This window comes from Rhodoplanes tepidamans, assembly GCF_030813915.1.
In the GTDB taxonomy this organism is placed as follows: domain Bacteria; phylum Pseudomonadota; class Alphaproteobacteria; order Rhizobiales; family Xanthobacteraceae; genus Rhodoplanes; species Rhodoplanes tepidamans.
This window is the reverse complement of record NZ_JAUSUJ010000013.1, coordinates 1-115,343: the sequence shown is the minus strand read 5'-3', so window position 1 is coordinate 115,343 and position 115,343 is coordinate 1. Positions and strand designations below refer to the sequence as shown.

The 115,343-nt window shown below is 71.4% G+C and carries 90 protein-coding genes and 1 pseudogene (1 of these 91 running past the window's edge); 51 read left to right on the top strand and 40 right to left on the bottom strand.

Annotated elements, in window-relative coordinates; translation table 11 throughout:
• The 6 genes from J2S22_RS16615 to murJ form a co-directional block, all read left to right on the top strand.
• A protein-coding gene (locus J2S22_RS16615; protein WP_272777466.1) for a Bug family tripartite tricarboxylate transporter substrate binding protein crosses the window boundary here: on the top strand, window positions 1-907 show its 3' portion. The gene continues 95 nt to the left of window position 1, outside the view; the window shows 907 of its 1,002 coding nt (coding positions 96-1,002); its start codon lies beyond the left edge, outside the window; its stop codon occupies window positions 905-907.
• A 289-nt stretch (window positions 908-1,196) separates the two neighbouring features.
• Window positions 1,197-2,195: a Bug family tripartite tricarboxylate transporter substrate binding protein gene (locus tag J2S22_RS16610; protein WP_272777467.1), complete on the top strand. Its 999-nt coding sequence runs from the start codon at window positions 1,197-1,199 to the stop codon at window positions 2,193-2,195.
• Window positions 2,196-2,388: 193 nt separating this feature from the next.
• Window positions 2,389-3,639, top strand: coding sequence for a D-amino acid dehydrogenase (locus J2S22_RS16605; protein WP_272777468.1), 1,251 nt, complete (start codon window positions 2,389-2,391; stop codon window positions 3,637-3,639).
• Between the two features lie 233 nt (window positions 3,640-3,872).
• Window positions 3,873-4,871 (top strand): Gfo/Idh/MocA family protein, encoded by a 999-nt coding sequence (locus J2S22_RS16600; RefSeq protein WP_272777469.1) that lies wholly within the window; start codon window positions 3,873-3,875, stop codon window positions 4,869-4,871.
• 64 nt (window positions 4,872-4,935) lie between these two features.
• Window positions 4,936-6,096 carry a DegT/DnrJ/EryC1/StrS family aminotransferase gene (locus J2S22_RS16595; RefSeq protein ID WP_272777470.1) on the top strand — a complete coding sequence of 387 codons (1,161 nt, stop codon included), beginning with the start codon at window positions 4,936-4,938 and terminating at the stop codon, window positions 6,094-6,096.
• 138 nt (window positions 6,097-6,234) lie between these two features.
• The gene (gene murJ, locus J2S22_RS16590; protein ID WP_272777471.1) at window positions 6,235-7,809 is read left to right on the top strand and encodes a murein biosynthesis integral membrane protein MurJ; all 1,575 of its coding nucleotides are present in this window, start codon (window positions 6,235-6,237) and stop codon (window positions 7,807-7,809) included.
• A gap of 214 nt (window positions 7,810-8,023) precedes the next feature.
• Here murJ and J2S22_RS16585 read toward each other — a convergent pair whose 3' ends face one another.
• The 3 genes from J2S22_RS16585 to J2S22_RS16575 form a co-directional block, all read right to left on the bottom strand.
• Complete coding sequence (locus J2S22_RS16585) at window positions 8,024-9,076, bottom strand: ankyrin repeat domain-containing protein (RefSeq protein WP_272777472.1); 1,053 nt, start codon at window positions 9,074-9,076, stop codon at window positions 8,024-8,026.
• A gap of 8 nt (window positions 9,077-9,084) precedes the next feature.
• Window positions 9,085-9,834, bottom strand: a complete 750-nt coding sequence (locus J2S22_RS16580; RefSeq protein WP_272777473.1) for a muconolactone Delta-isomerase family protein — start codon at window positions 9,832-9,834, stop codon at window positions 9,085-9,087.
• A gap of 201 nt (window positions 9,835-10,035) precedes the next feature.
• Complete coding sequence (locus J2S22_RS16575; protein WP_284701064.1) at window positions 10,036-10,983, bottom strand: S1C family serine protease; 948 nt, start codon at window positions 10,981-10,983, stop codon at window positions 10,036-10,038.
• Window positions 10,984-11,372: 389 nt separating this feature from the next.
• On the opposite strand from J2S22_RS16575, the gene J2S22_RS16570 reads away from it, so the two are divergent.
• The 6 genes from J2S22_RS16570 (at window position 11,373) to J2S22_RS16545 (ending at window position 20,898) form a co-directional block, all read left to right on the top strand.
• A complete protein-coding gene (locus J2S22_RS16570) occupies window positions 11,373-12,578 on the top strand; it encodes an efflux RND transporter periplasmic adaptor subunit (RefSeq protein ID WP_272777475.1) in 1,206 nt (401 codons plus the stop codon).
• 7 nt (window positions 12,579-12,585) lie between these two features.
• Window positions 12,586-15,768 (top strand): efflux RND transporter permease subunit, encoded by a 3,183-nt coding sequence (locus tag J2S22_RS16565; protein WP_272777476.1) that lies wholly within the window; start codon window positions 12,586-12,588, stop codon window positions 15,766-15,768.
• A 182-nt stretch (window positions 15,769-15,950) separates the two neighbouring features.
• Complete coding sequence (locus J2S22_RS16560) at window positions 15,951-18,251, top strand: xanthine dehydrogenase family protein molybdopterin-binding subunit (protein ID WP_272777477.1); 2,301 nt, start codon at window positions 15,951-15,953, stop codon at window positions 18,249-18,251.
• A gap of 208 nt (window positions 18,252-18,459) precedes the next feature.
• On the top strand, window positions 18,460-18,897 hold the full coding sequence (locus J2S22_RS16555; RefSeq protein WP_272777478.1) for a c-type cytochrome: 438 nt from the start codon (window positions 18,460-18,462) through the stop codon (window positions 18,895-18,897).
• 9 nt (window positions 18,898-18,906) lie between these two features.
• On the top strand, window positions 18,907-19,821 hold the full coding sequence (locus J2S22_RS16550; protein WP_272777539.1) for a c-type cytochrome: 915 nt from the start codon (window positions 18,907-18,909) through the stop codon (window positions 19,819-19,821).
• 138 nt (window positions 19,822-19,959) lie between these two features.
• Entirely contained in the window at window positions 19,960-20,898 is a 939-nt protein-coding gene (locus tag J2S22_RS16545) for a DMT family transporter (RefSeq protein ID WP_272777479.1), read from the top strand.
• A gap of 186 nt (window positions 20,899-21,084) precedes the next feature.
• Here the strand turns inward: J2S22_RS16545 and J2S22_RS16540 are convergent, their stop codons facing one another.
• Entirely contained in the window at window positions 21,085-21,321 is a 237-nt protein-coding gene (locus J2S22_RS16540) for an Lrp/AsnC ligand binding domain-containing protein (RefSeq protein WP_272777480.1), read from the bottom strand.
• Between the two features lie 295 nt (window positions 21,322-21,616).
• Between J2S22_RS16540 and thiM the strand changes: the two genes are divergently transcribed.
• From thiM to J2S22_RS16510, 6 genes are all read left to right on the top strand, one after another.
• Entirely contained in the window at window positions 21,617-22,414 is a 798-nt protein-coding gene (gene thiM, locus J2S22_RS16535) for a hydroxyethylthiazole kinase (RefSeq protein ID WP_272777481.1), read from the top strand.
• The gene (thiE, locus tag J2S22_RS16530) at window positions 22,414-23,076 is read left to right on the top strand and encodes a thiamine phosphate synthase (RefSeq protein ID WP_272777482.1); all 663 of its coding nucleotides are present in this window, start codon (window positions 22,414-22,416) and stop codon (window positions 23,074-23,076) included. The genes thiM and thiE overlap by 1 nt, the downstream gene beginning before the upstream one ends.
• Entirely contained in the window at window positions 23,073-23,870 is a 798-nt protein-coding gene (gene thiD, locus J2S22_RS16525) for a bifunctional hydroxymethylpyrimidine kinase/phosphomethylpyrimidine kinase (protein ID WP_272777483.1), read from the top strand. The genes thiE and thiD overlap by 4 nt, the downstream gene beginning before the upstream one ends.
• A 299-nt stretch (window positions 23,871-24,169) precedes the next feature.
• Window positions 24,170-25,246 (top strand): TRAP transporter substrate-binding protein, encoded by a 1,077-nt coding sequence (locus J2S22_RS16520; RefSeq protein WP_272777484.1) that lies wholly within the window; start codon window positions 24,170-24,172, stop codon window positions 25,244-25,246.
• Between the two features lie 201 nt (window positions 25,247-25,447).
• Entirely contained in the window at window positions 25,448-26,314 is an 867-nt protein-coding gene (locus J2S22_RS16515) for a fumarylacetoacetate hydrolase family protein (protein ID WP_272777485.1), read from the top strand.
• A 312-nt stretch (window positions 26,315-26,626) separates the two neighbouring features.
• The gene (locus tag J2S22_RS16510; protein ID WP_272777486.1) at window positions 26,627-27,856 is read left to right on the top strand and encodes a LeuA family protein; all 1,230 of its coding nucleotides are present in this window, start codon (window positions 26,627-26,629) and stop codon (window positions 27,854-27,856) included.
• 582 nt (window positions 27,857-28,438) lie between these two features.
• On the opposite strand, the gene J2S22_RS16505 is transcribed toward J2S22_RS16510, so the two are convergent.
• The 5 genes from J2S22_RS16505 to J2S22_RS16485 all read right to left on the bottom strand — a co-directional run bounded on the left by J2S22_RS16505 (window position 28,439) and on the right by J2S22_RS16485 (window position 32,357).
• Window positions 28,439-29,182, bottom strand: coding sequence for a carbonic anhydrase (locus J2S22_RS16505; protein WP_272777487.1), 744 nt, complete (start codon window positions 29,180-29,182; stop codon window positions 28,439-28,441).
• 84 nt (window positions 29,183-29,266) lie between these two features.
• A complete protein-coding gene (locus J2S22_RS16500; RefSeq protein ID WP_272777488.1) occupies window positions 29,267-29,719 on the bottom strand; it encodes a carboxymuconolactone decarboxylase family protein in 453 nt (150 codons plus the stop codon).
• A 124-nt stretch (window positions 29,720-29,843) separates the two neighbouring features.
• Window positions 29,844-30,227: a cupin domain-containing protein gene (locus tag J2S22_RS16495; protein ID WP_272777489.1), complete on the bottom strand. Its 384-nt coding sequence runs from the start codon at window positions 30,225-30,227 to the stop codon at window positions 29,844-29,846.
• 45 nt (window positions 30,228-30,272) lie between these two features.
• A complete protein-coding gene (locus J2S22_RS16490) occupies window positions 30,273-30,626 on the bottom strand; it encodes a cupin domain-containing protein (RefSeq protein ID WP_272777490.1) in 354 nt (117 codons plus the stop codon).
• A 336-nt stretch (window positions 30,627-30,962) separates the two neighbouring features.
• Window positions 30,963-32,357, bottom strand: a complete 1,395-nt coding sequence (locus tag J2S22_RS16485; protein WP_272777491.1) for an SLC13 family permease — start codon at window positions 32,355-32,357, stop codon at window positions 30,963-30,965.
• A gap of 177 nt (window positions 32,358-32,534) precedes the next feature.
• Here J2S22_RS16485 and J2S22_RS16480 point away from each other — a divergent pair, with 177 nt between their 5' ends.
• Window positions 32,535-33,431 carry a LysR family transcriptional regulator gene (locus J2S22_RS16480; RefSeq protein ID WP_272777492.1) on the top strand — a complete coding sequence of 299 codons (897 nt, stop codon included), beginning with the start codon at window positions 32,535-32,537 and terminating at the stop codon, window positions 33,429-33,431.
• Window positions 33,432-33,610: 179 nt separating this feature from the next.
• On the opposite strand, the gene J2S22_RS16475 is transcribed toward J2S22_RS16480, so the two are convergent.
• The 3 genes from J2S22_RS16475 to J2S22_RS16465 all read right to left on the bottom strand — a co-directional run bounded on the left by J2S22_RS16475 (window position 33,611) and on the right by J2S22_RS16465 (window position 36,279).
• Window positions 33,611-34,390, bottom strand: coding sequence for an SDR family oxidoreductase (locus tag J2S22_RS16475; protein WP_272777493.1), 780 nt, complete (start codon window positions 34,388-34,390; stop codon window positions 33,611-33,613).
• 145 nt (window positions 34,391-34,535) lie between these two features.
• Window positions 34,536-35,036: a hypothetical protein gene (locus J2S22_RS16470; protein ID WP_272777494.1), complete on the bottom strand. Its 501-nt coding sequence runs from the start codon at window positions 35,034-35,036 to the stop codon at window positions 34,536-34,538.
• A 112-nt stretch (window positions 35,037-35,148) separates the two neighbouring features.
• A complete protein-coding gene (locus tag J2S22_RS16465) occupies window positions 35,149-36,279 on the bottom strand; it encodes a ceramide glucosyltransferase (RefSeq protein ID WP_272777495.1) in 1,131 nt (376 codons plus the stop codon).
• 135 nt (window positions 36,280-36,414) lie between these two features.
• On the opposite strand from J2S22_RS16465, the gene J2S22_RS16460 reads away from it, so the two are divergent.
• From J2S22_RS16460 to J2S22_RS16450, 3 genes are read left to right on the top strand one after another with little or no spacing between them, the layout of a single operon-like run.
• A complete protein-coding gene (locus tag J2S22_RS16460) occupies window positions 36,415-37,212 on the top strand; it encodes a UDP-2,3-diacylglucosamine diphosphatase (protein ID WP_272777496.1) in 798 nt (265 codons plus the stop codon).
• A 57-nt stretch (window positions 37,213-37,269) separates the two neighbouring features.
• Window positions 37,270-37,956 carry a class I SAM-dependent methyltransferase gene (locus J2S22_RS16455; protein WP_272777497.1) on the top strand — a complete coding sequence of 229 codons (687 nt, stop codon included), beginning with the start codon at window positions 37,270-37,272 and terminating at the stop codon, window positions 37,954-37,956.
• 57 nt (window positions 37,957-38,013) lie between these two features.
• On the top strand, window positions 38,014-39,012 hold the full coding sequence (locus J2S22_RS16450) for a threonine ammonia-lyase (RefSeq protein ID WP_272777498.1): 999 nt from the start codon (window positions 38,014-38,016) through the stop codon (window positions 39,010-39,012).
• Between the two features lie 39 nt (window positions 39,013-39,051).
• On the opposite strand, the gene J2S22_RS16445 is transcribed toward J2S22_RS16450, so the two are convergent.
• Window positions 39,052-41,946 (bottom strand): amino acid adenylation domain-containing protein, encoded by a 2,895-nt coding sequence (locus J2S22_RS16445; RefSeq protein WP_272777499.1) that lies wholly within the window; start codon window positions 41,944-41,946, stop codon window positions 39,052-39,054.
• A gap of 212 nt (window positions 41,947-42,158) precedes the next feature.
• Between J2S22_RS16445 and J2S22_RS16440 the strand changes: the two genes are divergently transcribed.
• Window positions 42,159-43,265, top strand: coding sequence for an MFS transporter (locus J2S22_RS16440; RefSeq protein ID WP_307155849.1), 1,107 nt, complete (start codon window positions 42,159-42,161; stop codon window positions 43,263-43,265).
• Here the strand turns inward: J2S22_RS16440 and J2S22_RS16435 are convergent.
• Together J2S22_RS16435 and dgcA are read right to left on the bottom strand one after the other, a co-directional pair.
• Complete coding sequence (locus J2S22_RS16435; RefSeq protein WP_272777501.1) at window positions 43,190-43,762, bottom strand: hypothetical protein; 573 nt, start codon at window positions 43,760-43,762, stop codon at window positions 43,190-43,192. The two genes, J2S22_RS16440 and J2S22_RS16435, sit on opposite strands and share 76 nt — an antisense overlap.
• Window positions 43,763-43,848: 86 nt before the next feature.
• Window positions 43,849-44,835 (bottom strand): N-acetyl-D-Glu racemase DgcA, encoded by a 987-nt coding sequence (gene dgcA / locus J2S22_RS16430; RefSeq protein ID WP_272777502.1) that lies wholly within the window; start codon window positions 44,833-44,835, stop codon window positions 43,849-43,851.
• 112 nt (window positions 44,836-44,947) lie between these two features.
• Between dgcA and J2S22_RS16425 the strand changes: the two genes are divergently transcribed.
• The 3 genes from J2S22_RS16425 to J2S22_RS16415 all read left to right on the top strand — a co-directional run bounded on the left by J2S22_RS16425 (window position 44,948) and on the right by J2S22_RS16415 (window position 47,936).
• A complete protein-coding gene (locus J2S22_RS16425) occupies window positions 44,948-46,078 on the top strand; it encodes an ABC transporter permease (RefSeq protein WP_272777503.1) in 1,131 nt (376 codons plus the stop codon).
• Between the two features lie 151 nt (window positions 46,079-46,229).
• A complete protein-coding gene (locus tag J2S22_RS16420) occupies window positions 46,230-47,012 on the top strand; it encodes an ABC transporter ATP-binding protein (RefSeq protein ID WP_272777504.1) in 783 nt (260 codons plus the stop codon).
• Window positions 47,013-47,090: 78 nt separating this feature from the next.
• Window positions 47,091-47,936 (top strand): MlaD family protein, encoded by an 846-nt coding sequence (locus tag J2S22_RS16415; protein ID WP_272777505.1) that lies wholly within the window; start codon window positions 47,091-47,093, stop codon window positions 47,934-47,936.
• Window positions 47,937-48,549: 613 nt separating this feature from the next.
• On the opposite strand, the gene J2S22_RS16410 is transcribed toward J2S22_RS16415, so the two are convergent.
• Window positions 48,550-54,936, bottom strand: coding sequence for an apolipoprotein A-IV repeat region-like domain-containing protein (locus J2S22_RS16410; RefSeq protein WP_272777506.1), 6,387 nt, complete (start codon window positions 54,934-54,936; stop codon window positions 48,550-48,552).
• Between the two features lie 415 nt (window positions 54,937-55,351).
• On the opposite strand from J2S22_RS16410, the gene J2S22_RS16405 reads away from it, so the two are divergent.
• From J2S22_RS16405 to J2S22_RS16395, 3 genes are all read left to right on the top strand, one after another.
• Window positions 55,352-55,666 (top strand): hypothetical protein, encoded by a 315-nt coding sequence (locus tag J2S22_RS16405; RefSeq protein ID WP_272777507.1) that lies wholly within the window; start codon window positions 55,352-55,354, stop codon window positions 55,664-55,666.
• Window positions 55,667-55,905: 239 nt separating this feature from the next.
• Entirely contained in the window at window positions 55,906-56,298 is a 393-nt protein-coding gene (locus J2S22_RS16400) for an Hpt domain-containing protein (RefSeq protein WP_272777508.1), read from the top strand.
• Window positions 56,299-56,630: 332 nt separating this feature from the next.
• A complete protein-coding gene (locus tag J2S22_RS16395) occupies window positions 56,631-56,951 on the top strand; it encodes a 2Fe-2S iron-sulfur cluster-binding protein (RefSeq protein ID WP_272777509.1) in 321 nt (106 codons plus the stop codon).
• A 139-nt stretch (window positions 56,952-57,090) separates the two neighbouring features.
• Here J2S22_RS16395 and J2S22_RS16390 read toward each other — a convergent pair whose 3' ends face one another.
• Window positions 57,091-57,552, bottom strand: coding sequence for an acyl-CoA thioesterase (locus J2S22_RS16390; RefSeq protein ID WP_272777510.1), 462 nt, complete (start codon window positions 57,550-57,552; stop codon window positions 57,091-57,093).
• 152 nt (window positions 57,553-57,704) lie between these two features.
• Here J2S22_RS16390 and J2S22_RS16385 point away from each other — a divergent pair, with 152 nt between their 5' ends.
• Window positions 57,705-58,733 carry an NAD(P)/FAD-dependent oxidoreductase gene (locus J2S22_RS16385; protein ID WP_272777511.1) on the top strand — a complete coding sequence of 343 codons (1,029 nt, stop codon included), beginning with the start codon at window positions 57,705-57,707 and terminating at the stop codon, window positions 58,731-58,733.
• A gap of 48 nt (window positions 58,734-58,781) precedes the next feature.
• On the opposite strand, the gene J2S22_RS16380 is transcribed toward J2S22_RS16385, so the two are convergent.
• Window positions 58,782-59,087: a hypothetical protein gene (locus J2S22_RS16380; protein WP_272777512.1), complete on the bottom strand. Its 306-nt coding sequence runs from the start codon at window positions 59,085-59,087 to the stop codon at window positions 58,782-58,784.
• A gap of 329 nt (window positions 59,088-59,416) precedes the next feature.
• On the opposite strand from J2S22_RS16380, the gene J2S22_RS16375 reads away from it, so the two are divergent.
• A complete protein-coding gene (locus J2S22_RS16375; RefSeq protein ID WP_272777513.1) occupies window positions 59,417-62,452 on the top strand; it encodes an autotransporter outer membrane beta-barrel domain-containing protein in 3,036 nt (1,011 codons plus the stop codon).
• A gap of 19 nt (window positions 62,453-62,471) precedes the next feature.
• Here the strand turns inward: J2S22_RS16375 and J2S22_RS16370 are convergent, their stop codons facing one another.
• From J2S22_RS16370 to J2S22_RS16330, 9 genes are all read right to left on the bottom strand, one after another.
• Window positions 62,472-63,164, bottom strand: a complete 693-nt coding sequence (locus tag J2S22_RS16370) for an isochorismatase family protein (protein WP_272777514.1) — start codon at window positions 63,162-63,164, stop codon at window positions 62,472-62,474.
• A 23-nt stretch (window positions 63,165-63,187) separates the two neighbouring features.
• Complete coding sequence (locus J2S22_RS16365) at window positions 63,188-64,324, bottom strand: alpha/beta hydrolase family protein (protein WP_272777540.1); 1,137 nt, start codon at window positions 64,322-64,324, stop codon at window positions 63,188-63,190.
• A 205-nt stretch (window positions 64,325-64,529) separates the two neighbouring features.
• Complete coding sequence (locus J2S22_RS16360; RefSeq protein WP_272777515.1) at window positions 64,530-65,507, bottom strand: Bug family tripartite tricarboxylate transporter substrate binding protein; 978 nt, start codon at window positions 65,505-65,507, stop codon at window positions 64,530-64,532.
• A 228-nt stretch (window positions 65,508-65,735) separates the two neighbouring features.
• Window positions 65,736-67,613, bottom strand: a complete 1,878-nt coding sequence (locus J2S22_RS16355) for a [FeFe] hydrogenase, group A (protein WP_272777516.1) — start codon at window positions 67,611-67,613, stop codon at window positions 65,736-65,738.
• A gap of 2 nt (window positions 67,614-67,615) precedes the next feature.
• A complete protein-coding gene (locus tag J2S22_RS16350; protein ID WP_272777517.1) occupies window positions 67,616-69,613 on the bottom strand; it encodes an FAD-dependent oxidoreductase in 1,998 nt (665 codons plus the stop codon).
• Window positions 69,614-69,971: 358 nt separating this feature from the next.
• Entirely contained in the window at window positions 69,972-72,176 is a 2,205-nt protein-coding gene (locus J2S22_RS16345) for an SGNH/GDSL hydrolase family protein (protein WP_272777518.1), read from the bottom strand.
• A 120-nt stretch (window positions 72,177-72,296) separates the two neighbouring features.
• Window positions 72,297-73,046 carry a sulfite exporter TauE/SafE family protein gene (locus J2S22_RS16340; RefSeq protein WP_272777519.1) on the bottom strand — a complete coding sequence of 250 codons (750 nt, stop codon included), beginning with the start codon at window positions 73,044-73,046 and terminating at the stop codon, window positions 72,297-72,299.
• A gap of 98 nt (window positions 73,047-73,144) precedes the next feature.
• Window positions 73,145-74,425 (bottom strand): M28 family peptidase, encoded by a 1,281-nt coding sequence (locus tag J2S22_RS16335; protein WP_272777520.1) that lies wholly within the window; start codon window positions 74,423-74,425, stop codon window positions 73,145-73,147.
• Window positions 74,422-75,378: a Bug family tripartite tricarboxylate transporter substrate binding protein gene (locus J2S22_RS16330; RefSeq protein ID WP_272777521.1), complete on the bottom strand. Its 957-nt coding sequence runs from the start codon at window positions 75,376-75,378 to the stop codon at window positions 74,422-74,424. The genes J2S22_RS16335 and J2S22_RS16330 overlap by 4 nt, the downstream gene beginning before the upstream one ends.
• 156 nt (window positions 75,379-75,534) lie before the next feature.
• Here J2S22_RS16330 and J2S22_RS16325 point away from each other — a divergent pair, with 156 nt between their 5' ends.
• Entirely contained in the window at window positions 75,535-76,476 is a 942-nt protein-coding gene (locus tag J2S22_RS16325; RefSeq protein WP_272777522.1) for a LysR substrate-binding domain-containing protein, read from the top strand.
• Window positions 76,477-76,497: 21 nt separating this feature from the next.
• Here the strand turns inward: J2S22_RS16325 and J2S22_RS16320 are convergent, their stop codons facing one another.
• The 4 genes from J2S22_RS16320 to J2S22_RS16305 all read right to left on the bottom strand — a co-directional run bounded on the left by J2S22_RS16320 (window position 76,498) and on the right by J2S22_RS16305 (window position 80,074).
• A complete protein-coding gene (locus J2S22_RS16320) occupies window positions 76,498-77,532 on the bottom strand; it encodes a YihY/virulence factor BrkB family protein (RefSeq protein ID WP_272777523.1) in 1,035 nt (344 codons plus the stop codon).
• Window positions 77,533-77,598: 66 nt separating this feature from the next.
• Complete coding sequence (locus J2S22_RS16315) at window positions 77,599-78,915, bottom strand: DUF3618 domain-containing protein (protein WP_272777524.1); 1,317 nt, start codon at window positions 78,913-78,915, stop codon at window positions 77,599-77,601.
• Window positions 78,916-78,919: 4 nt separating this feature from the next.
• A complete protein-coding gene (locus J2S22_RS16310) occupies window positions 78,920-79,327 on the bottom strand; it encodes a phage holin family protein (protein ID WP_272777525.1) in 408 nt (135 codons plus the stop codon).
• Window positions 79,328-79,339: 12 nt separating this feature from the next.
• Entirely contained in the window at window positions 79,340-80,074 is a 735-nt protein-coding gene (locus tag J2S22_RS16305) for a hypothetical protein (RefSeq protein ID WP_272777526.1), read from the bottom strand.
• 249 nt (window positions 80,075-80,323) lie between these two features.
• Here J2S22_RS16305 and J2S22_RS16300 point away from each other — a divergent pair, with 249 nt between their 5' ends.
• From J2S22_RS16300 to J2S22_RS16290, 3 genes are read left to right on the top strand one after another with little or no spacing between them, the layout of a single operon-like run.
• Window positions 80,324-81,499, top strand: a complete 1,176-nt coding sequence (locus J2S22_RS16300; RefSeq protein WP_272777527.1) for a vWA domain-containing protein — start codon at window positions 80,324-80,326, stop codon at window positions 81,497-81,499.
• Between the two features lie 11 nt (window positions 81,500-81,510).
• Complete coding sequence (locus J2S22_RS16295) at window positions 81,511-82,107, top strand: DUF8453 domain-containing protein (RefSeq protein ID WP_272777528.1); 597 nt, start codon at window positions 81,511-81,513, stop codon at window positions 82,105-82,107.
• A gap of 29 nt (window positions 82,108-82,136) precedes the next feature.
• Window positions 82,137-82,424, top strand: coding sequence for a type II toxin-antitoxin system HicB family antitoxin (locus J2S22_RS16290; protein ID WP_272777529.1), 288 nt, complete (start codon window positions 82,137-82,139; stop codon window positions 82,422-82,424).
• A 118-nt stretch (window positions 82,425-82,542) separates the two neighbouring features.
• Here the strand turns inward: J2S22_RS16290 and J2S22_RS16285 are convergent, their stop codons facing one another.
• A complete protein-coding gene (locus tag J2S22_RS16285; protein ID WP_272777530.1) occupies window positions 82,543-83,763 on the bottom strand; it encodes an AI-2E family transporter in 1,221 nt (406 codons plus the stop codon).
• A 284-nt stretch (window positions 83,764-84,047) separates the two neighbouring features.
• Between J2S22_RS16285 and J2S22_RS16280 the strand changes: the two genes are divergently transcribed.
• From J2S22_RS16280 to J2S22_RS16270, 3 genes are all read left to right on the top strand, one after another.
• The gene (locus J2S22_RS16280; RefSeq protein WP_272777531.1) at window positions 84,048-86,378 is read left to right on the top strand and encodes an amidase family protein; all 2,331 of its coding nucleotides are present in this window, start codon (window positions 84,048-84,050) and stop codon (window positions 86,376-86,378) included.
• A 166-nt stretch (window positions 86,379-86,544) separates the two neighbouring features.
• Complete coding sequence (locus J2S22_RS16275; RefSeq protein WP_272777532.1) at window positions 86,545-88,557, top strand: protoglobin domain-containing protein; 2,013 nt, start codon at window positions 86,545-86,547, stop codon at window positions 88,555-88,557.
• A gap of 243 nt (window positions 88,558-88,800) precedes the next feature.
• Window positions 88,801-90,303, top strand: a complete 1,503-nt coding sequence (locus tag J2S22_RS16270; protein ID WP_272777533.1) for a tetratricopeptide repeat protein — start codon at window positions 88,801-88,803, stop codon at window positions 90,301-90,303.
• Window positions 90,304-90,363: 60 nt separating this feature from the next.
• Here the strand turns inward: J2S22_RS16270 and J2S22_RS16265 are convergent, their stop codons facing one another.
• The 3 genes from J2S22_RS16265 to nifJ form a co-directional block, all read right to left on the bottom strand.
• The gene (locus J2S22_RS16265) at window positions 90,364-91,344 is read right to left on the bottom strand and encodes a hypothetical protein (RefSeq protein WP_272777534.1); all 981 of its coding nucleotides are present in this window, start codon (window positions 91,342-91,344) and stop codon (window positions 90,364-90,366) included.
• Between the two features lie 378 nt (window positions 91,345-91,722).
• The gene (locus J2S22_RS16260) at window positions 91,723-92,739 is read right to left on the bottom strand and encodes a dihydroorotate dehydrogenase-like protein (protein ID WP_272777535.1); all 1,017 of its coding nucleotides are present in this window, start codon (window positions 92,737-92,739) and stop codon (window positions 91,723-91,725) included.
• A 178-nt stretch (window positions 92,740-92,917) separates the two neighbouring features.
• Window positions 92,918-96,544 (bottom strand): pyruvate:ferredoxin (flavodoxin) oxidoreductase, encoded by a 3,627-nt coding sequence (nifJ, locus tag J2S22_RS16255; protein ID WP_272777536.1) that lies wholly within the window; start codon window positions 96,542-96,544, stop codon window positions 92,918-92,920.
• Window positions 96,545-97,124: 580 nt separating this feature from the next.
• Between nifJ and J2S22_RS16250 the strand changes: the two genes are divergently transcribed.
• The 13 genes and pseudogenes from J2S22_RS16250 (at window position 97,125) to J2S22_RS16190 (ending at window position 108,883) form a co-directional block, all read left to right on the top strand.
• Complete coding sequence (locus J2S22_RS16250) at window positions 97,125-97,784, top strand: RNA polymerase sigma factor (RefSeq protein WP_272777537.1); 660 nt, start codon at window positions 97,125-97,127, stop codon at window positions 97,782-97,784.
• 144 nt (window positions 97,785-97,928) lie between these two features.
• Window positions 97,929-98,753, top strand: a complete 825-nt coding sequence (locus J2S22_RS16245) for a flagellin (protein WP_272777538.1) — start codon at window positions 97,929-97,931, stop codon at window positions 98,751-98,753.
• Between the two features lie 73 nt (window positions 98,754-98,826).
• Complete coding sequence (gene fliD, locus J2S22_RS16240) at window positions 98,827-100,500, top strand: flagellar filament capping protein FliD (RefSeq protein WP_272777632.1); 1,674 nt, start codon at window positions 98,827-98,829, stop codon at window positions 100,498-100,500.
• A 59-nt stretch (window positions 100,501-100,559) separates the two neighbouring features.
• Window positions 100,560-101,036, top strand: coding sequence for a flagellar export chaperone FliS (locus J2S22_RS16235; RefSeq protein ID WP_272777631.1), 477 nt, complete (start codon window positions 100,560-100,562; stop codon window positions 101,034-101,036).
• A gap of 267 nt (window positions 101,037-101,303) precedes the next feature.
• Window positions 101,304-101,765, top strand: a complete 462-nt coding sequence (locus J2S22_RS16230; protein ID WP_272777630.1) for a hypothetical protein — start codon at window positions 101,304-101,306, stop codon at window positions 101,763-101,765.
• A gap of 14 nt (window positions 101,766-101,779) precedes the next feature.
• Window positions 101,780-102,295 (top strand): periplasmic heavy metal sensor, encoded by a 516-nt coding sequence (locus tag J2S22_RS16225; RefSeq protein WP_272777629.1) that lies wholly within the window; start codon window positions 101,780-101,782, stop codon window positions 102,293-102,295.
• Between the two features lie 249 nt (window positions 102,296-102,544).
• Window positions 102,545-102,709: pseudogene (locus tag J2S22_RS30920) on the top strand (flagellar hook capping FlgD N-terminal domain-containing protein); the annotation flags it as partial.
• 172 nt (window positions 102,710-102,881) lie between these two features.
• A complete protein-coding gene (gene flgE, locus J2S22_RS16215; protein ID WP_272777627.1) occupies window positions 102,882-104,144 on the top strand; it encodes a flagellar hook protein FlgE in 1,263 nt (420 codons plus the stop codon).
• 4 nt (window positions 104,145-104,148) lie between these two features.
• Entirely contained in the window at window positions 104,149-104,469 is a 321-nt protein-coding gene (locus tag J2S22_RS16210) for a hypothetical protein (protein ID WP_272777626.1), read from the top strand.
• A gap of 17 nt (window positions 104,470-104,486) precedes the next feature.
• A complete protein-coding gene (locus J2S22_RS16205; protein ID WP_272777625.1) occupies window positions 104,487-104,954 on the top strand; it encodes a flagellar protein FlgN in 468 nt (155 codons plus the stop codon).
• A gap of 39 nt (window positions 104,955-104,993) precedes the next feature.
• Window positions 104,994-106,766, top strand: coding sequence for a flagellar hook-associated protein FlgK (flgK, locus tag J2S22_RS16200; protein WP_272777624.1), 1,773 nt, complete (start codon window positions 104,994-104,996; stop codon window positions 106,764-106,766).
• A 14-nt stretch (window positions 106,767-106,780) separates the two neighbouring features.
• Window positions 106,781-107,707 (top strand): flagellin, encoded by a 927-nt coding sequence (locus J2S22_RS16195; protein WP_272777623.1) that lies wholly within the window; start codon window positions 106,781-106,783, stop codon window positions 107,705-107,707.
• Between the two features lie 99 nt (window positions 107,708-107,806).
• Complete coding sequence (locus tag J2S22_RS16190; protein ID WP_272777622.1) at window positions 107,807-108,883, top strand: Ldh family oxidoreductase; 1,077 nt, start codon at window positions 107,807-107,809, stop codon at window positions 108,881-108,883.
• A 134-nt stretch (window positions 108,884-109,017) separates the two neighbouring features.
• Here J2S22_RS16190 and J2S22_RS16185 read toward each other — a convergent pair whose 3' ends face one another.
• The 5 genes from J2S22_RS16185 to J2S22_RS16165 form a co-directional block, all read right to left on the bottom strand.
• Window positions 109,018-111,369: a xanthine dehydrogenase family protein molybdopterin-binding subunit gene (locus J2S22_RS16185; RefSeq protein ID WP_272777621.1), complete on the bottom strand. Its 2,352-nt coding sequence runs from the start codon at window positions 111,367-111,369 to the stop codon at window positions 109,018-109,020.
• Between the two features lie 142 nt (window positions 111,370-111,511).
• On the bottom strand, window positions 111,512-111,985 hold the full coding sequence (locus tag J2S22_RS16180; protein ID WP_272777620.1) for a (2Fe-2S)-binding protein: 474 nt from the start codon (window positions 111,983-111,985) through the stop codon (window positions 111,512-111,514).
• Window positions 111,976-112,848 carry an FAD binding domain-containing protein gene (locus J2S22_RS16175; protein WP_272777619.1) on the bottom strand — a complete coding sequence of 291 codons (873 nt, stop codon included), beginning with the start codon at window positions 112,846-112,848 and terminating at the stop codon, window positions 111,976-111,978. Before J2S22_RS16175 ends, J2S22_RS16180 begins: the two co-directional genes overlap by 10 nt.
• A gap of 12 nt (window positions 112,849-112,860) precedes the next feature.
• Entirely contained in the window at window positions 112,861-114,387 is a 1,527-nt protein-coding gene (locus J2S22_RS16170) for an amidohydrolase family protein (RefSeq protein ID WP_272777618.1), read from the bottom strand.
• A gap of 20 nt (window positions 114,388-114,407) precedes the next feature.
• Window positions 114,408-115,166, bottom strand: a complete 759-nt coding sequence (locus J2S22_RS16165) for an ABC transporter permease (protein ID WP_272777617.1) — start codon at window positions 115,164-115,166, stop codon at window positions 114,408-114,410.
• Window positions 115,167-115,343: the final 177 nt, after the last annotated feature.

The following is a 115,343-nucleotide window of genomic DNA, read 5'->3' as shown; positions in this document are numbered from 1 at the left end:
GCCGCAGGCCTATCCCAACCGCAACATCACCATGGTGGTGCCGTATCCGGCCGGCGGCTCGGTCGACGGCGTCGCCCGCGTTCTCGCCCAGAAGCTCCAGGAGGCGCTCGGCGTCAGCGTGATCGTCGAGAACCGCGCCGGCGGGGCGGGCGGCCTGGTCGGCGCCAACACGGTGGCGAAGGCCCAGCCCGACGGCTACACGCTGCTGCTGCAGGCGTCGATCCACGTCGTCTCGCCGTTCCTGTTCAAGAACGTGCCCTACGACGTGGTGAAGGACTTCACGCCCATCACGCTGGTCGCCGCCGGTCCGCTGATCGTCAGCACCAGCCCCAACGTGCCGGCCAAGAACCTCAAGGAGTTCTTCGACCTCGTCCGCAAGGATCCGTCGAAATACACGTTCGCGACGTCGAGCTTCGGCTCGGCCGGCCATCTCGCAGTCGAGCTGCTGAAGCGCGAGGCGGGCGTCGACGCGCTGGTCATCGCCTACAAGGGCGCCGGCCCGATGCTCACCGACCTGATGAGCGGCCAGATCCAGCTCATCGCCGACCCGGCGCTCTCCTCGGTGCCGCTCGCCCAGTCGGGCAAGATCAAGGCGCTGGCGGTGACCAGCCTCAAGCGCACCGCGTCCGCGCCCGAGATTCCGACCGTCGAGGAATCCGGCATGAAGCCGCTCGACTTCGTGTCCTGGTACGGCCTGTGGGGCCCCAAGGGTCTGCCGCCGGAGATCACGGCCAAGCTGCAGGAGGTCTCGGTCAAGGTGCTGGGCGAGGCCGACGCCAAGAAGCGCTTCGCGACGCTCGGCTTCGACCCGATCGGCTCGACCACGGCGGAGTTCACCAAGTACATCGCCGACGAGATGGCGCGCGCCGAGAAGATCATCAAGGACTCGAACATCAAGACGGACTGATCCTGCACGCATCACCCGTGCCCGGGGCGCGCGAGGAGAGCCTCGCGCGCCCTCGTTCCATGTGACGCCCCGGTTCGCGCGGCGTGACGCGACCGGGGTGACGCGATCGGCGCGACGCGGCCGGGCCGAGCTGATCACGACGCCGTCCGAGACATCGGTGCGTTCCGCGACCGTCCTCCGACGCATTCGACCGAGACTGGCGCATGTCTTGCTTCACGGTGGTACGCAGATGCCCGTCGACGACCGGCTCGCGGTTGGAGAGCGACGGCACGAGTGACACGAGGACGACATGATGCGAACCACACTGGCAGCCTGCGCTGTCTTCACGGCCCTGACCATGGCCGGGCCGGCGTCGACCGGTCCCGCATGGGCCGGCCCCGCCGACGGCGCCTATCCGTCCCGCACGATCACGATGGTGGTTCCGGTGCCGGCCGGCGGCTCGGTCGACGGCGTCGCCCGCATCCTGGCGCACAAGCTGCAGGAATCCCTCGGCGTCAGCGTGATCGTCGAGAACAGGGCCGGCGGGGCGGGCGGGACCGTGGGCTCCGGGTCGGTCGCGAAGTCGGCCGCCGACGGCTACACGCTGCTGCTGCACGCGTCCCTGCATGTCGGCGCGCCGTTCCTGTTCAAGAACGTGCCCTACGACGTGGTGAAGGACTTCACGCCGATCACGCTCGTCGCCTCCGGTCCGCTGATCGTCAGCACGGCGCCCAACGTCCCGGCCAACACGCTGAAAGAGCTGTTCGACCTGGTCCGCAAGGAGCCGAGCAAGTACACGTTCGCGACGTCGGGGTTCGGCGCCGCCGGCCATCTCGCGGTCGAGCTGCTCAAGCACGAGGCGGGTGTCGACGCTTTGGTCATCGCCTACCGGGGCGCGACGCCGATGCTCGCCGATCTGATGAGCGGGCAGATCCAGCTCGTCGCCGATCCGATGGTGGCGTCGCTGCCGCTCGTGCAGGCGGGCAAGATCAAGGCGCTCGCCATCACCAGCCTGGAGCGCAGCAAGGCGGCGCCCGACATCCCGACGGTCGCGGAATCGGGCATGAACCCGCTCGACTTCGGCTCGTGGTACGGTCTGTGGGCGCCGAAGGGGCTGCCGCCGGAGATCACCGCCAAGCTGCAGGCCGAGGCCGCCAAGGTGCTGGCCGACGAGGACACCCGGCGGCGCTTCGCCGTGCTCGGCTTCGAGCCGATCGGCTCCAGCACCGAGACCTTCAAGACCTTCATCGCGGACGAGATGGCTCGCACCGAGAAGATCATCAAGGCCGCCATGATCAAGTCGCAGTGAGACTGCGCCGTCGGCGCCGGCTCGCACCGGCGCCGCGCGCCACAACGTCGATCCCGGGTACGCCCGGGATTCGGAGTACCGATCTCGGGGCTCCCGGGATCATGCCGTCGCCGGCCGAAAGGCAGCTGTGTCGGGCAGCGCGTGCGACGGCGCATCGTCCATTGTCCGCCGACGCGTCGCAGGTCCTCTCATCATGAACATTCTCGTGCTCGGGGCAGGGGTGGTCGGCACCGCCTGCGCTCATTACCTGAACCGTGCCGGCCACCGGGTCACGGTGGTGGAGCGGCGCTCCGGGGCCGGGCTGGAGACGAGCTTCGGCAATGCCGGCGGCGTGTGCCCGGGCTTCGCCGGCCCGTGGGCCGCACCCGGCATGCCCGTGAAGGCGCTGAAGTGGATGCTCGACCGCTACGCGCCGCTCGCCATGCGGCCGACGTTCGACCCGCACCAGTACGTCTGGCTCGCCGCCTTCCTGAAGAACTGCTCGGTCGAGCGCTACGCGCGCAACAAGGCGCGCATGCAGCGCATCGCCCACTACAGCAAGGCCTGCCTGGTGGCGCTGCGCGCCGAGACCGGGATCGCCTACGATCACGGCGAGGGCGGCGTGCTGCAGCTCTTCCGCACCGCCGACGAGGTGGCGGGCGGCCGCCGCGCCAGCGCCGTGCTGGAGAAGTTCGGCGTCGTCCATCAGCTTCTCGACGCCGACGGCGTGCTGGCGGCCGAGCCGGCGCTGGCGCGCGCCAGCGTGAGCTTCGCCGGCGGCCTGAACCTGCCCGGCGACGAGACCGGGGACAGCGCGCTGTTCACGGCGCGGCTCGCCGAGCGGCTCCAGGGAGAAGGCGTCCGCTTCCTGTTCGACACCACGGTGAAGAGGCTGCGCGTCGACGGAAAGCGGTTGCGCGCCGTCGAGACCGACCGTGGCGTTCACGAGGCCGACGCCGTCGTCGTCGCGCTCGGCGTCGAGGCGCCGTTCCTGCTGCGGCCGCTCGGGCTGAACCTGCCGATCTATCCGGTGAAGGGCTATTCCATCACGGTCGACCTCGTGTCGGACCAGCACGGGCCGCGCTCGGCCGTGATGGACGAGCATTCCAAGGTGATGATCTCGCGGCTCGGCACGCGGCTGCGCGCCGCCGGCATGGCGGAGGTGGCAGGCTACAGCCTCGCCGTGCGTCCCGACGGCATCGAGGCGGTGCGCCGCACCGTGCGGGCGATCTTCCCCGACGCGGCGGTGGACAGCGCCGCCGTGGCGCCGTGGGCGGGGCTGCGGCCGATGACGCCCGACGGTCCGCCCTATCTCGGCCCGACGCCGATCGAGGGGCTGTATCTGAACATCGGCCACGGCTCGAACGGGTGGACGCAGGCCTGCGGCAGCGGCCGCATCGTCGCCGACATCGTCTCCGGCCGCACGCCCGAGATCGATCTCGAGGGTTACGGCCTGGCGCGGTGAGCGCCGCACCGCGGTCGTTCCGCGACGGGGTCGCGGCGCGCCGGAGCGCGCGCGACGCAGCCGCGATTGTCAGGTCGCGCCGGGAAAGAAATCCGGAAGAGCCCGTAGGCGGGACCAGAACCGAGATTGTAACTGTTTGAATCAAAACGTGTTTGGTTGACGTTCTTTTCACGTCGCACGCCTCTGCCCGGCGTGCTAGGAGGGCCCCAGGACAGACTTTGGGGAAGGCGGTCATGGTCGACAGCGCGAAGAGCAGCGCCCAGAAGCCGTTGCGTGTCGGCGTCGTCGGCGTCGGCGTGATGGGATGCAACCACGCGCGCGTGTTCGCCGGCCTGCCCGGCGTGCAGCTGATCGGCGTCGCCGATCCGAGCGTCGGGCAGACCGAGTTCGTCGGTCGCACGCTCGGCTGCGGCACGTTTCCGGACATCGGCAAGCTGCTCGACTTCGGCGTCGACGCGGTGACCATCGCGGCGCCGACGCATCTGCATCGCGAGCTCGCGCTCGCCTGCATCCGGCGCGGCGTTCACGTGCTGGTCGAGAAGCCGATCGCCTCCACGGTGGAGCAGGGCCACGAGATCATCGACGCGGCGAAGCGCGCCGGCGTCACCCTGATGGTCGGCCATGTCGAGCGCTTCAATCCGGCCGCGCAGGCCCTCAAGGAGGCGATCCGCAGCGAGGACATCCTGTCGATCGCGATCACCCGCGTCGGCCCGTTCCCGCCGCGCATGTCGAACGTCGGCATCGTCATCGACCTCGCCGTGCACGACATCGACCTGGTGCGCTGGTTCACCGATTCGGAGATCGTCGAGGTCCAGCCGCAGCTCTCCAGCGCCAAGGCCGAGCGCGAGGACATCGCGCTCCTGCAGTTCCGCACCGCCTCCGGCGTGCTCGCCCACATCAACACCAACTGGCTGACGCCGTTCAAGGCGCGCACCGTCCAGATCGCCACCAAGCGCAAGTACATCACCGGCGACCTGCTGACCCGCCAGGTCACCGAGTGCTTCGGCTTCCAGCCGGACGGCAGCTACTCGATGCGCCACCTCTCGGTCGGGCACGACGAGCCGCTGCGCTCCGAGCTCGGCGCCTTCATCAAGGCGGTGCGCACCGGCACGCGGCCGCCGGTGGGCGGCGAGGAGGGCGTCGCCAGCCTCGAGATCGCCATCCGCTGCCTCGAAGGCGGCAGCGCCGCGCTCGACGCGCCGGTCCGCAAGCCGCGCGTCGTCGCCGGCTGACCGCGCTCCGCCGACCGCGCCCCGCCGCCCCGCCGGACGAGGCCGTCCAGACTCAGGATTCGAGATGACCCAGCACGCCCGCCTGCAGCCGCAGCCGATCCCCTTCATCGACGTGGCGGCGCAACGCCGCGCGCTCGGCACCCGCGTCGACGACGCCGTCGCGCGCGTGCTCGCGCACTGCCAGTTCATCCTCGGCCCCGAGGTGCAGACGCTGGAGAAGGACCTCGCCGCCTTCTGCGGCGCCAGCCACGCCGTCACCTGCGCGAGCGGCACCGACGCGCTGTCGCTGGTGCTGATGGCCAAGGGAATCGGTCCGGGCGACGCGGTGATCTGCCCGTCCTTCACGTTCTGCGCCACCGCCGAGGTGGTGGCGCTGCATCGCGCGACGCCGGTGTTCGCCGACATCGACGAGGCGACCTACAACATCTCGGTCGAAAGCGCCGCCGCGGCGATCGCCAAGGCGAAGTCGCTCGGACTGACGCCGCGCGGCATCATCCCGGTCGACCTGTTCGGCCTGCCGGCCGATCACGACGGCATCGCGGCGCTGGCCAGGGCCGAGGGCCTGTTCGTGCTCGACGACGCGGCGCAGTCGTTCGGCGCCACCTACAAGGGCCGGCGGCTCGGCGTCGACGGGCTCGCGACCGCCACGGCGACGAGCTTCTTCCCGGCGAAGCCGCTCGGCTGCTACGGCGACGGCGGCGCGATCTTCACCGACGACGCCGACCTGGTCGCCACGCTGAAGAGCCTGCGGGTGCACGGCCACGGCTCCGACAAGTACGACAACGTCCGCATCGGCCTCACCTCGCGGCTCGACACCGTGCAGGCCGCCGTGCTGGTCGAGAAGCTGAAGATCTTCGCCGACGAGATTCTCGCCCGCGACGCGGTGGCGAAGCGCTACGCCGAGGGATTGGCCGACGTCGTCGGCGTGCCGGTGGTGCCGGAGGGGTATTCCTCCGTCTGGGCCCAGTACACGATCCGGATTCCCGCCGGGACGCGCGACGCGTTCGCCGCGGCGCTGCGGGCCGACGGGGTGCCGACCGCGGTCTACTATCCGATCCCGCTGCACCGTCAGGTCGCCTACAAGCACTTCCCGACCGCCGGCAACGGCCTGCCGGTGTCCGACAAGGTCGCGGCCGAGGTGATCAGCCTGCCGATGCACGCCTATCTGGACGCGCCGACGCAGGACCGGGTGATCGATTCGGTGCGCCGCGCGGCGAAGGGGTGATCACGACCGAATAGTCGCTTCTCGGTCATTCCGGGGCGGCGCACAGCGCCGAACCCGGAATCCAGCCGAGAACTCGGGGTGTGTGGCTGGATTCCGGGTTCGCACCTGCGGTGCGCCCCGGAATGACGGGAAGCGAGCATGCTCGGACGCATCGCGACTGTCGGGGGGCTGACGCTCGTCTCGCGCGTCACCGGCTTCCTGCGCGACATCATGCTGGCCGCGGTGCTGGGCGCCGGGCCGGTGGCCGACGCCTTCTTCGTCGCGCTGCGGCTGCCGAATCACTTCCGCGCCATCTTCGCCGAGGGGGCGTTCAACTCCGCCTTCGTGCCGGCCTATGCCCGCATCCTCAAGCAGGGCGGGCCGGACCCGGCGCGGCTGTTCGCCGATCGCGTCTTCACCATGCTGATGGCGGCCGAGGCGGTGCTGCTCGCGCTGGCGCTCGCCTTCACGCCCGCGGTCATCGGCCTGCTGGCGCCCGGCTTCTCGGCCGAGGGCGGCCGCTACGACCTCGCCGTCGAGCTCACCCGCATCACGTTTCCCTATCTGGTGCTGGTCAGCCTCGTCACGCTCTACGGCGGCATGCTCAACGCCGTGCAGCGCTTCGCCGCGCCGGCCGCCGCGCCGGTCCTCCTGAACCTGAGCATGATGGCGACGCTGGCGCTCGCCGCCTTCTTCCCCACCGCCGGCCACGCCGCCGCCTGGGGCGTGCTGATCGCCGGCGTGCTCGAGGTGCTGCTGGTCGGCGCCGACACGGCGCGCCGCACCGGCCTGCCGCGCTTCGCCGGCTTCTCGCTCGACGAGGACGTGAGGAAGTTCTTCCGGGCGCTCGGGCCCGCCACGGTCGGCTCGGCCGGGCTGCAGATCGCGCTGTTCGCCGACACCATCATCGCGAGCTTCCTGCCGGCCGGCGCGCTCTCGGCGCTCTACTACGCCGACCGGCTCAACCAGCTCCCGATCGGCGTCATCGGCATCGCGGTCGGCACCGTCATCCTGCCCGAGATGGCGGGCCGCATCGCCTCGGGCGACGAGGCCGGCGCGCGCGACGCCCAGAGCCGCGCCATGGAGCTGACGCTCCTCCTGTCGGTGCCGTGCCTGGTCGCCTTCCTGCTGCTGCCCGACCTGATCATGCTGGCGCTGTTCTCCCGCGGCGCCTTCACGGCCGCCGATGCGGCTGCGGCCGGCGCCACGCTCGCCGCCTACACGGTCGGGCTGCTGCCCTTCGTGCTGATCCGCAGCGTCACGGCCACGTTCCTGGCGCGCGGCGACACGGCGACCCCGGTGAAGGCGCTGCTCGCCTCGGTGGTCGTCAACGTGGCGCTGAAGATCGCCCTGATGGGGCCGCTCGCCCAGGTCGGCCTGGCGCTCGCGACCTCGGTCGGCGCCTGGGTGAACTTCCTGCTGGTCGTCTGGTTCGCGAAGCGGGCCGGCTTCCTCGGCTGGGACACGCGGCTGATGCGCTCGGTCGCTCGCCTCGCGGCCGCCGCCGTGGTGCTCGCCTTCGCGCTGATGGCCGGCCAGCGCCTCGTCGCGGCGATGCTCGAGCCCGGGCAGGTGCTGCGCCACGAGCTGACGCTCGCCGCGCTGGCGCTGATCGGGGCGGTCGCCTATGCGCTGGCGATCGCGGCCCTGTTCGGTCGCCAGTGGCTGCGCGGCCTCGCCCGCCGCCGCAAGGCCGCGGCGCCGCCGGTGCCGCCGCCGGTCGACCCGGCGTGACACCTCTCCTGATCGCCTGGAGCCTCTCCCGGGACTCTGCGCTTGTCCCTCTCCCCTCGCGGGAGAGGGAGGCTCGCCGCGTGGCGGCGAGACGGGTGAGGGGGGATTCCACAGTCTCTGAATTCGCGGAACGCCCCCTCACCCGCCCTCGCTCCGCGAGGGCACCCTCTCCCGCGAGGGGAGAGGGAAGACGGCCGAGCCGCCTGTACAGAGATCACGTTCCCGCGAGCCGTTTGGTCAGCGGATGGTCGGGCCCGAGCTTTTCGCGGGCGAGGTCGAGCGGGCGCTTGCCGTCCCAGGCGACGATGTCGGTGCGGGCGCCGGCATCGACCAGCACCGACGCGCAGTCGGCGAAGCCGTGCCACAGCGCGTCGTGCAGCGGCGTGTAGCCGTTCGACGGCCCCTGGTAGTCGAGGGCCACGCCCTTCGCCGCGGCGAGCTGCCGGGTGATGTCGAGGTGGCCGTTGTAGGTCGCCTTGTGCAGCGGCACGGCGCCGAACACCGGTTCGACCGCATTGACGTCGGCGCCGGCCTCGATCAGCAGGCGGACCATGTCGGTGTGGCCGTCGCGGGCGGCGACCAGCAGCGCCGTGTGGCCGTCGTCGAAGCCGCCGACCACCGGCCAGCGCCGGTCGACGGCGGCGCCGGCCGCGAGCACGTCGCGCAGCGCCGTGACGTCCCCGGCCTGCACGGCGCGGATCAGCCCCGCCTCGTCCTGCGCCGCCGCGTCGCGGGCCCGCCGCTGCGCGATCAGGTCCTCGATGCGGGCGAGCTTGTCGGCGTCGCCGGCCCCCTGGCTCACGCGCTTCGCGTAGGCCAGATGCTCGGCCAGCGTGAAGCCGTAATAGGTCGTCGGCGTCAGCCGGCAGCTGCGGTCGAGCAGCAGGGCGACGATGTCGTCGGCCTTGAACCAGATCGCCTCGAACAGCGGCGTGTGGCCGGTCGATGTCGCCTGCAGGTCGACCGACGCGCCGGCCTCGATCAGCAGCCGCGCCGCCTCGGTGTGCGCGCCCTGGCACGCCTTGTGGAGCGCCGCCGTGCCGGCCTTGCGGTCGAGCGCGTCGGTGAGGGCGCCCGCCGCGAGCAGCGCCGCGATCTTGTCGGTGTCGCCGAGCCCGGCCGCGAACATCAGCGGCGTCAGTCCGCTCGCCGGATCGGGACGATCGGGGTTCTGGCCGGCGGCCAGCACGGCGCGCACGCCCGCCGCCGTGCCGAACCGCACGGCGCGGACGAGGGCGTCCGCGCCGTCGTGTGAGCCGGTGCCCATCGCCGGCCTCACAGGTTGCGATAGGCGCGCACCAGCGGCGACACGTCCCAGCACACCCGCCAGCCGACGATCTTGCGGTTGCGCACCGTCAGGAAGGTCGCGACCTGGAGGTCGTACTCGTTGCCGTTGGCGATGCACTGGGCGTGCTCGTGGACGATGCCGACGGCCCGCTCGCCGTCCACCATCACGTCGCCCTGCAGCGTGAAGCTCAGCATCCTGGAATGCGCGGCCCACACCCCGAAGCTGGCGAGCACGTCCGGCACGCCGCGATAGGAGCCGAGCCACGGCGCGAGATCGCTGACGCTCGGCACCGGCGGAACATTGTCCCAGGTGACGTCGGGATCGAGCAGCGCGATCGCGTCGTCGGACCTGCCGATCTGCATGTTGTGGAACCACGCCGTGGCGACGGTCCGGGTCGCGGCCGGATCGACAGGGGCGGGCAGGGGCTGTCCCGGCTGCGGGAACCTGGCCTTCACGTCGGCGAGAAACCCCTCGTAGTCGCGCAGCGCCCAGACCTGCTCGAACTCCAGGTATTCGCGCATGGGCAGCCAGCCCATCGAGTTTCGGTCGAGGTCGTCGAGCGACTCCGCGTTGACGATCGCGATGATGCGATGCTGCGACACCACCTTGTAGAGCTGGACGAAGCCGGCCCGGATCCCCTCGACGCCGTGATCGCCCTCGCGCGCCTCGAGGTCCCACAGCTGGTCCTGCGAGATCCGCCCCTGATAGTTCCATTTCATCTGCACGTAGAACAGCATCGCGCCCGCCCTCCGGTTGCGGGCACGCGCCGTCGCTCCGGCCGGAGGAGGGGAGCGGCCGGACAGGGCGGCGCGGCGCCCGCGGGTTGTGCCTACAACCTAAACGAGCACTATGCCAGAAGTAAATCTATAAGTCGTACACGTCCGCGTGCGCACGCGGACGACGAGGCGTCCGCGCCGCCGGGCGCGCAGTCCCGGCGGTCACGCCGCCGCGCGCTGCGGTCGCTCGCGCGGGACGAGCGACACGGTGCGCCGGCCGCCGTCGCGCAGGATCTCGATCGCGGTGTCGCGGCCGATCCGCTCGCCGCTCAGGCTGCGGACGAGGTCGTCGGCGCCCGTCACCGGACGGCCGTCGATCGCCAGCACCACGTCGCCGGCGACGATGCCGACCCCGGCGGCGGGGCTGCCCGGCTCGACCGAAGCGACCATCACGGCGCTCTCCTGTGCGACGCCGGCGAGATGCCGCAACCGGGCGGGCAGGGCGGTCTGGGCCGCCGCGATGCCGATCCAGGCGCGCCGCACCCGGCCGTGCCGCACCAGCTCGCCCAGCACGTGCTTCACCGTGTTGGCCGCGATGGCGAAGCAGATCCCCTGGGCGCCCTGGATGATCGCCGTGTTGATGCCGACCACCTCGCCGTGCGAGGCGACCAGCGGCCCGCCGGAATTGCCCGGATTGAGGGCGGCGTCGGTCTGGATCAGGTCGTCGACGAGGCGGCCGCTGGAGGCGCGCAGCGAGCGTCCCAGCGCCGACACGACGCCGGCCGTCACGGTCGACTCGAAGCCGAGCGGATTGCCGATGGCGACGACCAGCTGGCCGCGCCGCAGACGCTTGGAGTCGCCGAGCGCGGCGGCCGGCAGCGTCACGTTCTCGTCGACGCGGGCGAGCGCGAGATCGGTGTCCGGATCGGCCCCGACCAGCCGGGCGCCGAGCCGCCGGCCGTCCGCCGTGGTGACGGCGAGGCGCGCCGCGCCCGGCTGCATCGCCGCGGCGACGACGTGATGATTGGTCACGATCAGCCCGTCGGGAGAGACGATCACGCCGGAGCCGGACCCGCGGCGCCCCTGCGGTCCGGCGACATCGAGCCGCACCACGGCCGGGCCGATGCGGTCGACCACGGTCGTGACGGCGTGCGAGTACGCGTCGAGCAGTGTGGCATCGTCGCGGCCGTCGGGCTCCGGCCCGGCGGTCGGGGAATTATCGTTCGGAACGCCGCCGCGCTCCGCAGCGAAATTGCCGGAACGATCGTCGCCGGCGACCTCACGAAGCCGGACGTCGCCGTTCGGATCGACGTGACGGCCATGGCGATACCGCCGCGGCAGCGAACCCGGAGTTCGATCAGAGACGGGGGATTCGGCCGAACTGCGAGTTCGGCGAACAAGTTGATAGACTTGCATGGCACGGCCGGATATGGGGAATGCCACGCGGTTATGGAAGACCATCGGGACGTCGCGCCAGCGCCGGGCTTCCTTCCCAGGCAGGCCTTTTTAGGGCCACGAGAATGCGCGATGTCGAGCGGTCAGGAAAATCCGGAGCTGTCATGAGTTCGAAGTGGGCGCGCCTCGTGGCCGTCGGCACGGCCTTTCTCCTGGCCGGATGCGGCGGCGAGACGAAGCAGCAGCAGGCCGGCGGACCGCCGCCCGCGCAGGTGACGGTGGCGAAGCCCGTCGAGCGCACCGTCACCGACTACGACGAGTATGTCGGCCGCTTCGTCCCGGTGGACTCGGTCGAGGTGCGGGCGCGCGTGTCCGGCTATCTCGATCAGATCCATTTCAAGGACGGCCAGCTGGTGAAGCAGGGTGACCTGCTGTTCACCATCGACAAGCGGCCGTTCCAGACGGCGCTCGACCAGGCCAAGGCGAACCTCGCCCAGGCCAAGGCCAATCTCGCCTTCACCGAGGCCGATCTGCAGCGCGCCCAGCAGCTCGTGCGCGACCGGACCATCACGGAGCAGACCTTCGACCAGCGCACCCAGGCCAAGCGGGTCGCCGAGGCCTCGGTCGCGGCCCAGGAGGCGGCGGTGCGTCAGGCGACGCTCGATCTGGAGTTCACCGAGCTGCGCTCGCCGATCACGGGCCGCATCGGCGATCGCCGCGTGTCGGTCGGCAACCTGGTGACGGGCGGCACCGGCGGCACCACGACGCTGCTCGCCGTGATCGTGACCTACGACCCGATCCGCTTCGAGTTCACGTTCGACGAGGCGGCGTATCTCCGCTACCAGCGCACCGCGTCCGACGGCCCGGCCAGCCGCGCCGGCGGCCTCGAGGTCGGGCTCAAGCTGATCGACGAGCCGGAGTTCAAGCACACCGGCCGCATGGACTTCGTCGACAACGTGATCGAGCGGACCACCGGCACGATCCGCGGCCGCGCCGTGCTGCCGAATCCGGACGGGCTGTTCACGCCCGGCATGTTCGCCCGCGTGCGCGTGCCGGCGTCCGCCCCGCAGACCGCGATGCTGGTTCCCGACGTCGCCATCGGCTCCGAGCAGGTGCGCAAGTTCGTCTACGTGGTGGGCGGCGACAACGTCGCCAAGCAGACCTTCGTCACGCTCGGCCAGCTCGACGGCAAGCTGCGGGTCGTCAAGACCGGCCTGAAGCCGGACGACCGGGTGATCGTCAACGGCATCGCGCGGGTCCGTCCCAACAGCAAGGTGACGCCGAAGGAAGAGGCGAACGCCTCGCCCGCCCCGGCCGGCCCCCAGGCCTCGGCCGAGAAGGCCGGCCCGCCGACCGCCAAGGCCGAGTGAGCCCGCGATGAAGCTCTCGCACTTCTTCATCGAGCGGCCGATCTTCGCGTCGGTCGTCTCGATCGTCATCGTGATCCTCGGCGCGGTGGCCTACATCCGGCTGCCGGTCGCCCAGTATCCGGAGATCGCGCCGCCCGTCATCAACGTGACGGGCCAGTATCCCGGCGCCAGCGCCGAGACGGTCGCCGAGACCGTGGTGGCGCCGATCGAGCAGCAGATCAACGGCGTCGAGGGAATGCTCTACATCTCCTCGAACTCGACCGCCGACGGTCGCTTCTCGATCTCGGTGACGTTCAACATCGGCGTCAATCTCGACATCGCCCAGGTGCAGGTGCAGAACCGCGTGGCGGTGGCGCAGCCGCGCCTGCCGCTGCAGGTCCAGCAGATCGGCGTGACGGTCAACAAGTCGTCGCCCGACATCCTGATGGTGGTGAACCTCTTCTCGCCGGATTCCTCGCGCGACACGCTGTTCATCTCCAACTTCGCCAACATCCAGATCAAGGACGTGCTGTCCCGCGTCGACGGCGTCGGCTCGATCACGGTGTTCGGCAGCCGCGACTACGCGATGCAGATCTGGCTCGATCCCGACCGGCTGCAGTCGCTGAACCTCACCGCCCAGGACGTCACGGCGGCCCTGCAGGCGCAGAACATCCAGGTCGCCTCCGGCGTGCTCAACCAGCCGCCGGTGCCGGAGCAACTCGCCTTCCAGGTGGCGGTGCGCACGCTCGGCCGCCTGTCGGATCCGGTCGAGTTCGCCAACGTCGTCGTCAAGCAGACCGACAACGCCGTCGTCCGCATCAAGGACATCGGCCGCGTCGAGCTGACCGCGCAGGACTACTCGTCCACGTCCTATCTCGATCGCCAGCCCTCGGTCGCGCTCGGCGTGTTCCAGCGGCCGGGATCGAACGCGCTGACCACCGGGCAGGGCGTCGTGGCGACGATGGAGCGCCTCGCGTCCGGCTTCCCGGAGGGCGTGAAACACGCCATCATCTACAATCCGACCACGTTCATCGCGGAGTCGGTGCGCGCCGTCGTCGAGACCATCTTCGAGGCGGCGATCCTGGTCGTGCTGGTCGTCATCCTGTTCCTGCAGACCTGGCGGGCCGCCGTCATCCCGATCCTGGCGATTCCGATCTCGCTGGTCGGCACCTTCTTCGTGATGAGCCTGTTCGGCTTCTCGCTCAACAACCTGTCGCTGTTCGGCCTGGTGCTCGCCATCGGCATCGTGGTCGACGACGCCATCGTCGTGGTGGAGAACGTCGAGCGCAACATCAGTGCCGGGCTCAGCCCGCGAGACGCTGCGCACAAGACCATGGACGAGGTCGGCGGCGCGCTCGTCGCCATCGCCCTGGTGCTGTCGGCCGTGTTCGTGCCGACCGCGTTCATCACCGGCATCTCCGGGCAGTTCTACCAGCAGTTCGCGCTGACCATCGCGGGCTCCACCCTGATCTCGCTGCTGGTGTCGCTGACCCTGTCGCCGGCGCTGTGCGCGCTGCTCCTCAAGGGGCACGATCCGCACCATCGCGAGCGGTGGTTCGAGAAGCCGGTGCACGGCTTCTTCCGCCTGTTCAACCGCGGCTTCGACGCGGTGGCGAACGGCTACGGCTGGCTCGCCGGCCGGGTGGTGCGGCTCACCGTCCTGATGCTGCTCGCCTACGCCGCCGTGCTGGGCTTCGGCCTCAACGAGTTCCGCAGCGCGCCGCAGGGCTTCATCCCGCAGCAGGATCGCGGCTATCTGATCGTCGCCTCGCAGCTGCCGCCGGGCTCCTCCCTGCAACGCACCGATGCCGTGATGAAGCGGGCCGCCGACATGGCCCTCGCCACGCCGGGCGTCGGCCACGCCATCAACATCGTCGGCTTCTCGGGCGCCACCTTCACCAACGCGCCGAACGCCGGCGCCATGTTCCTGATCCTCGAGCCGTTCGAGAAGCGGGTCGGCGACCCCGCCAAGACCGCGGCGGCCATCCAGGGGGCGCTGTTCGGCAAGCTGGCGGCGATCCAGGAGGCCTTCATGGTCGTCGTGCTGCCGCCGCCCGTGCAGGGCATCGGCAACGCCGGCGGCTACCGCATGATGGTCCAGGACCGCAACGGCGTCGGCTCGCAGGCGCTGCTCGGCTCCGTCTACGGCATGATGGGCCGTGCCGCCCAGACCCCGGGCCTCAAGCAGGTGTACTCGCTGTTCGAGACCTCGACGCCGCAGCTCTATCTCGACATCGACCGCACCAAGGCGCAGCTGCTCGGCATCAACATGGCCGACGTGTTCAACACGCTGCAGGTCTATATCGGGTCGCTCTACGTCAACGACTTCAACCTGTTCGGCCGCACCTTCCGGGTGCAGGCGCAAGCCGATGCCGAGCACCGGCTGGAGCCGAAGGACGTGCTGACGCTGCGGGTGCGCAACTCCCGCGGCGAGACGGTGCCGATCGGGGCGTTCACCACGGTGCGCGACATCTCCGGTCCGTACCGGGTGCCGCGCTACAACCTCTATCCGGCCGCCGAGCTCGACGGCGATTCCGCCCCCGGCTACTCGCAGGGCCAGGCCATCGCCATCATGGAGAAGCTCGCCGCCGAGACGCTGCCGCCCGGCATCGGCTACGAATGGACGGGCCTCGCCTACCAGCAGATCAAGGCCGGCGACACCGCGCTGTTCGCCTTCGGGCTGGGCGTCGTCTTCGTGTTCCTGGTGCTGGCCGCCCAGTACGAGAGCCTCACGCTGCCGCTCGCCGTCATCATGATCGTGCCGATGTGTCTCGTCGCGGCGATCACCGGCGTCATCCTGCGCGGGATGGACAACAACATCCTGACCCAGGTCGGCTTCGTGGTGCTGATAGGACTGGCGGCCAAGAACGCCATCCTGATCGTCGAGTTCGCCAAGCAGCTCGAGGACCAGGGGCGCGATCGCGCCTCCGCCGCCGTCGAGGCGGCCCGCCTGCGCCTGCGGCCGATCCTGATGACGTCGCTCGCCTTCATCCTCGGCGTGGTGCCGCTGGTGTGGGCGACCGGCGCCGGCGCCGAGCTGCGGCAGGCGCTCGGCACCGCGGTGTTCTCGGGCATGATCGGCGTCACCACGTTCGGCCTGATCTTCACGCCGGCCTTCTACGTGGTGGGCAGCTGGCTCTCCGGCCTGACCGGCGGACGCCGGCGTGCCGGCGCGATGCCGGCGGCGCCGACCGGCCAGCCGGCGGAGTGAGGCCGGCGGCGGTCTCCCGGTGCCGCACGCCGCGTCCCGATCGGGCGCGGGGGCGGCCGGCCGCGCCGTCCGGCTTGCGACCTTAGGCCTCGGTGGCATTTCCGGGCCGTCGCGACACCATCGGCCGACAGAGCGCGTGCGCGAGCGGATTCGCTCGCGCGGACGCCGCCGGGGGAGACGCCATGAAGTTCGGACTGTCGCAAGCCGTGGCCCGCACCGAGGACGCCGCCTTCCTGCGCGGGGCGGGGCGCTACGTCGCCGATCTGGTGCCGGGCGACGCGTTGCGCGCCGTGGTGCTGCGCACCCCGCACGCCCATGCCCGCATCCGCTCGGTCGACACCACGGCGGCCGCGGCGCTGCGGGGCGTGCGCCTCGTCCTCACCGCCGCCGATCTCGCCGCGCTCGGCCCGCTGCCCTGCCTCGGCATTCCGCGCGGCGTCACGGTGGAGCCGGCGGACTGTCCGGTTCTGGCCGGCGACGTCGTCCGCCATGTCGGCGACGCCGTCGCCTTCGTGGTCGCCGACACGGTCGAGCGGGCGCGCGACGCCGCCGAGGCGATCGTGGTCGAGGTCGAGCCGCTGCCGCACGTCGTCGATCCGGTCGCGGCCCTGTCGCCCGACGCGCCGCCGGTGTGGCCGGGGCGGGCCGGCAATGTCGCCTACACCCAGACGCTCGGCGACGCCGCGGCGACCGAACGCGCCTTCGCGGCGGCCGCCCACGTGGTCGAGCTGCGCCTGGTCAACCAGCGCCTCGTCGCCAACTACATGGACACACGCGCCGTGACGGCCGCGGTCGACCAGCGCGACGGGCGCATCACGCTGACGCTCGGCAGCCAGGGCTCGCACACGGTGCGCGACATCCTGGCCGAGCACGTGCTGCGCATCCCGCCCGAGCGGCTGCGGGTGATCACGCCGGACGTCGGCGGCGGCTTCGGGACGAAGCTGTTTCCGTATCGCGAGTATGCGCTCGCCGCCGTGGCGGCGGAGCGGCTCGGCCGCACGGTGAGCTGGGTCGCCGATCGCGCCGATCACTTCCTCGGCGACAGCCAGGGCCGCGCCAACGTGACGACGGCGCGCCTCGCGCTCGACGCCGATCACCGCTTCCTCGCCCTCGACGTCGACATGGTGTGCGACATGGGGGCGTATCTGTCGTGCTACGCGCCCTACATCCCGTTCGCCGGCGCCGGCATGCTGCCGGGCGTCTACGACATCCCGGCGTGCCACGTGCGCATCCGCGGCGTCTTCACCAACACGGTGCCGGTCGACGCCTATCGGGGCGCCGGGCGGCCGGAAGCGTCCTACGTGATCGAGCGCCTGGTCGACACCGCGGCGCGCGACCTCGGCGTCGCGCCGGACGACCTGCGACGCCGGAACTTCGTCGCGCCGGCGGCGATGCCCTACACGACCGCGACCGGCAAGGTCTACGACACCGGCGACTTCGCCGCCCACATGGCGCGCGCCCAGGAGATCGCCGACTGGGCCGGCTTCCCGCACCGCGCCGCCGAGGCGCGCCATCGCGGCCGGCTCCGCGGCATCGCGCTCGCCACCTATGTCGAGGCCTGCGGCGCCGTCGGGCCGGAGACCGCGACGCTGCGGCTCGACCGCGACGGCGTCGTCACGGTGCTGATCGGCTCGCAGTCGACCGGCCAGGGCCACGCCACCGCCTACGCCCAGATCGTCGCCGAGCATCTCGGCGTGCCGCCGTCGCGGGTGCGGGTCGTGCAGGGCGACACCGACGCGATCGCCACCGGTGCCGGCACGGGCGGGTCGAGCTCGATCCCGGTCGGCGGCGTCGCCGTCGACGGCGCGGCGAACCGGCTGGCCGAGGTGGTGAAGGCGATCGCGGCCGATGCGCTGGAGGCGGCGGCGGCCGACCTCGAGCTCGCCGACGGCGTCGTGCGCATCGCCGGCACCGACCGCACCGTGAGCCTGTCCACCGTCGCCACCGCGCCGCAGGCGACGCCGGCGCGGCTCACCGTCGCCGAGACGGTCCGGCCGAAGGCCGCGACCTATCCGAACGGCACGCATCTCGCCGAGGTCGAGATCGACCCGGAGACCGGGGCGGTGACGATCGTCCGCTACGTCATCGTCGACGACGTCGGCATGACCCTCAACCCGCTGCTGCTCGCCGGCCAGATCCACGGCGGCGTCGCCCAGGGGCTCGGCCAGGCCCTGATGGAGCAGGCCGTCTACGACCGCGACTCGGGCCAGCTGGTCACCGCGACGCTGCAGGACTACGCCCTGCCGCGCGCCGGCGACCTGCCGGACTTCGTCTTCGAGACGCGCAACGTGCCGTGCGCGACCAACCCGCTCGGCGTGAAGGGCGCCGGCGAGGCCGGCACCATCGGGGCGGCGCCGGCCGTGATCAACGCCGTGGTCGACGCGCTGTGGCGGGCCCGGCGGATCCGCGACATCGACATGCCGGCGACCGCGCAGGCCGTGTGGGCGGCGCTGCGCGAACATGATCGCATGCACGCCCTGTGATGTGTGCCGGTGCGGCAGCGCGGCCACACCCGGGCGGTGGTGCCATCAAAACCGTATCGCGAACTCGTGATCTTAGAGTCGTTCCAGTGAGATGCCAGCGTAGGGGTTTCTCGGTAGATCTCGCGGGGCCCTGGCCTGCCGCACCGGCGGCCGGGACCGGCACCACGCCGGTCCGACCAGCCACCGACCTCATCGAACAGGAGACCTCATGACGATCCGTACGATGCTCGCCGCCGCTGTGCTCCTCGCGGGTGTGACCGCCGTCGCCGCGCAGGACCCGATCGCGCAGCGAAAGGCCCTCATGAAGGCCAATGGCGACCAGGCACGAACGGGCGCCCTGATGGCGCGCGGCGAGATGCCGTTCGATCTCGCCAAGGCGCAGGCGATCTTCCAGACCTATGCGGACAGCGCCGCCAAGAGCAAGGCGCTCTATCCGGAGACCGCCAAGACCGGCGGCGACACCGCGGCCGATCCGCGCATCTGGCAGAACATGAGCGACTTCCAGGCCAAGCTCGCCAAGTTCGGCGAGGACGCCACCGCCGCCAAGGGCAAGGTGAAGGACGAGGCGAGCTTCAAGGCCACCTTCTCGGAGGTGCAGAAGAACTGCGGCGGCTGCCACGAGAGCTACCGCGTCAAGAAGAGCTGATCGGTGCGCCTGCTGCGCATCCTGGTGATCGCCGCGGCGCTGGTCCTGGGGACCGGCGTCGCGGTGTTCTTCGTGCTGACCGAGCCGGCGCGCGTCGCCGCCGCCTCGCTCGGCCCTCACACGCCGAATCTCGACAACGGCCGCACCATGTTCTTCGCCGGCGGCTGCGCCTCGTGCCACGCCTCCTCCAAGGAGGATCGCACCCGGCTCGGCGGCGGCGCGCCGCTGCATTCGCCGTTCGGCACCTTCTACGCGCCCAACATCTCGCCCGATCCGGCCGACGGCATCGGCCGCTGGAGCGAGGCGGGCTTCGTCTCCGCCATGCAGGACGGCACCTCGCCGGACGGCCGCCACTACTATCCGGCGTTTCCTTACACCTCCTATCAGCGCATGGAGACGGCGGATCTCCGCGACCTCTTCGCCTTCCTGAAGACCCTGCCGGCCGTGCAGGGCCGGGCGCCGGAGCACGAGCTGCCGTTCCCGTTCTCGGTCCGCCGCGGCATCGGCCTGTGGAAGCTCCTCTACCTCGACGGCCGCCAGTTCCAGGCGGACCCGACGAAATCGGCGAGCTGGAATCGCGGCGCCTATCTGGTCGACGGCCCGGGCCACTGCGCCGAGTGCCACTCGCCCCGCACTGCGCTCGGCGGCATCGTCGAATCGCAGCGCTTCGCCGGCGGGCCGAACCCGGAAGGGCAGGGGTGGGTGCCGAACATCACCGGCAAGGGGCTGGCGAGCTGGTCGGCCAAGGACGTCGAGTACATGCTGGAGACCGGCGACCTGCCGGACGGCGATTCGGTCGGCGGCACCATGGCGGCGGTGGTGCGCAACACCCGCGAGCTGCCGGCGGCGGACCGCGCCGCCATGGCCGAGTACCTGAAGTCGCTGCCGCCCGTCGACGGCCCGCCGCGGCCGGAGCGCAGGTAGCGTTTCCAGCCGGACCGACCGGCAGCGAGAACGCTCGCGCCCCCGCACATCGGGGTCGCGCACGAGGAGGTTTTCGGAACCCGAGGGGCGTGCGACAAGGGACTCCCGCATTCCCGCCCGGACCCGCCTTCCCCCACCATGAGCGTCAGTCGCGCCATCCTGATCAAGATCGTCTCGGTGGCCCTGTTCGCGCTGATGTCGGCCCTGGTCCGGTATGTGGGCGAGGCCGGAATCCCGCTCGGCCAGGTGGTGTTCTTCCGCAGCGCCTTCGCCCTGATCCTGCTGGTCGCGATGTACGCGGTGCGGCGCGAGCTCGCCGTCGCGGTGCGCACCCGCCGGCCGCTCGGCCATGTCGGCCGCGGCAGCATCGCGGTGTTCGGCATGTTCCTCAACTTCGCCGCGCTGGCGCGGCTGCCGCTGGTCGACGCCACGGCGATCAGCTTCGCGGCGCCGATGATCACGGTGGCGCTCGCCGCGCTGGTGCTCTCCGAGCGGGTGCGGGCCTATCGCTGGACCGCGGTCGCCATCGGGTTCGGCGGCGTGCTGGTGATGCTGTGGCCCTATCTCGGACTCGGGCGGCTCGTCACGGCGGGCTCGGCGGAGGCGACGGTCGGGGCGCTGTGCGCGCTCGGCGCCGCCTTCTCCAACGCCTTCGCGGTGATCCAGACCCGCCGGCTCACCGACAGTGAGACGACGCCGTCGATCGTCTTCTACTTCTCGTTGATCTGCACCATCGCGGGTGCCGTCGTCCTGCCCTTCGTGTGGATGACGCCGACGCTGCCGCAGCTCGCCGCGCTGATCGCCATCGGCATCCTCGGCGGCCTGTCGCATCTGCTGCTCACCGAGAGCTACCGCTACGCGCCGGCCTCGGTGATGGCGCCGTTCGACTACCTGGCGCTGCTGTTCGCCTTCCTGATCGGCTGGGCGGCCTTCGGCGAGATCCCGACCGTCTGGGCCTATGGCGGCGCCGGCATCGTGGTGCTGTCCGGCCTGTTCGTCATCTGGCGCGAGCGGCAGCTCGCCGCCCGCCGCCGCCAGACGCCGCCGCCGCGGCTGCCGCCGCCCGGCGACGTGTGACCGGCGCCGTGCGATCAACTCGGTCATTCCGGGACGGCGCGGAGCGCCGGACCCGGAATCCAACCCCAAGCACTGAGTCCTGCGCTGGATTCCGGGTTCGCACCTTCGGTGCGCCCTGGAATGACCCCGAGCTGATCAGGCGGAATCCGTGTGACCGGCGGTTTGCGATCGGCCCGGCGGGCGCGCTCAGAACGCCTTGAACGTGATGATCGTCTTGGTGTCCATGATGCCCGGGATGGTCTGCACCTTCTCGTTGACGAAGTGGCCGATGTCGGTGCCGGGCTCGACGTAGAACTTCACCAGGAGATCGTAGTCGCCGGCCGTGGAGTAGATCTCCGAGGCGATCTCGGCGTCGGCGAGCTGGTTGGCGACCTGGTACGACTTGCCGAGGTTGCACTTGATCTGGACGAAGAACGGAATCATCGGCTTTGCCTCGCGCCCCGCGGCGTCCCGCCGCCCCGTCGCGCCGCTCGGCGCTCCGCGGCGCCGTCGCGCGGTCGCCGCAATCGAGCAAAACCGGACCGGTTTGACAAGCGGAACGGCCGGCCCGCCGGCGCTTGCGCGGGTGCGGGGGAGGGACTAGCTTCCGCCTGGAATCTCAGCGGGGTGTCCGGCGAATCCGCGTCCGGGCTGAGAGGCGAAGCCGGCTCCCGGTCCGCGGAGCGGCGTGCCAACCCGTCGAACCTGATCCGGGTCATGCCGGCGGAGGGAGCTCGAGATGCCGCACGCCAGCGGTCTCGTCGGTGACGACGCGTCGTCGCGCGACCTCGTCGCGCGGGCGGCCGACGCGCTGGAGCGCCTGCGCGCCCGGCGGCCGCGCGTCCACTGCATCACCAACACGGTCGCCCAGGCCTACACGGCCAACCTGCTGCTCGCCGCCGGCGCGGTGCCATCGATGACCATCGCGGCCGACGAGGTCGCCGCCTTCGTGGCCGGTGCCGACGCCCTGCTCGTCAACATCGGCACGCTCGACGAGCCGCGCCGGGCCGCCATCGGCATCGCCATCGACGCCGCCGCCGAGGCCGGCATTCCGTGGGTGCTCGACCCGGTGTTCGTCGACCGCTCGCCCGGCCGCGCCACCTTCGGCGAGGCGCTGCTGGCGATGCGGCCGACCATCCTGCGGCTGAACCCGTCGGAGTTCTCCACGCTGTCCGGGCTCGCCGCGGAGCCCGGGCAGGTCGCCCGCTTCGCCCGCGACAGCGGGGCCGTGGTCGCGCTGACCGGCAAGACCGACCGGATCGCCGACGCGACCCGGCTCGCCGCGGTCGCCAACGGCCATCGCTGGATGACCCGCATCACCGCCATGGGCTGTGCCGGCGCGGCGCTCACCGCCGCCTTCGCGGCGGTCGAGCCCGACCCGTGGTGCGCCACCGTGGCGGCGCTCGTCTGCCTGGGCGTCGCCGGCGAGCGCGCCGCCGTGGTGTCGAGCGGACCCGGCACGCTCGCCACCGCCATTCTCGACACGCTGTTCGATCTCGATCGCAAGGACCTGCAGGAGCGGGCGAAGGTGAGCTGATGCCGGTGGACGTGCGTCTCAATGCCATCCTGGACCCGGAGCGCGCCGGCGGGCGGCCGCTCGTCGATCTCGCCCGCGCCGTGGTCGCCGGCGGGGCGACGCTGCTGCAGCTGCGCGACAAGCTCGGCACCACCCGCCGCATGATCGACGAGGCGCGGGCCCTGGTGGAGCTGCTCGCGCCGCTCGGCGTGCCGCTGGTGATCAACGACCGGGTCGACGTCGCGCTCGCCGCCGGGGCCGCCGGCGTCCATCTCGGCCCCGACGACATGGCGATCGAGGACGCCCGTGCGCTGCTCGGGCCGGACGCGATCGTCGGCCACTCGATCAAGACGCTCGACCAGGCCGAGCGCGTGCCGCTCGAGCTGATCGACTATGCCGGCGTCGGCGGCGTCTACGCGACGCTGTCCAAGGACAATCCGGCCGCGCCCATGGGCCCGGAGGGGCTCGCGGCGATCCGCGCCGTGCTGCGCCGGCGGGCGCCGCTGATGCCGGTGGTCGGCATCGCCGGCATCGAGGCGAGCAATGCCGCCGCCGTGATCGCGGCCGGCGCCGACGGCGTCGCCGTCATCTCGGCGCTGTCGCTCGCCCCGGATCCCGAGGTCGCGGCCCGCACCCTGCGCGGCCTCGTCGACGGCGTCCTGGCCGAGCGGGCCGCCGGATGACCGCCATTGCCGTCACGATCGCCGGCTCGGATTCGAGCGGCGGGGCCGGCATCCAGGCCGACCTGAAGACCTTCTCGGCGCTCGGCGTCTACGGCGCCTCGGTGATCGCCGCGCTGACCGCGCAGAACACCCGCGGCGTCACGGCGATCCACGACGTGCCGCCCGATTTCATCGCGGCGCAGATCGACGCGGTGTTCTCCGACCTTTCCGTCGACGCCGTGAAGATCGGCATGCTGTCGGTGCCGGCGGCGATCACCGCGGTCGCCGACGGCCTGGCGCGGCACCGGGCGCGGAACATCGTGCTCGACCCGGTGATGATCTCGACCAGCGGGGCGCGGCTGCTGGCGCCGGAGGCGGTCGACACGCTGATCCGGCTGCTGCTGCCGGCGGCCGACCTGATCACGCCGAACCTGCCCGAGGCGGCGGCGCTGCTCGACGCCGCGGTGGCGACCACCGAGGCGGAGATGCGCGGGCAGGGCGAGGCGCTGCTGGCCCGCGGCGCCCGCGCCGTGCTGATCAAGGGCGGCCATTCCGAGGGGCCGGAGAGCGTCGACCTGCTGGTCACGCCGGCCGGCGTCGCGCGGTTCACGGCGCCGCGGGTGACGACGAAGAACACCCACGGGACGGGCTGCACCCTGTCCTCCGCGGTCGCCGCCGGCCTCGCCCACGGTCTGCCGCTCGCCGCCGCGGTCGGCGACGCCAAGGCCTATGTCGCGGCGGCGATCGCCGCCGCCGACCGCCTGACCATCGGCACCGGCTTCGGCCCGGTGCATCATTTCCACCGGTGGTGGTGAGTGCGGCGAATGCTCTGTTTCGATGCGCCCGTCGTCTTGCTTCGGGTCGGCGCCACTCTGCGATTCACCTCTCCCCAGCGGGGAGTGGTCGGATCTCGCGCGGCAGCGCGAGATCCGGGTGAGGGGGGGCCGCGCCAGCCAACGGGCGGCGTAAACCCTCGCCCCGGTCGCGAGCTCCGCTCGCGCCGGACCCTCTCCCTCAGGGAGAGGGTCCGGAGGCTGCTGCTGCACCTGACCTCGGATCGACACGTGTTTGCAGCGCCCCGGAACGACGGGATTCGTGAGTTCAGGAGCATGACATGACCAACCTCACCCGACGCCGTCTCGCGGGTGGCGCGCTCGGCGCCGCCGCGGTCCTGGCCGCGCCTTCGGTCGCGCGGGCGCAGCAGAAGCGCTGGCGCATGGTGACGTCGTGGCCCAAGCGGCTGCCCGGGCCCGGCATGTCGGCCGAGCGCGTCGCCGAGCGGATTTCCGCCATGTCCGGCGGCCGGCTGCAGATCACGGTGCATGCCGCCGGCGAGGTGGTGCCGGCCTTCGAGGTGCTCGACGCGGTCGGCGGCGGGGTCGTCGAGATGGGCCACACGGCGGCCTTCTACTGGCAGGGCAAGCAGCCGGCGGCGGCGTTCTACACCACGGTGCCGTTCGGGCTGACGCCCGCCGAGCACGTCGCCTGGGTCGAGGCCGGCGGCGGCCAGGCGCTGTGGGACGAGCTCTACGCGCCGTTCGGGGTCAAGCCGTTCATGGGCGGCAACACCGGCGTCTGCATGGGCGGCTGGTTCCGGACGCCGATGAAGGACGTCGCCGACCTGAAGGGCCTCAAGATCCGCTCGCTCGGGCTCGGCGGCGAGGTCTATCGCCGGCTCGGCGCGACGCCGCAGACGACGGCGCCGGGCGAGATCCTGACCAGCCTGCAGTCCGGCGTGCTCGACGGCGCCGAGTTCGTCGGTCCCGGCACCGACATCGCGCTCGGCCTCTACCGGGTGGCGCCGCACTATTACGGCCCCGGCTTCAACAAGCCGAACGGCACCGGCGAGTGCCTGATCTCGCTCGCCGCCTGGAGCGGTCTCGACGCCGACCTGAAGGCGATCGTCGCGCATGCCTGCGCCACCGAGGCGACCTTCGCGCTCTCCGAGATGGAGCGCCTCAACGCCGAGGCGCTCGCCGCACTGGTGGAGCGCCACAAGGTGAAGCTCGAGACCTTCCCGGACGCGATCGTCGTCGCCGCGCGCGGGCAGGCGACCGACATCCTCGCCGAGGTCGCGGCCCGCAATCCGCTGGCGCAGAAGGTCCACGACTCCTACACGGCGTTCCGCGACCGGGTGGCGGGCTGGTCGCGGGTGTCGATCCGGGCCGTGCTGGAGGCGCGCGGCGTCTGATCAGGACGCCGCGCCGGTCTCGCGGACCGCTCCCCACGCTGTGGGGGGCACCGGGCTTGCTGCGCTGCAGCGTCCGGGGTGCGCCGCAGCATCGGCGGCGGTTCAGGCGGCGGCTTTCGCGGTCGGAATACATGCCATAACATCCGGCCGTTCCCCGGCCGCCCGGCCGGCCATGCCCACCCGAACAGGCCAGCCCCCGACATGCGTATCGCCGCCGTTCATTCCGCCGACGGGAAAATCTTCGGCACCGTCGCGCACGACGAGTTCAGGCCGCTGCTGATCGACGGCGCGCCAGTCCGCGACCTGCGCGACGTGATCGCGCTCCTGGACGCCGGACCCGACGCGCTGCGGCACGGCCCCGCCACGGCGCTGGCGAGCCTGACGCTCGCCGCGCCGGTCGGGCCGCTGACCAAGAACGTGATCTGCGTCGGCAAGAACTATCACGACCACGCGCTCGAGTTCGCCCGCAGCGGCGTCGACCAGTCCGGCGACAGGCAGGAGCGGCCGGAGTTTCCGGTGGTCTTCACCAAGGCGACCTCGTCGCTCGCCGATCCGCTGCAGCCGGTGCCGGCCTCCGCCGATCCGACCGGCACCACCGACTACGAAGGCGAACTCGGCGTGGTGATCGGCAAGCGCTGCAGCAAGGTCGGGCCCGAGGAGGCGCTCGACTACGTGTTCGGCTACACGGTGGTCAACGACGTGACGGCGCGCGCCGTGCAGACCCGCCACAGGCAGTGGTTCCTCGGCAAGAGCCTCGACGGCTTCTGCCCGGTCGGCCCGTGGCTGGTCACCGCCGACGAGATGGGCCCGCTCGACGGCCAGATGCTCGTGACGACCGTCAACGGCGAGCGCCGCCAAGCCGCGCCGCTGCGCGACATGATCTTCGACACGCCGACCATCATCGCCACGGTTTCGTCCTACGTGACGCTGGAGCCCGGCGACCTGATCGCCACCGGCACCCCGGCCGGCGTCGGAATCGGCTTCGCCCCGCAGTGCTTCCTGGTGCCCGGCGACATCGTCACGGTGTCGATCGAGGGGATCGGCGATCTGGTCAACCCGATCTCCTGATCGGGCGGGGAGCGGCGCCGGGCCGCCCCGTCGGCCTGCGGCGCCGCGTCGCGTGGCGCCCGCCGAAACGCCCGTGAAACCGTGCGCCGCGGCGTGCCCTGCGGGTTTTGCAGGGGGCCCATGTTCGGCTTCTTTTGCATGACTGATCGGAGGATTGAGCAACGTCCCGACGCGACTTTTCCGGCGCGTCTTCAGGCAAAGTCTGTAGAGTACCGGCCCGAGGAGCGAAACGACCGCCGCGCCCGCGGGGCGCCGGCGTACACGGCCCACCCCCGTCGATCAACAAGACGAAATCGCGAGAGGAGCAGCCAGATGGCGAATGAACCGTGGAAGGCCAAGGACTGGTTCGTGAGCCCGTGGAACTACGCCGCGGAGGCCACGAAGGGCCTGAACTTCGCCAAGAACATCAAGATTCACGATGTCACGCTCCGCGACGGTGAGCAGCAGACCGGCGTGATCTTCTCGAAGGACGACAAGATCCGGATCGCCGAGGCGCTGGCCGAGGCCGGCGTGCACCGCATCGAGGCCGGCATGCCGGTCGTCTCGTCGTCCGACAACGAGGCGATCAAGGAGATCGTGAAGCGCAATCTCGGCCCCGAGATCTTCGCCTTCGCGCGCTGCATGGTCGACGACGTGAAGCGGGCGATCGACACCGGCGTCAAGGGCGTCGTGATGGAGATCCCCTCCAGCATGCACCTCGTCGAGAACGCCTATCGCTGGAAGATGGAGAAGGCGATCGAGACCTCGATCGAGTCGACCCGTTACGCTCACGACAACGGGCTCGAGGTCGTGTTCTTCCCGATCGACTTCTCGCGCGCCGAGCTGAAATGGGCGATCGACCTGATCGAGCGCGTCGGCAAGGAAGGGCACATGGACGCGGTCGCGCTGGTCGACACGTTCGGCGTCCTGTCGCCGCACGCCGCCGGCTACTTCGCCCGCGAGGTGAAGAAGCGCCTGAACGTCCGCCTCGAGGCGCACTTCCATCAGGACTTCGGCATGGGCGTCGCCAACACCATCATGGCGCTGGCCGAAGGCGTCGAGGTGGCGCACACGACCGTGCTCGGCATCGGCGAGCGCTCGGGCAACACCCCGATGGAAGAGCTCGTCATGGCGCTCAAGACCATGTACGGCCAGGACATCGGCCTCGACACCACGCAGCTCACGCCGCTCGCCAACCTGGTCCAGCGACTGGCCGGCGTGCAGGTGCCGTCCAACAAGGCGATCGTCGGCAACGGGCTCTATCAGATCGAGTCCGGCATCATCACCAGCTGGTTCAAGAACTGCGGCGAGCAGATGGCCACCGAGCTGTTCCCGATCCGCTGGGACGCGGTCGGCCAGCCGCCCGCCGACATCGTGATGGGCAAGGGCTCGGGCATCGACTCGGTCAACATCTGGCTGCAGGATCTCGGCATGCAGGTGTCCGACGACGACGCCATGACGGTGCTGCAGGCGGTCAAGGCCTACTCGCTCAAGCACAAGAAGCTGCTCTCCAAGGGCGAGTTCCGCGATCTCGCCAAGCGCGTTCTCGGCAAGGCGGCCTGAAGAACCGCCGACGTCTCCCGACGGCCGGCGGGCGCGCCGCCGGCAGCCGGCAGGCCCACTGCCGGCGAGCATCCTTCCAGAAAGAGCGGGCGCCTGCGGGCGCCCGTTTTTTTCGTGGGCGCGATCGTCTCGCGCCTCGTGGCGAAGGTCGCGACCGACGCCATCACGACGGGATCCAACAGCACCGGCCCGCCCCGGCCGTCGCCGCCCGGCCCGATCCGGCGCCCATCCTTCCAAGTGAGCGTCGTTTCGCGGACGGTTTGGCGGGCTCGACCGCGACTGATACGCTTGCCTGGCGATCGTGTCGGCTCGCACTTTCTCCAACGGGAGAGGGGGTGGGCTTTGCGAGTCGGGGCGAGGGGGTGGGGCATCGATCGGAGGCCTCGGCCCCGTCGCCCGGATCTCGTGCGGGAACCGGCCTCTCCCGCGGGGAAGTGGTGAGTCTCCGAGCGGACCACCCGGGCACGGGAGACGAGTCGCGGGCCCGGACCGGTGGTGTCGGGCTCCTCTCGCGGCGGGGAGCACGGCCCCGTGGCGGGGTGTATCCGGACCCGTGAGGAAGAAGCCGATGCTCCTGTCCGGTCAGGACAAGGTCACGAATTCGTCCGCTTCCGGATCGAGGGCCTGGAGCTCCCCGGTTTCGATGTCGAAGTGCCAGCCGTGGAGGCTCAGGCGGCCCAGCCGGGTCCGTTCGCGAACGAACGGAAACTCCCGGATGTTGACGAGGGAGGTCCTGATCACCTCGTATTCGCAGACGCGCTGCAGGGTGGCCCGAGCCCCGCTGCATGATGCCCCGACGGCGGCGCTCCGGGCCGATGCGGCCGTCTGCAGCCAGCGTCCGATGGCGGTGCCTTCGTGGGCGCTCAGGAGCGCCCGAACCCCGCCGCAGCAGGAATGCCCGAGAACGACGATGTGCCCGACCTGCAGCATGCACACGGCGAACTCGATGGCCGCGATCGTTCCGTGGGCACTCCCGTCCGGAGTGAGCGGAGGAACCAGATTTGCGACGTTGCGGACCGCGAAGATCTCGCCGGGCCCGGTCTCGAAGATGATCGCGGGCTCGACCCGCGAGTCGCAGCACGAGATCATCATGATCTCGGGAGCCTGGCCTTGCGCGAGCCGGGCGAAGGTGTCCCGGTTTCGCGAGAAGAAGTTGTCCCGGAACGACCGGTAGCCGTCGATCAGGCGCTCCAGCGCCGCCTGCCGAGGCGAGGCTGTCGTGAGCCCGTGGAGGGCCGACGTGCAGGCCGGATCGCCGGGCCGATATTCGTCGGTGCCGTCGCGACCCGACGGCACCAGGTCGACATGCCGGTCGAAGCTGCCCATCTCGCATCCTCCCAGCGACGACGTCCTGCACGGCCGTCATCGAACAGGACCATGCCGGTCCGTCGTGGCCACCGGTCCACTCTCTCAGGAGACCGGATGAGCGAAGCGGTACGCCACCGCGATGCGATTGAAGCCGTTGATGGAGACGATGGCGCCGGTCAGATCGGCGAGCTCGGTCTCGGAGAAGTGCGTACTCGCCTGATCGTACACGGCGTCGTCGACGGGCTCCTCGTGAACGAGAGTGACCGCCTCGGCCCATGCGAGGGCGGCCCGCTCGCGCGCGTCGAAGAACGAGGAGTCGCGCCACGTCGGCAGCAGGTGGAGTGCGGTTTCGTTCATTCCGAGCCTGCGCGCTTCCGCTATGTGAACGGCCAGGCAGTAGGCGCAGCCGTTGATCTGCGACGTCCTGATCTTGATCAGCTCGAGCAGCGCGACGGGCAATCCACTCGCCTTGCTGCCTTCGTTGATCTTCTGGAGTCCCTCGATGGTGCCGGGCGAAGCTTTCCGGAAATTGAGAAGCGTGGATCGAGCGCTCACGATGGCGTTCTCCTTCTGGTGCAGCCACCCCGAGCGGCGTTGCCGCCCGGAGTGGCCGTCACGGAGGTGCGGTGGACGGGGGCGGGCGGCGTGCGGGCCGCGGCCGGCGCGCCGGCGTCCTGGTTCAGCACTCCGACCCCTTGCGGGTGCTCTTTCCGTCGCCGCCCGGAAGGATCGGAATGGTGCAGATGACCCGCATCGTCGACGCCCCGAGGTTCCGGAGCTGATGCACTTCGTTGGGAGCCGTGTAGACGAGATCGCCGGGCTTCAGCCGGGTCTCCTTGCCGTTCCCGTCGACGATCGCCGGCTCGCCTTCGGGGAAGAAGAACTCGTGCTCCTCCAGATGAGAGTGGAGGGAGGTGTGACCGCCCGGCGCGAACTCCATGACGCGCATGGCGTAGTTCGGGCAGCCGTCGTCCTTGGTGAGGGCGAAGCGCGCCGACATGCCGTTGAAGCCCTCCTTGTCGACATACACGGCCGGAATGTCCTGTACGTTCTTCCTGATCATCTCTTCGTCTCCGTTGCGAACTCGGGATCGGCTCCGGCCGTGTTCTCAGGTGAGGGCGGGAAGCCAAACGTTGTAGAGCAGAACGTCTTCCTCGATGTTCCGCGGCTGATGCTGGACGCCCTGCGGGACCCTGAGAAAGCACCCCTTGGTGAGGGCCACGTCGCCGACCCCGTCGATCCACATCGTCGCCTTGCCCTGCAGGACGAAGACGATGTCGTCGGAATGCTCGTGAACGTGCTTGTCGGGTTGCGATCCGACCGGAAGGCGAACCAGCGCGAAGGTGACGTCGACGTCGTCCTTCTCGCGGGTGACGAGGTAGGCGATCTCGACGCCGCGAAAACGGGGATGAGGCTGCCAGGTCATCCGGTCGGCCGAGATGGAGTTGCAGGTCGGTGACATGTCGCATCCTTTCCTGTTTCCGGCGCGGCTCGGTCGTGAACCAGGCCGCGCGACGGAAACGTCGCATTCACGAGGATCGTGAGCCATTCGCGAAATGGGCACAGGCCGTGTGCTTCGGGGCACAAATGCGAAGCACCGGCTCGCGAGCCGTCGTCGAGCAGTGACGCGGAGTCGGGGCGCTGCGCGACGTCGCTGTCGTGGTAGCGGACCTCGCGCCGCCGGTGTCGCGAGCGTCGTCAGGACGACGGCGAGGCGCCGCCCCGATCCGTCGGGGCGGCGCCGTCACGAAGCCAGTTGTGGTCGATTGGGACGGGTGCCGGGGCTCGCGTGCCGGTCCTAGAGGCGTCCTAGCAGGGTCAGCCAGAGGACGTCCAGCGGCCAGAGAACGACGAACGTCACGGCGGCGGTGATGAGGCACACCCGGGTCACTTCGCGACGGGGGAGATCGGCGATCTGCATCGCCATCACCAGAGGCGGAGCCGTGTAGGGCAGGATGACGGTCGAGAACCCGACCACCTGGGAGGCGAGGACGGCTCCGGTCGGCAATCCGCCGGCGGACGCGAGCGTGCTGGTGAGCGGCGTCAGGACCGCCGGGATGCCGGGCTGTGTGGTCAGGAGTCCGAGCATGGTCGCCAACCCGCTCAACTGGACGAAACTCGCGACGGGGTGGTCCGGCGCCAGGGAGAGCGAGCTCAGAGCCCAGGTGGCGAGATGCCTGCCGAGCCCGGCATGCGCGACGAGCGCGCCCAGGCTGATGATGCCGCCCACGAACAGCGCGGGTTCGAGATTGATCGTCTGCAGTGCCTTGGGCGGCAGCAGGCCGAAACGCGGCAGCAGGCAGAACACGGCTGCGACCATTCCGACCCAGGCTGGAGAGATCTTGTGGATCGAATCGAGCGCCCAGAAGGCGAGGGCGACCGCCAGCAGGACGGCGAGGCGCCGCTCCGCCGGCGACATCGGCGTGGTCGGCCGGACGGCGGCCCGGACCGGGCTCCCGGATTCGTTGCGGTAGAGTCTGAGCAGGACGACGATGATCACGCCGGTCTTGACCAGGCCGAGGACCGGGAAGTGCTGGAGCAGGTAGTCGCCGTAGGGAATCGGCCAGCCGAACATCGTTTCGACGATCCCGGCCATGACGTTGTTCGGCACGTTTCCCGGCAGGATCGCATAGGACGGCAGATAGGTTCCGAAGATGCCGCCGAGAAGCAGGCCGATGTACTCCTTGCTGCCTTTTGAATAGCCGAGATGTTCGGCCAGCGCCGCCAGAATCGGGATGATCAGCACGACGCGCCCGGTTCCCGACGGCATCAGGAACGCCATCGCCAGGCCGAACAGCACCACGCCGACCATGGCTCCACGGTAGGTCTGACTCAGCGCGGCCGCGAGGTGGGCGGCGATGCGGGCGCCCAGGCCGCTCTGCTTGATCGCGGCGCCGATCACCAGCCCGGCGAAGACCAGCCAGAACGACGACGACACCAGGCCCGCGAAGACGACCTGAGGCGGGGCCACCTTCATGAGCATGGCGAGCGTGAACAGCAGAAGGACGGTCAGCGTCTCGGAGATCGTCCCCGTGGCCCACAGGCCGATCGCGCCGATCACCAGGGCGGCGGCGCGCGCGTCGGCCGTGGCCAGGCCGGCAGGTGGGAACAGCGCGATGGCCGACCCGACCGCCACCATGCCGAAGGCGGTGATCGGCGGAAGTCGGCGTGAGAGAACCAAGGAAGCGGGCATTTGAGACTCCGTTTCGTGGTGTTCCGCCGAGGCTATTCGGTGTCGTCGAGGGTTGCGAACCTCCTATGTCTCGACAGGCATTGTGCCGGAACGCACAGCCGCGGCGCAGCCGCCGCAATGGTGAAGGAGCCTCCTTTGTGGCAGGCTCTTGTGCGGATGCGCACAGCGAGGTGATGGGTGGACTGGGAGGGCCTGAAGTTCTTCCTGGCGGTCGGCCGGGAGGGCACGCTGGCCGGTGCGGGGCGGGCCCTGGGCGTCAAGCATTCGACGGTGCTGCGCCGCGTGGCGGCGTTGGAGGAGGAGCTCGGCCTCAAGCTCTTCGACCGTCATCCCGACGGATACCACCTCACCGGTGCCGGCAAGGAGATGCTGGACGCCGCGGTTCACATCGGCGACGACATCGTCACGATGGAGAGGCGGCTGTCCGGCCGGGATCTCCGGCTCGCGGGAACCGTCAGGGTAGCCGCCATAGGTGTGCTGGTTCCATGGATCGCGGGCGCGCTGGCCGAATTCCGGGCGCTGCATCCCGCCATCAAGGTCGAGGTCGTGATCTCGCCGGCCGGCGTGAGTCTGGCTCGTCACGAGGCCGACATCGCCATCCTCATCAGCTCCGCCACGCCGGAAAGTCTCGTCGGCCGGCGCATCGCGGCGCTCGCGCACCGTGTCTACTCGGCACTCTCCTTTCCGGCCGCCGACGTCGCCGATCCGGATATCACGCGATATGAGTGGGTGAGCTACACGGCCAGCCGGGCGGACGTGCCGCAGGCCCAGTGGGTGGCGGCCAACATCCCCGCCGACCGGGTCGTGTTCCGCGCCAACCACACCGGCATGGTCGTCGCGGCGGTCAAGGCGGGGCTCGGGCTGGGTGTGCTTCCCTGCTATCTCGGAGATGCGGAGCCAAGCCTGCGGGCGTTACGCGACATCGGCAATCTCGGCCAGGAAATGTGGATCCTCACCCACCGTGACCTGAAGCGCATGCCTCGTATTCGGGCCCTGATGGATTTCCTCGCGAGGGAGCTCGGCCGGCACCGCGACCTGATCGAGGGACGCGCCCGGGACGAGATGTGCGGGTGAACGTCGGTCCGGAGCGCGGCATCGGCACAGTTCCGTCCAGTCTCCGAGAAGAGCGGGCGGCCGCTCTTCAGGGTCCCGAGACCACTTCCAATCGTCACCCCGAGGTGCTCGCCGAAGGCGGGCATCCGAGGGCGACGGCGAGGGGGCGCCGCCGCACTGCCTCGGGATGGTCATGGCGTTCAGAACGCCCCGGGAAACGCCCCGCCGTCGATGAGAAGGCTCTGGCCGGTGATGTAGCCGGCGTGGACGGAGCACAGGAAGGCGCAGGCCGCGCCGAACTCGTCCGGGGTGCCGAGGCGGCGGGCCGGCACGGTGGCGAGGCGCTCGGCCGCGACCTCGTCGGGCGACAGGCCGCGCTTCGCCGCCGTCGCGGCGATCATCGCCTTCAGCCGGTCGGTCTCGAACACGCCGGGCAGCAGGGCGTTGATGGTGACGCCGTCGGCGGCGACGGTGCGGGCGACGCCCGCCATGAAGGCGGTGAGCCCGGCGCGCGCCCCGGACGACAGGTCGAGGCCGGGCAGCGGCATCTTCACCGAGCCCGACGTGATGTTGACGATGCGGCCGAAGCGGCGCGCCCGCATCCCGTCGATCACCTTCTGGGTCAGCTCGATCGCCGCGACCATGTTGGCCGTGACGCCCGTCAGGATCGCCGCGCGGTCGAGCTCGCGAAAATCCCGGAAGGGCGGGCCGGCATTGTTGTTGATCAGGATGTCGGGATCCGGGCAGGCCTCGAGCAGCGCCGCCTGGCCGTCCGGCGTCGCGACGTCGCCGACCACCGGGATGACGGCGGCCGCCGTGCTCTCCGCGATGGCGACGGCGACGGCAGTGAGCTGCTCGCGGTCGCGCCCGTTGATCACCACGGTGCAGCCCGCCTCGGCGAGCCTCTGGGCGCAGGCGCGCCCGAGCCCGCGGCTCGAGGCGCAGACGATGGCGGTACGGCCGGTCAGTCCGAGGTCCATGGGCGTGTCCTGGGGCAGGCGTGTCCTGGGTCGACGAAGCTCGTGCCTCGATACCAGGACGGCGCCCGGGCGCCCAGTCTCCACGCTGCGATGGCCGGCCGTCGTCCGGCCGGCGTCGTTGGGCCTCGGGGCCGCGCGCGACGCGTCAGCGCGGCGGCGCGCCGGGCGTCGTGCCGGTACCGGTGCCGCTGTTCGGCATGCCGTTCATGATGTCGGGGGTGCCCATCCCGTTGAGCGAGGGCGTCGAGGTGCCGGTGCCGCGCGCCGACGACCCGCCCGGCAGGGCCGGGCCGGGCACCGAGGTGCCGGTGGTCTGGCTGCCGGTCGGCGTCGTCGCCGTGCCCTGGCTGTTCAGGCCCTGGCCCGGATGAGCCGGTCCGGGCGCGATCGGGGTGCCGCCGGTCGAGACCGAGCCGGTGGAGCCGACGCCGGCGCTCGGGGTGCCGCTCGGGGCCACGCCCGAGCTGCCCGAGCCGGTGCCGGTCGCGGCCGAGCCGCTGCCGGTCGAGGCGCCGCCCGCCGCCCCGCCGGAGGCACCGCCGCTGCTGCCGCCGCTTCCGCCGCTCTGGGCCATCGCGAGGGTCGAGGCGCCGGCGAGCGCCAGGGCCGCGAGAAGCGCCGTCGTCGTGTTGGTTCGTGACCGCATGAGAATGCTCCCGCCCGTTCGGGGTGCTCTGTCCTTCCGGGCCAAGTCGGCCCGGCCGGACAGGTTCCGCCGCCGGGCAGCCGGCGGGCGACGGTGGTAGCGGGAGCGATGGTCAGGTGGCCCGGCTGTCGGCCGCGACCCGGATCTCGTTGCCGCGCCACTCGAACGACTGGCCGAGCAGGCCGTCGAGCCAGAGCGCCGGCAGCATCAGGTCGCGCAGCAGGCCGTGCAGCGGATACCAGCGCGAGACGTGCCAGCCGGCCGCCCGCGCCAGCGCCATCTCGAGCCCGTACCAGGCGAGCCAGAAGAGGAGCAGCAGCGGCAGCACCGGCCCGCCGAGCGCGTGCACGGCCGCCGCGAAGGCGACCCCGGGAAACACGCCGCCGGTCAGGATCTCGGGCAGGAAGTACAGCGGGAAGCAGGCCCGCCGCAGCCGCGCCCAGCGCGACTGCCGGCGCCACACCTCGGCGGCGCGGCGGCGGCCGAGCGGCTGCTCGAACGGCGCGTCGGCGAGACGCACCCGCCAGCCGAGGCCGCGCACCAGCTTGGTCGAGGCGGCGTCCTCGGCGACGTCGGCACCGAGCGCCTCGAGACCGCCGCCGGCCTCCAGCACGTCGCGGCGCCAGAACAGCGTCTTGCCCTGGGCGAAGCCGAGCCCCATCGTGTCGGCGACGTACTGGGCGCGCGCCTGATAGGTGTTGAGGAAGGCGCATTCGACCTCGGCCCAGAAGCCGTCCGGGCGGCTGCCGACCGGCGGGGCGCAGACGAGCCCGGTGTCGGCCCGCCACGTCGCCAGCAGGCGCTGCAGGTAGTCGGCCGGCATCAGCACGTTGGAATCCGCGATGGCGACCCAGTCGTGCGCGGCCGCGTGCCAGCCCTTGACGCAGTTGTTCAGCTTCGGATTGGCGCTCACCGGATCGTTGCCGATCAGGAGGCGGGCCGGCACGGCGGGGTGCCGCCGCATCAGATCCTCGACCACCGGAATCACCGGATCGGCCGGCGAGGCGACGCAGAACAGGATCTCGTAGGCCGGATAGTCGAGCCGGAAGGTCGACTCGAGCGTCTCCTCGACGAAATTCTCGATTCCGCACACCGGCCGCACGATGGTGACGGGCGGGGTTCCGGACGCCGGCGGCAGATGCCTCGCCGGCACGCGGCAGCGATACGCCGCGACCGCGACGCTCACGACGTGGACGAAGGCGGTGAGCCCGCAGAACGCGGTGGCGATTCCGAGGAGTGTCATGACGGGCGACTACAACGCCCGCATGACGAACCGATGACGGCAACCGGGCGCACGCGTCGCCGCACTGCGTCATCGAACCGCAACAGGACTCTGCGAGAACCCGCGCATGTTCACGATCATTGATGGGAGCGGAGCGTGACGGAGAACGGACTGCGGCGCTTCCGCACACTGTTCATTTCGGACGTTCATCTGGGGACCCGCGGCTGCCAGGCCGACAAGCTGCTCGACTTCCTGCGCTGGCACGAGGCCGACACGGTCTACCTGGTCGGCGACATCGTCGACGGCTGGCACCTGAAGTCGAGCTGGTACTGGCCGCAGGCCCACAACGACGTCGTCCAGAAGCTGCTGCGCAAGGGCCGCAAGGGCGCCCGCATCGTCTACGTGCCGGGCAATCACGACGAGTTCCTGCGCGACTACTACGGCACGCATTTCGGCGGCATCGAGGTGGTGGAGCACACCATCCACGTCTCGCCGACCGGCAAGCGCTATCTGGTGATCCACGGCGACCTGTTCGACTTCGTGATCTCCCAGGCGCGCTGGCTGGCGCTGCTCGGCGACAAGGCCTACGACCTCGCCATCACGCTGAACCGCCTGCTCAACGGCCTCACCCGCCGGCTCGGCTTCGGCTACTGGTCCTTCTCCAAGTGGGCCAAGCTGAAGGTGAAGAACGCCGTCAACTACATCGGCGACTTCGAGAAGACGCTCGCCGCCGAGGCGCAGCACCACGCCGTCGACGGCGTGATCTGCGGCCACATCCACCACGCCACCATGCACGACACCTTCGGGGTCCAGTACATCAATTGCGGCGACTGGGTGGAGAGCTGCACGGCGGTGGCCGAGCATTTCGACGGCCGATTCGAGATCATCACCTGGACGCGGCGGGCCGAGAGCATCGAGCCCGAGCCGGCGACGATCGCCGCGCAGGCGGCCTGACGCCGCCGCCGCCGTCCGGCCGTTCGTCCCGATCATTCGGTTCCCCTGGAGTTCCCGATGTCCGAGCCGCGTGTCGATGCGTTCGCGGATCCCGAGCGCCACGTCATGGAGAAGGCGTATGCCCGCTGGGCGCCGCTCTACGACATGGTGTGCGGGCCGATCTTCGAGAGCGGCCGGCGCGCCGCCGCCGAGGCGGCCCGCCGGGTCGGCGGCCGCATCCTCGAGGTCGGGGTGGGGACGGGGCTCTCCTTCTCCGACTACGATCACTCGACCCGGGTGGTCGGCATCGACATGTCGGCCCCGATGGTCGCCAAGGCGAAGGCGCGGCTCGCCACCGGCCGCTTCCCGCACGTCGACTCCGTGATGGTGATGGACGCCTCCGACCTCGCCTTCGAGGACGGCGCCTTCGACTGCGTCGTCGCGCAGTTCGTGATCACGCTGGTCGCCGATCCCGAGCGCGTGCTCGACGAGTGCGCCCGCGTGGTGCGGCCGGGCGGCGAGATCATCCTGGTCAACCATCTCTACTCGGAGAAGGGCGTCGGCGCGGCGCTGGAGCGGCTGCTCGCCCGGCCGGCCCGCAGGATGGGGCTGCGTCCGGAGTTCCCCTTCGCCCGGCTCGCCGCCTGGGCCGAGCGGCACGGTGCCGTCGCGCTGATCGAGCGCCGGCCGATCAAGCCGCTCGGCGTCTACACGCTGGTCCGCTTCCGCCGCGGCGTCGAGGAGCGCGAGCGCGCCGCGGCGTAGCCGGCGTGCGCGGCCGCGCCTTGCGGTCGTGAAACGCGCGGTCTACGGTCCCGCGCCATGACTGCGATCGATCCCGCCTCCGACCTTCCGCCGCCCACCGTCGCCGATGTCGAAGCCGCCGCCGCGCGGCTCGCCGGCGTCGCGGTGCGCACCCCGCTCGTCGCCGCGCCGGTGCTCGACCGGCTCACCGGCGGCCGCGTCTTCCTCAAGCCGGAGACGCTGCAGCGCACCGGCTCGTTCAAATTCCGCGGCGCCTACAACGCTTGCGCGTCGATTCCGCCGGAGCGGCGCGCCGCCGGCGTCGTCGCCTTCTCGTCCGGCAACCATGCGCAGGGTGTCGCCGCGGCGGCGCAGCTCCTCGGCATGCCGGCGACGATCGTGATGCCGTCGGACTCGCCGAAGAGCAAGCAGGTGCGCACCGCCGGCTACGGCGCCGAGGTGGTCCTGTACGACCGCGTGCGCGAGGACCGCGAGGCGATCGCCCGCCGCATCGCCGGCGAGCGCGGCGCCTTCGTGGTGCCGCCCTACGACCATCCGCTGGTGATCGCCGGGCAGGGCACGGTCGGGCGCGAGATCGTCATCGACCTCGCCGCCCAGGATCTGTCGCCCGACATCGTGCTGGTCAACGCCTCGGGCGGCGGGCTCACCGCCGGCACCGCCATCGCGGTCAAGGCGAAGGCGCCGCAGGCGCGGATCTTCACCGCCGAGCCGGCCGGCTTCGACGACTACGCCCGCTCGCTCGCCAGCGGCCGGCGCGAGCGCAACGAGGCGATGAGCGGCTCGATCTGCGACGCGCTGCTGATGTCGACGCCCGGCGCGCTGACCTTCCCGCTCAATCTGGCGATGGGCGTCGCCGGCGTCGTCGCCACCGACGAGGAGGTCGGCCGCGCCGTCGCCCTCGCGTTCCACGAGCTCAAGCTGGTGGTGGAGCCGGGCGGTGCCGTCGGCCTCGCGGCGCTGATGTGCGGCAGGGTCGATGCCCGCGGCAAGGTGGTCGTGGTGGTGCTGTCGGGCGGCAATGTCGACGCCGACCTGTTCTGCCGCCTGATCGGCTGAGCGCCGTCCGCAGACGCCCGGCGGGCCGGACGCGCCGGGTCAGCTGAACAGCGCGATCTTCTCTTCCTCGGTGAGCGTCTTGAGCGGCGCCAGCGGGTCGATCGGCACGGTGTGCATGGGCGGCGGCGGCTCGGCCGCCTCCGCCTCCTCGGCCTCGTGGATGCGGCCGAGCCGGCTCCAGCCCGGACCCGACAGGCCGGCCGCCCGGCCGCCCTGCGAGAATCCCGAGGCGGCCGGGACGTCGCCGATGGAGAACCGGTAGGCGCTGACCGGGTCGCGGCGGGCCGGCTCGGGCGGCGGCGCGGCAGCCGCCTCCGGCTCCGCCGCGGCGGCCGGCTCGGGCTCCGCGACGGGCGCCGCGATCGCGCCCGCGGCCGCGGCCGCCTCGGCATCGTTCCCGACCAGCCAGGACGGCACATGGAACGGCGTGATGCCGGTCGTCACGGTGGCGACGGGCGGCTCCGCCGCCGTCTCCGGCACCTGCGGCGTCGGCCCGGCCTCCGGTGCGACCGCCACGGCGGCGGCCGGGGTCTCGACCGGCTCTGCCGGCTCTGCGGCCGCGATCTCGCTCCCGGACGCGCTCTCCGGGGCGGCGGCCGACGTCCCGAAGTCGAAATCGACCACCGGAATCGGCGGCTCCTCCGCCACGGCGGCGGGCGTCATGTCACCGGCCGCTGATGCTGACTCGTCATGCTCGGCCTCGTGCCGGGCATCCATGTCCAGAGAGTCGTTCGCGGACGAAGTCGTGGATGGCCGGAGGGGGTCGGAGATCGCCGCCGCGGGTATCACGGGGGCCGCGGGGGACTCCGCCGGCGCGGCCTCCACGGCCTCCGCGACCTGCGGCGGCGCGGCGGGCTCGTTCGATTCGGCGGGCTCGCGGGTCGCGGCGACCGGCTCGGGGGCCGGCGCCGGTGCCGGCACGATCCCGACGGCGGCGTCGACCGATGCGGTGACCGGGGCTTGGGCCGCTGCCTGGATCGTCGCGGCCGCCGCCGCGGCCGGGGCGGGCGGAACCGCGTTGGCCTCGGCGACCGGCTGGATGCGGGCCAGCGCCTCGACGAGCCGGTGCAGCCAGGCGTTCTGCTCGTGCAGCAGCCGGGCCGTCGCCTCGCCGTGCACGGCCGCGCGCTCCGGGTCGGCGGACAGTGCCGCGACCGCGGTCCCGACGCTCTCCACGGCGCCGGCGAGCGACATCAGCTCGGCCCGCATCTCCTCGGCGCCGGGCGGCTCGCGGGTGGTGCGCAGCGTCGCCTCGACCAGCGCCTCCATCCGCTCGACCGCGGCGAACACGTCGCGCCGCGCCGCGGCGGCGTCCTGATGCGGCTCGCGCATCAGCACCGCCTCGACGCGGGCCAGCGCGGCGACCAGATCCTCCAGGATGCTGGTGAGGGCCGGCGGGGCCCGCTCCTCGCCGAGCGCCTTCTCGATCCGGCCGAGCGCGCCGACGAGGTCGTCGGTCCAGCCGGCCGACGGGGCGGTGGCCTGCAGGGCCTCGACCGCGCTCTCGATGCGGGCGAGCGGGGCGAGGTCGTCGGCCCGGATGCCGGGCTCCGGCTGCGCCGCCACGGCGGTGCGGAGATCGGCGAGCGCGGCCTCGATCCGGGTCAGCGGAGCGAGGTCGTCCGGGCCGATCGCCGGCGCGGCCGGGGCCGGGGCCGGTGCGGCGAGGGTCGCGCGGAGCTCCGCCAGCGCGCCCTCGATGCGGCCGAGCGGTGCGAGGTCGTCGGGTCCCAGGACGGGCTCGGCCGGCCGCGGCGCGGTGAGGAAGGCCTGGAGATCGCCCAGCACCGCCTCGATGCGCCCGAGCGGGGCGAGATCGTCGGGGCCGAGGAGGGGCGCGGGCGGCTCGGATGCGGCCGGCTCGGGCGCGGTGAGGAAGGCCTGCAGATCGCCCAGCGCCGCCTCGATCCGCCCGAGCGGGGCGAGGTCCTCGGCCCGCACCTCGGGCGCCGGCGGCTCGCGGGCGGCGAGGGCGGCCTGCATGTCGGACACGGCGGTCTCGATCCGGGCCAGCGGCGCGAGGTCGTCCGGCCCGAGCGCCGGCGCGGCCCGCACCTCCGGCTCGGCGCGCTGCTGCTCGGCGACGGCGGCCTCGATGCGGGCGAGCGCGGTCTCGATGCGGCCGAGCGGGGCGAGGTCGTCCGGCCCGACCGCCGGCTCCGCCGCGGCCTGCTCGGACAGCGCGGCCTTGAGCTCGCCGACGGCGGTCTCGATCCGCTCCAGCGGGGCGAGGTCCGCGGCCCGGATCTCGGGCTCCGGCGCCGTCTGGGCGGCCAGCGCGGCGAGCAGCTCGGTCACGGCCGCCTCGATGCGGCCGAGCGGGGCGAGGTCGTCGGGGCCGATCGCCGGCGGCGCCGGCGCCTGCGCCGCCAGGGCGTCGCGAAGGTCGGACAGCGCCGTCTCGATGCGGGGCAGGGGCGCGAGATCGGCGGCCCGCACCTCGGGCGCCGGCGGCGCCTGCTCGGCGATCGCCGCCTCGATGCGGGCGAGGGCGGCGGCCACCGGCTCCAGGTCGGCGGCCGGGGCCGGCTCGGGCCGCGCCGCGACGGTCTCGTGCAGCCGGTCGATGGCGCCCAGGATGTCCTCGGTGCGGTCGGCGGCCGGATCGGGCAGGAAGGCGAGCCGTGCCTCGATGCGCTCCAGCGACACCGGCAGCCGCTCCAGCACGGCGAGCGGCAGCGCCGGCTCGGCGAGCTTGGCGCGCGCCTCGTCGCGGGCGTCGGCGATCGCCACCTCGATGCGGCCGAGGATGAGGGCGAGGAGATCCATCTCCTCCAGGCGAGTGCGGCGGGCGTGCTCCTCCAGGAACCAGCGGCCCCGCCGGGTCTCCATCAGCGCCTCGCTGATCGCCTCGTAGTCGATCTCGGCGGGCGACGGCGGCGCGGCCGGATCGGGATCCGGGCTCGGCGGGTAGGAGGAGAGGGCGTCGGACATGGTCACCCGTTCGTTCGGCTCCGGTCGGACCGGACAGCCGAATTCGCCCACGGGACCCACCCGGGACGAGGCGTGGAGCGGGGCCGGACGCAAAACCGGTTTCCACTTCGGCGACCGCGATCTAAAGCATCTGCACGACTCGCCACCGGAGCGCAATCCGCGAGATGCCTTTGTTTAACAGGACTTTGCCGGACGACGGCTTCGCCCGGCGAATGGGCGTCTTCTACGCGGCCTATTTCGTCTTCGCCGGCATCCAGCTGCCCTTCCTGCCGGTGTGGCTGGCCGACCGCGGCCTCGACGCCCGCGAGATCGGCCTCGTGCTGGCGCTGGCGATGGCGACCCGGCCCGTGGTGGTGCCGCTCGCCACCCGGCTGGCCGACCGCCGCGGCTGGCTCAAGGGGCCGCTGATCGTCGCCTCCTGGGTGACGGTGGCGTCCTTCGTGCTGCTGGAGCGCAGCCACGGCTTCCCGGCGATCCTCGCGGCCTATGCGGCGGCCTCGCTGACCCAGGCCCTGATCCTGCCGTTCGCCGACGCCTTCGCGCTGCGCGGGCTCGCCGAGCGCGGCCGGGCCTACGGGCCGGTGCGGCTGTGGGGCTCGGCGAGCTTCATCGTCGCCAATCTGGGCGGCGGCCTGCTGCTGCAGCGGTTCGGCGCGCCGGACGTGATCTGGGGCCTGGTCGGGGCGCTCGTCGCCACCGCCGCCGCCGCCAGCCTGCTGCGGCCGCTGCATCCGCCCGCGGAGGGCGCCGGCCCGGCGGCGGCGCGGCCGAGCCCGTGGCGATCGCCGCGCTTCGTCGCCGTGGTCGCGGCGGGCGCCCTGATCCAGGCGAGCCACGCGGTGCTGCACGGCTTCGCCAGCCTGCAATGGGCCGCCAAGGGCCTGGACGGGCTGGAGATCGGCGCCCTGTGGGGGATCGGCGTGGTGGCCGAGATCGGGCTGTTCGCCTTCTCGGGCCGGCTGGGGACGCGGCTGCGGCCGCTCGACATGCTGCTCCTCGGCGGCGCCGGGGCGGTGCTGCGCTGGACCGTGATGGCGTTCGACCCGCCGGCCGGGCTGCTGCCGGCGCTGCAGGGCCTGCACGCGCTGTCGTTCGGCGCCGCCCATCTCGGCGCCATGCACTTCCTCGCCGAGGAGCATCGCGGTGCCACCGGCCAGGGCGACTATGCGAGCGTCGTCGCCGTGGTGTTCGCGGTGGCGATGGGCGCCTCGGGCCTGCTGGTCTCGGCCTTCGGCAGCTTCGCCTACCTGGCCATGGCGGCTTCGGCGACGGCCGGCGTGGCGATCGCGGCCGGGGCGCGGCGGAGCGCGCGGGCCTGACGGCCGACGCGGGCGGCCGGCCGCGGCGAGGCGGCGATCCGCCGGGCGCCCGACTCGCAGGACGGGACCACGGCGGCGAGGTCACGGCCGCGCATCATCAGCATGCGCGGGGTGAGGCCGCCGCGCCGGGTGATCCAGCGGCGCACGCTGCCCGGATACATGCCCCACAGCGCCTTCGTCGCGATCGGGCTGGTCACCCGGTTGCCGTTGGCGTCCGGCAGCCACGCGGCGTGGAAGCCGAGGGCGGCGTTGCGGGTGGCGCACAGCCGGTCGCGCGGGATCATCCCGACCACGATCGTGCAGGCCGACAGGCAGGTGCCGTCGATGACGACGCGCTCGCCGCTCTGGCGGACCCGCTGCCAGCGGGCCACGTAGTCGCCGATCATGCCGCCCGTGTCGGACGTGATCAGCACGTCGGCGGCGGCCGGCGTGATGGCGGCCGTCGTCGCGGCGGCGAGTGCGAGCGAGGCTCCGAGAATCCAGGCGGCAGTCCGCATGATCCATTCCCCCGTGCGAGCCGTCCCCGAGTCGGCCGTCCGGAATTGGTACCCGTCGAGCCTGGAACCCTCAATCGGGAAAAGACTCACCCCCACAGCAGGGGGGTAGCGGGATGGAGAACGCTGCCGTCGAAGACGAGCCCGTGTGGCCTGTCGCCCACAAGCAGCAGCGGTCCGTCGAGATCGACGAAGCCCGCACCCTGCGCGAGCAGCACCGCCGGGGCGATGGCGAGCGAGGTGGAGACCATGCAGCCGACCATGATCTCGAAGCCGAGCGCGCGCGCCGCCGCCGCCACCACCAGCGCCTCGGTGAGGCCGCCGGTCTTGTCGAGCTTGATGTTGACGGCGTCGTAGCGGTCGCGCAGGCGGGCGAGCGTGTCGCCGCCGTGCACGCTCTCGTCGGCGCATACCGGCACCGGATGCGGCACGCGGGCGAGCGCCGCGTCGTCGGCCGCCGGCAGCGGCTGCTCGACCAGCTGCACGCCGGCCGCCGCGCAGGCGGCGAGATTGGCCGCGAGGTCGGCCTCGGTCCAGCCCTCGTTGGCGTCGACGATCAGGGTCGCGCCGGGGACGGCGCGCCGCACCGCGGCGATGCGCTCCGGGTCCTGCGGCCCGCCGCCGAGCTTCACCTTGAGGAGCGGCCGGGCGGCGGCCGCCGCCGCGGCGTCCGCCATGGCGTCCGGCGCGCCGAGCGAGATCGTGTAGGCGGTGACGAGCGGCTGCGGCGCCGGCAGGCCGAAGAGGGCGTGGGCCGGCACCCCGGCGCGCTTCGCCGCGAGGTCGACCAGGGCGCAGTCGATGGCGTTGCGGGCCGCCCCGGCCGGCATGCTCTCCTGCAGGGCGGCGCGGTCGCACCCGGCCGCCAGGGCAGGGGCCATGGCCTCGATCGCGGCCAGCACGCTGTCGACGCTCTCGCCGTAGCGCGCATAGGGCACGCACTCGCCGCGGCCCGTGTGTGTCCCGTCGGTCACGGTCGCGACCACCACGCGGGCCTCGGTCTTGGCCCCGCGACTGATCGTAAACGTGCCTGCGATCGGCCATTTTTCCGACGCGGCGGCGAGACGGAGGGACATCGTGGTGCCTCGGAGCAACAGGGCCGTGGACCTCGACAGGCCGGCGGCGCGGTGTCAAGTATCAGGGTCGGCGAGTCGGGGGATCCCGTAGCTCTCGCCGCCGGAGCCCCAGATGAGCGATCGCCTGCTCGATCTCAGCGTCACGGACGGGCGGCTCGCGCTCGCCGCCGCGGGCTCGTGGACGGCGGACCGGGCCGGCGAGCTGGAGCGGCTGGTCGAGACGGCGGTGCGGCGCGCCCGCGGCGTCTCCGCGGTCGAGATCCGGATGGGCGGGGTCGAGCGGCTCGACACCTTCGGAGCGTGGCTGCTGGAGCGCCTGGTGCGCACCCTGCGCACCGACGGCCGCACCGCCGCGGTGCTCGACCTGCCGGAGCGCTGGCGCGCCCTCGTCGACGTCGCCCATGCCGTCAACCGGACGCCGATCCCGCGGCGCCGCTTCAATCCGCTCGCCGACGCGCTCGCCCGCCTCGGCGAGACCGTGGTCGGCCTCGTCCGCGACCTGCTGCTGATCGTCCAGATGTTCGGCGAGCTGACCGTGGTGGCGCTGCGCACCGCGCTGCGGCCGTGGACGTTCCGCTTCACCTCGACCGTGCACCATCTCGACCGGGTCGGCTGGCGGGCCGTGCCGGTGATCCTGCTGATGACCTTCCTGATCGGCTGCATCATCGCCCAGCAGGGTCTCTTTCATTTCCGCCGCTTCGGGGTCGAGACCTACGTGGTCGACATGGTCGGCATCCTGGTGCTGCGCGAGATCGGCGTGCTGATGGTCGCCATCATGGTGGCCGGCCGCTCGGGCAGCGCCTACACGGCCGAGCTCGGCTCGATGAAGATGCGCGAGGAGACCGACGCGCTGCGCACCATGGGCTTCGACCCGCTCGAGGTGCTGGTGCTGCCGCGCGTCGTCGCCCTGGTGATCGCGCTGCCGGCGCTCACCTTCGTCGGCTCGATGGCGGCGCTCTACGGCGCCGGCCTGGTCGCCTGGCTGTACGGCGGCATGAGCCCGGACATCTTCCTGTCGCGCCTGCACGACGCCATCTCGATCGACGACTTCGCCGTCGGCATGATCAAGGCGCCGTTCATGGCGCTGGTGATCGGCGCGGTGGCGAGCGTCGAGGGGCTCGAGGTGAAGGGCTCGACCGAGTCGCTCGGGCTGCACACCACCGCCTCGGTGGTGAAGTCGATCTTCCTGATGATCGGGCTCGACGGCCTGTTCGCCATGTTCTTCGCGACGATCGGGATGTGACGATGCTGGCGGAACTCACCCGTCATTCCGGGGCGCGGGCACCAGCCCGCGAACCCGGAATCCAGCGACGGTCTCGGACATCCTGGCTGGATTCCGGGTCCGGCGCTGGCGCGCCGTCCCGGAATGACCGCGGCCGGGGAGGAGCGTGACGATGCTGGCCCCCGGCAACGAGCTCGTCATCGGCGTGCGCGACCTGGTCAGCGGGTTCGGCGACACCACGGTGCTCGACGGGGTGTCGCTCGACGTCACCCGCGGCGAGATCCTCGGCTGCGTCGGCGCCTCGGGCATCGGCAAGTCGGTGCTGCTGCGCACCATCGTCGGCCTGCTGCCGCGGCGCTCCGGCCGGATCACGGTGTTCGGCGAGGATCCGGCCCGGCTCGGGGCGCGGGCGCGGCGGGCACTGGAGCGGCGCTGGGGCGTGCTGTTCCAGCAGGGCGCGCTGTTCTCGTCGCTCACCGCGCTGCAGAACGTCCAGTTCCCGATGCGCGAGCACCTGTCGCTGTCGCGCCGGCTGATGGACGAGGTGGCGGTCGCCAAGCTGGAGATGGTCGGCCTCGACGCGAGCGTCTGCGACAAGATCCCGTCCGAGCTGTCGGGCGGCATGATCAAGCGCGTCGCGCTCGCCCGGGCGCTGGCGCTCGACCCCGAGATCGTCTTCCTGGACGAGCCGACGGCCGGGCTCGACCCCATCGGGGCGGCCGAATTCGATACGCTGATCAAGACCCTGCAGCAGACTTTGGGTCTCACGGTTTTCATGGTAACCCACGATCTCGACAGCCTGCACGCGGTCTGCGACCGGATCGCCGTGCTGGCCGATCGGCGGGTCATCACGGTCGGCCCGATGTCCGCCATGCTCGCGTCGGATCATCCGTGGATCCGGTCCTATTTCCGGGGCGTGCGGTCGCGTGTCGGCGAGCCGGTCCGGGTGGCCTAGACGGGCGGGCCTGCGGGGCAGGGAAGACGCCGGCCGGCTGCGGCCGTGCGGGACGACGAAAGGGCGGGCGGTTCGACGATGGAAACGCGAGCGAACTACATCCTGGTCGGGCTGTTCACGCTGGCCGTCGTGGTCGGCGCCTTCACGTTCGTCTACTGGTTCAGCGCGCCGCCCGGCGGCCTCGACCGCAAGCGCTACGACGTGGTGTTCGAGGGCGCCGTGTCGGGCCTGCGGCCCGGCTCCTGGGTGCTGTTCAACGGCATCCGGGTCGGCGACGTCACCTCGGTGCGCATCGATCCCGACGCGCCCCGCCAGGTGATCGTGTCGGTCGCGGTCGACCGCGCCGTGGTGCTGCGCACCGACACCCATGTCGGCCTCGACTTCCAGGGCCTCACCGGCTTCGCCTCGGTGTCGCTGCGCGGCGGCTCGGCCACCGCGCCGCTGCTCGATCCGCCGATCCTGCGCGCCGATCTCTCGGCCGGGCAGGACGTCACCTCGGCGGCGCGCAGCGTGCTGCGCCGGCTCGATTCGCTGGTCGCCGACAACGAGACCTCCTTCCGCACCACGCTGCGCAACATGGAGGCCTTCACCCAGACGCTCGCCGACAACTCGGAGCGCATCGACCGCATCGTGGCGACCGCTGAGTCGGTGATGACCGGGGCCGAGACCAAGCTCGAGGACATCGCGCTGGCGGCCCGCTCGATCCGCACGCTGGCCGACAATCTCGACAAGAACATCACCCAGATGTCGACCGGGCTGACGCGCTTCAGCCAGACCGGCCTGCGCGAATGGGAGCGCCTCGCGGTCGACGGCCGCCGCGCGATCTCGACGCTCGAGCAGGCGGTCAAGAACATCGACCAGAACCCCAGCCGCCTCCTGTTCGGCGGCGCCCCGGCCCGGCCGGCCGGCAGCCGGGTGCGGTAGCCGGTCGCTCGACGGGGCAGGCCCGGGAGCCGGGCGGTGCGGCGCCGGAGCGTCGTCTTCGAGGTGCGGTGCACCGGGTCCATCTCGCGCCGTCGGTGATCGAGGCCGGCAATCCGAACCGGGGCGATCCGGACCGGTGGCGGCCGCTGATCATGAGCTTCTCGAAAGTCTACGGCCTCGCAGCCGGGCCGCCGATGGGCTCTACCCTGAGCCGGATCCCGCAGGATCGATACCGCAGCCCGGACGTCGACGCCGCCCGCGCTGCGCCGGTGCGATCCCCGGCGGCCTGAGCGGCGAGCCGCTCGCCTCCCACTCTGTCTGGCGCCCTCTCCGGCTCTTCCGAAGCATTTGGAAGATCGGTGCGCGAAGGCGCCGCGCGGTCCCAACGAAAAAGGCGGCGCCCGGGGGCGCCGCCTTTCGTCCTGTCGCTTGTCACGACTGTTTGGACGCCTCTCGTTCGAAGCCTCGGATCGGTTTCCACTGAAGTCGACCCACACTCCGCTCATCCCCGCCCAAGCGGGGATCCAGGGGCGGCGTGCCGTATCGCCTCTGGGTCCCCGCCTTCGCGGGGACGAGCGGAAGTCGGGTCCGATCCATCACGACCGAGAACCGCTCAGTCGAACCGTCCGGCCGCGTGGGCCAGCATCGTGTAGACCTTGCCGGTCTCCGAGGTCAGGTAGGTGCGGGCGACGACCTGGCCGCGATCGTTGCGCGAGACCTCCTCGAGCAGCCGCTCGAACTCGCCGATGTAGCGGTCGACGGTCTGCTTGAACTCCCGGTCGGCCCGGTAGCGCTTGCGGATCTCGTCGAAGGTCTTCTGGCCCTGCATGGTGTAGAGGCGGCGCGTGAACACGTTGCGCTCGCCGCGATTGTAGCGGTCCCACAGCTCGGCCGCGGCGTCGTGGTCGATCATCCGGGCGATGTCGACCGACAGTGCGTCGAGCGACTCGATCGTGTAGCGGCTGCTGCGATCGTCGGCCGGGCCGTCCTGGCGCAGCGCCTGGGGCTGGCCGCCGCGGGGCAGGGGCTGGTCGTCGTCCTCCCGCGAGGCGCGGCTCAGGAGGTCGGAGAGCCAGCCGCCGCGGCCGCCGTTGTTCGGGCCGTTGGGCGGAACCTGGGTCTGCGGCTCCGGATTGCGCTCGATCGGATTGCGCTCGATCTGGCGACGGCCGACCGGCTGCGGCGGGGCGGGGGGCGGCCCCACCGGCGCCTCGGCACGGGACGGCGGGACCTCGCGTACCACGGTGCGGGATCCGCCCTGGCCGCGGCCGCCGCCGGAGGCGACCGCCAGCTCCGCCTCCTCGCGATGGGCCCGCCGGGTCGGCTCGACCGTCGTCGTGTCGAGGGTGCGGCCGTGGCGGGCGACGATGCGGTTGAGCTCGGCCAGCGCCTCGATCTGGTCGACGATCACGCGCCGCATCTGGGCCGCGCTCTCGGCGGTCTCCTGCGGCAGCTCGAGGATGCCGCGGCGCAGCTCCTGCCGGGTGCCTTCCAGCTCGCGCTGCATCTCGGACGTCATCTGCTTCATGTTCGACAGCACGTCGGTGAAGCGCTCGGTCGCCGCCTGCAGCATCGACTCGGCTTCGTTGGCGGTCTGCCGGAACAGGGCGTGCGCCTCGCTGGAGGCCTGCTCGTAGACGCTGTGCAGGCTCTCGGCGGTGCGCTGGCGCTCCTCCTCGGCGGTCGAGCGCACCCGCTCGTGGTTCTCGGCGATGGCGCGGGCGCCCTGCGACGAGGCCTCGGCGACGATGCGGGCGATGTCGCGGGCCCGGCCCTCGGCGGCCCCGAGCGACTCCTCGAGCAGATCCGAGAAGCGCTTGAGCCGGAGGTCGAGATCCTCGGTGCGGCCGTCCAGCGTGGCGACGATGCTCTCGAGGTCGGCCCGCCGCTCGGAGAGGACCTCCTCGCTGCGCCGGTTGGAGCCCTCGATCAGGTCGACCATCTCGGTCAGCGAGCGGCCGTGGCTGTCGAACTGGGTGACGATCTCGCCCAGCTCGTTCATCACCTTGCTGCTGATGTCCTGGAACGAGCCGATGTGCTCGTTGACCCGGTCGGTGGTCTGGTTGGTGCGGGCGAGCAGCTCGTTCATCGTGGTGACGAACTCGGTCACCCGCGACGACAGGCCCTGCTCGATGGCGCCGAGATTGTCCTGGGCGCCGCCGAGCACCTCCTGGATGAGGGCGTTCGCCTCGCGCAGGCGCTCGAACAGGGCGGTGGTGTCGGAGCGCAGCATGCCGTGCGTCTCGAGGATCTCCGAGACGGTCGCCACGGCGGTCTGCTTCGACTGCTCGATCGCGTCCTCGGAGACCTTCTGCAGCTCCTCGATGCGGCCGAGGATCGTCGCCGTGGACTGCTCGACGGCGACGCGGCTCACCTGCTGGAACTCCTGGGCCCGCTGCGCCAGCAGCGTGCCGGACTGGCCGACCAGGCGTGTGGTGCTGTCCTGCAGCTCCTGGGTCGACTGCGCGATGACCGCGGTCGACTGTGCCACCGTGGTCGTGGCCGTCTTCTGCAGCTCCTGAGCCGACTGAGTGATGGCCGCCGTCGACTGCGCCACCATGGTCCTGGTGCTCTCCTGCAGCTCGTGCGCCTTCTGGGTCAGGGCGGTGGTCGACTGCGCCACCGTGGTGCGGGTGACCTCCTGCAGCTCCTGCAGCTTCTGGGTCAGGCCGGCGGCCGACTGGGCGACCGTGGTCTTGGTGATCTCCTGCCAGTCCTGCATGCGCTTGGTCAGCGCCGCGGCCGAGTCGGTGACCGCGCCGCGCGACGTGTCCTGCAGGTCCTTCAGGCTCTTGTTGACCGTGTCGGTGGCCTTGGTGCTGGCCTCGGTGATGACGCGGGCCAGCTCGTTGGAGTTGTCCATCATGGTCTGGGTGAAGGCGAAGGCCTTCGCCTCGATGGACTTCACGGCGTGGTCGGTGACCCGGCTCATGCCGGCCGTGAACTCGCTGCCCTTCGCCGTCATGGCCGAGAGGAGGCCGCTGCTCTTCTCGTCGAGCACGCGGTTGAGCTCGGTGGAGCGCCTCTCGATGGCGCCGGCGATCTCGTCGGCCTTGCCCACGAAGGTGGCGGCGACCTCGGTGGAGAGACCGGTCAGCGACTGCTGCACCTCGGCGGCGCTGCGCTTGATGGTGTCGCCGAGGCTGGCGGTCACCGCGGTGAGCGTGCGCTCGACCTCGGCGGCGTCGGACCTCAGGGTGCCGCTGACCTCGTTGGAGAGGCCGGAGAGGGCCTGCTCGACCTCGGCCGTGTCCTGGCGCAGCCGGCTGCTGACGCCGGTCGACAGGGTGGTCAGGGTCCGCTCGGCCTCGCTGGTGTCCTGGCGCAGCCGGCTGCTGATGCCGGTCGACAGGGCGGTCAGGGTCCGCTCGAACTCGCCGGCGTCCTCGCGCAGCGTCGTGCTGACGCCCTCGGTGACGGTCGACAGGGCGCGCTCGACCTCGGCGGCGTCCTGGCGCAGCGTCGAGGAGAGGCCGGCCGACAGCGAGCGGAGCAGCCGCTCGATCTCGGCGGCGTCCTGCTTGAGGGTGCCGCTGACCGTGGCCGAGGTGCCGGTGAGCAGGCGCTCGAGATCGACGGCGTCCTGCTTGAGGGTGCCGGCGACGCCCGACGAGACGGTCGTCAGGAGCTCCTGGATCTCGTCCACCACGACGCGGAGCTGGTCGGTCGACACGCCGGCGGCCCGCAGGATGCTGGACTCGGCGTCGGCCGCGCTGCTGCGCACCGCGTTCGCCGTGTTCTCGCCGAGCCGCTCCAGCGCGATCTCGGCCTCCAGCGTGTTGGTCTTGACCGCCTCGGCCAGCTGCTCGATGCGGCCGGCCAGCGCCGCCGTGGTCTCGCGGCTGCGCGCCTCGATCTCGCGGGTCGCCGCCTCCAGGCGGGTGGCGAGGATCTCGGTGGCGGCGTTGCTGCGGCTCTCGACGTCGCGCGAGGCGGCCTCGAAGCGGCCGGCGAGCAGCTCGGTCGCCGCGGTGCTGCGGTCCTCGACCGCCTTGGCGGCGCGCTCGGCCCGCTCGACCAGGATCGCGGCGGCCGTGTCGGTGCGGGTCTCGACCGTGTGGGCCACGGCCTCGGCCCGCTCGGCGAGCAGCGACGCGAGCGTGTCGGAGCGCGCCTCGATGTCGGCCCCGAAGCTGTCCATCCGCTCGCTCAGGAACGAGGCGGCGGTGTTGCTGCGCACCTCGATGTCGCGGGCGAAGCCCTCGAAGCGGTCGAACAGGAAGGTCGCCGTGGTGCCCGAGCGTGCCTCGATCTCGGCGGCGAGCCGGTCGATGCGCGCCGCGAAGGTCTCGGCGGCCGTCGCGGTCGAATGCTCGATGCCGTTCGCCACCGCGGCGGTGCGCTCGACCAGCTGGTCGGCGGCGGCGCGGGTCCGGACCTCGATGTCGGTGGTCACGATGTCGGCCCGGCCGAGCAGGTGGTCGGCCGCCGTCCTGCTGCGGCTTTCGATGTCGCTCGCGGCCGTCCCGATGCGGCCGACCAGCAGGTCGGCGGCCGAGAGGGCGCGGGTCTCGAGCTCGCTGGTGACGGTCGTGGCCCGGTCCAGCAGGTGGTCGGCCACCGTCTGGGTCCGGCTCTCGACCTCGGCCGTGGCGGTGCCCAGCCGGTCGACCAGCGTGTCGACCGCGGTCCGGCTGCGGGTCTCGACGTCGGCCGTCAGGGTCTCGACGCGGCCGAGCAGGGCGTCGGCCGCCGTGCGGGTCCGCAGCTCGATGTCGTGGGTGACGGCCTGGGTGCGGTCGAGCAGGGCGTCGGCGACGGCCTTGCCGCGGGTCTCGACCTCGCCGGTGAGGCTCTCGACGCGCGTCAGCATCTCCTCGGCGGCCGCCTTGCTGCGCGCCTCGACGCTCGCGGTCAGGCTCTCGGCGCGACCGAGCAGCAGCTCGGCCGCGGCCTGGCTGCGGCTCTCGATCTCGCCGCTCAGGGCGGCGGCGCGGGTGACGAGCAGGTCCTCCAGCCGGGCAATGCGGCCGTCGAGCGCGGTCGTGACCTCGTTCGAGCGGGCCGCCAGCGTTCCGTCGATCTCGCTCATCTTGCCGCCGACGGCGTCGATGAACTGCTGGCCGCCGGCGTTGATCAGGTCGGTGATCGCCTCGACGCGGCGGTCGAGGGCGGCGACCACTTCCTTGCTGCTGTCGCCGACCGACTTGCTGATGTCGGCGACCCGGGTGGTCAGCGTCTCGCCGATCGTCAGGGTGCGCTGGTCGAGGGCGTCCTGGAACCGCAGCAGCCGGTTCTCCAGCAGGTCCGCCACCTCGGTCGACTTGGTGGTGACGCGGGTGTCGAAGCCGTCGAGATAGACCTTGAGGGTCTCGTTGACCTCCTGGGTGCGCTGGCCGATGCGCTCGACCAGGTCGCCGCCATAGGTCTTCACGGTGCGGTCGAACTCGGCGAGATGCCGGGTGATCAGGCTCGCCAGGGTGGCGCTGTCGCGGCCGATGCGCTCGGCCAGCTCGCTGCCGCCGGTGGTGAACATCTCCTCGAAGGCGCGCAGGCGCTCGGACAGCATGTCGCGGACCTGGTCGCCGCGCGAGCCGAGCTGCTCGGCGAGCTCGCCGCTGCCGGTGGTGAGGATCTCCTCGAAGGCGCGCAGGCGGGCGGCGAGCAGCTCGCGCACCTCGTCGCCGCGGGTGCCGACCGTGTCGGCGAGCGCCTGGGCGCTGTCGGTGAGGGTGCGGGTGAAGGTCTCGCCGCGGTCGTTGAGGGTGTCCGTGATGGCGTTGCCGGTCTCCTCCAGGCGCGCCACCATCTCGCCGCCGCGCTGGTCGAGCGTGTCGGTGATGGCGGTGCCGGTCTCCTCCAGCTTGGAGACGATGTCGCCGCCGCGCAGGCTGAGGTCGAGGACGATCGAGTCGCCGGTCGCCTTGAGGGTGTTGTTCACCTCGTCGACCCGGGTCGCGATGGTCTCGGCGATCTGGCTCGACGTGTCGACCAGGGTGCCGGAGATGGTGTCGGTGTGCTCCATCACCATGGTGGTGATCTCGCGCGAGCGGTTCTCCATCAGCTCGACCAGCGAGATGGTCTTCTGGGCGAACTCGTCGGCGACGCGGTCGAGGCGGCCGCCGAGCATGTCCTGCATGTTGTCGGCGATCTCGACGATCGAGTCGTTGAGGTGGCCGGTCTTGATGTTGAGGCTGTCGGCGAGGCGGTCGCTGACCGCCTCGATGGCGCGGGTGGCCTCGTCGCTGGTGCGCTCCAGCCGCTCCAGCAGGTCGCCGCCGCGCTCGGCCAGCGCCGCGATCATCGAGTCGCCGGCGGTGCCGAGCGCCAGCGTGATGTGCTCGCCCTTGTCGGCCAGCGCCCTGGTGATGCGGCTCGCCACCTCGTTGAAGCGCTCGCCGACCACCTCGGACACCGTGAAGATGTCGTGCGACAGGTCGAGATGGACGTTGGAGATGGCGTTGCGCACCTGCTCGGCCTCGCCGACCAGCGTCTCGCGCTGCTGGGCGATGCCGTCGAGCAGGTTGCGGATGCGCACCTCGTTGTCGTTGTAGGCGCGCTCCAGCGCGGCCACCTCGTTGTTGACCAGGGTCTCCAGCTCGACCGCGCGGGCGATGGCGCGCTCGACGCCGTCGCCCATGGCGGCGACCTCGCGGCGGATCGCCTGGCCGACATTGACGACGCTGTCGTAGGCGACGGTCTCCGGCTCGGCGAACCGCATGGCGGCGCGCGCCATGGCCTGGGCGACGATGCGCAGCTCCTGCGAGCGCGACACCATGTTGGCGAGGACGAAGAAGAACACGATCGGCGCGGCGATGCCGGAGGCGATCCCGAACATCAGCGGCACGGCGACGGCGCCCTGGCTCATCAGCACGCCGATCTCGGCCGAATAGGCGAGGACGAGGCCGATCGCCGAGATCGCCCAGGCGGCGCTGAACAGGGCGGCCGCCATGTAGGGCGTGCGCGACGGCCGGCGCTGCAGCGACTGCAGCACCTCGCCGATGGTCTCGCGGTCGTCGTTGGCCGGAATCGTGACCGGCTCGTCGTGTCGGTGCGCCACCGGCTCCGGGAACGCGGGCGGTCCCTCCATCGCCAGCGGGGGGGGAGGCGTTCGGTCGCGGCGATCGTCGATGGGGGCCGCCGGACTGTCCGAAGCAGCGGTCGGGGCGGGCGAGCCACCGCCCACATTCAGGGCCTCCTGAATGGCCGACAGAGCGACCTCCGTCGGATCCTTGGCCTTTTTCGGATAGTTCGCCATGTCGCTCGTCGCCTCGCAAGCTACGCTGAACAGGACTGAGGCCCTGTGGATAAAGGTGTCCGGTCGTGCCACCGCACGATGTCTCGGGCACGGTCCGCAGGCGGGAATGACGATGCCGCTGGGATTCCCCCCCGTGGTCAGGCTATCCTAGAGGTCTGGAAGCCCCAGGGAAACCAAGTTTGGTAACCCATTTTTAATCATCGTTAACGGTGCGCCCATGCCTGCTCTTCGCCATCGCACGGACGACCGCCTCCCTCTGGTCCCCGAGCATCATGAGGGCGACAATGCGGCGGCTCTGCGGCCGACCGACCCGCAGCGCCGTTATCTCGAACGAGGTCTTAACGAGCCCGGCGGAAAGCTGCCGCTGTTCGACCGGGAGGGCCGGGCGGTGCCGCGCAAGACCATCGAGGCCTGCGTGGCGCACGGCTGGGCCCGGCCGTGGTTCGACAACCCGCTCAAGCCCGACTGGCTGGTGTGCCGGCTGACCGAGGCGGGTTACCGGGCCCTCGGCCAGGAGCCGCCCGCGGCCTAGGGCCGGACCGCCCCCGATCCGGGCGCCGCGACGGCCGCCGGGCCGGTCGCGGCCGGCCTGCCGGCGCGCCGGCGGCCCGCCCGGCGCGGGCCGGCACCGCTCGGTCGGCGACAATTGATTATCCTTAAACATCAGGTTGTTGCAGCCGTGCAACGGGACCCGGAAATCGCCCCCGCGTTTACCGGTGGGTGACGGACGGCGTGCACACTCCCGGGCACAAAAAGAGTTCGGGGCGTCACATGCACAGCCATTCCCTGCGGGAGCCTCCAGCCGGGCCGCCGCCCGCCGTCGCCGAGGCCGATCCGCTCGATCTCGTCCACCTGTTCCGGATGACGCTCGGCGATGCCCGCCTGCAGGCCGAGGTGCTCGACCTGTTCGACCAGCAGATCGACCTGCTGCTCGCCCGGATGGACACGGCGCCGCCGGCCGCGGTCGCGACCCTCGCCCACACCCTGAAGGGGTCGGCGCGCGGAATCGGCGCCTGGGGCGTCGTCGCCGCCGCCGAGGCGATCGAGGCGGCCGTGGCCGCCGGCACCGACATCGCGGCGCCGCTCGACGCCATGGGCCGGGCCGGGGCGGCCGTGCACGGGGCCATCGCCCGCCTGCGCCGGGACGCCCCCGCGACGAAATAATGCGGCAGAGTGAAGCGGGGCAGGGGGGCGCCTTGCAACCGCCGCCGCCATCCCCATCTCCAGGGGGAAGCTGGACGAGCCCCCCTCCCCCCCTCACAATCGTCCGGCCGACAGTGGCCCCGGTCAAAAGCCGGGGCCATCTGGTTTGTCGGGGACCTGCTATCGTCCTTATCGTCGGGGGCCCGCGCGGTCGCCCCGGCGCCCGGGTCGGCGGTGCTGGCGTCCCGCCCGGCGACCCCATATAGAGAGCGGCCGGCCTGCGACCGCCGCGACCGTCGGGCCGGGTTCCGTCACCCCCGAGCGAGCCTTTCGAGCGACCCGCACATCATCTCATGGTCAAGATCACCTTCGTCAGCTTCACCGGATCGTCCCGCACGGTCGAGGCCCAGCCGGGCGCGACCGTCATGGAAACCGCGATCAAGAACGGGGTGCCCGGCATCGAGGCCGAATGCGGCGGCGCCTGCGCCTGCGCCACCTGCCACGTCTATGTCGACGAGGCCTGGCGGGAGACCGTCGGTCCGCCGACCGCGATGGAGGAGGACATGCTCGACTTCGGCTACGACGTGCGGCCGAACTCGCGCCTCTCCTGCCAGATCAAGGTGCGCGAGGAGCTCGACGGCCTCGTCCTGCAGACGCCGGAGCGGCAGGCCTGACGGCAGGCCCGGTCATTCCGGGGCGCGCTGAATGCGCGAACCCGGAATCCAACCCAGGTCGTGGAGCGTGCCGCTGGATTCCGGGTTCGCACCTGCGGTGCGCCCCGGAATGACCGCGTCGTGATCGCCGGACCGACCCTCACCCCACCTCGGGCACGGTGCCGCCGCCGGCGCGCAGGCGGGCCGCGATCGCCTCGGGGAAGGGGCGCGGCTTGCGGGTCTCGCGATCGATCAGCACCAGGGTCGACAGTGCCAGCCCGGCGCAGCGGTCGCCGGAGAAGACCGCCTGGTCGAAGGTGAGCGAACTCGTCCCCACCCGCGCCACCCGGGTGCCGATCACCACCTCGCCGGGCCAGTGGATCTCGGCCAGGTAGTCGATGGTCAGGTTCGCCTGCACGTAGGTGGCGCCGTCCACCCACAGCCCGTAGCGCGGGTCGCGCAGCAGCGGCACCCGGCCGCCCTCGAAGAAGGTCAGGAACACCGCGTTGTTGACGTGGTTCTGCGGGTCGAGGTCGCGGAACCGGATGGTGTGGACGACGCGGTGCGGAAACTCGTCGGGGCGGGGCGGGCGCCGGTGGCGCGCGGTCGACTCGTCGGTCACGGGTTGCAGTCCTCGCGGCGGTGGCTTACAGGCTCGGACCCGAGCCTGGGCCGTTGTGCGGCGGCGGACCGCGAACCGCAAGGCGCAGCGGCGCAGACGCGACCCGCGCGACCGCTCGAACCGGAGCCCCCGCCCATATCACCGAGACGATGATGACCGATCCGATCAAGACCGACGCGCTGATCATCGGGGCCGGCCCGTGCGGCCTGTTCGCCGTGTTCGAGTTGGGCCTGCTCGACATCAAGGCGCATGTCGTCGACGTGCTCGACAAGGTCGGCGGCCAGTGCGCCGAGCTCTATCCGGAGAAGCCCATCTACGACATCCCGGCGGTGCCGCGGATCACCGGCCAGGGGCTCGTCGACGCGCTGATGGAGCAGATCGCCCCGTTCGGCCCGACCTTCCGGCTCGGCGAGATGGTCGAGACGGTGGAGAAGATCGGCGACCCGCTGTTCCGCTGCACCACCGACCGCGGCACCGTGTTCGAGGCCAAGGTGGTGGTGATCGCCGCCGGCGGCGGCTCGTTCCAGCCCAAGCGGCCGCCCATCAAGGGCATCGAGGCCTTCGAGGACTCCTCCGTCTTCTACGCCGTGCGGAAGATGGAGGCGTTCCGCGACAAGCGGCTGATGATCGTCGGCGGCGGCGATTCCGCCCTCGACTGGGTCGTCAACCTGCACCCGATCGCCCACCGCATCACCCTGGTGCACCGGCGCGACGAGTTCCGCGCCGCGCCCGCCACGGTGGACAAGATGCGGGCCCTGGTGGCCGAGCGGAAGATGGACCTGATCATCGGCCAGGTGATGGGGCTGGACGGCGAGGGCGGGGCGCTCGAGGCGGCGCTGGTGAAGACCACCGACGGCCGCGTCATCGAGGTGCTGTGCGAGGCGATGCTGCCGTTCTTCGGGCTGACCATGAAGCTCGGCCCGGTGGCGGGCTGGGGCGTGGCCCTGAAGGACAACCTGGTCGCCGTCGACACAGAGCGGTTCGAGACCAGCGTGCCCGGCCTGTTCGCCATCGGCGACATCAACACCTATCCGGGCAAGCTCAAGCTGATCCTCTCCGGCTTCCACGAGGGCGCCCTGATGGCGCAGGCCGCCGCCCGCTACGTGTTCCCGGAGAAGCGCGTCGTCTTCCAGTACACGACCTCGTCGACCAGCCTGCAGAAGAAGCTCGGCGTCGCCTGAACGCCTCGCCGGCGACGGGCGGGGCATGCCCCGCCCGCGTGCCGAGCGTCAGTACCGCGAGATGGTGCGCTGGCGCGTCACCGTGCCGCCGTACGGGCCCGTGGTGGTGCGGGTGCCCGTGCAGGTGCCGCCCGAGCAGGACGCGCTGCCCTGCCGCGTCACGCTGCCGCCGTAGGGGCCGGTGCGGGTGATCTGGCGGCTGCAGGTGCCGCCGGCGCAGCTCCCGGTCGCGCTGACGCTGGCGGTGCCGCGCGGCCCCGACCAGGTGCCGCTGCGGGTCCAGGCCTCGGCGTCGGCGGCGGCGCCGGCGATCAGGACGACGGCGAGCGCCGCGGTGGCGATCAGCTTGCTCATGAGATCTCCTCGTCTGTCGATCGGGGCCGGGCTCGGTCCCGAAGATGCGAGGAGACTGCAGCGGTCATGTCGCCGCGGTACGGCGCGGCCGTATCGATCGGTCGCCGGCGTGTAACGGCACGTCACCGGCTCCGGCGGCGACCGCTGCCGCGTGTGGTCGGCGGGACACTCCACCCCGACGACGCGTGCGTTTCGGCCGATCGACCCAAATTTCCACAGTTGGAGGAGCCGTCCGTCCTGGCCGTAATGGGCCGACGGCCGGTCGCGCCATCGCGGTCGGCGGGACGCGACGCGGCCGAAGCCGCGCGTGCTCCTCGCGGAGGGACATCGTGATCAGGTCGAACCACCGCGGCGCTGTCGCCGCGGCGTGCGGCGCCGTGCGCCACGCACACCCGGAGGCGCGGCGCCGCGGGCGGAGCCTGCTGCCGGCGCTGCTCGCCGGCGCGGCGCTGCTCGCCGGCGCGGCGCTGGCCACCACCGTCGTCGCGACGGCGCACGGGCAGGACTCGACCTGGACGGCCGCCAACGGCATCGAGTGGCACGATCCGGCGAACTGGTCGGCCGGCGTGCCGACCGGCACGGCGACCTTCGACAGCGCTGCCGGGTCCCCCGCCGTCTACGTCGTCTACGACGCGTCCATCGGCACGCTCGCCTTCACGGCCGACGCGCCGGCCTACTTCTTCGGAGTGGGTGCGACCCTGACCGTCACCGGGACGGGGGTCGACAACGCCTCGGCCTCTGCGCCGACCTTCTGGATCTGGGGCGGCACGCTCGCCTTCACCGGGTCGAGCAGCGCCGGGGACGCGATCATCGACAACTCCGGCGGCACCGTTACGTTCGCGGGATCGAGCACGGCCGGCACGGCGACGATCGGCATCTCCTGGGGCTCGACCATCACGTTCGGCGGATCGTCCACGGCGGGGGCCGCGACGATCACGAACGACGGCTCGGTCCTGCGCTTCGGCGACACCGCGACGGCCGGTGCGGCGACCATCACCAACACCAATTTCGGCAGCGTCGAGTTCCTCGGCTCCAGCACCGCCGGCACCGCGAGCATCACCAACAGCCAGTATTCGGGCACGAGCTTCGGCGACCAGAGCTCGGCCGACCACGCGACCATCGTCAACGGCATGCGCGGCTCGACCGGCTTCACCGGGAACAGCACGGCCGGCTTCGCCACCATCACCAACCAGCAGTACGGCACGACGAGCTTCGGCGCCGTCTACGGCACCGAGACGCCGACCGCCGGCGACGCCACCATCACCAACGACCGCGGCACCACCCTGTTCTGGGCCCATGCGACGGCGGGCGACGCCACCATCACCAACAGCAACGGCGGCTCGACGGTGTTCAACGCCTGGAGCACGGCCGGCAGTGCGACCATCGTCACCACCACGGGCAGCAAGACCGAGTTCTACGACTACGCCACCGGCGGGCTCGCGGCCTTCGTCACCACCGGCACCGGCTCGGTGAACTTCGGCGGCAGCGACGGCGCCGACGGCGACGGCCGCATCACGGCGGGGTCGATCGCCGGCAGCGGCCGCTATTCCATCGGGGCCGGCAACACGCTCGTGGTCGGCGGCAACGATCAGTCGACCGAGGTGAGCGGCATGATCGCCGACCGTTCGGGCTGCTGCGGGCCGACCGGCTCCGGCGCGCTGGAGAAGGTCGGCACCGGCACGCTGACGCTCTCGGGCAGCAACACCTATACGGGCACGACACTGGTCGAGGAGGGTGCGCTGATCGTCGACGGCTCGATCGCGTCGTCGAGCGGCCTGACGGTCGGCGTCGACGGAACGATCGGCGGCACCGGCGTCCTGCCGTCGACCACGGTGTACGGCACGCTGTCGCCCGGCAACTCGATCGGCACCCTCACGGTGAACGGCGACCTGACGCTGGCGGTCGGCAGCACCTACCGGGTCGAGCTGTCGTCCTCCGGGTCCGATCTCACCCACGTCACCGGCACGGCGACGCTGGGCGGCACGCTCGCGGCCGTGCTGCTGCCGGGCGAGACGGCGGCGCGCCGCTACACGGTGCTGACCGCCGACGGCGGCCTGTCCGGATCGTTCTCGGACGTGACGCTCGCCGGGCTGCCGTCCTGGTACACGGCCGTGGCGGGAACGCTCGGCGACGACGTGGTGCTCGACATCACGCTGGCGCTCGCCGGCATCGCCGGGCTGAGCGGCGACCAGCGGCAGGTCGCGGCGACCCTCGACCGCGCCTTCGACACCGGGCCGGGCCTCACCGGGCTGTTCGCCGACGTGCTCGCCGCGCCGTCGATCCCGGCCGTGCTGACGCAGCTCTCCGGCGAGATCGCGACCGGCGCGACGTCCGCGGCCTTCCGCCAGACCGACCAGTTCCTGGAGCTGATGCTCGACCCGTTCGCGGGCGGACGCGGCGCCGGTCCGGCGGGCGGTCCGGCGCTGGCCTTCGCGCCGGCGCCGGCCGGGAGCCCGGCCGCGACCGCGGTCGCGGGTGCCGTCAAGGCGCCGCCGGACCTCGTTCCGGACGTGCCGCGGCGCTGGCGGGTGTGGGGCGGCGGCTTCGGCGGCGACGCGCGCTATCGGGGCGACGCGGCCGCCGGCAGCCACGACCTGTCGGTGCGCAACTGGGGTCTCGCCGGCGGCGCCGACTACCGGGCCGGCCCGGATCTCGTGCTCGGTCTGGCGCTGGCGGGCGGCGAGACGGCGTTCTCGCTCGGCGGCCTGGGCAGCGGGCGCGGCAGCACGATCCAGGTCGGCGGCTACGGGAGCTGGCGGGCCGGCGCCGCCTATGTGTCGGCGGCGGGGACCTGGGGCGCCTTCGACGTGACCACCGACCGCACCGTCACCATGCCGGGGGTTGCCGACCGGCTGAACGGCGCCTTCACCGGGCAGGGCGTCGGCGGCCGGGTCGAGACCGGGATGCGGCTCGCGGTCCCGGGCGACGTCGGCGTCACGCCGTTCGCGGCGGTGACGGCGCAGGCCTTCCGGGCGCCGGCCCATGCGGAGACCGATGCGGCCGGGCTCGCCGGCTTCGCGCTCGCCTATGCGGAGCGGACGACGAGCGCGGTCCGCAGCGAGCTCGGCGCCCGCTTCGACGCCGTGGCGTGGCGGACGGCGGACGCGGCGCTGACCCTGCGGGGGCGGCTCGGCTGGGCGCACGAATTCTCGACCGAGCGCGCGGCGGTGGCGAGCTTCGTCAACCTCTCGCCGGCCGGCTTCACGGTGCTGGGCGCGTCGCCGGCCGCCGACGCGGCGCTGGTGTCGGCCGGCGCCGAGCTGACGCTGTCGCGTGGCGTCACCCTGCGGGCCGGCTTCGACGGCCAGCTGGCCGGCGCGACGCAGATCTATTCGGGAACCGGCTCGCTCGCCGTCGCCTGGTGACGCGGACGAGGGGGCGGGCTCAGTTCCTCCCGGCCTTCGCCAGCCGGCCGATCAGCTCGTCGGTCGCGGCGACGTCGCCGAAATTGATGCAGAAGTTGATCAGCGTCGCGTTGTGCTCCTCGTCATTGTGGTCGGCATTGGCGTCGCTCACCATGGTGGTGCGGAAGTCGAGCAGCATGGCGTCGCGGGCCGTGCTCTCGCAGCAGGTGTTGGTCGAGGTGCCGCCGATCCACACCGCCTTGATGCCGCGCTGGCGCAGCTCGACCTCGAGCGGCGACGAGCCCTGGATGAAGGCGCTGTAGCGGGTCTTGCGGACGATCAGGTCGCCCGGCCGCACGTCGAGCTCGGGCCAGAGCTGCGACCCGAAGGCGGTCTCGGCCATGGCCGCGGCGCGCCTGGCGCGCCGCTCGGGCGTGTTGAGCACGTCGTGGAAGTGCGACCAGTTCCTGAACGAGTCCTCGTTGGAGACGGTGCGGATCCACACCACCAGCCCGCCGGCGTCGCGCAGCGCCCCCGCGAGCCGGTTGACGTTCGGCACGATGGCGCGCGCCGCCGGGATCTCGACCTGCTGGCCGGGCGCCATGAAGTAGTTCTGCATGTCGACGACGACGAAGGCGGTCTCCTGCGCCGGCACGTCGTCGTGCACGTTCCAGCGCCCCTGGCGCTTGATCACCCGGGCGACGACCTTCTCGGGAATGACGACCTTGTGCATGCGGACTCCGGACGACGTTCTGATCATGAAAACACAGTGGCGCCGCGCGGGCGATCCACCTCCTCGCGCAGCCAGTCGAGCATATATGGCACGGCGTCGGTGCGGTTGTCGTTCATCAGGTGGATGCCGCCGCCCTCGGCGCCGGTCCAGATGCGGAGGTGCTTCGGCCCGGGCAGATCCGCGAAGGTCTTGTGGGCGGCCTTCACCGAGACGAGCGTGTCGTCCTCGCCGTGCGTCACCATTACGGGGCATCTGGCGTTCTTCAGCACGCCCTTCAGGGTGAACGCCTTCAGCGTCTCGCGCGCATCCGCCTCGTCGCGGGCGCCGATCACCCACTCGACCTGCGGCCGCACCGCCGGCCAGAAGTCGTAGATGTCGTCGAGCATGTCGTAGCAGGCGCCCCACAGGACGGCGGCGCGCAGCCGCGGCTCCATGGCGGCGCCGCGGCCGCCGTAGTAGCCGCCCATCGACTGACCGACGAGCGCGATCTTCTGCGCGTCGACGTCGGGCCGGCGCTCCAGGTAGTCGACCGCCGCGGCGATCGCGACCTCGTAGTCGGGACGCGCCGTGATGCCGCGCACCCGCAGCGGCTCGCCCATGCCGGGGCCGTCGAAGCACAGCACGCCGAAGCCGCGCTCCAGCATCGCCCGGGCGGCGAAGAACCACAGCTCCTCCGCGATGATGTCGACGCCGCCCAGATAGGCGATCGCGGCGTGGCGCTGGCGGGCCGCCCCGAGCGGCCGCCAGTAGTAGCCGGAGAGGTGCGAGCCCTCGAACGGGAAGGTGACGCGCTCGGGCGGATTGTCGAAGAACGGCAGCGCCGCGTGGAAGCAGGCGACGCAGCGGACATAGGCTTCCGTCTTGCGCGGATCGCCGCCCGGCAGGAAGAACTGCGCGGTGCGGAAATAGTTGTGGGCGTGCAGATACGCCTCGCGCGCCGTGATCGGGCGGCCGCGGGCGAGCGCGGCCCCGGCGGTCGCCTCGCGCTCCTCGCCGGCGGCGTTCCATTCGCGGAACCAGCTGTCGCCGTCGCCGACCGTGATGCGCTCGGCGACGCGGTGGCAGCGGTGGAAGTCGGCGCCGCCCATCTGGCAGACGTTCACGATGCGGGCGGCGAAGTGATACGACCAGCCGTCGTGGCCGGGGAAGTAGCGGAACATGGTCACGGGGGGAGTCCTGGGCGTCGTTGAAGGACGATGTCGTACGGGCCCGCATGGCGGGGTGGACCGCGTCGCCGATCGCTCCGGCGTCATCGCCGGGCTCGACCCGGCGATCCATCTCGCCGAGAACGACGAGGCTTGTGGCGAAGAGGATGGATGCGCGGGTCTTCGCCCGCGCATGACGCTTCGGACCGCGTGCCCCGCCTCATTGCGGCTGGAAGTTCACCGACTTCAGCAGCTCGGCGTTGCGGGCGACGTCGGCGGCCATGAACTTGGCGAACACCGCGGGAGACTCGTAGACCGGGTCGACGCCGAGCTCCTTCAGGCGACCCGAGTCGGCGAGCTCGCGCGTCGCGTCCTGGAACGCCTTGTTGAGCGTCTGCACCACGTCGGCCGGAATGCCGAGCGGGCCCCACACGCCGTACCACGACTTCACCTCGAGCCCTGGCACGCCGCTCTCCGCCGCGGTCGGGATGTCGGGGGCGAGGGCGCTGCGCTTCGCCGCCGTGACCGCCATGCCCTTGACCTTGCCGTCGCGGGCCATCGGCAGCAGCACCACCATGGCGTCGGTGAGGAGCTGGATGTGGCCGCCGGCGACGTCGGTGAGGGCCGGGGCGGTGCCGCGATACGGCGTGATGGTCAGCTTCGCGCCGGTGATGCGCATGAACTCGAGCGTGGCGATGTGGCTCGGCGAGCCGAGCGCCGGCGTGCCGGCCGTCCACTGGTCGGGATTGGCCTTGGCGGCGGCGGCGACCTCGGCCAGCGTCTTCTGCGGCATCTTGGTCGCCATCACGGTGAGCAGCGGCGCCTCGCCGACCCGGGCGATCGACACGAAGTCGGTCAGCGGATCGTAGGGCGCCTTGGCCATCACCTGCTTGGCCATGGAATGCGTGTTCGACGAGAACAGCACCGTGTAGCCGTCCGGCGCCGACTGCTGGACGGACTGGCCGCCGACCGTGCCGCTCGCGCCGGCGCGGTTCTCGACGATCACGTTGACGCCGAGCTTCCCCTGCATGCGCTCGGCGAGCAGCCGCGCCAGCGTGTCGACGCCGCCGCCGGCCGCGAACGGCACGACGATCTTGACGGTGCGGTCCGGAAACTTGTCGGCCGCGGCGCCCGGGGACGCGGCGGCGACGAGGAGGGCGACGGCGGCCGTGGCAGCGACGAGAGCGCGACGCATCATCGTGATCTGCTCCTGATCGGGGTCATGCAGTCGGAGCGGGTGTGCGCTCCGGCGGGAACGTCGAACCGTCTCATCCCGTGATCGGTGAGACAAGCGACGATGGCGCCCGCGGCAATGCGCCCGGCACTGACCTGATGGCCGCCGGCGAGTCGTTTTTCGCGCAATCCGAAAATACTGCACCGCATCACGGCGCGGCGGCCCGCGGACGCCGCGCCGGGTCGGTGCCGGTCAGTAGACCTTGCCGTTCATCTTGAGGTCGGCCCACACCTCCCGGACCGTCTGGGTCATCTCGATCTTGCGGTCTGTATAGTAGGTGTGCAGCAGGTGGTGCGCCTTCTCGGAGTTCGGGTGTCCGAGATAGTCGCGATAGAGCGCCTGGACCTGCTCGTTGCGGTGCGACTGGCGCACCTTCCGGTTCTTGTCGATGCCGAACAGGGTGGCGCGGCGCTTGAGCGCGTGCGGCAGATAGGCCTTCTTGGAGCGCAGCGTGCCGCCGCCGTCGACGCAGCCACCCGGGCAGGCCATGATCTCGATGAAGTCGAGATCGGACTTGCCGGAGCGCACCTCCTCGACGATCTGCCGGGTCGGCTTGAGGCCGTGGCACATGGCGATCTTGACGGTGCCGACCGCGCCGCCGAGCTCCACGGTCGCGGTGCGCACGCCCTCGAAGCCGCGCAGCTGCTCGATCTCGACATGCTCGAGCTCGTGGCCGTTGACGACGTAGTACATGGTGCGGATCGCCGCCTCCATGACGCCGCCCGTGGTGCCGAAGATGGCGCCGGCGCCGGAATACTCGCTCATGTAGGGGTTGTCGAAGGTCGACGGCGGCAGCGACTTCAGGTCGATGCGCTCGCGCTGCAGCATGCGGGCGAACTCGCGGGTGGTCAGCACCACGTCGACCTCCGGCACGCCGTCGTGGACGAGCTGGCGGCGGACGATCTCGTCCTTCTTGGCCGTGCACGGCATGATCGAGATCACCCGGATGCGGGCCGGATCGATGCCCATCCGCTCGGGCAGGTAGGTCTTGGCGAGCGTGCCGACGCACTGCTGCGGCGACTTGGTCGACGACAGCATCGGCATGATGTCGGGGTAGTGCCGCTCGACGAAGTTGATCCAGGCCGGGCAGCAGGACGAGAAGGTCGGCTTCTTGCGCTCGGCGATGCGGTGCAGGAGCTCGGTGCCTTCCTCCATGATGACGAGGTCGGCGCCCCAGTTGGTGTCGAGCACGATCGAGGCGCCGAGCTTGCGCAGCGCCGTGATGATCTGGCCCTCGACATTGGTGCCGGGCGGCAGGCCGAACTCCTCGCCGAAGCCGACCCGCACGGCGGGGGCGAACTGCACCACGGTGACGAGCTCGGGATCGTACATCATCTCGAGCGCGCGATCGGTCTCGTCGCGCTCGCCGAGCGCGCCGGTCGGGCAGACCAGCACGCACTGGCCGCACGTCACGCAGGCGGAGTTCTTCTGCGTCAGCCCGTGGCGCAGCCCGACCGCGGTGTCGAGGCCGCTGTTGATCTGGATGAGCGCGTCGACGCCCTGGCCGTCGCGGCAGATGGCGATGCAGCGCTGGCAGCGGATGCAGCGCTTCATGTTGCGGATCAGCGCCGGCGAGGACTCGTCGACCGGCCGCGCCGCGACCCGGGCGGGATCGAAGAAGCGGTTCTGCCGCAGGCCGACGAACTGGGCGACGTCCTGCAGGTCGCACTTGCCGTGGCGGATGCAGGTGGCGCAGTCCTGGTCGTGGTCGGCGAGCAGGAGCTCGACCTGCAGGCGCTGCATCTCGCGCAGCTCGGGCGTGCGGGTGTTGATCTCCAGGCCGTCCTGCATCGGCGTGGTGCAGGAGGCGACGAGATGGGTCTTGTCGGCGTGCGGCATCTTGATCTCGACCAGGCACACCCGGCAGGTGCCGGGAGCGTGGTCGATGTCGTGCAGCTCGCACAGGGTCGGGATGTAGACCTCGTGGCGGCGGGCGCATTCGAGGATGGTCTCGCCGGCCCGTCCCGCCACCACCTTGCCGTTGATGGTCGCTGACAGCTCCGCGGCGGGCTCGACCGGCCCCGGCGGGGTCGGGACCATGTCGGTCACACCCGTGTCGGTGGTGTCCATGATCATGCTCCCTCCGGGATCGCGTGCTCGGTGATCACCGAGTAGGTGCGGTAGCAGCGCATGCAGCGCTTGGCCTCGCGATAGGCCTGCTCGGGGCTGATGGTCTGCTCGACCTCCTCGAACATCAGCTTGCGCACGGTCGGGTCGAGCTCGGGGTGGTGGACCCGGTACTGCGGCTTCACCGGCACCTCGACGGCGTCGTCGGCCAGCATCCGGTTGTCGTTGAGGATCTGGCGCATGCGGGTGCGCGGCTGGAAGCAGGTGTGGCCCTTGCGGATCCAGTCGTCGATCGAGCGTGCGGCCTTGAGGCCGTTGGCCATCGCGTGGATGAGGGTGGAGGGGCCGGAGGCGCAGTCGCCGCCGGCGAACACGCCGGGCCGCGAGGTCGCGAGGTCGGTCTGGTCGACGGCGACGCAGTTCCAGCGGTCGAACTTGATGCCGTCCTCGGGCGTCAGTGCTCCCTTGACGACCTGCTGGCCGATGGCGGCGATCAGGGTCGCGCAGCTCATGATCCGCTCGGTGCCGGGCACCGCCTCGACGTTGCGGCGGCCGCGGCCGTCCGGCGCGGTCTGCCGCATGGTCGCGATCTCGACCCCGGTGATGCGGCCGTCCTGGTCGACGATGCGCACCGGATTGGTGAGGAAGTGGAAGACGACGCCCTCGGCGATCGCCGCCTCGACCTCCTCCGAGTCGGCCGGCATGTCCTCGCGGGTGCGGCGGTAGACGACGTGGACGCGCTCGGCGCCCATGCGCAGCGCCGAGCGGGCGCAGTCCATGGCGACGTTGCCGCCGCCGACCACCACCACGTCGCCGGAGAGCGTGACGGTCTTCAGCCCGGCGACGTGATCGTGCACCTCCAGCAGGAAGCCGATGCCCGACTTGTAGCCCGGCATCTCCGGATCCTCGTTCTCGACGCCGAGCCGGATGCCCTGCTGGCAGCCGATGGCGAGGAACACGGCGCGGTAGCCGCGGGCGAACAGGTCGTCGATCGAGAAGTCGTGGCCGAGCGCGCGCTTGAACAGGAAGCGGCCGCCCAGCTCGGTGATGATGTCGGTCTCGGCGTGCAGCACGTGCTTGGGCAGGCGGTAGGACGGGATGCCGATCGCCGCCATGCCGCCGGGCTCGTCCATCGCCTCGAGGATGTCGACGTGATAGCCGTGCAGCAGCAGGTGGTAGGCGCAGGAGACGCCGGCCGGGCCGGCGCCGACCACGGCGACCCGCATGTCGGCGCCGAGCGGCTGGGCGATCAGCTCGCGCCCGAAGGTCAGCGCCCGCGGGCCGGTCTGCTGGTCGGCGACGTAGCGCTTGAGCGTCTTGATGCCGACCGCCTCGTCGACGAACTTGCGCCGGCACGCCATCTCGCAGAACCGCACGCAGACGCGGCCGCAGGTCGCCGCCATCGGGTACTTCTGCAGGATGACGCCGAGCGAGTGCTCGGGCTTGCCGTCGCGGATGTAGTCGATGTAGCGCGGCACGTTGATGCGCGACGGACAGGCCTCGATGCAGGGCGCCGTCATGTAGGCCATGCCGTGCTGCTCGGGCTGCGCCCCGCGGGCGATCTCGGCCTCGATCACCTCGCGGAAGCTGCGCAGCGCGGCGAGCAGCGCGCGGGCGCAGGTCTGGCCGAGGCCGCACATCGAGGTCGCCGTCATCTGCTCGGCCAGCATCTCGATCTCGCCGAGGCCGAGCGGGCTCCTGCGGCCGTGGCGCAGCGCGTCGAGCGCGTCGCGCACCAGCACGGTGCCCATGCGGCAGGGCGTGCACTTGCCGCAGGACTGGTCCGCCGCCTCGTCCATCTGCCGCCACAGCGCGTCGATCAGGCTGACGCCGTCGTCGAAGATGAAGAAGCCGCGGTCGCCGAAGAAGGCGCGGATGCGGTTGTGCGGATCGAAGCTGTCGACGTTGGCGAGGGTCGGGAACGTGTTCTCCCGGAGCGAGGACGCACCGTCGCGGTTGTCGTACACGACGCCGTCCCAGACGCCGTAGCTGACCTCGGTCATGGGCTGCCCACTGTCTGGCGTCCGGCCGGGCCGGCGTGCGTCGGCCGCCGCGCGACCATCGTACTCCAGTCGGCCGTCCGAAATATCCGGTGGAACCCGCGGTTGTCGCGACACGACCGCAGGCGATCGCGTTCGCGGAGAGGCGACGGGCTCCGGCGCTCGGAGCGGACCTCGGTCCGCCCGCAGGGACTTTGGCGGGGGTATGGAGGAACCAGTGCCTTTCGGAGCGCGCCGCGACAAGCCCCGGCGGGCGCAGGGCCGATGTGCAGGATCGGCTATGCGGTCCGCGAATGCGGCGAGACCGGAACTGGCACGACGCCGTCGTGATCAGATCCGGTCGCGGCTTTCGATCGCGGGATCACCGCGTCGTCTCTCCGGCGGGACCGGCGGGACCCGCGGTCTGCGGCACGGGCTCGGTGGCCGGCGGCGGGGCGGGGAGCGCGGCCGGCAGCGGCTCGGCGACGATCGACGGGTCGGGCTGCGGCAGGCGCAGCACCGCGCGGGCGGCCGGCAGGGCGGCGTCCGCCATGGCGGCATGGCCTTCGGCGGTCGGATGGATGGCGCCGCCGTAGACGGCCGAGAGCACGCCCCAGGTGGCGTCGTGCAGGTCGCTCGGCTGCATGGTCGGCGAGACGCCCTCCGGAAACGTCATGGCGGCGAAATAGCTGTCGTTCGCCGTGCGGATCCAGCGCGCCCGCGAGGCGTAGGAGCGGAAGTCGCTCGGCCGGGCCGCGCACCGCAGCGGCGACGTGGCGCCCTCGACCGGGCTGGACGCGAAGCTGGTGCCGTCGGTGGCGAAGCACTCCCGGTCGAACGGCGGATCGTCGGGCGAGCGGGCGCAGAAGCCGTGGTCGGCGAACAGACCCTGATGGCCGTCGACGAAGGTCATGCGGTCGGTCGCCGGCTCGGCGCAGGCGACGCCGCCCGTGCAGGTGGCGAGCGCCTTCAGGCGCGGGAAGAAGCCGCGCTCGACGAACCGCGAGATGCGGGCGAGGCGGCCGCCGTCGACCCCGAAGGCCGGGTGGACGTCGAAGCCGTCGCGGCCGGTCGGGCAGGCGCCGCCCAGCGGGGCGAGCGCCGGGTGGCCGTAGGACACGTAGACGACCCGGTCGAGGCTGCCGCCGACCAGCGGCTTCAGGGCGGCGCGCAGCCGCTGGAAGCTCGTCGGCAGGGTCGTGTCCATGGCGGCATGCGCGGCCTCGACGCTGCCGATGACGCCGGCGCGGCGGAACAGGGTGCGCTCCCCCGACGCCTCGATGATCACGTCGGCGACGAGGCCGGAGAAGTCGATGTCGTTCGCCCCGACGGTGAGGAAGACGAGGTCGAGGCCGCGCTGCGGATGCGAGCGCTGCGCCCTGGCGAGGAGGTCGTGCAGCTGGGCGAGCTGGCCCGGCACCTGACGCGGACAGGTGGCGGAGCCGCTGGCGCCGCAGTTCAGCTCGCGCGCCGGCTGGCCGCCGAACAGCCCGGCCTCGATGGTGGCGCCCGTGCAGGCGAGCGGCAGGAAGGTGACGGCGATCTGCGGGTTCTCGACCGCCAGCGCCAGCGCGGCACGCAGCTGATAGCCGTAGAGCGAGCGGTGGCAGGGCGCGCTCATCCAGCGGGCCGAGAGCCGCGCCCATTCGGCCCGCTCGGTGTCGCTGCCGCGGCCGGTGGCGGAGTCGCAGGCCTTGTCGCCCCTGAACCCCTCCCGGCCGGGGCGGAAGAACTCGTTGCGGCCGCCGCCGCCGAAGCGGCGGAAGCAGAAGCCTTCGTCGGACAGCACCACCGGGCGGTCCGGATTGCCCTCGCCGGAGGCGATCGAGTCGCCGAGCCCGGCGATCAGCAGGTCCTGCACCAGGATCTCGGTGGTGGCGCGGCGCGGCGCCTGGCCCGGCACCGCGATGTCGGCCACCGCGATGGTCGGCTTGCCGTAGACGACCCGCAGATTCACCGGCTCGCCGCAGGCGGCCGTCACGCTGCGCGGCAGGCTGTCGCCGTCCTCGAACGTCCAGGTGCACTGGGCGGCCGGATCGACGGTGCCGGCGAGCCGCGCCTCGATGCGGTGGTCGGCGGGGTTGAGATAGGACTCGCGCACGCCGTCGCGCAGGCAGACCTCGGTCGGCCGGCCGGCCGCGTCGGTGCACAGCCGCACCACGGTGTCGCGGGCCCAGCCGCGGCCGTCGGTCTCGGCCGCCAGCGTCTGCTCGGCGGCCAGCACGGTGCGGCCGAGGGTGGCCTGGGCGTGGCGCAGGAAGTCGCGCTCGTCGCGAAACAGGCGGAAGCGGTTCTTCACCTGCCAGTCGATGTGGACGCCCTCGGCCGGCTCCGGCAGCGGCGCCGGGACGATCTCGGGGGCGGCGGGCGGCGCGAGAGGGTCGGGCGCGGCGGCGGGGCCCGGATGGACGACGATCGCCGGGACGCCGGACCCGCCGGGAGCCGGAGGCTGGCCCGGGGCCTGGGTCGCGACCGGGCCCGGGGGCTGGCCCGGGGCCTGGGCGCCGGCCGGGTGCGGCAGGGCGGCCGTGAGGGCCGCCGCCATCACGGCCAGGACCGTCGTCGCCATTCCGTCGCGCCACGCCATCGTCGGGTCTCCCGCCGGCCCGGTTCCACGGCCGGTCCTGCGCCTCGTTCTATACCGTGGCGCGGCGATAACAGGGCGAAAGCGTGACGACGGCGGATCGCGGCCCCGGAGGGGGCGGCCTCACAGCCAGGGCCGCAGCAGCAGGTGGGCGCCGAGGCCGATCAGCCCGACCAGGAACACGGTCCGGAACGCCTCTGGCCGGATCCGCCTCCGGATCCACTGTCCGATCGCCATGCCGGCGCCGGCCGGGATCAGCGACGCGAGCGACAGCGCCGCGACCGGCGCCCGCATCACCCCGGCCTGGGCGAGGCCGAGCAGCAGCGCGGCGCTCGACACCGTGAAGAACAGGCCGATGCCCTGGACCAGCTCGTCGCGCTTCAGCCCGAGCGCCTCCATGTAGGGCACGGCCGGCACCATCACGACGCCCGTGAAGGAGGCGATCAGCCCGCTGATCGTGCCCATGACCGGCGCCAGCCAGCCCTCCCGGTGCGGCCCGACGGCGGGGCGCAGCCGGGCGAGCCCGAGCACCCCGTAGATGATCAGCACCGCCCCGATGGCGGCGCTCGCGGTGCCGCCCCGGTCGGTGGTGAGGAAGCCGGTCCACAGGCCCAGCACCGTGCCGGCGACGACGCTGGCGAGCAGCGGCCACAGCCGCAGCGTGAGCCGGCCGAGATGCGGGCCGGCCCAGGCCTGCCAGATGTTGGTGACGAAGGCCGGCACCATCACCAGCGCCACCGCCTCGGCCGGCGGCATGACGAGCCCCAGGAGCCCGATCGAGACGGCCGGCAGGCCGAGCCCGACCACCCCCTTCACGGTGCCGGCGAACAGCAGGATCGCCAGCGCGGCGAGGACGGTGCCGAGGTCGAGCATGCGGGAGGGGGTCCGGAAGGCGGGCGCGGGAGCGGGGCGGCCGGACTCTAGGTCATTCGCCGCCGGGAAGGAAACCGCCGGCCGGGCCGGTGCGGCGATCAGCGTGCCGCGAGCCCGGCCAGGGTCGCTTCGTCGGCCGCCATGGCCCGCCCGACCAGCGCCGCGGCGGTACGGGTGGCCGCGACGAGCTCGTCGGGGCGGACGAGGTCGCGCCGGTCGCGCGCCGTGAGCAGCAGGCGCAGCGCGCTGTCCGGCGCGTCGAAGCCGGCGATCAGCCGCAGCGCCGGGATGCCGTGGGCGGCGAAATTGGCGTGGTCCGAGTTCGGCATCGTCGGAAGATGGGTGGCGAGCGCCAGCCCGTCCGCCGCCGCGGCGTCGCGGACGAACCGGTCGAGGGCCGGAAAGTCCGAGGTCAGCGCGGTGAGGTGCGGGGCGCCGCCGATCGAGTCGAGATTGACGTCGAGCCGCATGCGGGCCCGCTCGTCGGCCGGCAGCGCGGCGAGCCACTGCCGCGAGCCGGCGAGCCCCCATTCCTCGGCCGAGGTGAGACAGACCCGCAGGCCGCGCGGAAAAGCGGCGGCGCGCGGGGCGAGCCGGCGGGCGACCGTCAGCGCGACGGCGACGCCGGTGGCGTTGTCGATGGCACTCTCCCCGTGCGGATGGCCGTCGACATGGGCGCTGAGCACGACGAGGTCCGGCCCCTCTCCGGGCAGGTCGAGGGTGAGGATTCGGGTCCGCCCGGCGACGTCCTCGCTGTCGACGACGATGCGGGCGAGGGGCCGTCTGCCCTCCGGGCCGGCCGCGAGGGCGGCGGCCGCTGCGGTGTCGATGCCGAGCGCCGGGATGCCGGGTCCGCCGTCGCGGCCGCTCGATCCCGACACCGGGCCGGCCACCGGCTCCGGATGGGCGATCAGGAACCCGACCGCCCCCAGGCGCTGCGCCAGGCCGAGCTTGACGCGCCGGTGCACGTGGCCGGCGGAAAACGGGTATTCGTGGCGGACCAGGACGATCCGCCCGCCGACCGCGGCCGCGTGGCGGTCGAAGTCCTCCGGCCGGCCGCGGCCGAGGTCGATCACCTCCGCCTCGATCCCGGCGGTCGCCGCGGTGCCGAGCAGGGGCGTGCAGGCGAGCGCCCGGCCGGTGCCGAGATCGATCACCCGGGCGTCACGGCACTGCCAGCCGGCATACGCCACCGGCCAGGCGCGCGGCGCCGGGGCGCCCGCCGCATCGGCGATGTCGGCGAGGCGGCCGAGCGCCCAGTCGAGCGCCGCCCGCTCGCCGGGCGATCCGGCGACCCGGCCGCCGAACCCGCACAGCGCCTCGAAGTCGGCCCACAGGGCGCGGTCGACGACGCCCGCCGTCGCGGCTGGCGGCGTCACGGCGCCACCACGCCGACGCTGCGCACGATCTCGGCCCAGCGCGCGGTCTCGCTCTCCAGCAGGGCGCGGAACTCCTGCACGGACTTGGCCGACGGGGCGACGCCGAGCGGCTCGAGCTTGGTCGCGAAATCGGGGGCGGCCAGCACGGCCGCGAGCTCCTTGTGCAGGCGTGCGGCGATCTCGGCCGGCACGCCGGCGGGCGCCAGGATGCCCCACCAGTGCTCGACCACCAGATCGATGCCGCTCTCCTTGAAGGTCGGGATGGTCGGGCGCGACGGCAGCCGCGTCTCGCTGGCGATGGCGAGCGCCCGGATGCCGCCGCCGTCCAGCACCGCGCTGGCGGTGGCGAGCGTCGTGAACGAGGACTGGACGTGGCCGGCGAACAGGTCGTTGACGGCCGGGCCGGCGCCCCGGAACGGCACGTGCACGAGCTTGGTGGCGGTGCGCGCCTGGAACAGCTCGGCGGTGAGATGCGTCGTGCTGCCGATGCCGCCGGAGGCGATCGTCACCGTGTCCGGGCTCGCCTTGGCGAGGGCGACGAGGTCCTGGGCCGTCTGCGCCTTCACGCCGGCATTGACGAACAGCACCATCGACGTGGTGCCGATCAGCCCGACCGGGGTGAAGTCGCGCACCGGGTGATAGGGGACGCCCTTCTGGATCGCCGGCACGATGGTGTGCGGCATGTCGGCGAGCAGCAGCGTGTAGCCGTCCGCCGGCGCCTTGGCGACGATCTCGGTGCCGATCCGGCTGCCGGCGCCGGCCCGGTTGTCGATGATCACCTGCTGGCCGAGCGACCGCGACAGCCGCTCGGCCAGGAGCCGGCCGAGCACGTCGGAGCTGCCGCCCGCCGCATAGGGCACCACCAGGGTGATCGGGCGGCTGGGATAGGGCTGCGCCGCCGCGCCCGTCGTGATCAGCGCCAGGCCGAGAACGGCCGCCCATTTCGCCAGCATGTTCGTCTCCGAAGGTCGAGGGTCGATGGGCGAGCGGTACCGACAAGCCCGGATTGTGGCAAAGTGAAATGGGCGGCAACAGCTGCCCCGACAACGCAAATGTTGTGCAGCGAAAATGCGGTCAAATCCGCTCGGAAGATGCTATAAGTCCGACTTATGGAGTTCGAGCTTCGCCACCTGGAGGCCTTCCGGGCCGTGGCCGAGACCCGGTCGATGACCGCGGCGGCGCGCCTGCTCGGCGTGTCGCAGCCGGCGGTCAGCAGCCTGATCGCCCGGTTCGAGCAGCAGATCGGCCTGCCGCTGTTCCGGCGGACCGGCGGCGGCCTGGAGCCGACCGCCGAGGCGCTGCAGCTGGTCGACGAGGTCGCTCCGGTGCTGGCCGACTTCGACCATGTGCGGCAGGCCATCCACGACATCCGCGACGGCCGCTCGGGGCGGCTGATGATCGCGGCGCAGCCGCTGGTCGGCCTGGCGCTGCTGCCGGCCGTGCTGGCCGACTTCGCCCGCGCGCATCCGCGGGTGTCGTTCAAGGTGCTCACCAACACGTCCGAGCTGGTGCGGCATCTGCTGTCGGGGCACGCCTACGATCTCGGCATCGCCGACGTGCGGCTCGACGCCCAGGCCGCCATGCTGGCGAGCGTCGCGGCGCCCTGCGTCTGCGTGCTGCCGGCCGATCACCGGCTCGCCTCCTACGCGATGCTGACCCCGACGCTGCTCGACGGCGAGCCGTTCGTCACGAGCTTCCGGGAGCGCGAGATCCACCACCGCATCGGCCGCGCCTTCGCCGACGCCGGTGCGCAGTGGAACGTCGTCGCCGAGGTAGACTTCTTCGCGGTGGCCTGCGGCATGGTGGCGAACCGCTTCGGCGTGACGGTCGTCGATCCGTTCACCGCGGCGCAGGCGGCGCACGCGCCGCAAGGCGGGCAGGCGGCCGTCGCGGTGCGCGCCTTCGCCCCGGCGCTCGACTATCGCTTCGCCCTCTATCACCCGCTCCATCGCCCGCCGTCGACGGTGGCACGCGCCTTCGTGCGGACGTTCCTCGCCGCCGTGCGGGCCGTCGACGGCGTGACGGTGTCGGGCCGCGAGCCCGGGCCGTGAGCGGTCTTTCGCGTGCCGGGCTCAGCCGGAGGCGCCCGAGGCCGCCCGGCCGAGCCCGCCCTCCGGACGCTTGCGCGGCACCGCCGGGTCCTGGCATTCGAGCTCGGCGTCCAGCTCGGCGCCGACCAGGATCACGATCGACGAGATCCAGATCCACGTCATGAAGCCGATGGCGGCGCCGAGCGTGCCGTAGGTCTGGTTGAAGCTGCCGAAGTTCGCCGCGTACCAGGAGAACAGCACCGAGGCGGCGAGCCAGGCGAGCGACGCGACGGCGCTGCCCCAGGAGATCCAGCGCCAGCGTGCCGTCCGCCGGCTGGGGCCGAAGCGGTAGACGACGGCGAGCGCGAAGGCGAGGGCGAGCAGCAGCAACGGCCAGCGTCCGAGCCGCACCGCCGTGGCGCCGGCGTCGTCGAGGCCGAGATAGCCGAACAGCACCGGCACCACGATCACGGCCGCCAGCGCCGCGAGAATGAACACCAGGCCGGCGAGCGTGAAGGCCAGCGACTGGATGTTCAGCTTGAGAAAGCTGCGCTTCTCGTCCTCGTCGTAGACGATGTTGAGGGCGTCGAAGATCGCCTTCATGCCGGCATTGGCGCTCCACAGCGCGGCCCCGACGCTGATCAGGAAGGCGATGCCCAGGCTGGAGCGGCCCTGCTCGGCGAGCCGCTGCAGCTGGCCGCCGACCACCTCGATGGCGCCGCCCGGCAGCACGTTGGAGAGCGCGTCGATCTGGCCGGTGAGCTGGCGCGGATCGGTGAACAGCCCGTAGATCGACACCAGCGCCGCGATCGCCGGAAACAGCGCGAGCAGCGCGAAGAAGGTGACGCCGCCGGCGATCGAGGTGACGCGGTCCTCGGTGAAGCGCCGGTACACGCCCTTCAGCACCGCCCAGGCGCCGCGTTTCGGCCGCCGTTGCGTCGAGGGGGCGAGATCGGCGCGGGGCGGCGGGGCGTCCCCGTGTGGATCGCGGCGGCCGTAGCCGAATGCGAGCAGTGCGGCGGAGAGGCCGAGCACCAGCAGCGGCGACCGGTCGGCAGGAGGGGAGGGTGGCTTCATCGGGCTCGGCGGCTGCGGAACGGGGTCCGGCCGGCACCCGAAGGCGCCGGCCGGCAGGGATGGTGATCAGGTCCGCTTGCCGGGCTGCCCCGGGCGTCCGCCCGTCGGCCCCGTCGCGGGCGAGGCGGGCGACTGGGCGATGCCGGGCGAAGCGAAGTGGGTCGCCCCGGCAGCGCCCGGCCCGCCGGCGTCGACGGTCGCCTTGTCGCGCCGGCCGTCGTCCCGCCTGCCGTCGTCGCGCTTCGCGTCGCTCTTCCCGGCGACCGTGCCGACGTCGCCGGCGAGCTTCTCCTTGGCGTGGTCGAGCTCCTCGCGGGTGCTCTCCTTGGCGGCGCCGGCGACCGCCGCCACCTTGTCGCCGAGCTCGCCCGCCTTGTCGCCGAGGTCGCGGGCCCGGTCGCCGAGGTCGCGCGCGAGCCCTTCGGCGGCGCCCTTGGCGGAGCCGGTGGTGAGGCCCTGCTCCTCCGCCTCGTCGCGGACGCGTTCGGCGACGCGGCCGGCGGCCTCCTTGGCCTCGCCGTAGTAGGAGCGGATCGTCTCGGAGGCCGCCTGCTTCATCTCGTCGGCGGTGTCGCCCATCAGCTCGTCCTCGGTGCGCGAGCGCGGCATCGCGGCCCCGATGAGAGCGCCGAGCGCCAGCCCGACGGCGCCGACGACCAGCGGCTGCTCGCGGACGATCCGCGTCAGCCCCGCCTGCGCATGCGACGCCTGCTCGGCGATGCCGTCGCCGACCGAGCGGGCGCGGGCATAGGTGCCGTGGCCGAGCTCCGAGGCGCGCTCATACGCCCCGCGGCCGAACTCCGAGGCGCGATCGCCGAGATCGCCGGCGCCACGGCGGACGCTCTCCGCGGCACTCGACGCGGCGCCGGCGGCGCGGCTCACCGCATCGCCGGCCGTGTCGTAGGCGCTGCCGGCCGCGTCGCGGGCGGTCGAGGCCGCGCTGCCGACGCCGGAGCCGACCGACGCGTAGGCGCCGCGCGCCTTGTCGGCCGCAGCCTGGGCGGCACTGCCCGCCGTCCCGGCCGCCTCACGGGCCGCCGAGGAGATTCCGGACCCGCTCGCCGCATGGGACCCGGTCCGGGTGGTCGCGCCCGCATAGGGCGTCGGCTCCGGCACGATCGACGGCGCCGGCGGCGGCGGGCGCCGCGGCGAGAACATCAGCCAGGCGAGGCCGGTCGCCACCAGCGCCACGGGCAGGGGCGAGCTGCGCACCTGCCGGCCGAGATTCTGCACGAACTCGCCGCCGCCATGGCCGCGCGCGAAGGCCATGGCCTGGTCGACGATCTCACCCGGCGTCATGCGTTCGCGCAACGCCTCCAGGGTGTCGTTGAGCTGGGCGCGCTGGCGCTCGGCCTCGGTCTCGATCTCGCGAGCGGTCGGCATCGGATCACCTCACCTGATTGCGTGCGACGGCCGCGTCGCTCTGGAGCTGGGACATGGTGCGGGTCGGCGTCAGGTTCTCGGCCTTGAACCGGCTGGCGCCGATCAGGGCCAGGATCGCTCCGACGAGCAGCGTGGCGCCGCCGACCAGGAGCGCGGCCCAGTGGCCCTCCCAGCCTGCGTCGACCAGGGCGGCGACCGCTGCCTGCAGCAGGATCACGAGGCCCGGCATCAGCAGCACGGCGCCGATCGCCACCAGCGCGACGCCGGCGCCGACCTGGCCGATCTTCTCGCTCATCTCGGTGCGGGCGAGCTTCGTCTCGGTGCGCACCAGCGACGTCACCTGCTGGACCAGATCGGTGAACAGCGCGGGGACGGACCGGTGGTCCTGGATACGGTGGTCCTGGAGACCCATCGTCGTCTCTCCTCAGAACTCGTTGTGGGGGAACGCGGTCGGGTCGGTCCGCCCGCCTGCGCCGGTGCGGGGGCCGGAGGTCGCGCCGGCGCCGGCCGCGACGGGGCTCCGCGCCGCCGTCCCGGTCGGCGCGCCCGGCTGCGGCTGCAGCGGCGGGCTCGGGGTCCGGTAGCGCGGCGCACCCGTGCCCGAGGCGGTCGTCTCGCCGTGATCCGCGGCGGACGCGGCGCCGCTCTTGAGGAAGCGGGCGAGGGCGAAGCCGGCGACCAGCGACAGGCCGAAGAACGCCGCCGTGTTGTTGCGGGCGAAGCGCTCGGTGTCGCGGGCCAGATCCTCGACGCTCCTGTCGCGCACCGAGGTCGAGATCGTCTCGAGCCGCGAGGCGCCACGGCGGATCCACTCGGCCGTCTGCGGCATTTCGTCGTCGAGCTCGTCGGCGGCCGACGAGATCGCCCGGGCGACGCCGCGCACCCGCTGGGCGCCGGCCTCCTTCTGCTCCTCGGCGAGGGAGCGGGCCTTCTGCTGCAGGGGCTCGGCCATGGCGGCGGCCTGGTCGCGCATGTCGGACGCGGCGGCGACCATCTCGTCCTTGACGCTGCCGGCCGCCTGCTTCACCTCGCCGGCGACCCGCTCGGCATCGTGCCGCAGCTCGTCCTGCGGGCTGCGCGAACCGGACGTCCCGGTGGAGCCGGTGCCGGGCATGGATGAGCCGGTGGACTGTGGTCCGGGCCTGGACTGGTTCTGCATGGCGTAGCCATCCCCTGTCGGACGCGGCGGTGCCGCTCCGGTGCTGGTGTGACGTCGGTCGTGAACGCGCGTGTCGGCTCCCGTGGGACGCCCCGAGATCGCCGCGACGGGCCGGCCGCGATCCTGGGCTCAACGTCACGCCGATAAGGGAGTTCCGGCGGAGCCCCGCGGTGCGGCTCGACCGCGCGGCGGGGCCGGCTATACTCTCCCGTCGCGCCGGCGGTGCGTCGCTGCCGGCAGGAGAGCGAGATGTTCATCAGCTTCTTCCATGCGCTCAAGAGCGCCGGCCTGCCGGTGACGCTGCGCGAGTACCTGACGCTGATGGAGGCGATGGACGCCGACCTCGCGGGGCGCAAGGTCGAGGACTTCTACTATCTGTCCCGCGCGCTCCTGGTGAAGGACGAGCGCAACCTCGACAAGTTCGACCGCGTCTTCGGCACCGTGTTCAAGGGGTTCGAGAGCACGGCCGAGGCGATCACGGCCGAGATCCCGGCCGACTGGCTGAAGAAGCTGGCGGAAAAATACCTCACCGACGAGGAGAAGGCGCAGATCGAGGCGCTCGGCGGGCTCGACAAGCTGCTGGAGACGATCAAGCAGCGCCTCGCCGAGCAGAAGGGCCGCCACCAGGGCGGCAACAAGTGGATCGGCACCGGCGGCACCTCGCCGTTCGGCGCCTACGGCTACAATCCGGAGGGCATCCGCATCGGCCAGGAGACCAACCGCAATTTCCGCGCGGTGAAGGTCTGGGACAAGCGCGAGTTCAAGGATCTGGACGACACGGTCGAGCTCGGCACCCGCAACATCAAGATCGCGCTGCGGCGGTTGCGAAAATTCGCGCGCACCGGAGCGCCCGAGGAGCTCGATCTCGACGGCACCATCCGGGGCACCGCGCACAAGGGCTATCTCGACATCCACATGCGGCCCGAGCGCCACAACGCCGTGAAGGTGCTGGCCTTCTTCGACGTCGGCGGCTCGATGGACTGGCACATCGCGCTGACCGAGGAGCTGTTCTCGGCGGCCCGGCTCGAGTTCAAGCACCTCGAATACTACTACTTCCACAACTGCCTGTACGAGCGCGTGTGGAAAGAGAACAAGCGCCGCTGGGACCACACCACGCCGACCTGGGACGTGCTGCACACCTATCCGCACGACTACAAGGTGATCTTCGTCGGCGACGCCTCGATGAGCCCCTACGAGATCGTCACGCCGGGCGGCTCGGTCGAGCACATGAACGAGGAGCCCGGCCAAGTGTGGCTCGAGCGGGTGACCCGCACCTACCCGGCCTGCGTCTGGCTCAACCCGGTGCCGCAGGAGCACTGGGAGTACACCTCGTCGATCCGCATGGTCCGCCAGCTGATGGGCGGCCGCATGTACCCTCTGACGCTGGACGGCCTGGACCGGGCGATGCGGGAGCTGCTGAGGTGAGGGGCGCAGGAATGGATCCGGTAGCTATTGCAACGATAGTTTCGGCTGTTGCCACCGTGGCGGTCGCGGCAACCACAATAGTTTATGCTGTTTTTACTCGCCAACTCGTTCTTGAGAATCAGCTTCTCAGAAAGGCTTCGTCGCAGCCCACCGTGGTCGTTTATGCGCTACCAGATAAAGATGTTCTACAGGCGATAAACTTCATCGTTGCGAATGTTGGCCTGGGCGCTGCGCGTAACATTTCTGTTGTGGTGAAGGCGGATCCCGAGGATTTGACGAAACACGGCGTTTATCTGTTCAAAAATTGGGGTAAAAGGCCCATCTCTGTCCTACCTCAGGGTGAACAGATATCAGCGTTCATGGGCGGATTAGAGTTGTTTGAAGACCCCCCGTTACAGGCGTTCGATGTCGATGTTTCCTACCAAGATTTGTCGGGTGGTGTATATGAAGAGGCCTTTAATATCAACGTGAAAGACCTTCTTGGATATACTCGCGTCGAGTCTCCAGACCGAAAGGCGTTGGATTCGCTTCGCCGTTGGTGTGATTCGATGAGCAGCGCTGTCGCATCAGGAAGGGTTCGGGTAGAGATATCGAAGCCAAATTCTTGAAAGTACGACATGGTTTTCTGGTAGCGCACATGCCCCATTACATCGCCCTGATCCACAAGGATCCCGAGAGCTGCTACGGCGTGTCGTTTCCCGACGTGCCGGGCGTGATCACGGCCGGGGACACCATCGACGAGGCGATGCGGAACGCGGCCGACGTGCTGGCCTTCGCGGCGGAGGACTGGTCGGACCTCGACGGCGCGGCGTTCCCGTCGCCGCGCACCATCGACGAGCTGCGCCGCGATCCGGCGTTTCGCGACGACGCGGCCGACGCCGTCGTCGCCGCCGTGCCGTTCCGAGTCGCTGCGGCGGCGGAGTGAGGGGCCTCGCGCATCCATCTCGCTTCGAAATAGGGCTCTTGCGAAAGGATGGATGGCCGGGTCACGGCTTCGGCCGGCCCGGCCATGACGGTTGAAGATCCTTCCGCGTCCCGTCCCCTCACTCCCCCGGCGCCAGGGCGTCCTTCGCCGCGGCGGCCGGCGGCACCTCTCGCCCAATGCCTTGCGCCAAGGCGGACGGGCCGGCGGGGGGGACCGACGGCGGCGATGCCGGCGGTGCTGCGGCGCGGCGCCAGGCGTCGAGGAGATTGACGAAGACGCCGAGCAGCGTCGGGCCGATGAACAGGCCGAGGAAGCCGAAGGCGAGGAAGCCGCCGAGCACGCCGAAGATGATCAGGGTGAGGGGGAGCGCCGCCCCGAAGCTCACCAGCCAGGGGCGGATCACGTTGTCGACGGTCGAGACCATGATGCCCCAGGCGACGATGAAGATCGCCCAGCCGGTGTGGCCGAGGCTGAACAGCCACCAGCCGGCGCCGCCCCAGATGATCGCCAGCAGGATGCCGAACTGGCTGAGCGCGATCAGCATGGAGACGAAGCCGAGCACGCCGGCCCCCGGCACCCCGGCGAGCAGCAGCCCGAAGGTCATCAGCCCGGCCTGGATGGCGGCCGTCCCGACGATGCCGTAGGCGACGCCGCGCACCGAGTCGGCCGCCGCGTCGAGCGCCGCCCCGGCCGTGTCGCCGCCGAGCCGCACCGTGACGTCGCGCATCGCGTGGCCGATGGTCTCGCCCTGCAGCCACAGCAGCGTCGCGACGGCGAGCGACACCAGCACCTGGAAGATGCCGTCGGCGAACGCCTTGGCGATCTCGACCAGGGCCCGCTGCAGCTCGGCCGAGTAGGACTTGAACACCTCCTGGACGATGCTGCTCGGGTCGGCGAGGTCGGCCCACACCCGGCGGATCGGCTCGTCGACGAACGGGATGTTGGCGAGCCAGCCGGGCAGCTCCGGCATCCCGGCGAAGTAGCTCTGCGCCTGCTGCAGCCCCTTCACCAGCCGCTCGGCGAGGCCGGGGGCGAGGAACACGGCCGGCAGCCCGATGGTGGCGATGGCGGCGAGCAGCAGCAGGCTCGCCGCGACCACGGTCGAGACGCCGTGCCGCACCAGCAGGTCGCGCAGCGGCCAGGTCGCGATGGCGAGGATGCCGCCGAACAGGATGCCGGTGATGAACGGCTTGACCACCAGGAAGACGCCGACCAGCAGCGCCACGAACACGGCGAGTGCCGTCACCCGCTCGATCAGGCTCGCCGTCGAGGCGAGCTTGGCGGCGAGCACGTCCTTGGAGGCGGCGTCGGGGTGGGCGGGGTCCTTCGGGCTCGTCATCGGGGGCTCGTGTGGTCGCAGGCTCGTGTGGTCGCGGGGTCTCGGGTCGCGGGCTCTTGGGCCGCGGCGCCGGTCGCGACGATCGCGGCGGCGGTCGACAATAGCCGACCTCGCGGTGCACCGCACCCGGGACACCGCACCCGGGAGACCGCGGCCGCGACGGCCGCGACCATTGCCTCGATCCGGCGGGCGCGGTCTACTCGCGGTTGCCGCCTGCCGGCGGCCGATCGGACCCACCCCCGGCGATCTCCGCCGACCCCCGCGCCAAGCAAGAAGGAGCCGCCATGACCGGGCAGGCCACCCCGTCTCCGTTCCGCCTGGAGGAAGCGACCATCGACGAGATGCACGCCGCCATCCGGGCCGGCGAGATCACCTGCGTCGCGATCGTGCAGCACTACATCGACCGGGTGCGGGCCTTCAACGGGCCGGCGAGCCTGCTGGTCACGGCCGACGGCGTGCCGGTGCCGCCCGCCGCCGGCGCGGTGCGGGGCGGCGCGCCGCTGCGCTTTCCCACCGCGACCGTGAAGGCGTCCGACCTGCTTCCCGATCTCGACCGCTACCGCGGGCCGCCGCTGGAGTACGGGCGGATGGAGCCGACCGCCTCCGACCCGTCGGTCGCCCAGCAGTACGGCACGATCGTCGGCATGCCCGACGCCGGCCAGGTCAACGCGCTCTCGACCCTCAACATCCGGGGCGAGCGCTCGGTGACCTTCGCGGGCGATTTCGACCGCCATCCCGACGACGGCCCGCTGCCGGAGAATGCACCGCCCGGCGCCGAGGTCTTCCGCCGCTGGCCGGATGCGCTGGAGCAGGCCGCCGCGCTCGATGCGCAGTACGGCCGCGATCCCGATCTGGCCGCGCTGCCGCTCTACGGGGTCGTGTTCTCGTTCAAGGATTCGTTCGACACCAGGGACATGCGGTCGACCGGCGGGGCCGACGCGCGCTACGACGTCGACGTGCCGGCGCGCGACCACGTGCTGGTCGAGCAGCTTCGGAAGAAGGGCGCCATCATCTTCGCCAAGGCGGTGTGCACCGAGTACAATGGCCGCGGCGGCAATCCGGGCGGACGGCACGCGCCCGACAGGGTGCTGCCGTCGACTCTCGGCTATCAGCGCTCGAGCTGGGGCGGCAACCCGTCGAATCCCTACGACACCCGGCGCGCCGCCTCGCTCGGGTCGAGTTCCGGCTCGGCCCTGTCGGTGTCGACCAACATGGTGATGGCGAGCCTCGGCGAGGAGACGCGCGCCTCGTGCCGCGGTCCGTCGAACCACAACGCCGTGGCGCTGATCCTGCCCCACAAGGCGATGCTCGGCTTCGACGGCGGCGCCATCGGGGCCGACATCTACTGCGACCGCAGCGGCATCCACGCCCGCACGCTCGCCGACTGCGCCAAGATCCTCGATGCGCTGAAGGACGACGAGCAGGGCTATTACGATCCGCGCGACGTCTACACGACGGTGCCGCGCCCCTCGGTGCTGCCGGGCGGCTACGCGGTCCACACCGCGAGCCGAGGCGCGCCCGGCGAGCTGAACGGCATCCGCCTCGGCGTCATCCGCGAGTCGATGCTGGTGCCGCCGGGCTCGATGACCGAGGTGCCGATCGTCACGGCGGCGGCGCGCGAGATCAAGGAGATCCTTGCCGGCCGGCTCGGCGCGACCCTGGTGGAATCGAAGGATCCGCTGTGGACGCCCGATCCCGACATCGAGCCGATGGGCGTCGACTTCCGCACCGCGCTGGCGCGGCTCGTGCCGGTGTTCATGCCGGATCTGCTGTTCCGGCTCGGCCGCGACGGCCGGCCGCTGTTCCCGGAGTTCGCCGACGCGATCGTGCCGACCGCGTTCGCACCCGGCAAGGTGTTCGGCAACGGGAGCATGGCGCCGATCGACTGGTGCGTCGCGATGGCGGAAGGGCGCATCGCGCCGCCCAAGAATCTCGACATCGGGACGATCCAGCAGCAGGAGCTGGCGATGGCGTTCCGGTTCCACATCAGCCAGTACCTGATGCGCCGCGCCGCCGACTGGGCGGAGCACGGCGTCGCCGAGACGCTCGCCGACTGGCCCGCCCTGAACGCGCGCTCCAAGTTCTGGGGCGACGATCAGCGGGCGGCGTTCAGGAACTGGGAGGAGGTGGCCGATCCGCGCAATCCGCTCGGCCAGCGCCAGGGCGTCGACGAGCGCATCATGCTGCGCGAGCTGCTGCGCCGCGTCGACATGATGGTGATCCTGGAGAACAGGCTCGACGCGCTGGTGCGGCTGCACTCGCCGTGGCCGCCCGGCCTGATCGGCCATCCGCACCAGTACGACATCCTGCACAACCTGGCACCCGAGTCGCTCTACGGCCCGAACGCCGGCCTGACCGAGGTGCTGGTGCCGGCCGGCTACGTCACCACCGTCTACGATCCGGTCTACGCGCTCTCCGCCGACGGGACCCGGTACGTCTCGGCGCCGTCGCACACGCCGACCACGCTTCCCGAGCCCGGACTGCCGTTCTCGCTGGTGTTCCGGGCCGAGCCCGGCAAGGAGGACGTGATCCTGAGAATCGCCTCGTCCTACGAAGCCGCCTCGAAGCGGCGCGTGCCGCCGCCCGCCTTCGGCCCCATCCCTCGCAAGGGGTGACCGGAGCGAACCTAGCCAATAAGAACTATGGCGCTCGAAGCGTACCTCCTCGGCTATGCATGCAAATTGTGAAGAGCTCGTTGGATCGGCATTAACCCTGCGTGCACCGGTCGAGTAATAGGGTACCTGCGATTTTCTCCGATCAGCAGCCAACGAGCGGACGATCATGGGCGAGCCCGCGACACCTGATCATTTCAGCACCGAACTGTCCTACGTCTCCTTCGACCCCGACAGCGCCGCGCTTCTGCGCGCGGCGAAGCCGGTGCTGATGGCGGCCCTGCCGCGCATCCTCGACACGTTCTACCAGAAGACGATCGCGATCCCGCCGCTCGCCGCGATGTTCGAGAGCGCGCAGCGAATGGCCTACGCGAAGGAGGCGCAGGCGAAGCACTGGTCGTATCTGTTCGACGGGCTGTTCGACGAGCGCTACCGGGAGTCGGCGAAGCGCATCGGCCAGACGCATCACCGCATCGGCCTCGAGCCGCACTGGTACATGCTCGGCTACGGCATGCTGCAGGCGGAGCTGCTCGCCGCCGTGTTGGCCGACCAGAGCCTGCTGCTGACCGCGTCCCGGCGTCGCCGCGTCGCCGCCATCCAGGCGGCGGTCGGCCGCGCCGTGATGATCGACATGAAGACGGCGCTGTCGACCTACTGGGACGAGATCGAGGTCGCCCGCCGGCAGGACGCCGAGACGACGATCGAGCGGATCAACGAGCAGGTGATCGACACGGTGGCGAGCGTCGGGACCTACAACAAGAGCCTGCTGGACAGCGCCGACGCGATGAAGATCGTCAGCGAGAGCGTGAACGAGGACGCGAAGGCCGCCTCCGGGGTCGCCGAGACGGCGCTCGGCTCGGCCCAGACGGTCGCCGCCGCGGCCGAGGAGCTGCACGCGTCGATCGCCGAGATCGCCCGCCAGGTGAACCGCGCCTCGACGGCGGCCCGCGCCGCCGACGGCCGCATGAAGGAGACGCGCGGCGTCGTCGACAATCTCGACAAGGCGGCCGACGAGATCGGCCAGGTGGTCGGGCTGATCGGCGACATCGCGTCCCAGACCAATCTCCTGGCGCTCAACGCGACCATCGAGGCGGCGCGCGCCGGCGAGGCCGGCAAGGGCTTCGCCGTGGTCGCCGCCGAGGTCAAGACGCTGGCCAACCAGTCGGGCCGCTCGGCCGAGCAGATCGCCGGCCAGGTCAGCCACATCCAGGAGGTGGTGCGGCGCACCGCGACGGCGATCGACGAGGTCGCCGCGACGATCCGCGAGCTCGAGGGCATCTCGTCGTCGATCTCGACCGCCGTCGAGCAGCAGTCGGCGGCGACCAGCGAGATCGCCCAGAACGTCGGGCACACCGCCAGCCATGTCGGCCAGGTGAGCGTCCTGATGGAGGACGTGACGAAGCGGGTCACCAAGGCGCACCGCGCCTCGCTCACCGTGCACGACTCCACCCGCAGCCTCGACGCCGTGGTCGGCACCCTCGGCCGCATGCTCACGCGGGCGGTGCGCACCGCCTCCGCGGTGGCGCAGCGGCGGCGCTACCGCCGGCGCGGCCTGCTGGTCGAGGCCGAGCTCACGAGCGGCGGCAGGACCGAAGCTGTCCGGCTGCTCGATCTGTCCGAGGCCGGGGCGCTGCTGCACGGGGCGCGCCAGGTCGCCAATCACGCGCAGGTCGTCGTCACGATCGCGGGCGAGGGGCTGCGGATCGAGGGCACCGTGGTGGCCTGCAGCGAGGGCATCCATCACGTCAACTTCGCCGAAGAGCTGCCGACCGCGCGGGTCGACGCGCTCGCCGCCAAGTACTTCGATCATCTGATCGAGATCGCCAAGGCCGACCACCGCGCCTTCGTGGCGCGGGTGCGCGACGTCGTCACCGGCAAGACGAAGGCCGACGCCGCCGAGGCGACTCACCACACCTGCCGGTTCGGCAAGTGGTACGACAATGTCGGCGACGACGTGCTGACCGAGCGGCCGTCCTTCAAGGCGATCGCGCATCCGCATCTGGCGCTCCACCAGGCGGGCTTCGCCGCGCTGGATGCCGTCAGGGACGGCAACCCGTCGCTCGCCGCCGCGAAGCTCGGCGAGCTCGAAGGCCTGTCCCGGGAGATCATGGATTGCCTGGACGCGCTGGCGGCCGACATGCGGGCGACGCACCGCGGCAGCCGCCCGGCCCGTGCCTCCTGAGCGGATCGCGACGCTGGACGACGACGTGGAGGTGACGCTGGCCTTCGAACCGGCCGGCGGCGGCACGCGGCTCAGCATGGCCGTGCGCTAAGATCGCCGCGCGGTGCCCGACGCCGCGCTCTCCTCGCAGACGTTCCCTCCGGCGCGGCCGCGGCGCCTGCGCAGGGGCGCCGGCCGGATCGCCCGGCGCCGGAAAACCCCGTCCCGTCCGTATCATGGTCGAGCAGGAGTGGCAGGCGGGGCATGCGACACGAGCGGGACGGCCGGGAGATCGGGCGGGCGCAGGCCGATCTCGGCGCCGCCCTCATGCAGCAGGAGCGGCTCACCGAGGCGATCGCCGCGTATGCGGCGGCCGTCGCGGTCAATCCCGGCCGGGCCGCCGAATGGCTCGCGGAAGCCAACTACAAGATGGCGCGCGTGCTGCGTCAGCGCGGCGACGACGCCGGCGCCGAGGCGGCCTTGCGCGAGGTGATCGCGCTGCGTCCGGACTGGCCGACCGCCCATGTCGGGCTCGGCATGGTGCTCAAGGACACGGGCCGGCTCGAGGAGGCGCTGCGATGCCACCACGAGGCGGTGCGGCTCGATCCGCGCAGCGCCGCGGCCTGGACGACGCTCGGCGTCGCGCTGCACGCCGTGGACGAGTTCGAGGCCGCCGAGGCCGCGCACCGCAAGGCGATCGCGCTCGCCCCCGAGGCGGTCGAGCCCTGCTGCAATCTCGGCCGCCTGATGCACGACCTCGGGCGCCTCGACGAGGCGCGCGCCCTGCACGAGGCGGCGGTCGCGCGCGCTCCGGACGACGGCACGGCCCGCTTCAACCTCGCCACCGCGCTGCTGCTCGACGGCGATTTCGCCCGCGGCTTCGCCGAGTACGAATGGCGGCGCCGGCCCGGCGTGCTCGTCCCGGCGGTGCGGTCGTTCGCCGTGCCGGAGTGGCGGGGCGAGCCGCTCCACGGCCGCACGCTGCTGCTGCACGCCGAGCAGGGGCTCGGCGACACGCTGCAGTTCGTCCGCTTCGTACCGGTCGTGGCGGCGCACGCCGCGCGCATCGTGCTCGAGGTGCAGGCGCCGCTGGCCGGGCTGCTGGCGCGGAGCCTCCCGGGCGTCGCGGTGGTCGCCGCCGGAACGCCGCTGCCGCCCCATGACTGCCACCTGCCGCTGCTCAGCCTGCCGGTGCGGCTCGGCACCACGCTCGACACCCTCCCGGCCGCGGTGCCTTACCTGCGGCCGGCGCCCGACACGGTCGCCGCCTGGCGGGAGAGGCTCGCGGCACGAGCCGGCCTCAAGGTCGGCCTGGTGTGGGCCGGCAATCCCAAGCATCGGTTCGACCGGCGCCGCTCTCTGCCGCTCGCGCGGCTGCTGCCGCATCTGCCGGCCGGGGGCGTCGCGCTCCACAGCCTGCAGAAGGATCTCCGCCCGGACGACCGGGCGGCGCTGGCGGGGCGGCCCGACATCGTCGACCTCTCGGGTGCGCTGGGCGACTTCTCCGACACGGCGGCGGTCGTCGCGGCGCTCGATCTGGTGGTGTCGGTGGACAGCGCCGTCGCGCATCTGTCCGGCGCGCTGGCGAAGCCGACCCTGCTGCTGACGCCCCACGCGCTCGACTGGCGCTGGCTGCGCGATCGAGCCGACAGCCCGTGGTACCCGACGATGCGGCTGATTCGTCAGTCGCGCGCGGGCGACTGGTCCGACGTCCTGGTGCGCCTTCAGGAGGCGCTGCGCGCCCCGGCGGACGCGGCGGTCGTCTGATCACGCCGCGGGCGGAGCCGGCGGCGTCGCGCGGATCGGGGCGTCGCGGATCGGGGCGCCTCAGTCGCGGGGCGTGGCGCCGGCGTAGCGCGAGCGCTTCGCCCGCAGCGTCTCGGCGATCTGCTTCCAGTTGCTGCGCGCCTGGATGTGGGCGGGATCGTAGCCGGGCATCGGCCGGGCGATGGCGAAGCGGGCGCCGTTGCGATCGATCCAGCGCCACACCTCGGAGGCGTCGCCGCTGCCGTGCTCGATGGTGATGTCGATGGCGCGGCCGTGCCCGTAGCCGCCGGTGCGACGGCTGCCGCCGTGCAGCGAATTGCCGACCGAGGCCTTGAAGCCGGAGGCGAGACGCTGGCGGAAGTCGTCGCGGAAGGCGGAGAGGATCGACCAGCGCAGCCCGTCGGCGTCGAGCGCCTTGCCCATGTGATAGAGGGTCTCGCGGAAGTCGCGGTCCATGCCGCGGATGACGTAGTCCTTCAGCGACATGTTCATGCGCTTGGCGGCGGCCGGGTCCTTCCAGGTGAAGTCGCCGGAGCCGTCCTTCTTGGTCGGCGTGCGCAGATAGGCTTCCCAGAGATAGTCGTCGATCTCGTCGGGGGCCTCACCGCGGCGGACCTTCGCCGGAGCCGCCGGCGCCAGGGTGGCGGCCCCCTCGGCGCCGTCGGCCTCGACGGCAGCGGCGCCGCCCAGGCTGCCGGTCACCCCCGGGTCGGCGTCGACCATCGACAGCGAGGCGAGCGAGAAGGTCGGCTCCCAGGAGAGGATGTCGGCCGGGCTGCCGTTGCCGCCCTCGGGGCCGGACTCGTCGGCTTCGAGGTCGGCCTCCGCCTCGATCGCCTCCTCGGTCTCGGTGCCCATCGGCGCGAGCGCCACCGGTCGGGCGTGCTCGACGATCCAGACGCGATCCTTGGGGGTGGGGAAGGGGCTCGACACGGCGAGCGGCAGGGCGACGAACAGCATCAGCCCGCCGCAGCCGACGGCGCCTGCGAGTGCGGACCAGAAAGAAATCGTGTCGCCCGTACCGGCGGAATACGCACGCATCTCGAACCCGAAGCTTCTTGTTCTGTGGCGGCGCGGAACGCGCCGGCGGCAGGTTGCAGCGACGGGGTTCGACCACCGCCTGCGCGACGAGCCATCCTCGTCCCGCAGGGTTAGCGTGCGGTTAATGGACCTTTCGGCCCGGCCCTCCCCCCGGAGCGGCCCGTCTACAAGGAAGGAGCAATGCGGCGCCGGCGTGGCGACGAAAACGGGCATCCCGAGGGGGTGCGCGGAATGGTAAAGGCGGGCACGGGCCGCTCGGCCGGTCGTTCCGGGGCGGCGCATCGCACCAAACCCGGATCCAGCCCCCGCCCGCCGTGCTCGCCGCTGGATTCCGGGGTCGCGGGCCGTCGGCCGCGCGCCCCGGAATGACAGAGATGCTCACACCGCCAGGATGTCGTCGCGCAGCGTGTAGGAGCTCAGCACCTTCATGTAGTTGCCGCGCTCGTAGGCGGACGGGTTGGGGACCGCGTCGCGGCTCATCGAGCCGCACATCTGGGCGACCGACTCGTACTCGTGCGCGTCGAGCCAGGCGTCGAGGTCGCGCAGCATCGCCCGGGCGTAGCCGGGGCCGTGCTGCAGCAGGGCCGAGGTGGTGCAGGCGACGCGGGCGCCGGCCATGATGCTCTTGACCATGTCGTTCGCCGAATGGACGCCGCCCGTGATCGCGAGGTCGGCCTTCACCCGGCCGTACAGGATCGCCACCCAGTGCAGCCGCACCAGCAGCTCCTCCGGCCGGCTGAGCGCCAGCGAGGCGACCACCTCGCGCTCCTCGATGTCGAAGTCGGGCTGGTAGAAGCGGTTGAACAGCACCAGCCCGTCGGCGCCGGCCTCGCCGAGCCGCCGGGCGATGTTGGCCGGTGCCGAGAAGAAGGGCGACAGCTTGACGGCCACCGGGATCGAGATCTGCGCCTTCACGGCGGCGAGCAGGTCGACATAGCCCTGCTCGATCTCGGCGGCCGTGCGGGTCGGGTCGACGGCGATCGAGTAGGTGTTGAGCTCGATCGCGTCGGCACCGGCGTCCTGCATCAGCTTGGCGTACTCGATCCAGCCGCCCACCGTGACGCCGTTCAGGCTCGCGACGATCGGGATGTCGACCCGGGCCTTGGCCTGGCAGATCAGCTCGAGGCAGCCGTCCGGCCCGAGATTGTAGGTGTGGAGGTCCGGGAAGAAGCCGGCCGCTTCGGCGAACGTGTCGGCGCCGCGCTCCAGGTCGGCGTGCACGGCGAGGCTCTCGAGCACCAGCTGCTCCTCGAACAGCGAGGGCAGCACCACGGCCGCGACCCCGGCGTCCGCCAGCCGGCAGATGCCGTCGACCGAGTCGCACAGCGGCGAGGCCGAGGCCACCAGGGGCGAGGTGAGGTTCAGCCCGAGATAGCGGGTGGTCAGGTCGGTCATGCGGCGCTCCTTCGCGCGAAAACACTCTGGTCATTCCGGGGCGCCGCACTCGGGTCGGCGCTTCGCGTCGCCCGAGCACAGGCTCCGCGGCGAGCCCGGAATCCATACACACGGACAGGGGTTATGGATTCCGGACAGCCGACCTGCGGTCGGCTTCCGGAATGACGTATTCCTCTCTTCACTCGTCGCCCCCGTTCGCCGCGGCGGCTGCCGCGTCGTCGTCCGGGGCCTTCGGGGTCACGTCTGGGCTCTCGGAGCGGCCCGCCATCTCGGCCCGGTCGGCATAGACGCGCCACTGGCGCTCGACGTCGTCCTGGGCGTGCTTGAGGAGCTCGCGTGCCGCCAGCGGGTTTGAGCGCACCAGCATGGTGTAGCGCGCCTCGTTGTAGGCGTACTGCTTGAAGGGAATCGTCGGCGGCTTGGAGTCGAGCTGGAACGGGTTCTTGCCCTGCTCCCACAGGCGCGGGTCGAAGCGCATCAGCGGCCAGTAGCCGGACTGCACGGCGGCCTTCTGCTGGTCGAGCCCGATGGTCATGTCGTAGCCGTGCGCGATGCAGTGGCTGTAGGCGATGATCAGCGACGGCCCGTCGTAGGACTCGGCCTCCTGGAAGGCCCGCACCGTGTGCATGTCGCCGCCGCCCATGGCGACGCGCGCCACGTAGACCGAGCCGAAGCTGACCGCCTCCATGGCGAGGTCCTTCTTGCCCGTGATCTTGCCGCCGGCGGCGAACTTGGCCACCGCGGCGCGCGGCGTCGACTTCGACATCTGGCCGCCGGTGTTCGAGTACACCTCGGTGTCCAGCACCAGCACGTTGACGTTGCGGCCGGAGCCGAGCACGTGGTCGAGGCCGCCATAGCCGATGTCGTAGGCCCAGCCGTCGCCGCCGATCAGCCAGACGCTCTTGCGCACCAGGCTCTCGGAGACGGCGAGCAGCGCCCTGGCCTCGTCGTCCGAGGCGCCGGCGAGGAGGCGCTTCAGCTCGGCGACGCGGACGCGCTGCGCCTCGATGCCGGCCTCCTTCGACTGGTCGGCCTCGAGCAGCGCCGACACCAGCCCGTCGCCGAGCCGGCCGGAGAGCCGGGTGACCAACTCGCGGGCGAACTCCATCTGCTTGTCGGCGGCGAGCCGCATGCCGAGACCGAACTCGGCATTGTCCTCGAACAGCGAATTCGACCAGGCCGGGCCGCGGCCGCAGCCGTTGGTCGTGTAGGGCGTGGTCGGCAGGTTGCCGCCGTAGATCGACGAGCAGCCGGTCGCGTTGGCGATCAGCAGGCGGTCGCCGAACAGCTGGGTGAGCAGCTTGATGTAGGGCGTCTCGCCGCAGCCTGAGCAGGCGCCCGAGAACTCGAACAGCGGCTCGAGCAACTGGACGTCCTTGACGTTGTCGTGCCGCACCTTGTCACGGGCCACCTCGGGCAGCGACAGGAAGAAGTCCCAGTTGCGGTTCTCGACCTCGCGCAGCGGCTCCTGCTCGGCCATGTTGAGGGCCTTGTGCTTCACCTCGGTCTTGCTCTTCACCGGGCAGACCTCGACGCACAGCTTGCAGCCCGTGCAGTCCTCCGGCGACACCTGCAGGGCGTAACGCCAGCCGTCGAACTCGCGCCACTTCGCCTTGGCGTGCTTGAAGGTCTCGGGCGCGCCCTCCAGCGCGGCCTGGTCGACCACCTTGGCGCGGATGACGGCGTGCGGGCAGACCAGCACGCACTTGCCGCACTGGATGCAGATGTCGGTGTCCCACACCGGGATCTGCTGGGCGATGTTGCGCTTCTCCCACTGCGCCGTGGCGGTCGGGAAGGTGCCGTCGACCGGCATGGCGCTGACCGGGAGCTGGTCGCCGTTGCCGGCGATCGACACGCCGAGCACGTCGCGCACGAAGGCGGGGGCGCGCGGCGACACCGGCGGCAGCATCTCGAGCGTCGCGCTCACGGCGGCCGGCACCGGGATCTCGTGCAGGCGGGCCAGCGTGGTGTCGACCGCGGCGAAGTTCTTCTGCACCACCGCGGCGCCGCGCTTTCCGTAGGTCTCCTGGATCGACTTCTTGATCGCGGCGATCGCGTCCTCGCGGGGCAGCACGCCCGAGATCGCGAAGAAGCAGGTCTGCATGATGGTGTTGATGCGGCTGCCCATGCCGGCCTCGCGGGCCGCCGCCCAGGCGTCGATCACGAAGAAGCGCAGCTTCTTGGCGACGATCGTCTCCTGGACCTTGCGGGGAAGCCTGTCCCACACCTCCTCGGGCGCGCCGGGCGCGTTGAGCAGGAAGGTGGCGCCGTCCTCGGCGGCGCCGAGCACGTCGATCCGGGAGAGGAACTGGAACTGGTGGCAGGCCACGAAGTTGGCGCGCGAGACCAGGTAGGTCGAACGGATCGGGTCGGGCCCGAAGCGCAGATGCGACACCGTCACCGAGCCGGACTTCTTCGAGTCGTAGACGAAATAGCCCTGGACGTAGCTCGGCGTGTACTTGCCGATGATCTTGATCGAGTTCTTGTTGGCGCCGACCGTGCCGTCCGAGCCGAGCCCGTAGAACAGCGCCCGCACCGTCTTCGGGTGCTCGGTCGAGAAGCCGGAGTCGACCTCCAGGCTGGAATGCGAGACGTCGTCCGTGATGCCGACCGTGAAGTGGTTCCGGGGCGCGGCCTTGGCGAGCTCGTCGAAGACGGCCTTGACCATGGCCGGCGTGAACTCCTTCGACGACAGGCCGTAGCGGCCGCCGATCACCCGCGGCATGGTGGCGGCGGCCCCCGACGCGACGCGCTCGGCGAACGCCGACAGCACGTCCTGGTAGAGCGGCTCGCCGACCGAGCCGGGCTCCTTGGTGCGATCGAGCACGGCGATCGACTTCACCGAGGCGGGCAGGGCGGCCAGGAACGTCTCGGTCGCGAACGGCCGGAACAGCCGGACCTTCAGGAGGCCGACCTTCTCTCCCTCGGCGCGCAGCGCCTCGACCGTCTCCTCGACGGCGCCGGCGCCGGAGCCCATCAGGATCACGACCCGCTCGGCGTCGGGATCGCCGACATAGTCGAACAGCCGGTAGGCGCGGCCGGTCAGCCGGCCGAACCGGTCCATCGTGTCCTGGACGATCTCGGGGCAGGCCCGGTAATAGGGCGTGCAGGCCTCGCGGGCCTGGAAGAACACGTCGGGGTTCTGGGCGGTGCCGCGCAGCACCGGGCGATCCGGGGTCAGGGCGCGCTCGCGATGGGCCCGCACGAAGCGGTCGTCGATCATCGCGTGCAGGTCGTCGTCGGTCGGCAGCTCGATGACGTTGACCTCGTGCGAGGTGCGGAAGCCGTCGAAGAAGTGCAGGAACGGCACCCGCGATTCGAGCGTCGCCGCGGTCGCGATCAGGGCGAAGTCGGCGGCCTCCTGCACCGAGCCGGAGGAGAGCAGCGCGAAGCCGGTCTGGCGCGTCGCCATCACGTCGGAATGGTCGCCGAAGATCGACAGGGCGTGGGTCGCGAGGGTGCGCGCCGCCACGTGGATCACGACCGAGGTCAGCTCGCCCGCGATCTTGTACATGTTGGGGATCATCAGCAGCAGGCCCTGGGAGGCCGTGAAGGTGGTTCCCAGCGCGCCGCCCTGCAGGGCGCCGTGCAGCGCGCCGGCGGCGCCGCCCTCGCTCTGCATCTCGACGACGTCCGGGACGGTGCCCCAGATGTTCTTCGCCCCCTCGGCCTTCCACTGGTCGGCCCACTCGCCCATGTTGGACGACGGCGTGATCGGGTAGATCGCGATCACCTCGGCGAGCCGGTAGGCGACCGACGCGGCCGCCTCGTTGCCGTCGACGATCGAGCGCGTGCGACTCGTCACCTCCTCCCCGTCCCGTCGCTCCACCCCGTGCATGAACGCCTCCAGTCTCACCGAATAAGAAGCCGGCACCCTAGCCCAGCCGGCGACCGGTCCGATTGACCTGCGTCATGCTGCATAAAAGTCCTGCATAGAACGCGCGCCCGGTCGGCGCGGTCGCCACGGAGCAGTGCCGCCTGCCGCCTCGGACGCCGGTGGTCGCCTGCCGGACGTGCAGGTGTTTCGGTAGGACGAGACGGGCCGGACGGCCCCGCCGAGGGCACGGAGGCAGCGTGAGGGCCACCGATGCGACAGACCTGCCGCTGTCGAGCGTGCCGCCGATACGAGTGTTCGTGGTGCCGATGATCGAAGCTGCCGGGTATGTTTCTCTATATTCCGAATGCAAGTCTTAGAAGATCGTCATTTATACTGTAATAGGAAATTCCTACCCAGTGATCGGCAGATTTTTCCTAGTAAAAACTCTCAAAAAAGTTCGGGAAGACCGTAAATTCTCCGCCCGAATAGTTCTGCTCGCCCGTTGAATGCTCGAAGCCTCATGTGGGTGCCGACCTCGGGTCGACCACGGTCGCTGGGGAGAACTGTCATGACGTACGCGTGCGTGTCCTGGGACGACCCCGCCGTCCAGGCGATTCCGGAGCCGGGCAGCGACGACGTTCGATCCACGCCGGCGAGCGCCCGCGAGCCGGACGACGACGAGCTCCTCCGCCGAATCGGCCAGAACGACGAGGGGGCGTTCCGGATGCTGGTCGAGCGCCACGTGGACCGGGCCTTCGCCCTGGCGCTGCGCATCCTCGACAACCGCGCCGATGCCGACGACGTCGTCCAGGACTCGCTGCTGAAGGTGTGGACGCACCGCGACCGCTGGGAGTGCGGCCGCGCCAAGTTCTCCACCTGGCTCTACCGGGTCGTCACCAACCGCTGCATCGACCTGCACCGGCGGCCGCGCAGCGAGGACGTCGAGGCGGTGGGCGAGGTCGCCGACGAGAAGCCCGACGCCGTCACGGCGATGCACCGCACCGAGGTCTCCGAGATGCTGGACGCCGCCATGAACCGGCTGCCCGACCAGCAGCGCATCGCCATCATCCTTTCGTATCACGAGAGCATGAGCAACGCCGAGATCGCCGACGTGATGGACACCACCGTGTCGGCCGTCGAGTCGCTGCTCAAGCGCGCCCGCCAGCAGCTCCGCAAGCTGCTGCGCCGCTCCGAGAACGACATCCGCCAGGCGTTAGCCGAAGATTAACCACGTCGGCGGCGCCCCCGAAATTTTCGCCGCCCGCCGTTCGCGGGCCGCCCCGTTGAACTTTCAGCCGCGGATGATCCGCGCCGCTCCGCCGCCCGCAGGGACCGGGCGCGGATCCGAAGAGTTCAACGCGAGGAGAGTACGATGCCCGTCATTTCCACGAACACCGCCGCCAACACCGCCGTCCGCTATCTGAACATCAACGCCGACGATCAGTCCGACTCGCTCGCCAAGCTGGCCAGCGGCTCGCGCATCAATCGCGCGTCCGACGACGCCGCCGGCCTCGCCATTTCGACCCGCATCCAGTCCGACGTCGCGGCCCTGAGCCAGGCCCAGACCAACGCCTCGCACGGCATCTCGGTGCTGCAGACCGCCGACGGCGGCGCCGCCAACATCAGCGACATCCTGCAGCGCATGAAGTCGCTGGCCTCGCAGGCCGCCTCGGGCACCGTGACCGACACCGAGCGCACCTACATCGACGCGGAATTCCAGCAGCTCATCGACGAAATCGACGGCATCGCGACCTCGACGCGCTACAATCAGCAGTCGCTGCTCGACGGCACCAGCGCGTTCGGCTCCGGCATCACCGTGATGGTCGGCTCGAGCTCGAGCGACACGATCACCGTGACGATCGCCGACATGGACGCCGCGGCGCTCTCCGTGGACTCGCTGTCGGTCATCAACCAGAGCGACGCCAACGCGGCCATCACGGCCCTCGACACCGCGATCGACTCGGTTTCCAAGGCCCGCGCCGACCTCGGTGCGACGATGTCGCGGTTCGAGTTCCGGTCCGACTCGATCGCCACCCAGCAGGAGAACCTCGAGGCGGCCAACTCGGCGATCGCCGACGTCGACATCGCGTCCGAGCAGGCCAAGCTGTCGTCGGCCGAGGTGAAGACCCAGGCCGCCGTCGCGGCCGCCGCCCAGGCCAACCAGATGCCGCAGGAGCTGCTGAAGCTGCTGCAGTGATCCGGCACTGACACGTGACGGTCGGGCCGGGGCGGATGCCCCGGCCCGAAACTGCCGACGGAGAAGGGAATAGATGTCGACCATCAGCAGCGTCACGACGAGCACGTCGAGCACCTCGACGACCTCGGCATCCGTCAGCACCGACTGGGACGCTCTGATCGAGGAGGCCGTCGAGGCCAAGCTCTCCAAGGCGGACTCGATCGAGACCAAGATCACGGCGAACGAGGCGAAGATCTCCGCCTATTCGGAGATGCAGTCGCTGCTCCAGGACGTCGCCGACGCCGCCGACGCGCTGCGCGCGCCCACCGGCACGCTGGCCAAGGAGAACGACGTCTTCCAGGACCGTGCCTCCTATCTCACCGCCAACGGCGACGTCGACGCGACCGAGACGGTGTCGGTGACGGCGGATAGCGGCGCCGATATCGCGACCTACGACCTCGTCATCACCCAGGTGGCCAAGGCCCACAAGGTCACCAGTGGCTCGCTCGCCAGCAAGTCCGACGATCTCGGCTATGCCGGGGTGTTCAGCCTGACGGTCGATGACGGAACCGCCGTCAATGTCACCGTCACCGAGGACATGAGCCTCGCGGATCTCGCCGAGGCGATCAACAATTCGAGCTCGAGCAGCGGCGTCCAGGCCACCGTGCTCCAGGTGTCGTCCGGATCCTACAAGCTGGTCCTCACCGCGACCGACACCGGCAAGAGCATCACGGCCGCCGCGGTGTCCGGCGACGACGTGCTCGAGGAGCTCGGCATCCTCGACGAGGACGGCGCCTTCGCCAACGAGGCACAGGCCGCCCAGGACGCCATCATCGAGCTCGACGGGGTGACCATCACCCGCGACTCGAACGAGATCGACGACGCCATCGACGGCGTCACCTTCTATCTCTACAACACCACTCCCGACGACACCTCGATATCGGTCGAGATCGAGAGCGACTACACTGCCGTCAAGGAAGCGGTCCAGGCGCTGGTCGACGCCTACAACGCCTATCGCGAATGGGCGCTGACCCAGCAGGCGACGACGACCTCGGGGACCGCGTCGGACGACGCGGTGCTGTTCGGCGACGGGACGCTGCGGAACATCAACCGGTCGATCGCCGATGCACTGGCGACCAGCATCGATTCCCTGTCGCTCGCCAACATCGGGATCACCTACGACAGCTCCAACAACCTGGAGCTCGACGAGGACGCGCTCGACGACGCGCTGCTCGACAACCTGGACGGCATCAAGGCGCTGTTCGCGTTCGAGCTCACCAGCTCGTCGAGCGATCTGATGCTGCTGTCGCGCGGCAGCGCCGCGCCGTCGTCCTTCACGCTCGACGTCGAGGTGGACGAGGACGGAACCATCACGTCCGCCTCGGTCGACGGCAACAGTGCGCTGTTCACGGTCAGCGGCAGCCGGATCGTCGGCGCCAGCGGGACGATCTACGAGGGGTTCACCTTCGTGTTCTCGGGCGACGCGGACCAGTCGATCGACATCACCACCAGCTACGGTCTCGCCGAGATCCTGTACTCGGCTGCCGACACCGCCGCCGACACCAACGACGGGACGCTGCAGTCGCTGATCGACGATCTGGAGGACGTGAACTCCGATTACGAGACGAAGGTCTCCGACATCGAGACCAAGGCGGAAGACTACCGGACGACTCTCGAGACGCGCTACGCCAACTACCAGGCGACCATCTCGGAGGCGGAATCGATGCTCGCTTATCTGGAAGCCATACTCGCAGCCGAGGATGACTGATGGCTATCAAGAGGTCCGCGCAGAGGCGCAAACCCGATCCGGCGCCGCCGAGCGTCGTCTTGCCCCCAGCCGCGCTGGCGGCCCAGTCGGCCACCTCCGCCTACCAGCGTGCCGCTGCGACGGTGCCGCCGTCGCGGGCCGTGGTGCTGCTCTACGACAAGGTGCTGGTGCTGCTCAACCGGGCCAGCATCGCGATCCAGGAGGGTCGGACGTCGGCCGCCTGGGAGGACGTGCTCAAGGCCGCCGCCATCCTGCGCGGTCTCAGCCACATCATCGACTTCCAGAAGGGCGGCAAGCTGGCCGAGCGGCTGTTCACGATGTACACCACCAACATCCTGGTGGTGCTGCAGTCGTTCCGCAAGCCCGACGCGCCCGAGCGCTATCGGCGCATCACCGAAGGGCTGGCGGAGCTGCGCGACGCCTGGGCCCTGATCGCCGGCTTGCCGACGCGGGCGCAGGAGATGGCCTCGCGGGGCGGACACGCCGCGCTTCCGGTGGAGACGGTGGCCCGCCAGGCGGCCGGCAATCGCCGCTGATCGGAGGCCACGCGCCCCACGGTGGAGTGGTAGCGAGTTCGGGCCGGCCCTTCGGGACCGGCCTATTTCTTTTGGGTTGGTGTGCCGGGTACCCCCAAAACTCGCAGGTATAATCCTCGACGTGGCTATTGCGGCGGGTGACGCCGTGCGGCAAAACGCTGCCGAACGGATCTGCCGGTTCCCGTCCTTTCAACTTTGTTAAGGAGCTTCTGGCATTTCGAGACGTTCTCCGGACTAGTCCGCTTCCAGGATGGAAAAGGCCCCGGAATGGATATTGACGACTTCGAGGATCAGGTCGATCGATGGGGCGAGGACGTCTCCGCATGGCCGGAGCCGTCGCGCACGCAGGCCCTGGCGCTGCTGGAGGTCTCCGAGGAGGCCCGAGCCGTGGTCGCGGAAGCCGCAGCGCTGCGAAAGGCGCTCGCGGCGCGTCCGGCGGTCCGTGCCCCGGCGGATCTGGCCGATCGGATCTTCGCCGCGGCACGCGCCGCGGAGCCGGAGCCCCGCACCCCTGTTCCGATCCCCAGCACGGCCCCTCCGCCGACGGCCCCGCCGCGGTCCCGCTGGCTCGCGGTGCTGGCTAGCTCGTTCGGACAGGAGTGGCGGCCGGCCGTCGTCCTCTCGGCCTGTTTCCTGCTCGGTCTCGCGAGCAGCTTCATGACCGTCGCCCGCTCGCAGGACGACGGAGGCCTCGGATTTTCCGGGTCGCTGTTCCAAGAGTTTCGGTGAGTGCGGAGCCGGTCATGGCCGAGTTGGGCGGAGTCTCGCGCACGGGCGCGCTCCGGGTCGTTCTGTTCGTCTCGCTGGGCGTCAATCTGTTCCTCGCCGGATCCTGGGTCGGGACGCTGATGCGGCCCGACATGCCGCCGCCGCGGCCGCGGCACTTCCAGGACATCGTCCGCGAGCTCCAGGGCCGCATCGCGCCCGCCAGCCTCGCCAAGGTCGAGGGCCTGCTCGGGGAGATCGACACCCGCATCCGCTCCGGGCCGGCCGATCCGCGCAGGATGGACGAGAAGCTGCGGGCGCTGCTGTCCGCGGAGGCGTTCGATCCGGCCGCCTTCACGGCCACGGTCGACGGGTTTCTCGCCGCCCGCGCCGAGACCGACCGGGCGATCGCCCGCCGGATCGCCGAGGAAATGACCGCCATCCCGCGCGCCGACCGCAAGGTGCTCGGCGAGGTGGTGTTGCGGCCGCCCGGGCCGCCGCGGCCGCCCTTCGGCCTGCCGCCGGGGCCGCCGTCCGGTCCGCCGCCGCGCTGATCGCCGCCGCCCGATCCCGACCGACCACGGCCCGCGTCCGCCGACGCGGGCCGCTGCGCATTCGGCGCCACGCCGGCCCGCCGGGCGATCTCGCGCGGGCGTGACCGCGACCGCGTCGGTCCCTCGCGAAAAACCTGCCGGAAATCGCCGGATCGGCCGTTCTACTGATGAACGTCGATCACATCCGACATCGCGACGGGCATCAGAGGTCGGGCCGCCTGGCGGCGCCGACAACGGTCGAGGCACATCATGACCAGCGTCACTGCGACGTCCACCACTTCGAGCACGACGAGCACCACCAGCAGCTCGACGTCGAGCAGCAGCTCGCTCGACACCGACGATTTCCTCACGCTGATCACGACCCAGCTCCAGAACCAGAATCCGCTCGACCCCACCGACACCACCGAATTCACGAACCAGATCATGTCGTACGCGACGTTCAACGAGATCTCGAGCATGAGCGAGACTCTGACCGAACTGAGCGAGACCATGTCGACGATGAGCAGCACCGTCACGAGCCTCTACGAGGCCATCGGCGGAACGTCGTCTTGATCGGCGAATTCGGAACGGTGTCGAGGAGCGTACCATGAGCCTCAGCGGAGCGTTGAATTCCGCCGTTTCGGCCCTGAACTCTCAGAGCCAGGCCATCTCGATGGTCTCGGACAACATCGCCAACGCCAGCACCACGGGGTACAAGACCGTGACGGCGAGCTTCGAGAGCCTGCTCTCGTCGAGCTCGTCCTCGGCCGGATACTCGTCGGGTGGCGTCGCCGTGTCGGCCCGTTACAACATCACGGAGCAGGGGCTCCTGACGTCGTCGAGCAGCGACACCGCGATGGCGATCGACGGCAACGGCTTCTTCGTCGTCCAGGACGAGTCGGGCACGACCTACTACACCCGCAACGGCGACGCCGTCATCGACGACGCCGACGGGTACCTGACCATCAACGGCTACTATCTGATGGGCTGGGCCACCGATCAGGACGGCAACGTGACCGGCGGCGAGACCGCGGCGACGCTGAGCAAGATCGACACCGCCTCCCTGCAGAGCGTGGCCGCCGCCACCACGATCGAGTCCATCGACGCGAACCTGCCCGCCGACGCGGCGGTCGGCGACGAGTTCACCACCACGATGGACGTCTACGACTCGCTCGGCACCGCCAGCAGCGTCACGGTGACCTGGACCAAGACGGGTGAGAACACCTGGACGGCCGGTTTCAGCGACGCGACGCTCGCGACCGACTCGACCGTGACGACCGGCACCGTGACGGGATCGATCGACATCACCTTCAACGCGGACGGCACGCTGGCGAGCACCAGCCCGGACCCGGCGACCATCTCGATCACCGGCTGGACCACGGGCGCCGAGGACAGCACCATCACGCTCGATCTCGGCACCGCCGGCAACGCCGACGGCCTCACCCAGTACTCGTCGGATTCCGATACGCCGAGCGTCGATCTCAAGAAGATCGACCAGGACGGACTCGCCTACGGCAGCCTGACCGGCATTACCATCGAGGACGGCGGCAACGTCACCGCGGCCTACTCCAACGGCGAGACCTACGTGATCTACAAGGTCGCGGTCGCGACCTTCGCCAATGCCGACGGCCTCACCACGGAGAGCGGCGGCGTCTATTCCGCGAGCACGTCGTCCGGAACTGCGACGCTGCACGAGTCCGGTCTCGGCGGGGCGGGGTCGATCTACGGCGGCAAGCTCGAGTCGAGCACGGCCGACACCACCCAGGAGTTCTCGACCATGATCACGGCGCAGCAGGCCTATTCGGCCGCCGCCCAGGTCGTCTCCACGGTCAGCGACATGTACGACACGTTGATGAGCGCGGTGAGGTAGCGTCATGCGTCGCCGACGCGGCAAGCCGCCGGAGGACCCGCTGGTGCATCGCGCCCGCCGGGCGACCCTGGAGGGTCGCCGGCTGCTCGCCGGGGCGGCCGCGCCGCACCCGGGCGAGGCGGCGGCGGCCGAAGCGGGGCCGATGCCGCGGACGGCGGTGCTCGCCACCATGTCCGAGCTCGTCGTCGTGCTGCGCGAGCTGATGGCCGAGCGGGACCGGCTCGGCGCCGAGTTGGAGACGATCGATCGCCAGTCCCGGGCCGCATCGGCCTATCGGAGCGCTGGCGCCCTGTACGCGCTTCCTCCGCGGGCGAAGCGTTCCTGAGAGTCAAGGAGTGAGCCATGTCCACCCTGTCGGTTGAAAGCTGCGCCCCGGTGTCGAACGCGGACCTCTCGGTCGCGAAGGTGACCGCGCTGATCGACGAGCTGATCGCCGTCGTCGAGGAGGAGAACCGGAATCTCGCCCGCGGCATGCCGGCCTCGCTGTCGAACTCGACCGCCCGCAAGACGGCGCTCGCCGAGGACGTCGAGCGCTGGGCCATGCACGTCCACCGCCACGACCTCGGCAACGCGGCCGCGGACCGGGAGATGCGCGACCATCTGTTCGAGCAGGTGCGCCGGCTCAACACCGTGATGGACGAGAACGTCTCCCGCCTGCGGCAGGCGATCGCCGCCAGCCAGCGGCGGGTCGACGCGATCATGCAGGCGGTGCGCCAGGACATGGCGTCGCGCGGCACCTACGGCGAGAACGGGCAGGTCGCGGGGCCGCGTGCTGTCACCGGCTGGTGCAGCAAGGGCGTCCGGGCCTGAGAAGGGAGCCGGGGCGTCGACCCCGGAGGACTGGCAACCATGTCGCTCGCCGTCGCCCGCAACATCGCCCTGAGCTCGCTGATGACCGCGCAGACGCGGATCAGCGTGACCTCGACCAACATCGCCAACGCCGACACCGACGGCTACACCCGCAAGTCCGCGGCGCAGTCGACCATGGTCACGGCCGGAGTCGGGACCGGCGTCGAGGTCACCGGCATCTCGAGCACGGTCTCGAAGATGCTGATCTCCTCGCTGGTCGACTCCGAGACGCGGCTCGGCGCGGCGACGACGATGGAGGAGTACACGAGCCTCCTCCAGCAGGTGTACGGCGCGACGTCCAGCGACAGCGACAGCACCTCCGGCACCTCCATCGCCAACGGAATCGCCGATCTCGCCTCGGCCCTGACCGAACTGACGGACACGCCGGAGAGCGAGACGCTGCAGGCCCAGGTGATCGACACGCTCGACAGCCTCGCGGCCCAGTTCCGCACCGCCTCCGGCTCGATCCAGAACCTGAGGTCGAACGCCGACGAGGAGATCGACAACGCCGTCGACGAGATCAACCAGTCGATGAGCGACATCGACTCGCTGAACGAGCGGATCGTCGCCGCGTCGGCGAGCGGTGCCGACATCAGCGATCTCGTGGACCAGCGGAACACCGCCCTGCAGACTCTCGGCGGCCTGATGAACGTCACCTGGTTCACCAACTCGAACAACGAGGTGCACGTCTACACCACGGGCGGCAAGGTGCTGGTCGACAGCACCGTGCACGAGCTCTCCTACGCGAGCGCCTCGACCGTCACCTCGGACACGGTCTACAGCGAGACCCCGCCGAGCGGATTCTCCGGCATCGTGGTCGACGGGGTCGACATCACGTCCCACGTCACGAGCGGCGAAGTCGGCGCCCTGATCGACCTGCGCGACGAGATCCTCCCGGACGCCCAGACGGATCTCGACATGCTCGCGTCGACGCTGGCGGACGCGCTCAACCAGGTCCACAACCAGGGCGCTGCGTTGCCGGCCCCGGCCAGCCTGACCGGGACGACCGTCGTCGCCGGAACCGATTCGCTCGGAGCGACCGGCACGGTTCGGTTCGCGGTCGTCGACCAGGATGGCGCGCTCGTCTCCTACGAGGACATCGATCTCTCGACCTTGTCGACCGTGGACGACCTGGTCAGCGCGATCGACTCCGTCGACGGGCTCTCGGCGACGCTCGACAGCGCCGGCCGGCTCGTCGTGACGTCCGACGATACGAGCTACGGCGTGGCGATCAACGAGATGGACAGCGCCGTCGGGACCGACGAGCAGGGCCTGTCGGACTGGTTCGGGCTCAACGATCTCGTCGACGGGGACAGTGCCTCGAACTTCGTGGTGCGTTCGGACATCCTGGCCAACACGTCCCTGCTCGCCATCTCGCAGCTCGACGACTCGGCCACGCTGACCACCGGGGAGACCGTCCTGGCGAGCGGCTCCGCGACGATCGCGGACGGCCTGCTGGACCTGTTCGAGAGCAACCACTCCTTCGACGCGGCCGGCAATCTGGGCAACGCCAAGACGAGCTTCGCCACCTACGCGGCCGAGGTCGTCGGCGCGGCCGCGACCCAGTATTCGAGCGCGTCGAGCGAGCTCTCCACGGCGGACGCGCTGCAGAGCAGCGTCACCGACGCCATCGCGTCGAAATCGGGCGTCAACCTCGACGAGGAGACGAACCTGCTCAGCGAGCTCCAGACGCAGTACGAGGCGGCGGCCCAGGTGATGTCCATCGTCAACGAGCTGTTCTCGACTTTGCTCGACATGGTCTCGTCCGCTTGATCGGGAGCTGAATCATGATCGGTCGCGTCGCCACCTTCGCGCTCAGCGGCAAGATGATCGACACGGCGCTGCGGACGCAGGCGCGCAATTCGGAGCTGATGCTGCAGCAGGCCTCGGGCGAGATCTCGACCGATTTCGGCGGCCTCGGCTCGTCCAGCCGGCGGGTGCTGGAGATGCAGACCGCCATCACCCAGTCGAAGGCCTATGCCGAGTCGGCGACCAACGCGGTCAGCCGCATCGAGATCATGTACTCCTCGCTGACGCAGATGTCGGACCTGCTGACGACGCTGCAGAGCTCGGTCACCGGGGCGACGGACGCCGGCACGCTCGACGAGGGCACCATCGCCAGCCTGACCACAGCGATGGGCGAATACCTGGAAGAGTTCGCGGCCCAGCTCAACACCCAGTACGAAGGCCGCTACCTGTTCTCCGGCAGTATGATCGACACGGCTCCGGTCGATCTCGACAGCTATCCGGCCCAGTCGGTGCCGAGCTCGGCGTCGTTCGACTACTACAAGGGCAACGACGAGATCACCTCGGTGCGGGTCAGCACCGAGCAGGTGGTGGAGTACGGGGTCACGGCCGAGAGCGAGGCGTTCGAGAAGGCCCTGCGGGCCTTCAGCATCATGGCGAACCTGCCGAGCGGAACCTCGTCGATCGACACCGACACGCTGAACGAGGTCCTCACCCTCACCAAGGAGGCGATGAGCGGCGTCACCACCATCCAGACCAAGCTGTCGATCAACGCCAACCGTCTGGAGAGCGTGGTCGATTCGCAGGAGGCCTTCCAGGAGCAGGCGACCTCGCTCGAATCGACGCTGACCGACGTCGACGTCGCCGCCGCGGCGGCCGAGCTCTCGACCCGCCAGACCCAGCTCGAAGCCGCCTATTCGGCGATCGCCAAGATCCAGAGCCTGAGCCTCGCCGACTACCTGAAGTGAGCGACGCGCCACCCCGCGCGCCGCAGGATTGACAAGCCCGGTCCACGGCGGAACAAACGCCGGGGCGGCATCCGCCGCCGGCAATCCGCGAGGACGGGCGTGACCAGGACCTCCGACGGCGACCACCGCATCGTGCTCGGGGCGGACGCGCTGCGCCGCCACTGCGTCGTCCTGGTCGAGGCCCTCGGCGTCGCACCGTCCGATGCCGCCGCGACGGCCGAGGTGTTCGTCCAGGCCGAGCTGATGGGCGAGGAGTCGCACGGGCTGCGGCTGTTCCTGCAGATCCTCGGCCGCATCGCGGCGGGCGGCGATCGCGCCGCGACCGACATCACGGTGATCCGCGACCGCGGCGCGATCGCGCTGTGGGACGCCAATGACGGCATCGGGCAGGTGGCCGCGGCGCGGGCGATGGCGCGGGCGATCGAGAAGGCGCGCGAGCACGGGCTCGGCCTCGTCACGGTGCGCAACGGAAACTCGCTGACCACGGCCAAGCATTACGCCCTGCAGGCGGCGCGCGCCGGCATGGTCGGCTTCGTCTACACCACGGCGAGCCGCCGCGTGATGCCGCCGCCCGGCGGCAGGACGCCGGTGCTGGGCAACAACCCGGTCGCGGTGGCGGCGCCGGCCGGCCGGCACGGCTGCTTCGCCCTCGACATGGCGTGCACGGCCGCGGCGGTGGAACGCATTCACCGCGCCCGCGATCTCGGCGTTCCGATCCCGCAGGGCTGGGCGCTCGACCTCGAAGGCCGCGAGACGACGGATCCGGCCGAGGCGCTGAAGAGCATGTCGCTGCTGCCGTTCGGCGGCTACAAGGCGTTCGGCATCGCGATGGTGAACGACATCGTCACCAGCATCCTGGGCGGCGGCGTCGTGTCGGGCAGCGGCACCGGGTTCCAGCCTTACGACACGCCGATGCGCGTCTGCTTCACGCTGCAGGCGATCGACGTGACGGCGTTCCAGCCTCTGGACGAGTTCGAGCGGCGGATGGAGGCGTTCCTGGACCGCGTCAAGGCGACGGAACCGATCGCGCCCGGCGACAGGATCGTGTTCCCGGGCGAGCGGGCGCTCGGCGAGATGGCGAGGCGCAGCGCCGCCGGCGTCCCCGTGGTGGCGGCGACGATCGACGGAATGCGGACCTGGGCGGAGAGGCTCGGCGTGCCGGCGCTCCAGGCGTAGCGCGGTTTTCGGCGATCCCGATCCAAGCTCCGCTCATCCCCGCGTCAGCGGGGATCCCAGAGCCTCCTGCCGTGCCGTCCCTGGGTCCCCGCCTGCGCGCGGACGAGCGGGAGTGGCGGCGAGGACGAGCGCGGTCAGATCACGCCGAGCGCCGTTAGGATGCGCTCCGGCGTGCAGGGGATCTGCGCGATCGACGCGCCGCGCGCCGACAGCGCGTCGTTGACGGCGCACAGCACGGCGGCCGAGGCGCCCGTGGTGCCGGCCTCGCCGACACCGGCGATGCCGAGATCGTCGCCGCCGGCCGGCGTGGCGTGGGCGTGCACCAGCTCGATGTCGCAGATCTCCGGCGCGGTCGGCACCAGATAGTCGGCGAGGCTGCCGTTGAGGAGCTGGCCCTCCGAATCGTACAGCAGCTCCTCGAACAGCGCCGCCCCCAGGCCCTGCACGACACCGCCGCGGATCTGCTCGTCGACCAGCAGCGGGTTCACCACCAGCCCGCACTCGTGCACGACGACGAAGCGCTCCAGCCGCACCGCGCCGCTGTCCGGGTCGATCTCGACCACGGCGAGCTGGAGGCCGCAGCCGGGCCGGAACGGCGCCTCGCTCCCGTAGCTCGCCGAGGCGACGAGCTGAGGCTGCGCGCCCGGCACCTCGTGCGGGCGGAAGTGGCCGACGGCGCCGATCTCGGCGAGCGTCATGCGGCCGCCGCCGGTCGCGGCATCCACCACCACCCCGTCGCGGATGTCGAGCGCGCCGGCGTCGGCCTGGAGGAGACGGGCGGCGATGTCCAGAATCTCGGCCCGCAGGGCGCGGCCGGCCCGCCAGGCGGCCTCGCCGCCGATCGCCATGCAGCGCGAGCCCCAGGTGCCGCCGCCGTGGAAGCTCGTCGCGGTGTCGCCGGTGAGGAGATCGACGGCGTCGAGCGGCACGCCGACGGCCGCCGCGATCACCTGCAGGACGCCGGTCTCGGCGCCCTGGCCCTGCTCGGTGATGCTCGACAGGCAGCGGATGCCGCCGGTCGGCTCCAGCCGCAGCGTGCAGCCGTCGCGGCTCGACACCGCGACGCCGCCGGTGCCGTAGAAGCCGGAGCCGCGCGACGTCATCTCGACGAAGCAGGCGAGGCCGAGCCCGCGCAGGCGTCCGTTCGCCCGCGCGTCGGCGCAGTCGCGCCGCAGAGCCTCGAGATCCAGATGGGCGTCGAGCGCGGCAAAGCACTCCTCGAAGGCGAGCCGCGGATAGGTGACGCCGGTCGGTGCCCGCCACGGCAGGTCGGCGGCGCGGACCAGGTTGCGGCGCCGCACCGCGATCGGGTCGAGACCGGCGCCTCGGGCGGCCTTGTCGAGCAGGACCTCGGTGACGGCGCAGGCGATCGGCTGGCCGACGCCGCGATAGTGGCCCGACATGCCCTTGTTCTGGAACACCGCGGTGGCGCGGGCCCGGATCGCGCCGAACCGGTAGGGCGCGCCGGTCTGCGCCACGACGGCGCGGCCTTCGCCGGCGCTGGAGCGCGGGAACTGGGAGTAGGGGCCGATGGCGTGCAGGTCGTCGACGTCGAAGGCGAGGATGTCGCCCGCGGCGGACAGCGCGACGCGGCCCTGCACCACGTGCTCGCGGGCGTGGATGTCGGCCGTGAACGACTCCAGCCGGTCCGCCGTCCAGGCGACCGGGCGGCCGAGCAGCATCGCGGCCGCGCACACGGCGATCTCGTCGCCGTAGAGCTGCTGCTTGATGCCGAAGCCGCCGCCGACGTCGGGCGCGATCACCCGCACGCGGTGCTCGGCCAAGCCGAGCAGCACGGCGAAGTCGTTCTGCATCTGGTGCGGGCACTGGTGCGAATGGTGCACGGTGAGGCGCCGCTCGGTCGGATCGAAGTCGGCGATCAGGCCGCGCGCCTCGATCGGCACGCCGGTGTGGCGGCCGAACCGGAACGTCTCCTCCGCCACCACGGCGGCACCGGCGAAGGCGGCGTCGACGTCGCCGGACTCGTGGCTCTGCACCAGGCAGACATTGGTGCCGAGGTCGGGATGGATCCTTGCCGCGCCGTCGCGCGCGGTCTCGGGATCGGCGACCGCGGGCAGCGGCGTCCAGTCGATCACGACGAGCGCGGCGGCGTCCTCGGCGATCGCCCGGCTGGTCGCGACGACCAGCGCCACCGGCTCGCCGCTCCAGCGCGCCGTGTCGATCGCCAGGGCGTGCTGCAGCGGTGCGTTCAGGCTCGGGAACAGCCCGTGCACGCCGCGCCACGGCCGGCACACGGTCGCGATGTCGGCCCCGGTGAACACGGCGACGACGCCGGGCGTGGCCGCGGCGGCGCCGACGTCGATCGCGTCGATTCGGGCATGGCCGTGCGGCGAGCGCACGAACGCCGCGTGCAGCAGGCGCGGGACCGTCACGTCGCCGACATAGCGCCCGCGCCCGTGCACGAGCCGCCAGGTCCGCCGGTGCGGGACGGGCGCGCCGATGGGGGCGGGGAGGGGAGCCGTCACGGTGCGATGCCCTCCGGTCGGTCATTCCGGGGCGCGCCGAAGGCGCGAACCCGGAATCCAGCGGCAGGTCCTGAATGCTCGGCTGGATTCCGGGTCCGGCGCTGGCGCGCCGTCCCGGAAGGACCGAGATCGTGCTGGCTCGTCACGGCTCGGTTCCCTTCGCCACCGCCGCGACGGCGTCGACGATCGCCTGGTAGCCGGTGCAGCGGCAGAGGTTGCCGGACAGTGCCTCGCGGATCTCCGCCCGGCTCGGCGCCGGGTGGTCCTCCAGGAATTCCGCCGCGGCGAGCAACATGCCGGGGGTGCAGAAGCCGCACTGCAGCGCGGCGTGATCGTGAAACGCCTTCTGGAGCGCGGCGATCCGGCCGCTGGCGGTGGCGCCCTCCAGGGTCTCGATCTCGGCGCCGTCGGCCTGGGCGGCGAGCACGAGGCAGGCCCGCGCGGTGCGGCCGTCGAACAGGATCGTGCAGGCGCCGCAGACGCCGTGCTCGCAGCCGACATGCGTCGCCGTGAGCCCGAGCGTGTCGCGCAGCAGATCGGCGAGGGTGTCGCGCGTCGAGACGGTCGCCTCGACGGTCTCGCCGTTGATCGTGCAGGTGATCGGGATCATCGGCATGCGGCCGCCTCCGGACGTGCGAGCGCGCGGGCGGCCCGGCGCAGGGCGACGCGGGCGAGGTGGCGCCGGTAGGCGGCACCCGCCGCGGCGCTGTCGCGCACCTCGATCGCGTCGAGCGTCGCGACGGCCGCCGCGATCGCCGTCTCCGCGTGCGGGCCGGAGGCGAGGATCGCGGCCGCCTCGGCCGCGAGCACCGGCACGTCGCCGATGCCGAAGAAGGCGAGCCGCAGGTCGGCGAGGCGATCGCCGTCGGCGCGGGCCGCCGCCGCCAGCCCGGCGAGCGCGTAGTCGCCGCTGCGCCTGGCGAACTCGACGAAGGCGAAGCGCGCGTCCGGCGTCGCCACCGGGATCGACACCTCCAGCAGCAGCTCGTCCGGGCCCAGCGCGGTCTGATAGAGCCCCTCGAAGAAGGTCTCGGCCGGCACGGTGCGCCGCCCGGCCGCCGAGACCAGGACGATGTCGGCCCCGAGTGCGAGGGCGCAGGCCGGGAACTCGGAGGCGGGGTCCGCGTGGGACAGCGAGCCGCCGAAGGTGCCGCGGTTGCGGATCGCCGGATGGGCGACGTGCGGCGCGGCGGCGGCGAGCAGCGGCGCGGCACGCGCCACCAGCGGGTCGGTGGCGACGCGGTGATGGCGCACCAGGGCGCCGATCACCAGACGGTCACCGACGATCTCCAGCCGGTCGAGGCCGGGCACGCGGCCGATGTCGATCAGCCGCTCCGGCCCGGCGAGCCGCATGGCGAGCAGCGGCATCAGGCTCTGGCCGCCGGCGAGGACCTTGCTGTCGACGCCGGTCTCGGCGAGCAGCGCGAGCGCATGCTCGACCGTCTCGGCCCGCACATAGTCGACCTCGGCCGGCTTCATCGGACAGACCCGTCAGCGGCCCGTGAACAGCCGGTTGGTGCCGACGTCGGCGGCCCAGATCCGCTTGTGCGCCTCGGCGATCCACGGCTTCAGCGTCTCGACCCGGGCGGCGATGACGGAAAAGTCCTCGCGGAACTTGGGCACCACGGCCATCACCTCGTCGAGGAGCGCGTCCTGGTCCATGGTGGCGAGGCGGCCGTGTCGGATCACCACGCGGCCGTCGACCAGAACCGTGTCCACGCCGCGCCCGCCCTCGGTGTAGACGAGCTGCCGGGTCGCGCTGTTGAGCGGCACGTAGGACGGGTCCTTCAGGTCGATCAGCACCAGGTCGGCGCGGGCGCCGGGCGCGATCTGTCCGAGATCGTCGCGGCCGATCGCATGCGCCCCGCCGGCCGTGGCGGCCCCGAAGGCGCGGCCCGCCTGGTCGGGGCCCGGATCGGGATCGCTGATGTGCACCATGAGGGCGAACAGCTTCATCGCCTGGAACATGTTCTGCGCGTCGGAGCACGAGCAGTTGTCGCAGCCCAGCGCCAGCGAGACGCCGGCGTCCTGCAGGGCGCGGATCGGCGGGATGCCGCTCTTCAGCTTCGCATTGCTGAGCGGGTTGATGACCACGTTGGTCCCGGTGCGGGCGAGTATCTCGATCTCGTCCGGCAGCAGCCACACCGAATGGGCGAGGTTGAGCCGGGGCCCGAGCAGGCCTTCCTGCTCGAGTCGGCGGATCAGCGAGCCGCCGTGCTCCGGGTATTCGAGCCGGGCCTGCAGAGCCATGCCCTTCGACTCGTAGATGTGGGTGAAGATCGGCAGCCCGTAGGTCCTCGCGAGCGTGGCGGTGCGCTCGATCAGGGCGCGGCTGCAGCGCTCCGGCGCCGACGGGCCGAGGGCCCAGCTCACCCGCGCACCGGGCTTCGGGTGCTTGAGCACGTTCTCCTCGAACCAGGCGAGCTGGTCGATCTTCTTGTCGGGCTCGGCGGCGGTCGAGAGATAGGGATGGTACTCGGCCGGGAAGACCTCCTTCCAGAACGGGATGGTCTCGATGCCGCGGATGTCGGCGTATTGCAGCGCCACCACGGCGCGCACACCGATCTCCTCGTAGGCCTCGACCACGGCCTCGAAATGCTCCGGATCGAACGGATAGAGCGTCACCATGTCCTGCACGGTGGTCATGCCCGAGCGCAGGCATTCCAGCGCGCCGATCAGGGTTCTGGCGCGAATCTCTTCGCGCGATCGCTTGGGATACTGCGGGGGCAGGGCGAGCAGGCGCCACGTCTCCAGCGGCGTCTCGTCCATGGTGCCCTTGGCGAGGGTGTCGTGCGAGTGGTAGTGCGCGTTGACGAAGCCCGGGATGATCAGCCGGTCGGTGGCGTCCAGCGTCTCGACGGCGATGCCGTCCTTCGCCAGCCTCGCGGCGAGCCCGGTGCCGATCTCCTCGATGGCGCCGTTCTCCACGAGGATGTCGCAGCGCTCGCCCTGGTGCGGATCGCCGCCGGGCAGGAGGGCGCGGCCGTTCTCGATCAGCAGCGTGGTCTTGTCGGTCATTGACTGGTCCTGCGGAGGGCTCATCGCGAGCCGGCGTAGAAATCGAAACGGCGCTCGACGACGCCGACGAGCTCGACGATCACGAAGGCGAGCGCGAAGACGAGGAACACCAGCGCCCAGAACTCCTCCATCAGGAAGTTCTGGAGATAGAGCTCGAACAGCTCGCCGAAGCCGAGCAGCGCGATGATGATCTGGCCGATCACCACGCCCTTGACCCCGCGCACCACGGCGAGCCGCAGCCCGGTGAGGATCTCGGGGAGCGCGCCCGGCAGCAGCACCTTGAAGAAGATCTGCGCGCGGGTGCCGCCGAACAGCCGTGCCATGTCGACCAGCGAGCCGCCGACATGGCGGATGCCCGCCTGGGTGTCGATCACCAGCACCCACACGGCGAACAGGAACACGGTGGCGACCACGGTGGTCTGGCCGATGCCGAGCAGTGGCATCAGGGCCGGCACCAGCGCGGTCAGCGGCGCGCTGATGAAGATGTTGACCCACACGTTGAGGAGCTTCTCGGCCGGCCGCCACACGCCCATCAGCACGCCGAGCGGGATGCCGATCACGATCGCCAGCGCCATGCCGATGCCGAAGGCCTGGGCCGTGACGGCGAGCGCCTTCAGGAAGCTCTCGGTCTGCACCAGCTCGACCGCCTTGGCGAGAATCGCGGTCATCGGCGGGATCAGGTCGACGCCGCCGAACCGTCCGATCAGCTCCCAGATCACCGCCCACACGAGCAGCGAGAAGCCGGACGGCACGTTGTCGAGGATGGAACGGGGGGTCATGGGCGCCTCTGCCGGGGCGCTGGCCCGCCCCTCTCCCCGAGGGAGAGGGTCGGGGGGGGGGGGGGGGGGGGGCCCGGGGGGGGGGGGGGGGCCCCCCCCCGGGGGGGGGGGGGGGGGGGCGCCCCGCCCCCCCCCCCGGCGGGCGCGGCGCCGCGCCCCGGGGGGGCGGGGGGGGGT

Bases quoted from the DNA above. Each gene is read 5' to 3' on its own strand.
- J2S22_RS16610 (WP_272777467.1), top strand. From the start codon at position 1,197: ATGATGCGAACCACACTGGCAGCCTGCGCTGTCTTCACGGCCCTGACC.
- J2S22_RS16605 (WP_272777468.1), top strand. From the start codon at position 2,389: ATGAACATTCTCGTGCTCGGGGCAGGGGTGGTCGGCACCGCCTGCGCT.
- J2S22_RS16600 (WP_272777469.1), top strand. From the start codon at position 3,873: ATGGTCGACAGCGCGAAGAGCAGCGCCCAGAAGCCGTTGCGTGTCGGC.
- J2S22_RS16595 (WP_272777470.1), top strand. From the start codon at position 4,936: ATGACCCAGCACGCCCGCCTGCAGCCGCAGCCGATCCCCTTCATCGAC.
- murJ (WP_272777471.1), top strand. From the start codon at position 6,235: ATGCTCGGACGCATCGCGACTGTCGGGGGGCTGACGCTCGTCTCGCGC.
- J2S22_RS16585 (WP_272777472.1), bottom strand. From the start codon at position 9,076: ATGGGCACCGGCTCACACGACGGCGCGGACGCCCTCGTCCGCGCCGTG.
- J2S22_RS16580 (WP_272777473.1), bottom strand. From the start codon at position 9,834: ATGCTGTTCTACGTGCAGATGAAATGGAACTATCAGGGGCGGATCTCG.
- J2S22_RS16570 (WP_272777475.1), top strand. From the start codon at position 11,373: ATGAGTTCGAAGTGGGCGCGCCTCGTGGCCGTCGGCACGGCCTTTCTC.
- J2S22_RS16565 (WP_272777476.1), top strand. From the start codon at position 12,586: ATGAAGCTCTCGCACTTCTTCATCGAGCGGCCGATCTTCGCGTCGGTC.
- J2S22_RS16560 (WP_272777477.1), top strand. From the start codon at position 15,951: ATGAAGTTCGGACTGTCGCAAGCCGTGGCCCGCACCGAGGACGCCGCC.
- J2S22_RS16555 (WP_272777478.1), top strand. From the start codon at position 18,460: ATGACGATCCGTACGATGCTCGCCGCCGCTGTGCTCCTCGCGGGTGTG.
- J2S22_RS16545 (WP_272777479.1), top strand. From the start codon at position 19,960: ATGAGCGTCAGTCGCGCCATCCTGATCAAGATCGTCTCGGTGGCCCTG.
- J2S22_RS16540 (WP_272777480.1), bottom strand. From the start codon at position 21,321: ATGATTCCGTTCTTCGTCCAGATCAAGTGCAACCTCGGCAAGTCGTAC.
- thiM (WP_272777481.1), top strand. From the start codon at position 21,617: ATGCCGCACGCCAGCGGTCTCGTCGGTGACGACGCGTCGTCGCGCGAC.
- thiE (WP_272777482.1), top strand. From the start codon at position 22,414: ATGCCGGTGGACGTGCGTCTCAATGCCATCCTGGACCCGGAGCGCGCC.
- thiD (WP_272777483.1), top strand. From the start codon at position 23,073: ATGACCGCCATTGCCGTCACGATCGCCGGCTCGGATTCGAGCGGCGGG.
- J2S22_RS16520 (WP_272777484.1), top strand. From the start codon at position 24,170: ATGACCAACCTCACCCGACGCCGTCTCGCGGGTGGCGCGCTCGGCGCC.
- J2S22_RS16515 (WP_272777485.1), top strand. From the start codon at position 25,448: ATGCGTATCGCCGCCGTTCATTCCGCCGACGGGAAAATCTTCGGCACC.
- J2S22_RS16510 (WP_272777486.1), top strand. From the start codon at position 26,627: ATGGCGAATGAACCGTGGAAGGCCAAGGACTGGTTCGTGAGCCCGTGG.
- J2S22_RS16505 (WP_272777487.1), bottom strand. From the start codon at position 29,182: ATGGGCAGCTTCGACCGGCATGTCGACCTGGTGCCGTCGGGTCGCGAC.
- J2S22_RS16495 (WP_272777489.1), bottom strand. From the start codon at position 30,227: ATGATCAGGAAGAACGTACAGGACATTCCGGCCGTGTATGTCGACAAG.
- J2S22_RS16490 (WP_272777490.1), bottom strand. From the start codon at position 30,626: ATGTCACCGACCTGCAACTCCATCTCGGCCGACCGGATGACCTGGCAG.
- J2S22_RS16485 (WP_272777491.1), bottom strand. From the start codon at position 32,357: ATGCCCGCTTCCTTGGTTCTCTCACGCCGACTTCCGCCGATCACCGCC.
- J2S22_RS16475 (WP_272777493.1), bottom strand. From the start codon at position 34,390: ATGGACCTCGGACTGACCGGCCGTACCGCCATCGTCTGCGCCTCGAGC.
- J2S22_RS16470 (WP_272777494.1), bottom strand. From the start codon at position 35,036: ATGCGGTCACGAACCAACACGACGACGGCGCTTCTCGCGGCCCTGGCG.
- J2S22_RS16465 (WP_272777495.1), bottom strand. From the start codon at position 36,279: ATGACACTCCTCGGAATCGCCACCGCGTTCTGCGGGCTCACCGCCTTC.
- J2S22_RS16455 (WP_272777497.1), top strand. From the start codon at position 37,270: ATGTCCGAGCCGCGTGTCGATGCGTTCGCGGATCCCGAGCGCCACGTC.
- J2S22_RS16450 (WP_272777498.1), top strand. From the start codon at position 38,014: ATGACTGCGATCGATCCCGCCTCCGACCTTCCGCCGCCCACCGTCGCC.
- J2S22_RS16445 (WP_272777499.1), bottom strand. From the start codon at position 41,946: ATGTCCGACGCCCTCTCCTCCTACCCGCCGAGCCCGGATCCCGATCCG.
- J2S22_RS16440 (WP_307155849.1), top strand. From the start codon at position 42,159: ATGGGCGTCTTCTACGCGGCCTATTTCGTCTTCGCCGGCATCCAGCTG.
- J2S22_RS16435 (WP_272777501.1), bottom strand. From the start codon at position 43,762: ATGCGGACTGCCGCCTGGATTCTCGGAGCCTCGCTCGCACTCGCCGCC.
- dgcA (WP_272777502.1), bottom strand. From the start codon at position 44,835: ATGTCCCTCCGTCTCGCCGCCGCGTCGGAAAAATGGCCGATCGCAGGC.
- J2S22_RS16425 (WP_272777503.1), top strand. From the start codon at position 44,948: ATGAGCGATCGCCTGCTCGATCTCAGCGTCACGGACGGGCGGCTCGCG.
- J2S22_RS16420 (WP_272777504.1), top strand. From the start codon at position 46,230: ATGCTGGCCCCCGGCAACGAGCTCGTCATCGGCGTGCGCGACCTGGTC.
- J2S22_RS16415 (WP_272777505.1), top strand. From the start codon at position 47,091: ATGGAAACGCGAGCGAACTACATCCTGGTCGGGCTGTTCACGCTGGCC.
- J2S22_RS16405 (WP_272777507.1), top strand. From the start codon at position 55,352: ATGCCTGCTCTTCGCCATCGCACGGACGACCGCCTCCCTCTGGTCCCC.
- J2S22_RS16400 (WP_272777508.1), top strand. From the start codon at position 55,906: ATGCACAGCCATTCCCTGCGGGAGCCTCCAGCCGGGCCGCCGCCCGCC.
- J2S22_RS16395 (WP_272777509.1), top strand. From the start codon at position 56,631: ATGGTCAAGATCACCTTCGTCAGCTTCACCGGATCGTCCCGCACGGTC.
- J2S22_RS16385 (WP_272777511.1), top strand. From the start codon at position 57,705: ATGACCGATCCGATCAAGACCGACGCGCTGATCATCGGGGCCGGCCCG.
- J2S22_RS16380 (WP_272777512.1), bottom strand. From the start codon at position 59,087: ATGAGCAAGCTGATCGCCACCGCGGCGCTCGCCGTCGTCCTGATCGCC.
- J2S22_RS16370 (WP_272777514.1), bottom strand. From the start codon at position 63,164: ATGCACAAGGTCGTCATTCCCGAGAAGGTCGTCGCCCGGGTGATCAAG.
- J2S22_RS16365 (WP_272777540.1), bottom strand. From the start codon at position 64,324: ATGTTCCGCTACTTCCCCGGCCACGACGGCTGGTCGTATCACTTCGCC.
- J2S22_RS16360 (WP_272777515.1), bottom strand. From the start codon at position 65,507: ATGATGCGTCGCGCTCTCGTCGCTGCCACGGCCGCCGTCGCCCTCCTC.
- J2S22_RS16355 (WP_272777516.1), bottom strand. From the start codon at position 67,613: ATGGACACCACCGACACGGGTGTGACCGACATGGTCCCGACCCCGCCG.
- J2S22_RS16350 (WP_272777517.1), bottom strand. From the start codon at position 69,613: ATGACCGAGGTCAGCTACGGCGTCTGGGACGGCGTCGTGTACGACAAC.
- J2S22_RS16345 (WP_272777518.1), bottom strand. From the start codon at position 72,176: ATGGCGTGGCGCGACGGAATGGCGACGACGGTCCTGGCCGTGATGGCG.
- J2S22_RS16340 (WP_272777519.1), bottom strand. From the start codon at position 73,046: ATGCTCGACCTCGGCACCGTCCTCGCCGCGCTGGCGATCCTGCTGTTC.
- J2S22_RS16330 (WP_272777521.1), bottom strand. From the start codon at position 75,378: ATGCTGGCGAAATGGGCGGCCGTTCTCGGCCTGGCGCTGATCACGACG.
- J2S22_RS16325 (WP_272777522.1), top strand. From the start codon at position 75,535: ATGGAGTTCGAGCTTCGCCACCTGGAGGCCTTCCGGGCCGTGGCCGAG.
- J2S22_RS16320 (WP_272777523.1), bottom strand. From the start codon at position 77,532: ATGAAGCCACCCTCCCCTCCTGCCGACCGGTCGCCGCTGCTGGTGCTC.
- J2S22_RS16315 (WP_272777524.1), bottom strand. From the start codon at position 78,915: ATGCCGACCGCTCGCGAGATCGAGACCGAGGCCGAGCGCCAGCGCGCC.
- J2S22_RS16310 (WP_272777525.1), bottom strand. From the start codon at position 79,327: ATGGGTCTCCAGGACCACCGTATCCAGGACCACCGGTCCGTCCCCGCG.
- J2S22_RS16305 (WP_272777526.1), bottom strand. From the start codon at position 80,074: ATGCAGAACCAGTCCAGGCCCGGACCACAGTCCACCGGCTCATCCATG.
- J2S22_RS16300 (WP_272777527.1), top strand. From the start codon at position 80,324: ATGTTCATCAGCTTCTTCCATGCGCTCAAGAGCGCCGGCCTGCCGGTG.
- J2S22_RS16295 (WP_272777528.1), top strand. From the start codon at position 81,511: ATGGATCCGGTAGCTATTGCAACGATAGTTTCGGCTGTTGCCACCGTG.
- J2S22_RS16290 (WP_272777529.1), top strand. From the start codon at position 82,137: ATGCCCCATTACATCGCCCTGATCCACAAGGATCCCGAGAGCTGCTAC.
- J2S22_RS16285 (WP_272777530.1), bottom strand. From the start codon at position 83,763: ATGACGAGCCCGAAGGACCCCGCCCACCCCGACGCCGCCTCCAAGGAC.
- J2S22_RS16280 (WP_272777531.1), top strand. From the start codon at position 84,048: ATGACCGGGCAGGCCACCCCGTCTCCGTTCCGCCTGGAGGAAGCGACC.
- J2S22_RS16275 (WP_272777532.1), top strand. From the start codon at position 86,545: ATGGGCGAGCCCGCGACACCTGATCATTTCAGCACCGAACTGTCCTAC.
- J2S22_RS16270 (WP_272777533.1), top strand. From the start codon at position 88,801: ATGCGACACGAGCGGGACGGCCGGGAGATCGGGCGGGCGCAGGCCGAT.
- J2S22_RS16265 (WP_272777534.1), bottom strand. From the start codon at position 91,344: ATGCGTGCGTATTCCGCCGGTACGGGCGACACGATTTCTTTCTGGTCC.
- J2S22_RS16260 (WP_272777535.1), bottom strand. From the start codon at position 92,739: ATGACCGACCTGACCACCCGCTATCTCGGGCTGAACCTCACCTCGCCC.
- J2S22_RS16250 (WP_272777537.1), top strand. From the start codon at position 97,125: ATGACGTACGCGTGCGTGTCCTGGGACGACCCCGCCGTCCAGGCGATT.
- J2S22_RS16245 (WP_272777538.1), top strand. From the start codon at position 97,929: ATGCCCGTCATTTCCACGAACACCGCCGCCAACACCGCCGTCCGCTAT.
- fliD (WP_272777632.1), top strand. From the start codon at position 98,827: ATGTCGACCATCAGCAGCGTCACGACGAGCACGTCGAGCACCTCGACG.
- J2S22_RS16230 (WP_272777630.1), top strand. From the start codon at position 101,304: ATGGATATTGACGACTTCGAGGATCAGGTCGATCGATGGGGCGAGGAC.
- J2S22_RS16225 (WP_272777629.1), top strand. From the start codon at position 101,780: ATGGCCGAGTTGGGCGGAGTCTCGCGCACGGGCGCGCTCCGGGTCGTT.
- flgE (WP_272777627.1), top strand. From the start codon at position 102,882: ATGAGCCTCAGCGGAGCGTTGAATTCCGCCGTTTCGGCCCTGAACTCT.
- J2S22_RS16210 (WP_272777626.1), top strand. From the start codon at position 104,149: ATGCGTCGCCGACGCGGCAAGCCGCCGGAGGACCCGCTGGTGCATCGC.
- J2S22_RS16205 (WP_272777625.1), top strand. From the start codon at position 104,487: ATGTCCACCCTGTCGGTTGAAAGCTGCGCCCCGGTGTCGAACGCGGAC.
- flgK (WP_272777624.1), top strand. From the start codon at position 104,994: ATGTCGCTCGCCGTCGCCCGCAACATCGCCCTGAGCTCGCTGATGACC.
- J2S22_RS16195 (WP_272777623.1), top strand. From the start codon at position 106,781: ATGATCGGTCGCGTCGCCACCTTCGCGCTCAGCGGCAAGATGATCGAC.
- J2S22_RS16180 (WP_272777620.1), bottom strand. From the start codon at position 111,985: ATGCCGATGATCCCGATCACCTGCACGATCAACGGCGAGACCGTCGAG.
- J2S22_RS16175 (WP_272777619.1), bottom strand. From the start codon at position 112,848: ATGAAGCCGGCCGAGGTCGACTATGTGCGGGCCGAGACGGTCGAGCAT.
- J2S22_RS16170 (WP_272777618.1), bottom strand. From the start codon at position 114,387: ATGACCGACAAGACCACGCTGCTGATCGAGAACGGCCGCGCCCTCCTG.
- J2S22_RS16165 (WP_272777617.1), bottom strand. From the start codon at position 115,166: ATGACCCCCCGTTCCATCCTCGACAACGTGCCGTCCGGCTTCTCGCTG.